The sequence below is a fragment of the Rhizobium centroccidentale genome, assembly GCF_030182565.1.
In the GTDB taxonomy this organism is placed as follows: Bacteria; Pseudomonadota; Alphaproteobacteria; order Rhizobiales; family Rhizobiaceae; genus Rhizobium.
Genome location: NZ_JAQJCG010000002.1, coordinates 226,244 through 340,334, shown reverse-complemented (window position 1 = coordinate 340,334; position 114,091 = coordinate 226,244). Strand labels below are relative to the sequence as shown.

Genomic DNA, 114,091 nt, shown 5'->3' with positions numbered 1-114,091 from the left:
CCTGCTTCATCAGCACCAGCTTGCGGATGACGGGCGCATTGGCAACGATGAAGCCGACGCGAAGGCCGGGCGCCAGCGTCTTGGAGAAGCTGCCGCAATAGATCGTGCGCGTGTCGTTGATGCTGCCCTTGCGCGCGATTTCCAGCGACAGGATCGGCGCGACCGGCTCGCCGTCATAACGCAGCGACTGATAGGCGGCGTCTTCGATGACGGCGATATCGAGCTCTTCAGCGAGATCGAGCAGCTTCTCGCGGCCCGCCAGATCGACCGTCTCGCCCGTCGGGTTGGCGAAATCGGCCGAGAGATAGGCAAACTTCACCCTGCCGCCTGCCTGCGAAGCCGCGGCGCGATAGGAATCCGGCGTGCGATTGCCGTTCGGCGTCAGCTGGTCATACGTCGGCTCATAGGCGTTGAAAGCCTGCAGCGCGCCGAGATAGGTGGGCGCCGTCACCAGCGCCGTATCCTTCGGCGACAGGAAGAGCTTGCCGAGATAATCGAGCCCCTGCTGCGAACCGGAAACGATGAAGACATTTTCGAGCTCACAGGGAATGCCGAGCGCGCCCATCTGGCCGACAAGCCATTCGCGCAGCGGTTTGTAACCTTCGCTGACCGAATATTGCAGTGCTGCATTTACAGTCGAGCCGGAAAAGATGTCGGCATAGGCCTGCTTGAATTCGGCATCCGGAAACAATGCGGGATCGGGAATGCCACCGGCGAAAGAGATGATGTCAGGCCGCTCCAACAGCTTCAGCAGCTCGCGGATTTCAGAGGCGCGCATACGGCTCGAGCGCGTCGCAAAGATATTTTCCCAATTCAACATGGGGCTTCCTCGTAATTTTTGGTCTTTGCGCCACAAGATCACGCAACAAAAGATAAGTCAACAATGCTGACCTAATTTGTTTGTCACGGTGACAGACAAATCTCGAAACTGGTCAGTGCCTGCCGGTCATCGATGCTCAGACCGTGTCTGAAATGGCCTACACATTTCTCTCCTCGGGTGTTATTCTTACGTTGTATTCATCGATCGAAAGAACGTAAGAATGGCGACCGCTACCCTGTCCTCGAAATTTCAGATATCGATCCCGAAAGAAGTTCGCGACCAGCAGCATTGGAGCGCAGGCCAGGAGTTCGTCTTCATTCCGAAGGGGAAAGGCGTGCTGCTCATTCCCGTACCTGAACTTGCTGATCTCAAGGGCATGGCGAAGGGTACCAACCCCGGCAATTACCGTGACCGGAAAGACCGGTTCTGATGCGCGTCGTTGATAGCTCGGCATGGATAGAGTGGCTGACCCAAGGTCCGGCGGCAGATCGGCTTCAGAGCGAAATGCCTGCGCGTAGCGAATGTATCGTTCCCACCATCGTCCAGCTCGAACTTGCCAAATGGCTGGAACGCGAGCGCGACGAGGATGCAGTCGATTCCTTCTTCGCCTATACCGCTACCTGCATTGTCGCTCCTCTCGATACCGCTCTTGCCCGCCGTGCCGCTGAAGTTTCGGCAAAGTATAAACTCGCACTCGCCGACGCGATCATCTACGCGACCGCCGAGCTGCACGACGCTGACGTGCTGACGCTGGACGCCCATTTCAAGGATCTCGACCGCGTGGTCTATTTTCGCAAGAAACAATAGCGGCTTCGCTCCTAGTAGAGAAATTAGCAACTTTCCGATAATTGGTAGCTCAAGCCTATGAATAAACCGCCGAAATCACGGATAAGAATGAATGCGGCCCTTTGTAGACTTGCATATGAAGATTCGGTCGAGGCACTCGCCCGTCTTGCTGCTTATTCAACATCCCGTCCACTAAAAATATTCGGTTATGGCGAATACTACACAATCTCGTCTGAACTCTGCAAAAAAGACCTTATCGTACTGGCAATTTCTATCAGGCGTCTGGCTGAACTTACAAAAAGCCAAGATATCTTGAAGGCTCATGAATTTGTCCATCGGATGCCAACCTCTTCCTCCCTATCGACGGATCACAAGATTTCCTGCTGGAAATTAATAGGAAACATAATCCACAGCGTCGAAATTGAGATCATCAAAGATGTTGGAATGCTCCTCTACGGTTATACAGACATACTGAAAGTAATGGAGAACAAGGAAGAAATAGACGTCGCAATAACACTGAAATCGGACAAAGACCCGGAGAAATTATTGAGATTAAACGACTTCATAATAGAAATTAACAAATACCTCGAAGAAGCAAACGACATACTTTCCGACAATGGAATTTTTCTCGGATCAGCATACGAGTAAGGCCGGAGCTTGCGCTCCGACCCTCCAATCCGGCTATGCCGAAAAGCTTAGTTGACCGACTTGTCGACCAGCTTGTTTTTGCCGATCCAGGGCATCATGCCGCGCAGCTTGGCGCCGACTTCTTCGATCTGGTGGCTGTCGTTGTTGCGGCGGATACCCTTGAAGCGGGCAGCACCCGAACGGTATTCCTGCATCCACTCGGAGGTGAACTTGCCGGTCTGGATGTCCTTGAGGACGCGCTTCATCTCAGCCTTGGTTTCTTCGGTGATGATGCGCGGACCGGTGACGTATTCGCCCCACTCGGCCGTGTTCGAGATCGAGTAGTTCATGTTGGCGATGCCGCCTTCATAGATCAGGTCGACGATCAGCTTCACTTCGTGCAGGCACTCGAAGTAGGCCATTTCCGGCGCGTAGCCGGCCTCAACCAGCGTTTCGAAGCCGGCGCGGATGAGCTCGACGAGACCGCCGCAGAGAACGACCTGTTCGCCGAAGAGGTCGGTTTCGCACTCTTCGCGGAAGTTGGTTTCGATGATGCCCGAACGGCCGCCGCCGACGCCGCAGGCGTAGGAGAGAGCAAGTTCAAGCGCATTGCCGGAGGCGTTCTGGTGAACGGCAACGAGGCAAGGAACGCCGCCGCCCTTCTGGTATTCGCCGCGAACCGTGTGGCCCGGGCCCTTCGGAGCGATCATGACGACGTCGACCGAAGCCTTCGGCTCGATGAGGCCGAAGTGAACGTTGAGGCCGTGGGCGAAAGCGATCGCAGCGCCGTCACGGATATTCGGAGCGATGTCGGCCTTGTAGATGTCGGCCTGCAGTTCGTCCGGGGTCGCCATCATCATCAGGTCGGCCCAGGCTGCAGCTTCGGCAACGGTCATGACCTTGAAGCCGTCGGCTTCGGCCTTCTTGACCGTAGGGGAGCCGGCCTTCAGCGCGATCACAAGGTTCTGTGCGCCGCTGTCCTTCAGGTTCAGCGCGTGAGCGCGGCCCTGCGAACCGTAGCCGATGACGGCGACTTTCTTCGACTTGATGAGGTTGAGATCGGCATCACGATCGTAATAGACGCGCATTGTTTGTCCTTCCCTTTGCTTGTCTGTGTGCAGATTTTAAATTGTCAGACGGTCGCTGCTGCTTCCGCCAATACCTTCTCCGTGCCGTAAAGCTTGAGGAAGGCGCTGACCGCCTTCTCAGCCTGACGGCTCGTATCCTTCAAACCGGGCTCGCCGAGCAGCATGCGCACATGCAGATCGGAGACGATGAGCCCATAAAGCGTGTGATATGCTTCGTCAGCATCGGTAAAGCGCAGTAACCCTGCCCGCTTGCCGGCGTCGATGAGACCGATGGCACGGCGGTCGATCTGCCGGCGCCCGCGCTCCAGCAGGAGCTTACCGAGCTTGGAGCCGTCGCGGTTCGATTGGCCGATTGCCAGGCGGTTCAAGGCAAGCGAGACGTCGCCGGCCAAAACCTCCAGCAGGTCGCGGGCGAAAATGACGAGGTGGTCATGCAGGCTTGCTGTATTCAGTCGCTCGCCATTGCGCTCGAAGGTGCGAACTTTGCTGGCCTGATAGGTAATCATCGCAGACAGCAGGCCATCGCGGTCGCCGAACCACTTGTAAAGACTTTCCTTGGAGCAATTGGCCGCGCGTGCGACGCCGGAGGTCGTCAACGCCTTCTCGCCGCCGTCGACGAGCAGACGCAGCGCCTGCTCCAGAACTGCGTTCTGGCGCGGCGAAAACTCGCTCGACTGTCCTACTTCGCTCAGCACGATGGCCACTCCCAAATGCGTACCGTACGGTACGGTTCGCGGCGCTTTATGCAGGACACCGATGCAGCCGTCAAGCGGAATTCGTTGCTGCACTGCGTTAAAAGAGAGTGCTTGCCAGGACTGCTAAACGGTGGCAACTGCCACGAGCCGGTCAGTTGTCGAGAAAGCTTGACGCAAATGATCGGTCAGAAACATCACCTACTCGGCCGCCACCGCATTGTTGCGCATCGCCTCGACATCCTTCAGAGGAGGAAGACCGTAGAGACGGCTATATTCGCGGCTGAACTGCGAAGGGCTCTGATAGCCAACACGGTGCCCGGCAGAGCCGACATCGAGCTGCTCGACGATCATAAGCCGCCGCGCCTCATGCAGCCGAAGCTGCTTCTGATACTGCATCGGTGATAGGGCCGTAACAGTCTTGAAATGATGATGGAGCGAGGAAACGCTCATGCCGACACGCTCGGCGAGTTCCTCGATGCGCAACGGCTGTGTATAGTTGCCGCGGAGCCAGGCGACGGCACGCGCCACCCGGTTGCTCTGGCTCTCCGCCATCGCGATCTGCAGCAGCCGAGGGCCATTCGGACCGGTCAGCAGACGATAGAGGATTTCCTGCTCGATCAATGGCGCCATAGCCGGAATATCTTCCGGCCGATCGAGCAACCGGAGCAGCCGCAGCGAAGCATCCAGCAGTTCCGGCGAGGCCGCATTGACCGCGATGCCACGCACAGGCTCGGCAGTCAGCGCCTGCTTCGGAATGCTGACACGCGACAGCAACTCCTTCAACCGTTCGCTGTCGAGCGCCATGCCAAAACAAAGATAAGGCGCATCGCTGCCGACATTGGTTACCTGTGTCGAGACCGGAAGGTCGAGCGCGGTCAAAATATACTCGCCGACCCCGTAATTGTAGGTCTCGGCGCCGATTGTCAGGTTCTTGCGTCCCTGGACCACGATTGCAAAACAGGGCCGATAAGCCCCATGCTGCCACACGGTCGCGGCCGACTGCCGGTAGAGATTAAGATTGTCTATCGGCGTACGGTGTTCGCCGTCGCTCGGAGCGAAACGTGCAACGATCGATGCGAGTTCCTGATTGGGATTGAAAGGCAGTGTCATGCGCAACCAACTGTTTTCGAGCAGATATCGATGTCTATCTAGGTAACACCGTTCGATCGCGAAAGACCTGCCGCGCATTTAGATTCGCAGGATCGTACATAAAGCTTGCAGGATCGCTCTAACGCTGTGGCCCGGTCCTGATGCATGGTGGGCCATCTAAATTCTACTCCCAACCCATCCGAAAAGATAAGGAAATCTCCCATGCCTATCGCAAAGGGTTATGCAGCGACCGACGCGTCCAAGCCGCTCACGCCATTTACTTTCGAGCGCCGCGACCCGAACGCGGACGACGTTGTCATCTCCGTCCAATATTGCGGCGTCTGCCATTCCGACATTCACCAGGCCCGCAACGAATGGGGCGGCTCGAAATATCCGATGGTGCCGGGCCACGAAGTTGCCGGTGTCGTGACCGCCGTCGGTTCCGAGGTCACGAAGTTCAAGGTCGGCGACCGCGTCGGCGTCGGCTGCTTCGTCGATTCCTGCACGACCTGCGCCACGCGCGACCTCGACTACGAACATTACATGCCGGGCCTCGTTCAGACCTATAACGATGTCGAGGCCGACGGCAAGACGCCGACTTTCGGCGGTTATTCCGACTCGATCGTCGTCAAGGAAGGCTACGTTCTCTCCTTCCCGGACAACATTCCGCTCGATTCGGGCGCACCGCTGCTCTGCGCCGGTATTACGCTCTTTTCGCCGCTGCGCCACTGGAAGGCCGGACCGGGCAAGAAGGTCGCGATCGTCGGCATGGGCGGCCTCGGCCATATGGGCGTGAAGCTGGCTCACGCCATGGGCGCCGACGTCACGGTTCTCAGCCAGACGCTGTCGAAGAAGGAAGACGGCTTCAAGCTGGGCGCGAAGGACTACTACGCCACCAGCGATGCCGAGACCTTCACCAAGCTCGCCGGCACCTTCGACCTGATCATCAACACGGTTGGCACGGCGATCGACTGGAACGCCTATCTGAACCTGCTGAAGTATGATGGCAGCATGGTGCTGGTCGGCGTTCCCGAACATGCGGTTCCGGTTCATGCCTTCTCGCTGATCCCCGGCCGCCGCAGCCTTTCCGGTTCCATGATCGGCTCGATCAAGGAAACCCAGGAAATGCTCGACTTCTGCGGCGAGCACAACATCGTCGCCGAGATCGAGAAGATCGACATCCAGGAAATCAACGAGGCCTACGAGCGCGTGCTGAGGAGCGATGTCCGCTACCGCTTCGTGATCGACATCGCTTCGCTGGCATAAGCCGAAAAGGGCGGCGTCCGATCCGGACGCCGCCCTTCCTTTATTCTTCGCGAATGCTTTTATTCTTCGCGCGTGCTTTCCCGCTGCGTGATCAGCCGGGCACTGTGCTGCCGGCTGATATAGATCCACAGCCAGCTCCAGGCGACCGCGATGCGCCAGCGAACGCCGATCAGGAAGTAGATGTGGGCAAGGCCCCATACCCACCAGGCGATCCACCCCTTGAGCTTCAGCCAGCCGAAATCGATGATAGCGGCACTCTTGCCGATCGTCGCGAGGCTACCCTGATGCCTGTAGCGGAACGGCCCCGGCATCGGCTTACCCGCCAGTTTCGCCCTGATCACCTTGGCAACATAGTCTCCCTGCTGCTTGGCTGCCGGAGCGATGCCCGGCACCGGACTGCCATCTTCGCGCAAGACCAACGCCGTATCGCCAATGATGAAGATATTGTCTTTGCCCGGCGCCCTCAGCTCCTTGTCGACTATGGCGCGGCCGGCGCGGTCGGCGGGAATGCCGAGCCATTTCGCCGCTGGCGACGCCTCGACGCCAGCCGCCCAGACGATGGTGCGGCACGGCACGAAGCTGTCGTCGATCGTCACGCCTTCGGCGCTGCAGGAAGTCACCGGCTTACCGAAGCGGAGTTCGACGCCTAGAACCTCTAGTTCCCTGCGAGCATAGTCGGAAAGGTCTTCGGCAAAGGCTGCCAATACCCGCGGCCCGGCCTCGACGAGGATGATCTTTGCCTTGCGGGTGTCGATATTGCGGAACTCCTTCGGCAGCGTCGTTCTTGCCAGCTCGGAGATGATACCGGCAAGCTCGACGCCCGTGGGACCCGCGCCGACGATCACGAAGGTCAACAGCGCCTCGCGGGCCCCCGGATCGGTTTCAAGCTCCGCCTGCTCGAAAGCCAGGAGAACGCGGCGGCGAATGGTCGTCGCATCCTCCAGCGTCTTCAGACCGGGCGCCACGGGCTCCCATTCATCATGACCGAAGTAGGCGTGGGTCGCACCCGTCGCCAGCACCAGCGTATCGTAACCGATCTTCTGCCCGTCCTTCAAAAGAACCTCACGCGCATCACTATCGACACCGACGACTTCCGCCAGCAAGGTTGTCACTTCTGGCCGATCCCGGAAGAAGCTGCGGATCGGCCAGGCAATCTCGGAAGTTGCGAGCAGAGTGGTCGCGACCTGATAGAGAAGCGGCTGGAACAGATGATGATTGCGCCGATCGATCAGCGTGATGCGGACGGGAGCACCTTTCAGATCGTTGACGAGCTGCAATCCGCCAAAGCCGCCTCCGACGACGACAATGTGATGATCCTGCATGGCAACACCTCATGGCTACGCTTCGGGAAAAACGTAGGGTTGAGAAGGATAAGCAGCAACTATCTTTTCTGCATGGCACCCCTGCGACTGTTACGCGCCATTGTGCCTACCGTGCGTATCCGACCGGAACGGACGAGCCGCTTTTCAGTTCCTCCATCGAGATCGATGCGGAAACATCGAACAGTTCGACCTTGCGCACGAGCATCTTGTAGATGACGTCATAATGCTCGACACGCGGCAGAACGATCTTGAGGATATAATCGTAATTGCCTGTCAGCCGATGCGCCTCGACGATCTCGGGGATATCACCGATGACTTTGCGGAAGGATTCGATCCACTCGTCTGCGTGATGCGCCGTCTTGATCATCGCATAGACCGTGGTTGGCACACCCATCTTCTCGCGGTCGAGCACGACGATGCGTCGGGCGATATGCCCGCTTTCCTCAAGCCGCTGTATGCGGCGCGAGCAGGCCGACACCGACAGGGCAACGCGATCGGCAAGTTCGGTGACGGAGATGCCGGCATCCGCTTGCAAAAATTCGAGAATCTTTCGGTCGCGTTCGTCCAGCATGTGCGGCGATCTCCATATACACGCCGTTATTTTGCACATAAATCGAAAAATGCGCAAACATTTGCAGATAGATCTTGATAAGCTTCAAAAAACGCAAACATACGGCGGATGAATCACCGCACTATTCCTCCCATCAAAATCTACGAGCGGAGAACAGCATTATGCGCACCATTGGCCTGATCGGCGGCATGAGTTTCGAGAGTTCTGCAGTTTATTATCGCCTGATCAATGAAATGGTCCGCGAGCGGCTGGGCGGCCTCTCCTCCGCCGAACTGGTGATGTACTCCGTCAACTTCGAAGAGATCGTCGCCTTGCAGAAGGCTGGACGCTGGAACGATGCCGCCGATCGCCTCGGCGATGCCGCACAGCGCCTGGAGGCCGCCGGGGCAGAATGCGTGCTCATCTGCACCAACACCATGCACCTGATAGCGCCTCAGGTTGCCGAACGCGTTTCAGCTCCACTCATCCATATCATCGATGAGACTGCAGCGGCCTTGAAGGCCGCCGGTAGGGTCAAGCCGCTGCTGCTCGCCACCCGCTACACGATGGAACACGGCTTCTATGCCGAGCGTATGGCTGAGAACGGCGTCTCGATCATGGTCCCCGGTCCCGAGGATCGCACCGTCACGCACGATATCATCTTCAACGAACTCTGCGCCGGCATCATCAAGGACGAGTCGCGCCGGAAGCTGAACGGCATCATCGAGCGTGCTAAAGCTGAAGGCGCCGACAGCGTCATCCTCGGCTGCACCGAGATCTGCCTCATCCTCGATCCGAAGGTACTGATGCTGCCCGGTTTCGATACCACGACGATCCACGCCGAAGCGGCTGTGGACTTCGCGCTCGCGAATGAAAAGAGTAGTAAGAGTTGCGCCGCCTGACTTCAAACAATTTACTTGACTGAGTCCAATAAATAATGGACATCGTCTTCTATAATGAGGAGACGATGCCATGCCCCCCGCTGTCGAATTCACCACCATCGATGCCATTCGCGACTTCAATCGCTTCTACACGAATTTTCTTGGCGTTCTGAACAAGGCCTATCTCGACAGCCCCTACACGCTGACGGATGTGCGCGTGCTGTTCGAAGTCGGCTTTCGCGGCGGTGTTGCCGCCTCGGCGCTGACGCGTGACCTCCATCTCGACCCCGCCTATCTCAGCCGTATCGTCAAGCGCTTCCGCGAGGATGGTTTGGTTGAGACGACGCCCGATCCGACCGATGCACGGAGCCAGGTCATAAAGGTCACCGATAAGGGACAGGTGCAATTCGAGGAATTCGTCCGCCGCTCACGCGCGCAGATCGCCGGATATTTCGAAAAACTTGCGATCGGAGAACCAGAGCGTGTCGCGGCGGCAATGCGGACGATCCAGGACACGCTCGGCGCCGGTGAAACGAGTAAACCACCCGCCATCATCCGCAACCATCGAGCGGGGGACATCGGCTGGATCGTACAAAGCCAGGCACGTTTTTACACCGAAGAATTCGGTTGGGACGACCGCTTCGAGGGATTGGTGGCCGAAGTCGCCGGTAAATTCCTGTCCAATTTCAATCCGCAGAAGGACCGATGCTGGATTGCCGAACGAGGCGGCCTGAATGTCGGTTCGGTCATGGTTACCGATGGCGGTGACGACACCGCAAAGCTGAGGCTGCTCTATATCGACAAGACCGCGCGCGGCCTCGGCCTCGGCAAGCTGCTGGTTGATGAATGCATCCGCTTCTCGCGCGATGCCGGCTACAAGAAACTATCGCTTTGGACCAACGATATTCTCGATGCGGCACGGGCCATCTACATCAAGGCGGGCTTCAGGCTTGCGGCGGAGGAAAGACATCGCATGTTCGGTCCGGAACTGAACGGCCAGACCTGGGAACTCGATCTCTATCCCGAGCCGGATACTCTACCGAGCCCGCTTCCTAAAGCCCGAGATTTCCAGTAGTCCTGGATCGAAAGCTCGGCATAATTTGGGCGGGCGGGAAGACCCCATGAACAGAGAGGGTTCCCATGGCTCTTTACGTCCTCTCTTCAGTAGGTGATCGGTAGTTTGCGAACCGAGCAGGCTGCCACTCTCAGCCTTCGTCCGCCTCCACGATTTAATGCTGTGGTGATTGGCGGTTCTGCCCATCCGATGCCGCAAGGACGACGTTGCGCGCGTGGATCAAGACAGATTTGAACTCGTCTGAGGAAACCTCCACAAATCCGAGTCCCCGGAGCAGAAAGATACCTTCAACGGCCAGGAATGCCTGACGGACTTCGGCAAACTTCCCTGATTTCGATCGCAGCGGATCGAGCAGTGTGCGATAAAGGCTCCGCACTGGCTCAAGCATGCCCGGAGCATGAACCAGCGCAGTTACAAGGAAGGCCGCCATTCGGGTCGAGGCATCATCCTCTTTAAGAGCCTCCTCAATATGCGCGAGGACCAATTCGATAGGATCAGCGGACCTGTCGCCAACACGGTGACGCACCGCCTGCTGGAAGCGAGTGATTTCCCGTTCTAGCGCCGCGTATATCAATTCATCCTTCGTAGCAAAGCTGTAGACGAGCCCGCCTTTGCTGATGCCGGCCCGCTCTGCGACCGCATCAAGCGTTAGATTTCGGCCATTGGAATCGAGAATGACGGCCTCGGCCGCGTCCAAAATCCTGTCTCGTTCGATTTCTTTTTTCCGGGCCATAACAACCTCTTGATTTTCCGACTGGCCAGTCGCATATAATTTTCGACTGTTCAGTCTGAATTAATTTCCGACTATACGGTCGGATTAGCACGGCAGTAGCCGTGCTGCAAGATTCCTTCCTAGCTAACCCTTAGGACTCGATGAAAGGACCTAAAATGGAAAATCACTTACCCGCCGCAGCGCTCGGTCACTTTGTTATGAAAGTGGAAAATATCGGGGCGAGCTATCAATTTTATATCGGGCTAGGCCTGCGCCCGTTCGGCACATTTCCCGGACTGGCGGTCGTTGAAATGCGTGGTGGTACGCATTTGCTACTGTTTCAAAAAGACGACGATCAGGTTTCGACCTTGCAAAACAGCCACAATGGCCAGAGGCCAGATTTTAGCGGCGAAAAAATAGATCTGATGATCGCAGGCCACGCCAAAGCGGATCTGGAACACTACAGGGTCAGCCTGATCGATAAGGGATATTCACCATCAACCATCGCGGACAGTGAGCTATACGGTCATCATTACTTCTCGCTACAGGACCCCGACGGCAATGGGATCAGTTTCTACACCAGCCACAGCGGCGACGAGCCCGTTTGATATTTCAGTCAGTTACATTCGCCGACAGGAAACTTCTCACTGCTGACGACATCAATGTCATGAACTAAGGCCGCACGTATCGAAAGTCCGCGTGTGGACCAACATTGGCAAACCTTCCGAGCCGTGTTTCACATGGCTCGGCTTTTCGTACCGTGCGGCGGAACCCTCGAGCTGGCTTTCGAACAGCCTCGAAGTGTCTGTACGAGGGGTTGCCCGAAACCGGCCCGGGTCGAGGAAGTAGGCCATTGGAAAGGTGGGTGGGTAGACAGCCACTTAGTTGAACCATATCCTCGATGCACCCTCTATTTGCATCGAGCCGTTTTCTATGACCACCGAAATCCGGATAGAACCCATATCAACCGAGTACATCGAAGGTTTTCACAAGGCGCTCGATACGGTCGCGCGTGAGCGGGAATATCTGTCGCTGCTCGAAGCCTTTCCGCTGGAAAAAACACGCATTTTCGTGCTTGGCATGATCGAAAAAGGCAATCCGCAGTTTGTCGCCTTAGATGATGAGAAGGTGGTCGGCTGGTGCGACATCAGCCGTCATGGCTTTTCCTCCCATGCCCACGCCGGCAAGCTCGGCATGGGCATCTTACCCGCCTATCGCGGCCGGGGGTTGGGACGCCGATTGATAGAGACGACGCTGATCGCCGCGCGTAATGCAGGAATGGAACGCATCGAACTCAGCGTGCATTCCGACAATGACAGGGCCATCGCGCTCTATGAGAAAGTTGGTTTCGTCCGAGAGGGCCTTGCCCGCAATTCTGTGCGCATAGACGGCCGCTATAAGGACGCGATCCACATGGCGTTTTTCCACGAGTAGCGAGACCAGTCGCAGTCACTATTCTTCCGATTCTTGCTGCGGCGCAAAAATTCGCTTGATTTGGAAACGATCATTTCCTAAAAGAGCAACATGACAATAGACACACTCGACATCGCACCGAAGCTTCGTGGACGCCCGCGTGAATTCGACATGGATTCCGCGCTGGACGAGGCCCTGCGCGTTTTTTCCGAGCGCGGCTATCATGCCGCCTCGATCAGCGAATTGACCGAGGCCATGGGCCTGACCGCAGGCAGCGTCTACAAGGCTTTCGGCGACAAGCGCGGCGTCTTCCTCGCCGCGTTCAACCGGTATCGCCAGGTCCGCCAGCAGCTCATCGACGAGACGCTTGCGGAAGCTCCAAATGCTCATGAAAAACTTCGTGCCTTGGTGATGTTCTTCGCGGAGGCCTCATCCGGGGAGATCGGCCGCCGCGGCTGCCTCGTGGTCGGAAGCGCGACCGAGCTTGCGCTTTTCGACGAAGAGGTCGCCGGTCGCGTCGGCGTCGCCTTCGATTTCGACGAAAGACGCATCCTCAATCTGATCCGTCTCGGGCAAGAGGATGGCTCCGTGCCGAAGCATGTCGATCCGGAAAGTACCGCCTGCACCCTGCTGGCCCTGACGAAGGGCATGCGCGTGATCGGCAAGACCGGCCGCAAGACCGAACAGATGCTCGCCGTCGCCGAGACGGCCATGAAACTGCTGAACTGATTTTCATTGAGATTTCGGGGAACATAACCCCGCCCCTATTGAGGACGAGACATGCCCGCAACTGCCGCCGCCAGACGGGAGAGCACACCGCTCCCGGAAAAGACCCTTTCACCACTGCTGACATTCATGTTCGCCGCCGCCTGCGGACTGGTGGCTGCCAATCTCTATTATGGCCAGCCGCTTGCCGGCCCCATCAGCCAGTCGCTCGGCTTCAGCCCGGCGGCGACCGGCCTCATCGTTACGTTGACGCAGATCGGCTACGGCCTCGGTCTCCTACTGATCGTGCCGCTCGGCGATCTTCTTGAGAACCGTAAGCTGGTGCTGACGCTGGTAGCGTTATCCGCCATCGCGCTCATAGGCGCCGCTTTTGCCTCCTCGCCGTCGCTGTTCCTGCTCGCCTCGCTCTGCATCGGCCTTGCATCCGTCGCGGTGCAGGTCCTTGTCCCTTTCGCCGCCCATATGGCGCCTGACGCCAGCCGCGGCGCTGTCGTCGGCAATGTCATGAGCGGCCTGCTCGTCGGCATCATGCTGGCCCGTCCGGCTGCGAGCTTCCTGTCCGAGCTTCTCTCCTGGCACGCGGTCTACATCATCTCGGCCGGCGTCATGATCGGGCTGATCGTTATCCTGCGCCTCGTTCTGCCGACCCGCGTGCCCCATACGAAACTCCATTATGGGCAGCTGCTGTCCTCCATGGGCCACCTCGCGCTCCGCACACCGGTCCTGCAGCGGCGTGCGCTCTATCAGGCCTGCATGTTCGGCGCCTTCAGCCTCTTCTGGACGACGACGCCGCTGCTGCTGGCAAGCCCGGCTTTTAGTCTAACACAGAATGGCATCGCCCTGTTCGCACTTGCCGGCGCCGCCGGTGCCGTCGCCTCGCCGATTGCCGGACGCGTTGCCGATCGCGGCTGGACGAAGCTTGCGACCGCCTTCGCCCTGGTGCTCGCCATCATCGCCTTCCTGATCGGCCATTTTTCCGGCAGCGGCTCGTTGCTGGCGCTGATCACGCTGACGCTGTCAGGCATCATGCTCGACTTCGGCGTCCAGACGAATCTCGTGCTCGGTCAACGCGCCATCTTCGCGCTCAGTGCCGAACATCGCAGTCGCCTCAACGGCCTCTATATGGCGACCTTTTTCGCCGGCGGCGCCCTCGGCTCGGCGCTTGGCGGCTGGGCCTATGCCACCGGCGGCTGGAACATGGCCTCCTGGATCGGCGTCGCCTTCCCGGTCATTGCGCTGCTTGCCTATCTGACCGAGAGGGAAAAATGATCACGACGGCTGCGGTACCGCCCGCCGCAGCCAGTCACATTCCCGCAAGCCTGCGCCGCGGAACGGGTCGATCAGCGTGCCGGAGACAATACCGGCTAGGATCTGCGGTGCGGGCGGCACTTTGGCGATGGTGGCGACCAACCGATCCCTGATCCAGGCCAATGCTGCCGAATCCGATTGGTAAAAGGGCGTGAAGGCGGCAGAGAGCAGCTGGAACAGCCGCACATGCATCCGCCGTGCCTTGGCATAGGCAGCAAGAGCAGCCTCGATGGTTTCATGCCCCGCAAGCGCATGCGCTAACGCAGCAACATCGAGCAACGCCATGTTGGCGCCCTGCCCGAGCTGCGGGCTGGTGGAATGGGCCGCATCGCCGACGAAGACAGTCCGCCCGCTATAGGGCGTCATCACAGTGCGATGGGCATAGCGTGCCAGCGTCAACTGATCCCAATCCGTGATCTGCTCCAGCAAGGGCTCGCATTCCGGCCAGTAATTACGAATCGTCTGTTTCCAACGCTCGAGCCCAAGCCTGCGCACCTCATCGGCGTCGGCGACTTTCAGGCTCCAGAACAGAGCCGCCTGCTTCGGCAAATCAGGCCTTCTGCTGGCGATCGGCAAGACGCCGATCATCACGCTGGCCTTGTCATAGCGCTGCGTCAGCGCCGCCTGATCTACGAGCCCATCCGGACAGTTGAGCGTCGCCCAGAAGGCGCCGTAGACGAGATTTCGTGCACGCGGCGCTACGCGCGATGCCGACACAAGCTCGGAGCGCGCACCACTGGCGTCGATGACGAGATCGTAAGGCCCGAGGCGCTCGTCGCCTTCGACAGAGAGATAGCTTTCATCGCCCTCCTCCGTCACACCGATAACCCGCTGCCCAGTATGAATCGGATGTCGCCGCGCAGAGACCTCATCGTAAAGCGTATCGAACAGGGCCGCACGATGAACGCCAAGCCCATAGCGCCCGCCTGGCAATGCATTGTAGCGCACATCGAGGACGATGCGGCCGCGGGTGGTTTCCGTGCCGAACAGGCGGTCGATGCGGTTGCCGGCGGCGTGGATAGCCGGACCAAGTCCGAGCGATTCCAGCACGGTCAATCCCGTCGGCTGCAGCATCAGCGCGGAGCCGACAGGGGCCGGGCTATCGAACCGTTCGATGATATCGGTCGTATGGCCAGCGCGAGTGAGAAAGAGGGAGGCGGCAAGACCGGCAGGTCCGGCGCCGATTATGGCGATCTTCAACGGCTTCACTGTGACGGCTCAGTCCGGCGATTGATCGAAACGCGCTCTTGCGGCCTTAACGGCTTCATGATTGGCCTCGGCCCAATTCAGAAGCAGCGCCAGCGGCTCGTAAAGCGAGTAGCCGAGATCCGTCATGCGGTATTCGACGCTTGGCGGCTTCGTGGGAAAGACCTCGCGATCGACATAGCCGTCGCGCTGGAGGTCGCGCAGCGTTTGTGTCAGCATGCGCTGGGAAATATCGGGCACCAGGCGGCGCAACTCGCCAAAACGATACGGTCGTTTAGCTAGTGTTTCCAGCAATAGCACCGACCATTTTCCACCGATCTGCGAGATAAGGTCCCGCACCGGACAGTTGCTGAAATCGAGATTGCTGAGATCGACGTCGCGTAACGGTGGATCTATGCTGTCACGCAGATTGACGACGGCGCTGGCTGCCATGCCGGTTCCCTTTTGGTAACTTGGAGCCGAAAAACTGCCTCCTTTACAGCGTGAAGTCAATTCCTATTCTAGTGCTAGTCTCTTTTTGAGAGCAACAAAGCCTCTGCGAATTTGCGGCGGTCCAACAAGGGAAAACATATGAGCAGCACTCTTCTCGTCACCGGCGCTGCCGGTAAGCTTGGCCAGCGCGTCATCCATCACCTGCTGGAGACATACAAGGTTGCTCCCGGCCGCATCATCGCCGCCACGCGCAGCCCGGAGAAGCTTGCCGATCTCGCCGCCAAAGGCGTCGTCACCCGCAAGGCCGACTTCGATGACGCCGCCAGCTTGTCCGCTGCCTTCACCGGCGTCGACCGGCTGCTGATCATCAGCACCGACGCGCTCGCCGTGCCCAGCCTGCGCCTGAAGCAGCACACGGCTGCTGTCGAAGCCGCCAAGAAGGCTGGCGTCAAGCATGTTCTCTACACCTCAATGCCAGCCCCCGAAGGTTCGCTCGTCAGCTTCGCGCCCGATCACCTCGGCACGGAAAACGCCATCAAGGCAAGCGGCATCGGCTACACGATCCTGCGCGACGCCTGGTATTTCGACAACTACCTGATGGGCCTGCCGCACAGCCTCGACACCGGTAAATGGTACACGGCAACCGGCGGCGGCCGGGTCAGCAACATCAGCCGCGAAGATTGCGCACTCGCCATCGCCGCAGCACTGGCTTCCGATGCAACAGAAAGCGTCACCTACACGCTGACGGGCTCGACTGCCGTCACCATCGAGGACGTCGCAAGCGTCGTGAGCCGGATCACCGGTCGTCCGCTCGAAGTCGTTCAGGTCAATGACGAACAGCTTGCCGCCGGCCTCACCGGCGCCGGTCTGCCGAAGTTCGTGGTGGACATGCTGGTCTCCTCCGAAGCCAATACCCGCGCCGGCAAATTCGACATTCTCACCAACGACTTCAACAAGCTCACAGGCAAGGAGCCGCAGACGCTGCGCAGCTTCTTCGAGGAACACAAGGCCGCGTTGGCTGGCTGAGTTTTGGCGAAGGTCAGGTGAGACTTCGTTTGCCGCACCCTTGCGCCTGGCCCCTCACCCCGGCCCTCTCCTCGCAAGCGGGGCGAGGGAGTTTTGGTGCTTCGTGCGCAAGCTCTAATCGAGTGATGCCGCCGCCATTTTGCGCTGTCGTCCCTTCTCCCCGCAAGCGGGGAGAAGGCTAGGATGAGGGGCCAGGCCAGAAGGCGCGGCAACAACAAACTTGCCCGACCAGCCCAAAGCCATCCCCCATCAAACCACCTGACCGCAAGCCCGACGGAAGCGGCGCACCGTTTCGGCCATGCCATATTCCAGCGCATCGGCGGTCAGCCCATGGCCAATCGAGGTCTCCGCGAGCTTCGGAATGCGCTTCAGCAGCGCCGGCAGGTTGGCAACAGTCAAATCGTGGCCAGCATTGACGTCGAGGCCGTTGGCAAAGGCTGCATCGGCGGTCTTGCCGAGCGCTTCGAGGATGACGGCAGCCTTCTGCGGATCATCATAGCAGCCGCCGTAAGGGCCAGTGTAAAGCTCGATGCGATCGGCGCCGACTTCCCTCGCGATCTTCACCGCCTCGGCATCGCCGTCGCCATCGGCAAACAGCGACACACGGCAGCCGATCGTCTTGTACTTGGCGACGACATCGACCAGCAGCTCGCGATTCTCACGAAAATCCCAGCCATGATCCGAGGTCGCTTGTGCCGGATCATCGGGCACGAGCGTCACCTGCTCAGGCTCTGCCGAAGCACAGAGATCGAAGAACTCGTCGCTTGGATAGCCCTCGATATTGAATTCCGCCTCCGGAAACTCGTCATCGATCAGCGCACGGATGTCTGGCAGGTCGGAAAAGCGCACATGCCGCTGATCGGGACGCGGATGAACGGTCAGACCGCTGGCGCCGGCGGCAAGCGCGATGCGTCCCAAGCCCGTGACGCTCGGCCAGGGAAGATCACGCCGGTTGCGCAGCATCGCGATGGCGTTGAGGTTCACGGAAAGCTTGGCGGGCATGGTGGAAATCCCTGATTTTCAAAGCGGATAGTAGCACCCGTTTTATGCCATTATCGCCAGCAAAACCAACGAGATTCCGACATCTATCCATGCAAAACTTTGATGGCAACACGGCACATGTGTCACCACATAGTGACGCCCCATCAAGGAGCTTGAAGCCATTAGCGGACGATGGTCAGCGTCTCGGCGGCGCGGGTAATGGCCGTATAGAGCCAACGCTCCCGCGTATCGCGGAACGCCCAGCTCTCATCGAATAGCACCACGTTGTTCCACTGCGAACCCTGGGCCTTATGCACCGTCAGAGCGTAGCCGTAGTCGAATTCGTCATAGCGCTTTCGGGTCGACCACGGAATCTCGCCCTCGACATCCTCGAAGGCCTGCTTCAAGAGCTTGATCTTCGCGGCCCCGCGATCCATGTCGTCATCTTCCGGGCGCACCAGCAGATTGATGCCCGGCTTTGTCGTTTCTCTGGAAGACGTCATCACCTGCCAGAGCGAGCCGTTGAGCAGCCCCTTGGCGGGATCGTTGCGCAGGCAGACCAGCTTGTCGCCGGATTGCGGGTACTCCGCAGTAAATCCTTTCAGCTCGCGCAGGCGCTGATTGTAGCGCCGCCGCGTCCTGTTGGTGCCGACGAGCACCTGATCGGCCTCCAGCACCAGCGGCTGTGTGACCTCGTTTTTCGAGATCACCTGCGCGGTGCCATAGTCGCCATGCATGATTTCCTTGCCCTCACGCACCTGCATGGCGAGCTGGATGATCGGATTGTCGCGGGCCTGACGATGAATATCCGTCAGCAGATAATCCGGCTCCTCGTTCGTGAAGAACCCACCGCCGGAAACGGGCGGCAGCTGCCCGGGATCGCCAAGGACGAGAATGGGCGTGCCGAAACTCATCAGATCCTTGCCGAGCGCTTCGTCCACCATCGAGCATTCGTCGACGATGATCAGCGCAGCCTTGGCGACCGGGCTCTGGCGATTGATGGTGAACATCGGAGCGATCGACGTCTTACCCGTCTCCTCGTCCTCGACGGCTTCCTCGCCGCGCGGCCGGTAGATCAGCGAATGGATGGTCTTGGCATTCGAGGCGCCGCGCGAGCGCAGCACCTGAGCCGCCTTGCCGGTAAAGGCCGCAAACAGCACATCGCCATCCACATGCTCGGCAAAATGCCGCGCAAGCGTCGTCTTGCCCGTGCCGGCATAGCCGAACAGACGGAACAACGGCGAACGCCCCTCTTTCAGCCAGTTTGCGACGGCCTTGAGCGCTTCATCTTGTTGCGGCGCGAATTGCATGGATCGACTTGGCAGGATTCGGCTGATGGAAGCAAGCGGTAAAAAGCCAGCGCCGCCGCGAGCGCTCATGTCGCATAGTGAGGATCGCTTTCCAACACGATCGGCTTGCCATGCGGCGTTGCCTCGGCCGCACGTTGCCAGCTTTGCTGTAAAGCCACAATCGCGTCGGCATCGGCAATGCCCTTCGCGACCAGCAGCCCTGACAAAGCAGCCACCCAGCAGTCGAAATAATCGCTGCCGTCAATCGCTCGGCCCGGCTTGTGCAGTTCCGCCGACAACTGCTCCGCCCATTCGCTCCAGGCAAACAGGCCGTTCTCATGCAGATGAACGGTCATGGCGAAAGCCTCTGCCGCCCAGGGTTCGGGAAAGACCGGCTCGCCATCGGCAGATTTCGGCAACTGCGGCGATTGCGCCAGAGGCGACGCGATCTCACACGCGCTCAAGATAGCTCTCCCAGGCATCGATCGAGACCGTCAGAGAGGGATCAGCTCCGTCGCCCCAGATCTCCACACCCTCGAAGACGACCGTATAGACCCATTGGGGATTTTCGCCCCGGCCATGGGCATTGTCGTCGGGGAAGACGAAGGAGCCCTGCACTGCCTCGACGACACCCATCTTTGCGCGGGCATAGCGCGGCAATCTGGTATGACCGGTCGGATTGAAGTTCCTAGTCCGCACATGATCGCCGACGGCAAAGAGCGGTGCAGTATCGAGCGGCCGATCGCAGGGGCCGCCCTTGGCCAAGACGCCATCGGCCATATCGGCCTTCAAAATTCGCTTCGGCGCCCTGCCCTGTTCGAGCGAATGGCCGCTGCGCAACTCCTCCGCCGTGGCAAAACCATGCCGCTCCAGCAGCATATCGACGGCGCGGGTCCAGATCTCGTAGTAGCTGGCATCCAGATAATCAGCAGGTGGAATGTTTTCGCGTGCATGCCGGCTTTCATCGATACTCCAAGCGCCAAAGGCACCGCAGGAGAGCGTGATGCCAAGCGCACGCTTTTCCCATTCGGCATGGAAAATGGGCTCGTTCTGTTCCGGCGCTACGGGGCCGAAGCCCATCTGGCCGCCGAGATCATGGGGGCCGTTCATAGCGCAGCCTCAGGTGTCTTGGCGACCGCCGTGCCGATCATCGCGTCACGGCTGACGAGATCCGCCAGCGCCGCCTCGTCCATGCCTTCGGAACCAGCCGGCGGCTCGGGGATCACCAGATAGCGAAGTTCCGCCGTCGAATCCCATACGCGGATCTTCGTCTCCTGTGGCAGTGTCAGACCGAATTCGGCGAGCACGCCGCGTGGGTCGATCACCGCACGCGAGCGGTAGGCGGGCGCCTTATACCAGACCGGCGGCAGCCCGAGCACGGCCCAAGGATAGCAGGAGCAGAGCGTGCAGACGATCAGATTATGCGTTTCCGGCGTATTGAATACCGCGCGCATGTGCTCGCCCTGTCTGCCGGTAAAGCCGAGGCTTGCGATCGCCGCTGTAGCATCGCGCCGTAGCCAGTCGGCGAAATCTGGATCGCTCCAGGCTTTCGCCACCACCTGCGCCCCGTTACGCGGCCCGACCTTCGTCTCATAGGTCTCGACGATGCGGTCGATCGCCGCCGGATCGATCAAACCCTTTTCCGTCAGCATTGTCTCCAGCGCCTTTACCCGGGCCTGCATGTCCGAATAGTAGTTGTCGTGATGATGGTGATCGTCGTCATCATGCGAGTGGTGGTGGGACATGGCCGTCTCCTGTCTCTTTGCGCCTACTTTAACATCGGCCAGAGACTGAGCACCAGCAGAACGGCCATGGTTATGTTGAACCATTTCAGCCTGATGGGATCGGAGAGCCAATCGCGCAGGACGGAGCCGAAGCCGGCCCAGGTCGATACGCTGGGGACGTTCACAGCGGCAAATGCGAACCCGACGAGAAGGACAGTGAAGAGATATAGCTGCTCATTTGTGTAAGTGGCCATGGCGGTGATGGCCATCACCCACGCCTTGGGGTTGACCCATTGGAACGCAGCAGCGCTGATGAAACTCATCGGCTTTGCATCGCTTTCCGCCTCGCTCAGGCTGCGCGAGGTGCCGATCTTCCAGGCAATCCAGACAAGGTAAGCTCCCCCGGCGAATTTAAGCGCGGTATAGAGCACCGGCACCGTGTGCAGAAGCGCACCCAATCCCAATCCCACTGCAATCAGCAGCACAAAAAAGCCAACCCCGATACCGAGCATGTGCGGAATGGTGCGCCGGAAACCGAAGTTCACACCGGAGGTAAACAACATCATGTTGTTCGGTCCGGGCGTGATCGAGGTCGTGAATGCAAAAAGTAGAAGAGCCAGAAATGTATCCAGCGCCATGATGCCTCCCAGGACACCGTATCGTGACAAGACGGCATCCAAAATCCTTCGTCATGCGCGCAAAAATGCGACCGCGCATGGTCGTGCGACATTAGTTCGGCGGCCATACGAAAGCCATAGGGTGATTGTCACGGTGACATGACGGATGTCGATTGAAATCCGGTTGAATGCTCCTATCCTTCGGTTTTCTGCAATGAGGAATGACCATGCGCGAGCCCATCCCAACCGTCACCCTTCCCTCGGGCATCCAGGTTCCGGCGCTTGGCCAGGGAACGTGGAATATGGGGGAGAGCGCCGCGACTGCCAGGGACGAAATCGCGAGCCTGAAAACCGGCCTTGATCTCGGCATGACACTGATCGACACGGCGGAAATGTATGCCGATGGCGGTTCCGAAGAAGTGGTCGGCAAGGCGATCGAAGGGCGGCGCGATGAGGTCTTCCTGGTTAGCAAGGTCTATCCCGCCAATGCCAGCCGCAAAGGCGCAATCGAAGCCTGTGAACGCAGCCTGAAGCGCCTGAATACCGATCGCCTTGATCTCTATCTACTGCACTGGCGGGGAAGCTACCCGCTTGAGGAGACGGTGGAAGCTTTCGAAGGCCTGAAGGCTGCGGGCAAGATCGAAGCCTGGGGTGTGTCGAATTTCGATGTCGCGGATATGAACGACCTGTTTTCCGTGCCGAACGGCGGCAATGTCGCGGCCAATCAGGTGCTCTACAATCTCTCCCGGCGCGGCATCGAATACGATCTGCTGCCCTGGTGCCAGGAGCGCAGCATTCCGATCATGGCCTATTCCCCGATCGAGCAAGGCCGCCTGCTCCACCATCCCGAGCTGATCCGCGTCGCCAAGACTTATCAGGCGACCCCGGCCCAGATTGCCCTCGCCTTTCTGCTGGAGCGCGATGGCGTTATATCCATCCCGAAATCCTCGAACGCGCAGCGCATCGAGGAAAACCGTGACTCTGTCGATATCGATATTACCGATGAGGATTGGGCCGTGCTCGATGCTGCCTTCCCGCCGCCGTCGCGGAAGAAGTCGCTGGACATGCTGTAGGTTCAGGCAGCCGCCTTCTGCTGCGCGACGATCAGGTCGATCGCTTGGAAAACATCCATTTCACGCCAGTCGCTGGGATCACGATAGGTCGGATAAAGTGAAAAAGCGGCAGCGGCGATCTGATCGACCGTCCGCAGCTTCGTTCGACGTCCGGCGAGCGCAGCCTTGGTATGGACGCCGAAATGATCCTCGGTCACGCCCCACCCGGCATAAAACGGCGCGGCATAGCAGCGAACCGGAATGCCGCGCAGCAACGCATCGAAGCCAAATTGGCTGGAGACCGTCCAGACTTCATCGACGACTTCGAGGATCGACGCTACCGACACCTCGTCGCCGACAAGGATTGCATCGCCTTTCGAAGCGCCATCCGTAAGATGGCCCTTACGAAGTCCGGCCATCACATCCGGATGGGTGCGGATCAGGCATTGCGCACCGCTCGCCAGCCCGTCCACAAGCATCTTCTCGAAAGAAGTCTTTGAGCCGAGCGCACGGCCGACGGAAACGTCGCCGACGACTTGATCGACGAGCAGAATGCGCCGCTTCTTCGTTTGCTCGATGCGAGGCGGACGATGAGGAAGATGATTGTATTTCGAAAGCCTGTTGAGAACGATCTGCTCGCGAATGGCGCGGCCGAGATCTCCTGCCTCTCCCGCGCCCTCTATCAGCCGCTCAAGCCGTGACGGCCTGTTTGCATCGACGGGCAGGCCAAGATCGTCGATGACGATGGACAGTGGAATGGCGCCGGACTTGCCAAGCCCCACGGATCGGAGAAAACCATCTTCCAGATGCCAGTGCCGAAGGCGGCGGAAGCGGGCAATCCTATGAGCCACTTTGGCCGGCGCACGGCCGCCCCAGGAGACGACGCCGCCTATTCCGGGAGAAAGGATCGAAGCCAGTTTCTGCGAGCCGAAATAATGCCCAAGCCAGGGAAAATCGCCACGGACGAAGAACGCAGCGCCGAGACGCATATCATCAGGCGGATGCCATGGTTTTCTGCCGATCTCAGCCATTGTTGCCGTGTTTCCCCTTCTCCCCTCCGGGAGAAGGTGCCGTCAGGCGGATGAGGGGGTGTCTGCCAGGAGCACGAAAATTCGTGAATTCAAATCGGGAAGTCCCCCCCATCCGGCCCTTCGGGCCACCTTCTCTCCAAGGGGAGAAGGAATTTGCAGCCCCGATTTGCCTCATATGCGATGCCCCCTCAACGCCGTAGGCCTTACATCCCCTGCGAACCGCGGTTCATCGCGGCAATGCCAGTGCGGCAGACTTCGATGAGGCCGAGCGGCTTGATGATGGCGATGAACTGGTCGATCTTCGAGGACTTGCCGGTGATCTCGAGAATGAAATGCTCGACGGTCGCATCCACCACCTTGGCGTGGAAGGCGTCGGCCAGCCGCAGCGTTTCGGCGCGCATCTCCCCGCTTCCGGTCACTTTCAGCAGCGCCACTTCGCGCTCGATCGGCCGTTCCTGGCCGAGTTCGCGGGCGCGCACCGTCAGATCGACGACGCGGTGAACGGGAACGATACGCTCAAGCTGCGCCTTGATCTGTTCCAGTACCTGTGGCGTGCCGCGCGTGACGATGGTGATGCGCGACAGATGCGCCTGATGCTCGGTCTCAGAGACCGTGAGGCTTTCGATGTTGTATCCCCGGCCGGAGAAGAGGCCGATGACGCGGGCAAGAACGCCGGGCTCGTTGTCGACGAGCACCGAAAGCGTGTGGCTCTCAGCCGCCGCGGTTTCCGGCGAAATGAAATAGGCGGAGCCCGTGGGTTGAAGGTGTGCGTTCATTATCCTTGTTCCGTTTCCTCGGTTCTTGTTCGATATGCTGGCGAGATCGGCGAGGCGCAGCTTTCGCCGCGCCCCAGCTGTCGATCAGACCAGCTGGCGACCCTTGGCGTCGATGGCGTTGGCAACCGCTTCGTCGGTCGCCTCATCAGGCAGCAGCATTTCGTTATGCGCTTTGCCCGAGGGGATCATCGGGAAGCAGTTGGCGAGATTGGCAACGCGGCAATCGAAGATGACCGGCTTTTTGACGTCGATCATTTCCTGGATGGCGGCATCGAGATCCCCCGGCTTTTCGCAACGCAGCCCGACAGCGCCATAGGCTTCAGCAAGCTTGACGAAATCAGGCATCGCCTCGGTATAAGAGTTGGACAGGCGGTTGCCATGCAGCAGCTGCTGCCACTGGCGAACCATGCCCATATACTGGTTGTTCAGGATGAAGATCTTGATCGGCGCATTGTGCTGGATGGCCGCCGACATTTCCTGAATGCACATCTGGATCGAGGCATCGCCGGCAATGTCGATGACCAGGCTCTCCGGATGGGCAATTTGAACGCCGAGTGCCGCCGGCAGGCCGTAGCCCATGGTGCCGAGGCCGCCCGAGGTCATCCAGCGGTTCGGCTGTTCGAAACCGTAGAACTGTGCAGCCCACATCTGATGCTGGCCGACTTCGGTCGTGATGTAGGTGTCGCGATGCTTGGTCAGCTCATAGAGGCGCTGGATCGCATATTGCGGCATGATGACATCGTCGCTCGGTTTGTAGGCGAAGGAATTGCGCGCACGCCAGCGGGCAACGTCAGCCCACCAGTCTCCCAGACGCTCCGCGGCCGGCTTCTGCGGCAGCGCGCGCCAAAGGCGAACCATGTCTTCCAGAACGTTGCCGACATCGCCGAGGATGCCGACATCGACGCGGACGTTCTTGTTGATCGAGGACGGATCGATATCGATATGGATCTTCTTCGAATTCGGCGAGAAGGCGTTCAGGCGGCCGGTAATGCGGTCGTCGAAGCGTGCGCCGATACAGACCATGACGTCACAATCGTGCATCGCCATGTTGGCTTCGTAGGAACCATGCATGCCGAGCATGCCGAGCCAGTTCTTGCCGGATGCAGGATAGGCGCCGAGGCCCATCAGCGTCGAGGTGATCGGGAAATCGGTGAGCTCGACCAGCTCGCGCAGCAGCTTGCAAGCTTCCGGGCCGGAATTGACGACACCGCCACCGGAATAGATGACGGGACGACGGGCATTCTTCATCAACTCGATCGCCTGGGTGATCTTGTTGAGATCGCCCTGGATCTTCGGCTGATAGCTCTTCTGGACATGGTGCGCTTCCGGCGGCGTATAGGTGCCGGTCGCAAACTGGATGTCCTTCGGGATGTCGACGACGACAGGCCCCGGGCGGCCGGATTGGGCGATGCGGAAGGCTTCGTGGATGACGGCAGCCAGCTCGTTGACGTCCTTGACCAGCCAGTTGTGCTTGGTGCACGGCCGCGTGATGCCGACGGTGTCGCATTCCTGGAAAGCATCGGAGCCGATCAGCGTCGTCGGAACCTGACCGCTGAGGCAGACGAGCGGGATCGAATCCATCAAGGCGTCCTGCAGCGGGGTGACGGCATTCGTCGCACCCGGACCGGAGGTAACCAGCATGACGCCGACCTTGCCGGTGGAGCGGGCATAGCCTTCGGCCGCATGGCCGGCGCCCTGCTCGTGGCGAACGAGAATGTGCTTGATATCGTCCTGCTGGAAGATCTCGTCATAGATCGGAAGCACGGCGCCGCCCGGATAACCGAAGATGTGTTCGACGCCGTTGTCCTTGAGCGCCTGCAACACGATCTCCGCGCCTGTCATTCGATTGCCGCTCGCCTGATTATCTGTGCCGGTCATACGTTTGTTCCGCTTGTCTGCTGGAGGTTTGGAAAGATGAAATCTCGATTTCGGGCATAAAAAAAGGCCCCTTGGGGAGCCTGTCATCTAGCGCATGGGTGGCTATCGCCGGATGGTTACACCATCCTGCCCATGCGCCTTCCCACCACGATAAGAACGATCGAGTTTTTCATGGGGCGAAGTGATAGACAGAAAATTTCGAAGCGTCAACGCGTGAAGCAATAAAAAATCGCGGCGCCGCGGAAACCCCATAAAAAGCGCGGGTGGTCGACAGGATTTTATTAAGCCAGCGTCTCTATGCTCCAGCCACTAATGATTGGGGTAACTGTTTGCTGAATAACGATCTGCAGACATCAGGCAACGCTGGAGATCTTGATCGCCGCGATAGATTGAAACCGGGAAATCGCTTCCTCGGTCGCGTCGTCGCGTGCAATGGCTCGAGAGCGACGATCGCCGCCGTGGCCGAGGCCGGCGGCACGGACCTGACCGAACTCTGGTCGGTCGGCCGGCTGATTTCCATTAGTGTCGGGAAGAACCGCGTCGCTGCCCTCGTCTATGCGATGAACACGCAAAGCGTCGGCTGGGGTGAAGGGCAGGATAATCTCTTCCGCATCGAGGTCGAGCTGCTGGGTGAAGTCCGCGTCGGACCGGATGGCCGCGAGGAGTTTTCGAGTGGCATTTCCGCTTACCCATATCTCGGCGCCATCGCACACCGCATCCGCGCCGCCGACCTCATGCGCATTTTCGATGCCGGCAAGGGCAGCAGCTGCGTCATCGGCAAGCTGACGCAGGACGAAAGCATCGATGCCGCCATCCACATCCCCTCGATGCTGGCGAAGCATTTCGCCGTGGTCGGCTCGACCGGCGTCGGCAAATCCACCGCCGTCTCGCTGTTGCTACATAAGGCGATCACTGCCGATCCGAAACTGCGCGTGCTGATCCTCGATCCGCACAACGAATTCGCAGCCGCCTTTCCGAAGCACGCCGTCGTCATCGACACCGATACGCTCGACCTGCCCTTCTGGCTGATGCGGCTTGAGGAATTCAGCGAAGTCGTCTTCCGCGGCCGGCCGGCGATCCCCGAGGAACTCGACGCGCTGCGTGACCTTATCCCTGAAGCGAGACGCGCCTTCCGAGGCAACGATTCCACCCTGATGCGCCGCCAGACGGAAAAGTCCTCGGTGACGGCGGACACGCCGGTTCCCTACCGCATGGCCGATCTATTGGCGCTGATCGACGAGCGTATCGGCCGCCTTGAAGGCCGCCAGGAAAAGCCGCATCTGCGGTCGCTGAAGATGCGTATCATCTCGGCCATCAACGACCCCCGCTATCACTTCATGTTTTCCAACAATACGATCACCGATACGATCATGGAGACGATCGCCAAAATCTTCCGCATTCCGGGCGACGGTAAGCCGATCTGCACCTTTCAGCTCGCGGGCATCCCCTCGGAAGTCATCAATTCCGTCGCCTCCGTCCTTTGCCGCATGGCCTTCGAACTGGCACTCTGGAGCGAAGGGGCGATCCATATGCTCGTCGTCTGCGAGGAAGCCCACCGCTACATCCCCGCCGACCCGACGCTCGGCTTCTTTCCGACCCGGCAGGCCATCGCCCGCATCGCCAAGGAAGGCCGCAAATATGGCGTTTCGCTCGGTATCATCACCCAGCGCCCGGGCGAGCTCGACCAGACGATCCTTTCGCAGTGCTCGACGCTCTTTGCCATGCGCCTTGCCAATGATCGCGACCAGGAAATCATCCGCTCGGCCATCCCGAACTCCTCGATCTCGACGACCAGCTTTCTCTCATCGATCGGCAACGGCGAAGCCATCGCCTTCGGCGAGGCTATTGCAGTCCCGATGCGCATGCGCTTTTCTCAGGTTGAACGGCATCTGCTGCCGAAAGCCAGCGGCAGCGTGGCGAAGGCCAGCGAGGACTCGCCGGATACGGTCGATCTGCGCACGATCATCAGCCGTATGCGCTCGATTTCCAGTCCCGATCTCAGCCCTCTGCAGAGCTACAATGCTATGCCCGTGACGGATATCAAGGATGATTTCGATGAAGTGCCGGTCGAGCAGCCAATCCGGCCCCAAGCGGAATCGAGCTTGCAACCGATCGAACCCTATCGTCCAGACATGCTGCCTCGTACCGCCGCACCGCAACCCGCGGCGGCTTCGCAAACGTCGATCGACAGCAAGCTTGCAGAATTGCGCCGCGAATTCCGCAGCGACGAAGGAGGCACGCGCTCGGTGTCGCCAAGAGAGGCCGCTCCATCCCTGCGGCGCGAACCCGGCTCGTCCTTGCGGGAGAGCATTCTGAGAAAACCGCTCAGCAGCCTTTACGACAAGGACTGATACCAGACTACGGGCTCAAGCGCTCCCAACTCTCGTCCATCTGATTACGGAACCAGGTCATCTGCCGCTTGGCATATTGCCGCGTCGCCGCGGATCCGGTTTCGATGACCTCGGAACGCGTCATCTCCCCTTTCAGCATCGCCGCGATCTGCATGACCCCGATCGCTTTCATGACGGGCATTTCCGAGGGAAGATCCAGTGCCAGCAGAGCCTGCACCTCGTCTTCCGCTCCCATCGCCAGCATTTTCTCGAAACGGCTGTTGATGCGTTCGTGCAGGATCGCGCGCTCGGGCATAACCACGATCTTTCGCGCGCGGTCGGGATTAATGATCATTGGTCCGTTCTTCCCCTGAAAAGCGGCGATGGACCGGCCCGTCGCTTCAATCACTTCCAGGGCGCGAACGATGCGCTGCCCATCCTGCGGGTTCAGCGTTTTCGCGACGGCGGCGTCGCGCTCCACAAGCTCACGATGCAGAGTTTCCGCCCCTTCCGCCAGCAGCCGGCCGCGGAGCCGATCGCGGATATCGGATGGAATCTCGGGCATATCGGAAAGCCCGCCCGTTAGTGCCTTGAAATAAAGACCCGTCCCTCCGACAAAAACGGGCATTCTTCCCTCGCCGCGCAGACGCTCGACCAAGGCACCTGCCTCGCGCAGCCACACGCCGGTCGAATAGGCTTGGCCGGCTGGAACGTGGCCGTAAAGACGGTGCGGAATGCCTTCCATATCTTCTTCATCCGGCCGCGCGGTTAGCACGCGCAGGGTGTCATAGACCTGCATGCTGTCGGCATTGATGACGACGCCATCATGCGAACGCGCCAATTCTACCGCCAGTGCGGACTTGCCGCTGGCGGTCGGCCCGGTTATCAGGATCGCGTCGATATTGCTCATAGGGTTTCTGCTCATGGCCTTCGTTGCCACGCTTATTGCCAATCCGTCAAACCCCGTTCTCGTTCCGGCCATCGCCGAACAGGCGGCTGATGCTGTCAAAGCGTCCGGGCTTTACTGGCTGGCCGACGGCATTGCCTGTGATATCGCGCTTCGCGATGGTACCGATATCGAGGCCGCCGAGGCCAATATATTGGCCGTGATCGGCAGCGCGCCGATCGATCTGGTGATCCAGGAAGCCGAAACCCGTCGCAAGAAATTGCTGATCGCCGATATGGATTCCACGATGATCGCGCAGGAATGCATCGACGAGCTCGCCGCCGAAGTCGGCCTCAAGGAGAAGGTTGCCGATATCACCGCGCGTGCCATGAACGGCGAGATCGCCTTCGAGCCGGCGCTCCGCGAGCGCGTCGCTCTTCTGAAGGGATTGCCGCTCTCCGTTGTTGACGATGTCATCGCCAGACGCATCACGCTGACGCCGGGCGGCCCCGAGCTCATCGCCACCATGAAAGCGAAGGGATATTACACCGCCCTTGTTTCCGGCGGCTTCACCGTCTTCACCAGCCGGATCGGCGCGACCCTCGGCTTCGACGAGAACCGGGCAAATGTCCTGCTGGAAGAAAACGGCATACTGACCGGTCTCGTCGAGGAGCCCATCCTCGGCAAGCAGGCCAAGGTGGATGCGCTGAACGAAATCGCCGAGAGGCTCGATATTTCCGTTGATGACGCGCTGGCCGTCGGCGACGGCGCTAATGACCTCGGCATGTTGCAGCTCGCCGGCGCCGGCGTCGCGCTCCACGCCAAGCCAACCGTTTCGGCACAGGCCCGGATGCGCATCGACCACGGTGACCTGACTGCCCTTCTCTATATCCAGGGCTACCGCAAGACGGACTTCATCAAACCATAGAGCGGCACAAATCGCTGAAATCAGGGGCCGCAGATGATTATCGTCGAAACCGAACGCCTCATCATCCGCAACTGGCGCGAGATGGATCGCGACTTGGCCTATGAGATCAATTCCGACGAGACCGTCATGGAGTTCTTTCCGTTTCGCCGCAATCGCGCGGAAGCGGACGCCTTCTTCGATCGCGTTCAGTCGATGATTAGGGAAATCGGGCTTGGCCTATACGTGCTGGAGCTGAAGGAAAGCAGCGAGGCGGTCGGCTATTGCGGGCTGATGCGAACGGATCATCTGGAGCCGTTCGTCCCGGTCGGAACGATCGAGATCGGTTGGCGGCTGGTGGCGCGACACTGGGGCAAGGGGCTGATCACCGAAGCGGCGCGAGCGCTTCTTGCCCACGGCTTCGACAAGCACGATCTGGATCAAATCGTTTCCTTCGCCGTGCATAACAATGTCAGGTCGACCGCTGTCATGGAGCGGATCGGTATGCATCGCGTCGAGGGCGGCGATTTCGATCACCCCAACGTTCCCGACACGCATCCTCACCTAAAGCGTCATGTCCTCTATCGCCTGACGGAAGCCGATTGGCGCTCCGGGCAATGACGACACTCGAAACATCTCGGCTGATCCTGCGACCATGCCTGCTGGAGGATCGCGAGCTGTTTTATGAGCTGAGCTCCGATCCGGCTGTCCTTGAATTCTTTCCTTTCAGCCGCAGCCGAGAGGATGCCGACACCATCTTCTCCATGATTCGAAACCTCACGCCCGAACCCGGCTTCGAGTTTCTGACCCTGACCTTGAAACATAGCGGCGAGGCAATCGGTTTCTCGGGTCTGTCCAGGCTGCAGCTCGAGCCTCATTTGCCCGGCGATGCGGTGGAAATCGGCTGGCGGATATCAGCGCGCCACTGGGGCAAGGGCTACGCAACCGAAGCTGGCACGGCTCTCGTGCGTCACGCCTTTGCCGCGCTGAGCCTCGAAGAAATCCTGTCCGTTGCCGTACATGACAACAGGCGCGTTCTCGCAGTAATGCACAAAATTGGCATGCAACGCGATCCGGCCTGCGATTTCGACCATCCGCAAATTCCGGAGACGCATCCACATCTGAAGCGCCATGTCGTCTATCGACTGCGCGCCGCCGAATGGCGGGCGCAGCACGCAAGACACGTTGGTAGCTGAACTCTACTCCAACGCGACGGCAATGAAGCGCAAGTCGCCATTCGGAGACGCGATCATCATCTGCGCGTTGCGGCGGCCTTCCCGCTTCAGCGATGCCACCTTGTCCGAAGCAGCACTCGGAGTCTGAACGAATTCCTGCGCGACCTCAACGACGACGTCGCCAGGCTTCAGCCCCTTTTCAGCGGCTGCCGAGCCTGGAGCCACTTCGGTGATGACGACGCCATCGACACTGTCGGCAATGCCAAAGCTCTTGCGGTTTTCGGCGGTCAACGTCGAGAGCTTCATTCCAAGGATATTCGAGGTCGCCTGAACTGGCGGCTGGGCCTGCGGCGATTGCTGCGGATCCCCGCCCTGATCCTGTCCATCCATGCCGTCGTCGTCACCCTCGTCTCCCTGGTCGGGATTGATGACGCCGTCACTGTTGCCCTTATCGTCAGGCGCAAGCTGCGGCTTCTTGTTTTTATCGGTGCTTGCGGCGGCCGCCTGATCGCTGTCCTCCAGCCGGCCGAGCGTCACCTTGACGGTCTGCTGCTTGCCGTCGCGATAGATGACGACATCAACCTCCTTGCCGACGGGACTTTCGGCGACGACACGCGGCAGATCGCGCATCTCGTCCACGTCCTTGCCGTCGAATTTCAGGATAACATCGCCCGCTTTTATCGAGCCGTTATCGACAGGGCCGCCCTTGATGACGCCAGCGACGAGCGCGCCCTTGGCTTCTGAAAGACCGAGGCTATTAGCAACATCGTCCGTTACCGGCTGAATGCGCACGCCGAGCCAGCCGCGGCGCGTCTCGCCGAAGTCCCGGAGCTGATTGACGACCCCCTCCGCCAGCTCCGACGGAACGGCAAAACCGATACCGATCGAGCCGCCGCTCGGGGAGATGATCGCCGTGTTGATACCGATCACCTCACCCTTCATGTTGAAGAGCGGACCACCGGAATTGCCCTTGTTGATCGCTGCATCCGTCTGAATGAAATTGTCGTAGGGGCCGGCATTGATGTTGCGGCCGCGCGCCGAGACGATGCCGATGGTCACCGAGCCGCCGAGGCCAAAGGGGTTGCCGATCGCCATCACCCAGTCGCCGATCCGCATCTTGGAGGAATCGCCGAATTTGACCGCTGTGAGGGGGTGCTTCGGCTCGACCTTGAGGACCGAAAGATCGGTCTTCGTATCCGTCCCGATCAGCTTGGCCTTTAGCTTCGTGCCGTTCGGGAAGATCGCCTCGATGTCGTCGGCACCTTCGATGACGTGATTGTTGGTGACGATATAGCCTGAAGAATCGATGACGAAGCCGGAGCCGAGCGAACTCACCTTGCGGTTGCTGTCGTCGTCTTTCTTGTTGTTGAAGAAATCCTTGAATTCATCCTGGTAGGGCGAATTGTCCGGCACCTTCGGACTCGCCGGCCCATTCCCCTCATCCTTGACCTTCTGCGACGTGGAAATATTGACGACCGCGTCGAGCAAGCCGGATGCGAGATCGGCAACCGATGCCGGACCGGCACTTATTGCCGGGTTCGTGGTGATCGAGGGAGATGCTGCCGGCGGTGTCTGATTATTGGTCGCGGCCGGCGGCTGGGCACCTGCGGCCGCACCGCTATTCTGCGTCTGCGCATAAGCCTGTTCGGCAACACCCGCAACGGGGCCGGCAATCAGTGCAATGCTTGCGAGCAAGGCAAACGAACGGCTGAAAGGCAGGCGATTGGTCGAAGCCATCAGGCATCCTCATAAAGAAAGGGAAAACTTGTATAAGCATCAACATAAGGCGGAATGATGAAGCGTGAAATCACCTTTTTGAGAAATCCCCGAACCTCCTCGCCGCCGATGCTTGCAGGCTGAAGGTGGTGCAATCCGTCATAAAGAAAAGGGCCACCCTGAGGCAGCCCTTTCGTTTCGGTGAAGCGACGCCTTAGTTCGCGGGCGCCGTCGGATTGGCGACTGCCGGCGCGCCCGAATTGGGCGCAGAACCCGCAGGACTGTCAAAATACTTGAAGAAGTCCGACTGGTTCGGCGGCAGGACAAGCGTTTTGCCACCCGAGGCAAGCGCCTTGTTATAGGCGGCCATCGAGCGATAGAACTCATAGAAGTTCGGATCACGCTTGGAGGCATCCGCGAAGATGCCGTTTCGTTCGGCTTCGCCTTCACCGCGCAGAACTTCGGAATCCTTCTGCGCGTCAGCAACGATCTCGACGACCTGACGGTCCGCAACCGCCCGGCGACGCTGCCCCTCTTCGTTACCGCGCGCGCGGATCAGCTCGGCTTCCGCCAAACGCTCGGCCTTCATGCGGTCGTAAGTGTTCTGCGACACTTCCTGAGACAGGTCCGTGCGGCGGATGCGGACGTCCTCAATGTTGAGGCCGAGTGTTTCCGCATCGCGATGCAGATCGTTACGTACTTCCGTCATCATCGCGGCACGCTCGTTGGAAAGCGCCGCCTCGAAGCCGCGCAGACCATAGACACGACGCAGAGCAGCGTCGAGGCGAGTCCTGAGACGTGATTCAGCCGCATCGCGATCACCCGAGACGGTCTCGCGGAACTTGCGAGCATCCATGATCTTGTAGACGACGAAAGCATCGACTTCGTAGAACTTGCCGCCGGAGACCTGGACACGAATATTGTCCAGATCGAAGCGGAGTTCCTGCAATTGCACATACTGGACACGATCGGCATCCATGAAGGCAAAAGGCAGCTTGAAATAAATGCCCGGCTCCGTCTTCACGTCACGAATCTGGCCGAAGCGCAGGACGATCGCCTGTTCACGGGCATTGACCACGAATACCGACGAATAAATAAGCAGCAGCACTGCCGCGAGCGCGATAAGAATGGCTGGCAAACGGCTGGATGTCATTATTTGGCCTCCGGCTGAGTTGCAGCAGCGGGCTTGCCCGCCTGGGTCGTGGACTGCTTGCCGACTTCATTCAGCGGCAGATAAGGCACGACGCCCTGCTTGTCGTCGATGATGATACTGTTGGAATTGCCGATGACGGACTCCATGGTTTCCAGGAATAGACGCTTGCGCGTGACTTCTGGCGCCTTGACGTATTCGTCGTAGATCGAGATGAAGCGCTGCGCCTCACCCTGAGCTTCCTTCACGACACGATCCTTGTAGGCAGCCGCTTCCTCGCGGATCTGAGCCGCGCGACCGCGGGCCTGACCGAGCTTCTGGTTGGCGTATTGATTGGCCTCTTCCACCTGCTGGTCTTCATTCTGCTCCGCACGCTGCACTTCTTCGAATGCGTCGGCCACTTCGCGCGGCGGCGAGACATCCTCGATCGGGACGGCATTGATCGAGATACCGGAGCCGTAGCGATCCATCGTATCCTGGATGATACTTCTGACCTCGGTTGCGATTTCCTGACGCTTGTCGCGATAGATGTCTTGAGCCGGGCGGCGACCGACGACCTCACGCATGGCACTTTCCGCAACCTGCTGCAAAGTCTCGTCGGGGGTCTCGAGATTGAACAGATAGGATTGCGGGTTGGTCACGGTATAGAGGATCGAGAATTGCACGTTGACGATGTTCTGATCGCCCGTCAGCATCAAGCCAGCATTCGAACCGGCCGAGGAGCGGCCGCCGATATTGCGCTGCTGCTCCGTGACCTTCACGAATTCGATGCGGTCCATCGGCCAGATATGGAAATGCAGGCCAGGCATGGAGACTTCCTCGCGCGGCTTGCCGAAGCGCAGCTCAACGCCACGTTCGTCCGGCTGCACGGTATAGATGCACTGGATCAGCCAGAAAACGGCAATCACTCCGATGATGATGAGCACGACGCCTGCATTGAAGCCACCAGGCACGAAACCTTTCAATCGGTCTTGACCGCGGCGAATGATATCCTCCAGGTCCGGAGGCCCTCCATTGCCGCTGCCCCGCGGCCGGTTCGGTCCCTGTCCCCAAGGTCCCTGATTATTTCCGCCGCCACCGCCGCCCCATGGGCCACCGCCGCCGCCATTCTGATTGCTCCAAGGCATCAAAACCTCTTTGTTTGTTGACTCCCGATATCGCGCCAAGCCCACGAAATCCGTGGGTGGCGGCGATTGTTTCCCGTTATAGGTATCGAAGCACCTGCTTTCAACGCGACTTCAGGAAGTTCGTCGGATTCATTGGAAAATATTTGCTTTTTGGGGGCAGCTCTTATGCTTTTCGCCTGAAATAGCGAACGAAACGCGTGGGATAAGTGTCCTTTTCTCCAGCCGGAACGGCAAGTTCGCTATCCGCCTGCCAGATGCCGGGATCGATCTTTGGAAAGGATGTGTCGCCTTCCACATCCGCCTCTACATGGGTGATCAATAGCCGGTCGGAGAGATCGATCGCCTGCCGATAGATTTCGCCACCGCCGAGAATGCAGATTTCGTCGACATTGCCCTCCTTGGCTAGACCGGATGCAACCGTGATCGCTTCATCGAGCGAGTGCGCGACCGTTATCCCCTCGGCTGTAAAATCGGTGTCGCGGGTAATGACGACATTTGGCCGGCCCGGCAACGGCTTCCCGATCGACTGGAACGTCTTGCGTCCCATGATCACGGGTTTGCCGAGCGTCATCGCCTTGAAACGCTTGAGATCGGATGACAGCCGCCAGGGCATATCGCCTTCACGCCCGATGATGCCATTGCGCGATACGGCAACGACGATGGTCTTGATCGGCTGGGTCATGCGTCTCCCTCAGTCTGCGTCGCCGACGCCAATGCGAGTCGGCTCGGCGACTTTACATCATGATGGCCGCAACGGCAGATGGAAGTCGCCCGTCTCAACCGCAAATCAGCCGCCGCTGTTCAATTTATCAAGCTGGCCAGCCAAAAGGCCTCCCTCCTCCCGATCCCTGGCCATCTTCCGATAGAACCCAGCCATGCCCTTAAAGATCAAGGCGGCCGGATCATCCTCGCCGAGGAATTCGGAAATCTCCTCCATCTCCGCGACCCAGCGATAGGCTTTCGGATACATGTCCGGAATGCCGTGGACGAATTTTGCATCGAGATCCGGCAGGCTTTCCTGAAGCTCGCGTTTCAGGGCAGCATCGGCATCCGAACGGATGGCCGCAAGCAACATGGCGGTGCCGAGCCCGGTCACGCCCTTGTTGATGCCGGCATAACACATCTTCAATGCCGAGGCCGCGCCGATCGCCCCATCGATACGGCGAACCTGAAGTCCGTACTCGATAAGCACATCACTGGCGTTGGCAATATCGCCGCTTGCGTAGAGTTTCGGCCCCTTCTGGCCAGGCTTCGGCGGACCGCCGATGATGGAGCCGTCGAGAACCATGCCGCAATCGCCGCCGAAAATTGCCGCAACCTCGGTCATGGTCTTCGGCGAGATCGCATTACAGTCCATGAACGTCGTCTTCGCACCGACCCGACGCAGTTCAGCGGCGACCTGCTTTGCAACGCCGACAGCTTCAGCCGGCGGAACGATGGAAAGAATGAGAGGCGACGCGGCTATGGCGTCCAATCCAACCAGCTCCATGCCGGCCGTTTTCGCTCGCTCGATGGTCGAAGCCGAGCGTCCTTCGAGATAGGTGAGCACCCTCGCCCCGTTTTCGACCAAGCGCCGGCCAATAGCACTTCCCATGGCGCCGGCTCCGATGACTGCGATCTCCACGGCCAAACTCCTTCTCCGATCGAGGAAGATGGCAGCATATCGCCTATCATCTGGCCGCACGAGCGGAATGCCTTGCGGTAACGCTAAGTTTAGCGCGGGCCGTCAAGCGTTGCGAAGCACGAGGACGGCATAGATGCAGGGCTCATCGCTTTCATTCTTGAAGACGCAATCCGTCGGCGGACCGAGTTCGAGGCAATCGCCCGGCGACATCGAGTGCCTCGTATCCCCCTCGAGAAAGGTCAGCCGTCCCTCCAGCATCCAGATGAGCTGCCGCATGAAGGCATAAGCCGATGCGGGCATCGGAACCTCCGCACCCGCAGGCAATTCGATACGGACGAGATCGAGCGGCAGGTCCGACTTCGGGGAAACGTGCCGGCGCTCATAGCCCGTCTGCGGATCGACCCAGACGGGCTGCTCTTGCCTCCGAAGAAATCGGCCCTGCTGCATCTCCGCGCGCGCCATCAAAGCCGACATGCTCAAGCTGAAGGCACCAGAAAGCTTGCCGAGCAGTGTCGCCGTCGGGCTGCTTTCGCCGCGCTCTATCTTGTGGATCATGGCACGAGAAACGGCAGAGCGTTCAGCGAGCTCCGTCAGCGACCAGCCGCGGCTTTCCCGTTCGATGCGAATGCGTGCGCCGATCCGCCTATCAATATCAGCATGAGACATTCGTTTTATTATAGTGGACTTACGCTGAGCTGGCAATTAGCGCCCTACGCATCCAAAACCTCGTCTCGTACGGACTTTGATAGCACGAAAAAAAGAAGCGGAATCCTCCAAACCTGACGGAGGCTTTTTTGGATTGCCGGATATCTGTATTAATATAGTGGACGGATATGGAAATCGATGTATGACAGGTAGAGCAACAACAGATCCATCTGATTTAGTGGATAGCCACGGAGCCACCGATGCATATTCGCGATGCGAGAGACGAGGATCTCGCGGGAATAACCGCGATCTACAATGACGCCGTCGCCAATACCGCAGCGATCTGGAACGAGACGCTGGTCGATATCGGCAATCGCAAACGATGGCTGCAGGATCGGCATAAGCTCGGTTACCCCGTGCTGGTAGCGATCGATGATCATGGAGAAGTGGTCGGCTATGCCTCCTTCGGTGACTGGCGCGCCTTCGACGGCTATCGGCACACGGTCGAGCATTCGGTCTATGTCCGCAACGATCAGTACCGTGGCGGCATTGGCAAGGCGCTGATGATCGAACTGATTGGGCGAGCCCGGGCGATCGGCAAACATGCGATGGTCGCAGGCATCGAGGCCGGCAATGTCGCCTCCATCCGCCTGCACGAAAAGCTCGGTTTCCAGCAGGTCGGCCTTCTTCCGCAGGTCGGCGCGAAATTTGGGCGGTGGCTCGATCTTGCCTTCCTGCAACTCCTTCTGGATGAGCGCGTCGATCCCGACAGCAAGCCCACGGCCTAGGGAACGAACGCCATGCCGATTACGGTGGCAACGCTCATTCTCGCCCGCATTGCCGGTCGAAACGCTTAAACCGCGACTTCGGCCGCGATTGCCGCGTGCGGCTCATACCCCAGAACCTCGAAATCCTCGATGCGATAGTCATCGATACTGTCGGGTCGACGTAGTAGGCGCAAGGTCGGGAACGGCTTCGGCTCACGGCTGAGCTGCTCGCGGATCGCATCCAGATGGTTGAGATAGAGGTGGACGTCACCACCCGACCAGACCAGCTCGCCCATATCCATATCGACCTGCTGCGCGACCATGGCGAGCAAAACCGCCTGTTGACAGATGTTGAATGGATTGCCGAGGAACAGATCGCATGAGCGCTGGAAAACCATCAGGCTGAGACGCGGCCGCTTGCCCCCTTCGGCCGAGATGTTCGATACGTGGAACTGATAGACCATGTGGCAGGGATGCAGCGCCATGTCGGCAAGTTCTCCGACATTCCAGGCATGGAAAATCATCCGGCGGCTGCTGGGATTGGTCTTGAGATCCTTGATGACAGCAGCGAGTTGGTCATGCACCCGGCCCTCTGCATCGCGCCATTGCCGCCACTGCTTGCCGTAGACCGGGCCGAGATCGCCCCATTGCAGCGAAAAGGCCTCGTCCTCCAGAATGCGCTTTTCAAAAGCGACCTGATCGATCTCTTCGCCTGTCGCCTTGCGATATTTCGCCAGCGGCCAGTCGGTCCAGATCCGCACATTCTCTTTCAGCAGATTGCGGATATTGGTGTCGCCCGTCAGGAACCAGAGCATCTCCTTGACGGCGAGCTTCCAGTAGACGCGCTTCGTCGTGAAGATCGGAATCTGTCCCTTCGAGAGGTCGAAACGCATCATCGCGCCGAGGCCGCTCAAGGTGCCCACACCCGTGCGGTCGATCCGGCGATCGCCGTGCTCGAGCAGATGCGCCATCAGGTCGAGATATTGATACTCTGGGTGACGAGCCATCTTCTGCTCCGAAATCGCTTGAATTTGCGGATGGCACGGATGCCAACAGCGGCCACTTGCCGCCGTGTGCCCGGCCGATTCCTTTTTCGCGATTTTAATGACAAGCCGAGACGAAACCAACCACGGCGAAACATAATTCAAGCGAATCTCGCGCCCGCAGATGCAAAGCGATGTTTCGGCGAAGCATTTATGACAATTGCCCTTCCCTTCGTCTGCGGAAAACACTATATCAGCCTTGCCGGTCCTCGGGCCGGCTATGGCGATAAATGAGCGGTGTAATAAACCTATTGGACCCGGGGGCGGTACCCGGCGCCTCCACCAAAAACCGGCCGGCAAGACTGGCGACAGACCGGCTTTTGATGGGGGCGAAACAGGATCGACAAGGGTGTAAAGATCGACTTTTCGCTCGGCATTGTACCGCCGTTATCGGGCTAAAATTGTAGTTGCAAACGACAACTATGCGGAAGCTCGTCTCGCTGCTTAATCGCGGTGTGACACTTCAAATAAAGTCCTAAGGGGTCGCACTCTTAGGCGGGGTTCGAAGGCACCTGGCAACAGAAGCCTTCACCTTCTTCTCCAGTGCTATATTATGGATCGACACGCGGTGACTCGCGCATAGGGCTTTTCCGGCGGCGCTCAGCGTGGCATAAGCCTATAAAAAGCATGGCCAACGAAAGACAGGAAAGCATGGGGCAGGATCATATCCGCTACGACATTTTGGCACAGGACGCCCTGCGTGGAGTGATCCGCAAGGTGCTGACCGAGGTCGGCGCTACGGGCCGCCTGCCCGGTGACCACCATTTCTTCATCACTTTTCTGACCGGCGCTCCCGGCGTGCGCATTTCGCAGCACCTCAAGTCGAAGTATCCGGAGCAGATGACCATCGTCATCCAGCACCAGTTCTGGGATCTGAAGATCAGCGAAAGCCAATTCGAGATCGGCCTTTCCTTCTCCGACGTTCCGGAGAAGCTGGTCGTCCCCTTCAACGCCATCCGTGGCTTCTACGACCCATCAGTCAATTTCGAACTGGAGTTCGATGTCCCGTTGGCTGACGACGAAGAAGAGACCTCCACCAGCGAAATCACCGCCTATCCGGTGCCGGCCGAAGGCGAGGAAGCGCCCGCGGCCGCAGCCAAGGAGGGCGAGGAAAAGAAGCCGGGATCGGTCGTCTCCCTCGACGCATTCCGCAAGAAGCAATAGGCATTGGAGGGGAAGCATTCGCTTCCCTTTTCATGTCGGTAACGGAAGAGATCGATGAGCGCCGAAATCGTCAATCTGCGCCAGTTTCGCAAAAAGCAGGCCCGTTCGGACAAGGAAAAGCAAGCGGAGCAAAACCGCATCGCCTTCGGGCGAACCAAGGCCGAGAAGAAGCTGACGACAGCGCTTAACGAAAAGGCCGAGAAGACGCACGAGGCCGGGCGAATCGAAACCAAGAAGACCGAAGACTAGTTTGGAGCCAGCGACAAAAAACTTCAGAAATCAGTTGCTTACTTCCGCATTTTGAATCACTTTCAGAGATATCCCGCCATTTCCGATTTTTGATCGATCCGCTGATGATCCGTAAACATTCCGCGACGCTTCATGGCCATCGCACAAGCTTTTCCCTTGAAGATGCCTTCTGGACAGAACTGAAGGCTATCGCCGCCGCGCGCGGCACGTCGCTCGCAGCGTTGATCTCCGAGATCGATGACGGGCGCGAAGCAGGCAGCAACCTCTCCTCGGCACTTCGCCTCTATGTCCTCAGATGGCTGAAGGATCGCAACTGAACGGTTGCGCGAAACTGGCGACAATGTCGTGAGCGCGCATCTGCCGCTCGACATAGATCGATTTGCAATTTGTCCGCCCTACTGGGCAACTCCCGGCAATTCATTGAAGTTCAACGGTGCCGTCGTTTGCGGCGCAGGCGGGTGCTGCGCTTCGGCCTTGGCTCGCGCGTCGGCCGCCGCCTTGGCCTTGGCTGCTTCCTCGGCTGCCTGCCTGGCACGAGCCTCTTCCTCCACCTGCTTTTGCGCAGCCGCCTGCCGGGCCAGATCGCGCAGCCGTTCTTCTTCCGCACGGCGCTGCTGCTCGACGGCGGCATCGCGCTGGCGCTGAGCCTCGCGCACGCCTGCAACATACTTGTACAGCGCCACCTCGCGCCGCAGCCGCTGCTTTTCAAGCACATTGGCCTGCAGGCGCTCGACACGCCGGCGCTCGCGCTCGAATGCCCGAACCGACAGGAAGCTGGTCACGTCCGTCACGTCCATTGTCCGGCCGGGTGAGTCCAGCGGTCCGGCGAAATCGAGGCGCAGCGCCGGTTCCGCCCCGCTCTGCGCTTCTGCGCCGGCGTTGAAATCGATGCCCAGAGAGCCGCGCATACGCTCATCCGGCAGGCTGATTTCGGCATTGCCCGAAAGCTTTGCCAGATCGTTGCTGGCAGCAATATTGGTCGCCCGCACCACGCCGGCGGAAATGTTGAAAGGGATGCTGGTCGCCGGAAGGACCGCTTCGCCGTTGTTGAGCAGCGTCTGCACGATCGGCAGCACCTTGGCGGCGGTGATATCGCCCTGAATCTGATCAGTCGCCGAGAGGAGCGGTGGCATGACGGAAAGATTGAGGCCACGCACATGCGTCTCGCCGAGCTTCATTTCACCCGAACCGCTGGCATTGGCCGCGAGGTCGGCAATGCTTTTGCCGCTCGCTTCGGCATTTATCGCGAGGCCGAAGCGGCCGGTGGCAAGCGGCGCACCATCGCGTTGCCAGGCGACAGCAGCAAGATCGCCGTTGGCAAGGCTAAGCTTCGTCTGCAGCAGACCGGTACCGTCGGAATTGGCGAACATTGCGCTGCCAGTCAGCGTGCCGCCGTTCCAGCCGCCCGTCAGATCGTTAAGCCGCAATTCTTCGCCCTTGTAGGTCGCATTGGCGGTGAAACTCGAAATAGGGCCGAATGTGCCGGGCCATACCTGTTTTGCGGAAAGCTTAACGCCGATATCCATCCCGCTGAAGGCAGGCAGGCCGAGCTTATCCCGGTTGAGAGCGCCCGTTTTCGGATCGCTCATCGGCCCGTAGATGGCTTCCGCCAGCCAATCGAGATCCGCCTTGTCGAGCGACAATTCACCCGACGCCTTGAGATTCGGCGCCTTCCGAGCGACGGTCAGCGTGCCGGACATATTGTTGTCGGCAAACAGCCCCTTCATGTCCGAAAACACGATCTTGTCCGGGTTTAGGGCGGCATTGGCCTGGAACTTCACCGGCAAACCGGCGCCCATCTGCGGAATGCCGATGCCGTTCATCACGAAATACGGATCGATGTCAGCGCTTTCGAGCGACAGCGCTATGTCACCGTTGAGGAAGGTAGCTGGACGGACATCCACCTTGCCATTTGCGGTAAACGACGTCTTGTCAGTCGCAAAGGTGAGTGCGGCATCCGCGGGATCGGTGCCGCTTGCAGACACTTTCAGCGTCAGACGACCATTGGCATCGGCCTCAACAGGCAATGGATCGAGACCCGCCTGGCCGAACAGGATCGACGTCACCGAATTTTCCAGCGTTCCCTCGAGCGTCGTGGTGCCCTTGCCTGCGAAAGCCGAAAGATCTGACATGCGATAATCGAAATTGACGCGGCTGCCGTTGGAAACGCCGGCAAGCGTCACCGTCAGCGCATTGTCCTGATTCCCGCCGAGCGTCACCGCCCCGCGAAGAGCCGTGTTTCCATACCAGGCAGCATTGCGCACCAACCGGTCCATGACAGGATGGTGCGGCAGATGCTGGCGCAGCATTTCGAAGAACGGCCCGGGATCGGCGGCCTTGAAGGTGATCTCGCCCGATCCCTTGTAATCGGAAGGCGAGCCGTCGGCGCGACCGGTTGCGGTGATTTCGGCGCCGGCGACATTGTGCACCGAAAGCTTGCCGATCGTCAAAGCGCCGTCGGCAACGGAAAATGAGGTATCGACATTATCGGCCGGCACGCCGAAGGCCATGAATTTCCCAGCCTGCAAATGCGCCGTGATCCGATGATCGAAGAGGGATTCCCCCGTATCCTGCCCCGTGAAGAGCCCAGTCAGCGCCCTCAGCGCGTCGAGGTCGAAGGCATCGCCGGTCAGGTCGACGGCAAGCTTTGACGGGGTCTTATCCGTCCCGCTCTGGCGATCGATCCGGCCTTTCAGTGTGGCCGAACCGATTGCGATCTCAAGATTTTCGAAGCGTTGTTCGTCATGCTTCAGGCTGACATCGGCAGAGAAACCGGCCTGACGCAGCTGGCGTATCGCCGGATCGACCGACCCAACAAGCCACGACGCCAATCCCGAGGGCTGATTGGACGCGACAATCAGATTGCCGATGAAATTCGGCTCTCCCATCAGCATGAGATTGCCGCGAGCTTCGACCTGCGTGCGGCCGGGCATGGTGCCGATCGCATGATCGATCTTCCATCCCGTTCCCGCCGGTTCGAGATCGAGCTGTACGTCGCGTATGGTCGTGTCACCCGCCACGATCGCAGGCAGGCGAAAGGTCGCCTTGCCGGGGACCTGTGGCACCGGGATTTCAGCCGCGATCGCAATCAGATTGTTGAGGCGCTGACGTGCCGAGATTGCCGGGTTGCGATTGGTCTTGCCGTTGGTGCCCTTGTTATTGCCGAGACGGTTGACGTCGATCTGCTGTCCATCGGCCGTCAGCAGGAATTCCGGCTTGGAGCCCGTATCCAGCGTCGCCTCACCGGTGACAACATAAGGATCGTCATCGGCGCCGACTTCGAGGCGGTATTCGGGGACGCGAATGCGATCATTCGTGAGCTCGAAACGGCCCTTGATACGGGGCTGCGCCTTCTGATCGGCAGAATCGCGCGTCTGCTTGTCGTTGACCCCGGCTATGAAGGAGCCCATGTAATCGGGCTTGCTGTTGACGAGTTTCAACTCGCCGTCAAGATCGACATTAAGCGGATGGCGATCCGGCATGAGCCGCGTGCGGACGCGCAAGACGCCGTTGTCGTCAGGCTGGCTGCTGGAAACCGTGAAATTGCCATGCTCGTTGTCGAGGGCCGCATCGCCCTCGATGCGCCACGGGCCGGCAAGCGACCGTGCCGACATCTGCGCGTTCAGGCCCGTGACATGCCGAGTTCTGCCCGTTTGCTCATCGATGAAGAGAATATCGCCGTCTTCAACGTGAACGCTTTCGAGCACGACGGATTTTGCGGGAATTTCCGGCTGGCTGCCGCGCATCCAATCAAGCGTGCCATCCTTCAGCAGCCGCAGCCGTACCTTGGGCTTGGATACCCGCATGTCGAAGATCAGCGCTTCGCCGGAAAGAAAAGGCGCAAGTTCCGCATCCATGGAGAATTCGGCCACCTGCACCAGCGGCGTGCCATCGGCCTCCTGACCGACACGGACATCGTGCAGCGTCACCGACGGGAACGGCAGGAGCCGCGCATCCACGGTGCCATGAACGGTCACCTTCTTGCCGATGATGCGGCTCGCCTGATCCTCGAAATTCTTGCGAAAATCGGTCCAGTCTATGAAGAGTGGAGCGAGCAGCGCCACGAACAGCACCACCACGAGCAGTCCACCCAGAAAAACCAGGACCCTACCTAACAACGCGTATCGTCTCCAATCTTCATTCCCAACATATGCAGGCGTCGCTTGTCAGAGCGCATACGCGGCATAACTTAGACCATGCACGGTTCTACCCGACCTCCACCTGTCACCGCAGCTCTTTTCAGGAGATACGCCCCATCTAGCGCATATCGGTGGCTTTTCATGGCAAAAACCGGAAAAGTGCGGATGCAGCCTAGCGTCATTCGCGCTTGTAGCAAGCCAAGATCATGAAAATATTCCATCTTTCAGTGCCTGCGGAATATCTTCCCTGGATTGAAAATGGCATCCGGATCGAGCGACTCCTTGATTTGACGCATCAGATCGACCGCATCGCCGAGCTCCTGCTCCAGAAACGCCATCTTCCCCTGCCCTATGCCGTGCTCGCCCGTGCATGTGCCATCCATGGCGAGCGCACGCGCGTTGAGGCGCGCGACGAATTCCTCGACGACAGCGATCCCTTCAGGGGTTTTGTCGTCGAACAGGACGAGCACATGGAAATTGCCATCACCGGCATGGCCGACAATGGGTGCCAGCAGGCCATGCGCCTCGATATCGGCCTGGGTTTCCGCGACGCATTCGGCAAGCCGCGAGATCGGCACGCAGACATCGGTCGATAGCGCAGCCAGCTCCGGCGCCAGCGCCCGGCAGGCCCAATAGGCGTCATGACGGGCTTTCCAGAGCTTGTTGCGCTCTTCCGCATTGCTGGTCCAAAGGAATTCGCCGCCGCCGCATTCCGCCGCGATCTCGGCAAATTGCGCCGACTGCAGCGCTACCGTCTCGTCGGTGCCGTGGAATTCAAGGAAAAGCGTCGGCTTCTCGTCATAGGTCAGGCCGGAATAGCGATTGCAGGCCCGCATCTGCATGGCATCGAGCAACTCGATGCGCGCGACGGGAACGCCAATCTGGATGGTCATGATGACCGCATCGCACGCCGCCTTGATATCCGGAAAAGCGCAGGCGCCGCCGGCGATCTTCTGGGGAATGCCCTGAAGGCGCAGGGTGATCGAGGTCAGCACGCCGAGCGTGCCTTCGGCGCCGACGAAAAGCCGTGTCAGATCGTAACCGGCCGACGATTTCTTGGCGCGGCGGGCGGTGCGGATTTCCTCGCCGTTGGCGGTAACAACGGTCACGGACAAGACATTGTCCTTCATCGTGCCGTAGCGCACGGCATTGGTGCCCGATGCGCGCGTCGATGCCATGCCGCCGATCGAGGCATTGGCACCGGGATCGATGGGAAAGAACAGGCCGGTATCGCGCAGGTAGGTATTAAGCTGCTCGCGGGTGACGCCGGGCTCGACCGTGCAATCCAGATCCTCGGCATTGATTTCGAGAATGCGGTTCATGCGGCTGAAATCGATGGAAATGCCGCCCTGGGGTGCATTCACCTGTCCCTCCAGCGAAGATCCGGTGCCAAAAGGAATGACCGGAACCTTATGTTCGGCACATGCCTTCACGACAGTCCGTACGTCCTCGCTCGTTTCAGCAAAGACCACGCCGTCCGGCAGCTGCGATGGGATATAGGTGGTGGTGTGGGCGTGCTGGGCACGAAAACTTTCGCCGGTCTGGAAACGCTCACCGAAGGCCTGCTTCAGAATGCCGAGAACGGCGGATATGCCGGCCTCGTTGCGTGTTCCCGCCTTTGCATCAGCCAAAACCATAGTCCGAATCTCCCATCGCGGTCGTCCAGGGCGTTAACCCTCTCGGTTCTATGGGGCATTTGGGGCGGGGCTGTCTAGTGATGAAAGTGAGCGGCTATCGCGCATAAGTTCAAGTTTTGTGCGACTGATCAAAGCCGGGACGATCGGTTGGCCGGAAAAAGCATCACCGCAGAATTTTGCCTATATTTTAATCAATCCACAGCGCCAACGATCACCGAACATTCACCTTCATCCATACCCTGACACCAAGAGGCAGTCTTCCGTCGACTGGCATATGTTTTGCCTTTCGCCTTTCAGCTTTCACACAGCCACGATTGGAAGGACATTCGATGAAGCGCAGACAAATGCTCACGGCACTCGGTATCGCGATGCTGGCGATGGGGTCGATTTCCGCCCCTGGCGCAGCTCGGGCGGATGCCCTGAGCGACATAACCTCGCGCGGCACGCTGCGCGTCGCCGTTCCGCAGGACTTTCCGCCCTTCGGTAGTGTCGGTACGGACATGGCGCCCATGGGCTATGACATCGACATGGCCAATCTGATCGGCGAAAAGCTCGGCGTGAAAACGGAACTTGTCCCAGTCACCAGCGCCAACCGCATTCCCTATCTGCAGACCAACAAGGTCGATCTGGTGATCTCAAGCCTCGGCAAGAATCCGGATCGCGAAAAGGTCATCGATTTCTCCGACGCCTATGCGCCCTTCTTCAACGGCGTCTTCGGCCCCGGCGATGTCGCGGCAACAAAGGCGGAAGACCTTTCCGGAAAGACGATCGGCGTCACCCGCGGCGCGATCGAGGATCTGGCGTTGACGAAGATCGCGCCGCAAGATGCGACGATCAAGCGCTACGAGGACAATAACGGCACCATTTCCGCCTTCCTGTCCGGGCAGGTCCAGCTGGTTGCGACCGGCAATGTCGTCGCGGCGGCTATTCTCGCCAAGAATCCGCCGAAGAAGCCCGAGATGAAATTCCTCATCACCAACTCCCCCTGCTTCATCGGCCTCAACAAGAACGAGCAGGCATTGCAGAAGAAGGTCGACGACATCATTGCCGCCGCCAAGGCGGACGGGACACTGAACAAGATGTCGCAGAAGTGGCTGGGCGCCGACCTGCCGGCCGGCTTCTGATCAACGCAGGACCGATCGCGCCGTCATCCGGCGGCGTGACCGGTTTGAGTAAGGCTTCCTACCATGCGCTATCATTTCGATTTCGGCTGGCTTGCCGAATACTATCCCACGCTGATCAAGGGCGTTCTCGTCACGGTGGAGCTGACCCTTATCGGCGCTGTGCTTGGCATTCTCCTCGGAATTGCCTGCGCCTGGGCTCGCGCGCTTGGCCCGAGCTGGCTCAAACCCTTCGTGGCTGCCTATGTCGAGCTGATCCGCAATACGCCGTTTCTGATCCAGCTCTTCTTCATTTTCTTCGGCCTGCCCGGCATCGGCGTCCAGATGAACGAGATGACCGCCGCCAATCTCGCCATGATTATCAATCTCGGCGCCTATAGCTGCGAGATCATCCGCGCCGGCATACAGGCAACGCCCCGCGGTCAGTTCGAAGCCGGCGCCAGCCTTGCCATGACCCGGTTCGAGACCTTCCGGCATGTCGTCCTCGTTCCGTCCCTGCAGCGCATCTGGCCGGCATTGTCGTCGCAAGTCGTCATCGTCATGCTCGGCTCCTCCGTCGTCTCGCAGATCGCCGCCGAGGACCTGACTTTCGCGGCAAACTTCATCCAGTCGCGTTCGTTCCGCGCCTTCGAAGCCTATTTCGTGTCCACGGCGATCTACCTCGCGCTGGCAATCCTGCTCCGGCAGATACTCGCGGCTGTGGGCAAGCTGATCTTTCCACGCAGGGTCCGCCAATGATCCAGTTCACTACATGGGACATCCTGCGCGGCCTGCTCCTGGCCGCACGCTGGACGATATTGCTGTCGCTCGTCTCCTTCGCTGGCGGCGCCATTGTTGGTGCAATCCTGCTGTTCCTCCGCATCGGCAAGGCCAAAGCCGGCCGCATCGCGGTCAGATATTTCGTCGAGCTGTTTCAGGGAACGCCGCTGCTGATGCAGCTCTTTCTGGCCTTCTTCGGTCTCGGGCTTTTCGGCATCGACGTGCCGGCCTGGCTGGCTGCCGGCGTCGCGCTCACCCTCTGGTCGGCTGCCTTCCTGACAGAAATCTGGCGCGGCTGCGTCGAGGCGGTCGCCAAGGGGCAATGGGAAGCATCGGCAAGTCTTGGCATGGGTTATCTGCAGCAGATGCGCTACGTCATCCTGCCCCAGGCGCTGCGCATCGCCGTGCCGCCGACGGTCGGCTTCTCCGTGCAGGTCGTCAAGGGCACGGCGCTGACCTCCATCATCGGCTTCGTCGAGCTGTCCAAAGCCGGCACCGTCATCACCAATGCGACCTTCCAGCCATTCACCGTCTATGGTTTTGTCGCGCTCATCTATTTCGCCCTGTGCTGGCCGCTGTCGAAAAGCAGCCAGATCCTGGAGAGGAAGCTCAATGTCGCTCATCGAAATCACTGAAGTCCGCAAGAGCTTCGGCACCAATGAAGTCCTGAAGGGCATCAACCTCGATGTCGAACCCGGCGAGGTCATCGCCATCATCGGCAAGAGCGGTTCGGGAAAATCGACTCTTCTGCGCTGCATCAACGGGCTGGAGACAATCAATGACGGCTCGATCTCCGTCGCAGGCGCGCAGCTTTTGCCTGACGACCTGCATCTGAAGGCGCTCCGGCTGAAGGTCGGCATGATCTTCCAGCAGTTCAATCTCTTCCCGCATCTGAGCGCGGGACGCAACGTCATGCTCTCGCAGATGGTCGTCAAGAAGACCGCCGAAGCCGAAGCCGAGGCGATGGCGCGGCGCATGCTCGACCGTGTCGGCCTCGGGCACAAGTTCGACGCCTATCCGGATGAACTTTCCGGCGGCCAGCAGCAACGCGTCGCCATTGCAAGAGCACTCGCCATGCAGCCGATCGCGCTTCTCTGCGATGAAATCACCTCCGCGCTGGACCCTGAGCTGGTCGCGGAAGTTCTCGCCGTCGTGCGCGAACTGGCCAGCGAAGGCATGACGCTGCTGATGGTGACCCATGAGATGAAATTCGCTCGGGACGTCTGCTCGCGCGTGGTCTTCATGCACCAGGGGCGCGTGCACGAAATCGGCCCGCCGGGCGAAGTCTTTGCCAATCCGCAAACACCAGAGCTCAAGCAGTTCCTCGGCCTGCATTGAGAGCCGGCAAGCCCGGCTAACCGGTTCTTTGAACCATAGTGTTCCAGGCACCCGGGGCGATGCCGAACGCCTTCTTGAAATGCCGGGTCAGATGGCTCTGATCGGCAAATCCCGTTGCCGTGGCCACCTCCGCGATCGGCTCTCCCGCGCCGATCATCGCCTTTGCCTGCTGCAACCGCCGCATCAGCAGGAACCGATGCGGGCTTGTTGCAAAGGCGGCACGGAAATGCCGCGCCAGCGCAAAGCGATCGAGGCCGGTGATGCGCTCCAATTCCTGCGAGCGCACGCCCCGCGTGACATGCGCCTCGAGATAATCCCGCGCTGCCTTCACCTGCCCCCACGCAATGCTGCCCAAGGGCCGTTGCGGCAAACGGGCATGCTGGACAAGTCCGTCGGTGAGCCGCGACACGAAATCGTCGACGAAGAGTTCATCCAGCTCGCGATCGAGCTCGCCGAGCGCTGCCAGCAACAAGCCGGCGAGACGGTTGTCTTCCACCACGGGGTCATCGACGAAAGGCAGGCCGACACGCGCCGCTTCAAGGCATTGAAACATTACCGATGGCTCCAGATAGAGCATGCGATAGACCAGCCCGTCCTCCGTCGCTGCCCCGCCATCATGCAGCTCGTCCGGATGAAGGATGATCACCCGCCCCGGCAGGCTGTAACGCTGTTCGCCGCGATAGCGGAACGTCTGCACGCCGCGCATGGTGACGCCGAGCGCATAGGTATCGTGCCGATGCAGCTCGAAAGCATCGCCGCGAAACTGCGCCTGGATGCGCTCAATACCCGGATAGGCCGGCGCGGAGAGGATGCGGTTGGCCTCCGGCGTCACGCACAAACGTTCAAGACCCTCGAAGATCTGTCCGGTTACATCCTCGTGCAATGTCCCATTTCCAGACTGCATGAAAGTGACCATCGATGTTCGATACCAAAATCGCGATCGTTCTGCGAAGCGACCTTCAATCCTGGCAAAAGCTGAATGTAACGGCCTTCCTGTCGACAGGCATAGCCGGACAAAATCCCGATATCATCGGAGAAGCCTATCGCGATCGCACCGGCAACGTCTACAACGCTTTATCGATCCAGCCCATCATCGTGCTCTCGGCTGACAAGGAGAGCATTGCCGCCATTCACCGCCGCTCGCTGGAGCGAGGCGTCACGTCTTCCATCTTCATAGAGGAAATGTTTTCAACCGGCCATGACGCGGCCAACCGTGCCGTCTTTTCCGAATTCGCACCGGAAGATGCCAAGGTCGTCGGCATCGCCTTGCGCGCGGACAAGAAAATCGTCGACAAGATCACCAAGGGCGCGAGCATGCACGCGTGATCGGATGCGCAAGGAAAACGGCCGGATCGTGAGACCCGGCCGTCTTTGTTGAAAAGGCTTAGCCGTTCTGCGTGATCGGTGCGATCTGGATCTCGACGCGGCGGTTCTGCGCGCGACCGGCCTCGGTCGCATTCGTTGCAACCGGCTGCGATGGACCGAAGCCGATGGCCGACATGCGGCGCTGATCGATGCCCTGACTGCCGAGGTAGGACGCGACCGATCCGGCGCGGCGCTCGGACAAATCCTGGTTATGCTGCAGGCTGCCAGTCGAATCCGTATGACCGTTGACGTCGATCAGCGTGCGGTTGAACTTGCGCAGAACGATCGCGACAGAATTCAGTGTCGAGAAGAATTCCGGCTTGATCGCGTCCTGGTCGATGTCGAAAGTGATTGCCGACGGCATATTCAGGATGATGCGGTCGCCGACGCGGGTGACCGAAACGCCGGTGCCTTGCAGCTGTGCACGCAGCTCTGATTCTTGCTGGTCCATATAATTGCCGATGCCCGCACCTGCGAGCGCACCGACGCCTGCGCCGATCAGCGCGGCATTCCGGCGCGAGGCCGGCGAATGGCCGATCAGAAGGCCGGCAACGGCGCCGACACCGGCGCCGATCGCCGCACCGCCTGCGGTATTCGATACCTTCTGCTCACCCGTATAGGGGTCGGTGGTGGTGCATGCGTTCAAAAAGGCTGCCGCTAGGGCAAAAATAGCAATTTTCTTGATCATAGAATCGTCGCTCTCCGGTTCGATGGCCGCAGCAGATATGAAGCATTGCGGCAATATCATGAAGAGAAATCTTATCCAGACCCTTGTCCCCTGTGCATAGAGCGTCGGCAAAGCTTTTTGGCGAAGCCGGCTCATCCGGAAGCGTGGAGCCTGCCATTTCCGACCCCACCAACTTCGACGCCGCACACCTGCAATCAGTGATTCTGGAAGAGCTGCAGAACCGTATTGTAGCTCGCATTGGCAATCGCCAGAGATTGCAGCCCGAGTTGTTGCTGGGCCTGCAGCGCCAGAACCTTGCTCGACTGCTGCTCCATATCGGCATCCACGAGTTTGCCGACGCCGCTGGTCAGCGAATCGTTGAGATTCTTGGCAAACTCGGTCTGAAGATTGATACGCGCTTCGAGGGAGCCGAAGGCGGATCCGATCGTCTTGAGCTGGTTCAGCATTCCCGTCACGGTGTTGACCATGTCGACAATGGCGCCCCCGGTCGTATTGGCATCGAGCGAAATCTCCACCTGGCCGCTCGTATTGCCGTTCTTGCTGCTGATCAGCACATAATTCTTGGCCGCTCCGGCTTCGGTGGCGAAAGACGTCGACGTCAGCACGCCATATCCGCCGGTACCGCTCGACTGATCATCGATCAGATAGCGCGCATCGGCTGAGGTGATCGGCCCGGTCGTCGAGCTGACGCCCGCATAGCTCAGCATGCCGATCGTCACGGTGCCGTTGGTGCCCCGGATAAGGGAGCCTGGAATTTCATGGGGATCAGTCGGGTCCGCACCGTCTTGCAGCACGGTCCAGTTGACCCCGTTGAACGTGGCCGACTCCCCGACGCTGCGCAGCTGCTGCTTGAGCTCGGTGATCTCGTCGTTGAGCTTCGTTTTATCGACGCTGGTCTCATAGGCGCCGACGAGCTTCGTCCTGATTTCGGTCACGACGTCGATCGCGCTGCTGACACCCGTGGAAGCGGTGCTGACGGTCGAGGCGGCTAGACCAAGCGCATCCTGAACCGACGAAATCGCGCCGATATCGGTATGCGTCAAAGTCGAGATTTTCCAGTATGTGGCATTGTCTCTGGCCGACTGAACCCGTAGGCCCGACGACATCTGTCGCTCGGCATTACCCAGTTTGGTCTGGGTGCCCCTCAGCACTTCCAGCGCTGTATTCACAGAGGGACTGACCCTGATGAAGGTCGAAAAAATACTCACGGCAAATGAACTCCGGACGCAACAATACGCAACAAATACAAGGAGACATCGGAACCTTGCCGCGGGCGCTCATGCGCGCGGGCCGAGCGTGTCGGCGAACGGGGAGCGAGGCAAAAACAACACCTGCACTCCAGCGGTTACATACCGCTATGATTAGCAAACATGCTTAAAAAAGCGCTAAACGAGACACGTGATTTACCATAAATAAGCGCAACGGCTGCAACGGGCGCAACCTGCCGACCTACTCCGCCGCGCGAAGATCGGTGAGCTTCGCGCGCAGCGCCGCGTTCGACATCTCGTCATGCAGACGCTGCTCCTCATGCGTCTGCGGCTTGGCAAAGCGGGCGATCAGCAGATAGGCGACGGGCGTGATGTAGAGCGTGACCAGGGTCGCAAACCCAAGGCCGCCGACAATGACCCAGCCGAGCGCGACGCGGGCTTCTGCGCCGGCCCCCTCGGCAAAGACAAGCGGCACGCCACCCAAGATGGTCGCAATCATCGTCATCATGACCGGGCGCAAACGCAGTGCGCAGGCTTTTTCGATCGCCTCGCGCACGCTTCCGCCCCTGTCGCGAAGCTGGTTGGCGAACTCGACGATCAGGATGCCGTTCTTGGCCATGACACCGACAAGCAGCACCAGGCCGATCTGGCTATAGATGTTGAGGCTCGATCCGGTGATGACGAGCGCAAAGACGGCACAGGCAAGGCCGAGCGGCACCGTCGACATGATGATGACCGACGACAGCACACTTTCGAACTGCGCGGCAAGCACCAGGAAGATGATGACGATGGCAAAACCGAAGGTCAGGGCCATGCCGCTGGAATTTTCCTCCAGTGTCGCAGCTTCGGCGAGCGGCATCAACCGCGAACCAGGCGGCAGGAGTGGCGTCGCGATCCGTGTGATCTCCTCGACCGCCTGCCCGAGCGACATGCCGTTCTTGAGCCCGGCCGTGATCGCAACCGAAGCCAGCTGCTGCTCGCGGGTCAGCTGCGGCGCAACCGCATTCTCCTTCAACGACGCAATGACCGACATCGGCACGATCTTGCCGTCGCCGGTCTTGAGGAAGACATTTTCGAGATCCGTGGGATCGTCGATCGGCCGCATGGTCGACGTCAGAAGCACCGGATAGGATTCGCCGGCGACGAATACGTCGACGACGGAGCGCCCCTCAAGCAGCGATTGCAATGCCACCGAAAGACCCGAGATGTCGACCCCGAGATCGGAGGCGCGCTCACGATCGATGGTGACCGAGACCTGAGCCTGTGTCGGCTCGTTGTTCAGCCGCGGCGTATCGAATTGGCCTGTCTTGTCGAGCTCCTGCACGAGTTTCAGCGCTGCTTCGGTCAGCGCTTCGTGATTGTTGCCGATGAGCGCCATCTGCACACCGCTGCCGGCGCCGCGTATCCTCAGGCTGTTGGCCTGGATGACATTGCCGCGAAGAGCCGGCACGCCTGCCATGGCTTTGTTGATGTCGGTGACGATATCCTGCTGCGTACGATGACGCTCACTCCAAGGCGCCAGCGCCAGCACCATGAAGCCGCTGTTCTTCTGGCTGTTCATGCCTGAAATCGCGTAGATATTTCGTATATCGCCGCTGTCCATCAGCGGCTGCAGCCGCTCTTCGACGCGCTGCAATTGATCCTTGGTATAATCGAGGCCTGCGCCTTGTGGCGTGGTGAGACGCAACATGACCATCGCCCGATCCTCGCTCGGCGTCAGCTCGCTCTTGACGTTTACGAATGCCAGGACGGCTGCAGCTGAAAACACGGCACAGAAGACGATGACGACGAAAGGCGCATTGAGACAGGCCTTGAGGGTACGACGATAGACACTGGAGAAAAGCTCGCCGAAACGCCCGAGCGCGCCATGCTCCTCGCGCATCTCCTTGGTCAGCATGCGCGAGGCAAGCATGGGGCACAGCGTCAGCGCCACGATCGATGAGAGGCCTACAGAGAAGGCAAGCACGAAGCCGAATTCGCGGAACAGGCCGCCCACCTGCCCCGGCAGGAAGGAGAGTGGTATAAACACGGCGGCAAGCGTTGCCGTCGTTGCGATGACCGCGAAAAAGACCTCACGTGTGCCAAGCACGGCAGCGGCGCGTGGTCCGATCTTTTCCGCCCTGCGTCGGACGATATTCTCGAGCACAACGATGGCGTCATCGACCACGAGGCCGGTTGCCAGCACGATCGCCAGCAGCGTCAGGATATTGACCGAGAAGCCGACCATATAGAGCGCGGCAAGCGTGCCGATCAGCGCCACCGGCATGGTGACCACCGGGATCAGCGTCGCCCGCCAGTCGCGCAGAAAGAGATAGATGACCGCCGTGACGATCAGCGCCGACAGGACCAGCGCCAGCATGACCTCGTGGATCGCGCCCTGAATGAATAGCGCGTCATCGCTGGTGACGACGATGCGCGTACCCTCGGGCAGCGATTTAGACAGCTGCGCAACGACGGCCTTCACGCCTTCGGAAATATTCAGCGTGTTCGACTGCGCCTGACGGATGATGCCGAGACCGACACCCTGCACGCCATTGGAGCGCAGCGCGGTCGTGCCATCCCGCGGCCCAAGCGTCACGGTCGCGACATCGGAGAGCCGCACGCGATCCTTGATAATCAGCCGGGCGAAATCCTCCGGCGTCTGCAATGCAGCCGTTGCGCGCACGACGATATCCTGGCGCGCGCTCTTCAACGATCCAGCCGGCACGTCGAGCGCCGCGGTCGCAAGCGCCGTCGTCAGGTCGCCGATGGTGAGGCCCCGGCTCGCGAGGGCGGCCTGATCGACATCGATGCGGAAGATTTTCTCCTGATCGCCGTAAAGCTCGACATCGGCAACGCCTTCGACAGAGGCCAGCCGGTCGGTGATCTCCTTGTCGACGAGCTGCGTCAGGTCGTCCATCGTCATCGTACTCGAGGTGACGGCAAGCCGCATGATCGGCTGCGAATCCGAATCCGCCTTGACGATTTGCGGTGCATCCGCCTGATCCGGCAACTGTTCGGTGATACGGCCGATCGCATCGCGGACATCGTTGGCGGCGACCGAAAGATCGGTCGCGTCGGAAAATTCGAGCGTTACCCGGCTCTGCCCGAAGGACGAGCTGGAGGAGACCGATTTCAGGCCGCTGACGCGGGCGACCGCCCCTTCGATGATCTTCGTCAGCTCCTGATCCACCGTCTGCGGCGACGCGCCGTCGAACACGGTTCTGACCGTGACGACCGGTCGGTCGACATCGGGCAGTTCGCGCACCTCGACGCCGAAATAAGCGGCAAGACCGGCGACGACCATCAGCGTGTTGAAGACCAACGCCAGGATCGGCCGGCGCACGAAGAGTGCAGTAAAGGATTGCTTGGCCGCCGCCGAGCCGGCATCCGTCATGTCATCGCCATCGGTCATCATTGGGTGATGACCTCCTTGGCCTGGGCGACATCGCGGGCAAAGCGAACCTCGCCGCCTTCAGTCACGCGCTGCAATCCCTCGATGACGACGAGATCGCCATTGTGGAGATCGCCGCGGACCAGCACCGCATCCGGATTGCGCTGCACGATGCTGACGCGCACCTTCGAGGACTTGCCATCGACGACGCGCCAGACATGCGCACCCGCTCCATCCCATTGGACGGCGAGCGGATCGACGGAGGGATAGGATTCCCCGGCAAAGCGCATGCCGACGTTAAAGGACATGCCGGCGCGCAGAACATCGGAGGCATTGTCGATGCGGGCGCGCACGCGCAGCGTCCGGCTCGCGCCGTCAACACGATTGTCGACTGCCTCGACAACGCCCGAAAATGCCCGCCCCGGCAACGCCACCGACGTCGCTTCCACCGGCTGGTCGACCTTCACGGTGTTGGCGAAGCGTTCCGGCACCCAATAATCCACCAGGATTTCCGAGCGGTCGTCCAGCATCACGATATTGGTCGTCGTCGTCACGTTGTCACCGACGACCACCGGCACTATGCCGACGATTCCGTCGATCGGTGCGACCACATCACGGCGCTTCAGCGCCAGCTCGGCCGATTGCAGCGCTAGCTTGGCGCCCTGCTCCACGATCTCCGCATCGAACACATCCATGCGCGAGACGGTGGATTTGATGTTGCGGTAGAGCTGGGATTTTTCGACGGCGCTCTTCAGCGCCACCTCCGCCTGACCGCGAGCGATGATCTGCTCGTCGTCGTCGAGACGCGCCAGCACCTGCCCCTGCTTCACCCTGTCGCCTGACTTTATGAGAATTTCCCGGATCGTGCCCGCCGCCTGCGGCATGACGACGACCGAGCGGATGGCGTCGCCGGTACCGATGGCGCTCAGGCGATCGTTGACGACGCCGCTGACCACAGGCTCAGTGACGACAAGCGGTATGTTCTGGCCGCGCCGTCCGCCGGAGCTTGCCTTCGTCTCCGCCTTTCCGTCCGCCGAGTCGTGGTGCGGAGCAATCCAGGCCACGACGGTCTCGGGAACGCCGATCTTCTGCAGCAGGCCCGCCGCGCTGGGCATGAAGGCCACGACAGCGGCTATGCCAGCTGCCAGCAAGAGAAAAGACAAGGAAAGCTGCTTCCAGGCGGTCATGCACGTTTCCGGCTCGTTGTGTCAGAGGCGATGAAATCGCGTCGTTAGTTTTTAGTATGGCCCCTCTCACCCAGCGCACTTACAGGGCCAATCTCGGTTCGGGCGGCTCCATAACGCAAGATTGTGCCCGATTTGCTGCAATATCGTGTTTTTGTACATATGCAGCAAGTTCTGCGACAGATTATGACAAAGTTGTAATCTTGGTGCGGACAACGAGACGTTTTACTCGGCGTAAGGGCCGATCCTTTCCCACATGAAAAACAGCCCTCGGTCGAGCATTATGCCCTGCGAATGTGCACTTTTTGTTCTAATTTCGGCCCGTTTCTTTTGCCTTTCGGGGTAGAATCATTACATTGGGCCGCATGACCATTGGACATGATGATATTCCCTTCTTTGACGAGGAGCCGGAGCACATGGCGCCGCGCCGTTCTGCGCCGGCTGCCGGCAGCAACGGCGGCGGCATTGCAGCCCGCGCCATGGCAGCACGCGACAGCGGCCGCCGGCCCGATTATCTCTCAGGCCTCAATGCCGAACAGACGGAAGCCGTGGAAACGCTCGACGGCCCCGTCCTGGTGCTTGCCGGCGCCGGCACCGGCAAGACGCGCGTACTGACCACTCGCATCGCCCATATCCTTTCCACCAACCGCGCCTTCCCCAGCCAGATCCTCGCCGTCACCTTCACCAACAAGGCGGCCCGCGAGATGAAAGAGCGTATCGCGCTGCTCGTCGGCGGCGCGGTCGAAGGCATGCCCTGGCTCGGCACCTTCCACTCGATCGGCGTGAAGCTGCTGCGCCGTCATGCGGAACTGGTCGGCCTCACTTCCAGCTTCACGATCCTTGATACCGACGATGTCGTCCGCCTGATCAAGCAGCTGATCCAGGCCGAAGGGCTCGACGACAAGCGCTGGCCGGCCAAGCAATTTGCCGGCATGATCGACACCTGGAAGAACAAGGGCCTGAGCCCCGCCGATATTCCGGAGGGTGACGCCCGCGCCTTTGCCAACGGCAAGGGCCGCGAGCTCTATGCCGCCTACCAGAACCGCCTGAAGACGCTGAACGCCTGCGACTTCGGCGATCTTTTGCTGCATCCGATCAATATATTCAGGCAGAATCCTGATATCCTCAAGGATTATCACCAGCGCTTCCGCTACATCCTGGTCGACGAGTATCAGGACACCAACACGGCGCAATATATGTGGCTGCGCCTGCTGGCGCAGCGGCAGAAGGGCGAGCCGCAGAATGTCTGCTGCGTCGGCGACGACGACCAGTCGATCTATGGCTGGCGCGGTGCGGAAGTCGACAACATCCTGCGCTTCGAGAAGGATTTTCCAGGCGCCAAGGTCATCAAGCTCGAGCGCAACTATCGCTCCACCGAGCATATTCTCGGCGCTGCCGCGCATCTGATCGCTCATAATGAGGGCCGGCTCGGCAAGACGCTGTTCACCGACCGCTCCGATCCGGACGACATCAAGGTGCAGGTGCATGCCTCCTGGGATTCCGAGGAGGAAGCCCGCGCGATCGGCGAAGAGATCGAGCAGCTGCAGCGCAACAAGCACAATCTCAACGACATCGCCATCCTCGTGCGCGCCTCCTTCCAGATGCGCGAGTTCGAAGATCGTTTCGTCACGCTCGGCCTGAACTATCGCGTCGTCGGCGGCCCTCGCTTCTACGAGCGCCTCGAAATCCGCGATGCCATGGCCTATTTCCGGCTCGTCTGCCAGCCCGCCGACGATCTCGCCTTCGAGCGCATCATCAACACGCCGAAGCGCGGCCTCGGCGACACCACCGTCCGCACCCTGCACGATTACGCCCGCGTGCGCGATATCCCGATGCTGGCGGCAGCGGCTGATATCATCGAGACGGATGAGATGAAGCCGAAGGCGCGCAAGGCGCTGTTCGACGTCGTCCAATCCTTCCGCCGCTGGCAGAGCCTGCTCGAAAACACGCCGCATACCGATCTTGCCGAGCAGATTCTCGAAGAGTCCGGCTATACGGACATGTGGAAGAACGACAAATCGGCGGAAGCGCCGGGGCGCCTGGAAAACCTGAAAGAACTCATCCGCTCCATGGACAGCTTCGAGTCCATGCGCGGCTTCCTCGAGCACGTCGCCCTCGTCATGGATGCCGAGCAGAACGAGAATCTCGACGCTGTCTCCATCATGACGCTGCACTCCGCCAAGGGTCTGGAATTCGACACCGTGTTTCTGCCCGGCTGGGAGGAAGGCCTGTTCCCGCACCAGCGCTCGCTGGACGAAAGCGGCCGCGCCGGCCTGGAGGAAGAGCGCCGCCTTGCCTATGTCGGCATCACCCGCGCCAAGCGCCGCTGCCACATCTGGTTCGTCTCCAACCGCCGCATCCACGGCCTATGGCAATCGACCATCCCTTCCCGCTTCCTCGACGAACTGCCGGAAACGCATGTTCAAGTCGCCGAAGTCGAGCAATCCTATGGCGGGTACGGCCGCGGCGGCTACGGCCAGTCCCGCTTCGACAAGGCTGATCCCTTCGCCAACACCTATTCCACGCCCGGCTGGAAACGCGCCCAAGCCAACCGCAACGATGCGACCCGCGACAACTGGGGCAGCCGCTCCGGCCATGCGGTCGAGCGCATCGGCTACGGCGAAAGCGGCCCGAAGGTGCGCACCATCGACGGCGAGCTGGTGGCCAAATCCACCTCCTCCGAACCCTCCAAATTCGCCATCGGCGACCGCGTCTTCCACATCAAGTTCGGCAACGGCAATGTGTCGGAAATCGAGGGCAACAAGCTGACCATCGAATTCGACCGCGCCGGGCAGAAAAGGGTGTTGGATGGGTTTGTGGAGAGGGTTTGAGACGACGAGGCCTCTGGGTAGAGACCAGAGGCGCGGTGACAGGCGCCCTGGTCCATCCTAGTTCAAAGTGCACGCGTCGAACCCACTGTGGGGCTCCTCATCTCCCATCCCTTCCGTCATCCTCGGGCTTGACCCGAGGATCCACGCACAAGCGCTTCCACCAAGTGCGCTACCAGTTTGAATCACGGCAAGAGTGCAATGCGACGGTCGTGACCAAACCGTTGGCACGCCGATTTCATCCCCAAGCAACGAGGCCTGCGTTTGGATCCTCGGGTCAAGCCCGAGGATGACGGAGTGTGGGGTGGGGCAAGGGTGGCAAACGCAACACTGCCTGCTCATTCTAGCCCTTGACGGCTATCGTCTCAACCAACACCCTACACGCATGAGTGGATACACTTACATCACCACCAACCACAAACGCGGCACGCTTTACATCGGTGTCACCGCCGATCTCGAACGCCGCATCTACGAACATCGAGAAGGTCTGACGCCTGGCTTCGCGTGGAAATACGGATGCACACGGCTCGTATGGTATGAAGACCACGCCGACATCGTTTCGCCATACAAAGAGAAAAGTCCCTGAAACGCTGGTATCGCCAGTGGAAAGTGGAGCTGATCGAAAAGACAAATCCGGACTGACGAGATTTATACTACGAGCTCTGGTGAAGCCTCACGCTTCCCCCTCGCCTGTGCATCCCAGTCCTTCAACCACAATCCGAATCTCGCATTTCTGACGGTAGCGGGTGATGCCGCACAAAGGCTACTGCATCCCACTACGCCACTTCAGTTGCGCCCGCCATTTGCCCTGATGATCTGGCCGTTGATCCAGCCGCTCTGCGGCCCGGCCAGAAACGATACGATCTGGGCGATATCCTCCGGCAGCCCCAGGCGTCCGAGCGGAATGTCGTTTATCAGCCGCTGGATCAGTGCCTCGGATCTTCCCTTGAACAGCAATTCGGTCGCGATCGGCCCCGGCGCGACCGCATTGACCGTGACGCCGCGCGGACCGAGTTCCTTGGCAAGGATATGGGTCATCGCCTCCACCGCCGCTTTGGTCGCGGCGTAAACGCCGTTGCCGGGGGAGTAGTGACCGATGATGCTGGTGGAGAGATTGATGATGCGGCCGCCATCGCGCACCCGCTTCGCCCCTTCTCGCATTCCATTGAAGGTTCCCGTCAAGTTGACCGCGACCTGCTGCCGAAAATCCTCATCCGAAACCTCGGCCAATGGCGAGAATTTGCTGATCCCGGCATTGTTGACGAGCACGTCGACCTTTCCGAACTCCGCTTCGGCGCGATCGAACAATTCGGTCACGGCCGCGGCATCGGCGACATCGGCACGGACTGCAATCGCGCGACCACCCGCCGCAGCGATACCGGCGACAACATCGGCCGCCTCTTCGGAACTCGATGCGTAATTGACGACGATCTGAAAGCCGTCGGCGGCAAGCTGCTTCGCAATGGCGGCGCCGATGCCCTTGGATGCGCCGGTTACGATCGCTGATCTAATTTCGTTGGACATGCGTCAATTTCCTTGTCGTTCGTACACGCGCTCTCCGCCATGCCTGGGAACTCAATCCCTGCATGTCGTTGAAACGCTTCTTTCGTTGGGTCGCGACCTGTAATATGAGCGATAATTCGCTTTTTGCTACTCGCATTCCAGGAACATGTCCGAAAGCCCGCTCCACAGCCGCGCCACGCCGAGAAAAGCGCCAAAGCAAGCCCGGTCGCTTGCAACAGTCGAAGCGATCGTGGAGGCTGCGGCTCGCATTTTGGAAGAGCGCGGCCATGAGGCCTTCTCCACCAATGCCGTCGCTGAGAAGGCCGGTGTCAGCGTCGGCTCGCTCTATCAATATTTTCCACGCAGGGATGCGCTGATCGGCGCCTTGATCCTGCGCGAGACTTCCCGCCTCGTCGCAGAGGCGGAAATTGCCGCCGACAAAGCCACCGGCAGAGAGGCCCTATCGGCTCTCATCCTCCCTTGCGTCGAGCAGCAGCTTCGCCGGCCGGCGCTCGCCCGCCTGCTCGATTTCGAGGAAGCGCGGCTGCCGCTCGATGCCGCCACCGAAGCGGTCAAGCGGCGATTCTTGGAGCTCACGCGCGCAACCCTGCTGCGACGGGATTTGCCGCCGCAGGCCGATATCGAAGTGGCCAGCCGCGACGTGGTCGCCATCATTAAGGGAATGGTCGATGCCGCAGGGGACCATGGCGACAAGGATAGAAACCAGCTGGCTCTGCGCGTAAAACGCGCCGTTCTTGGCTATTTACACAGCCTCGACTGATATCGAATCGAAGGCGAGCCCAAAAGCCGGAAAGTGTGGCTAGACATTCCGTCTTTGCAAGCGATTGCATTGCAGCATTGCAGAATCCGCATGCCTAGCAAGCTACCAATGATAATCCAATCGATTATATCGATTGAAGCGGCTTCGGGATTCTGCGTTTCCCGCGGGTGTCTCGGCAAGCCGCCGCCAGTTCTTCTTTCGGCCCGTTCGGGCTTTTCGTCCGGCTCGAATCTCGAAGCCTGGTAACAACAAAAACCGAGGATAAAAAAGTGGCTGGCTCAGCAACAAGCTCTGCGCCCACCAGCGCGCGTGCATCCGCACACCAAGGCCAGGGCAATTACCAATTCGCACTTATCGCACTCACCTCACTCTTTTTCATGTGGGGCTTCATCACCTGCCTGAATGACATTCTGGTCCCGCACCTGAAGAGCGTCTTTCAGCTGAATTATACCCAGGCAATGCTCATCCAGCTTTGCTTTTTCGGTGCATACTCCATCATATCGCTGCCTGCCGGCGCGCTCGTGAAGCGTATTACCTATAAGTGGGGCATCGTCGTCGGCCTCGCGATCGCGGCTGTCGGCTGCGCGCTGTTCATCCCGGCTGCCAGCTATCGCGTCTATGCCCTCTTCCTGGGCGCGCTTTTCGTGCTTGCCACCGGCATCACGATCCTGCAGGTTGCCGCCAATCCCTATGTCACCGTATTGGGACCGCCGGATACCGCCGCCAGCCGCCTGAACCTGACGCAGGCCTTCAATTCGCTGGGCACGACGATTGCACCATACTTCGGCGCAATGCTGATCCTGTCCGCTGCGACCGTTGCGGCCACCAACGCGACCCCGGAACAGCTCGACGCTATGCGCCTTGCCGAAGCCGGTGCGGTCAAGTTTCCCTATCTGCTTCTTGCCGCCGCCTTCTTGGTGCTCGCGGCCGTTTTCGCGGCACTGAAACTTCCCGAAGTGGAGGATGAGGAAACCGTCGAGCCGATGCGCGGCGGCGGCTCCGCCTGGCAATACCGCCATCTCGTGCTCGGCGCTGTCGGCATCTTTGTTTATGTCGGCGCCGAAGTCAGCGTCGGCAGCTTCCTGGTCAACTTCCTGAGCCAGCCCGATATCGCCCATCTCTCCGAGGCCGATGCCGCCCACTACGTCTCCTATTTTTGGGGCGGCGCCATGATCGGCCGCTTCATCGGCTCGGCAATCATGCGCCATATCGATGATGGCAAAGCGCTTGCCTTCAATGCTGTCGCCGCAATCATCCTCCTGCTGGTGACGGTGCTGACGACGGGCCATGTCGCCATGTGGTCCGTGCTGGCGATCGGCCTCTTCAACTCGATCATGTTCCCGACGATCTTCAGCCTGGCGCTGCATGGTCTCGGCAAATATACGAGCCAGGGCTCCGGCATTCTTTGCCTCGCCATCGTCGGCGGCGCGATCTTGCCCGTCATTCAGGGCGGCCTTGCCGATACCATCGGCATTCACCTCGCCTTCCTGATGCCGATCATCTGCTACGTCTACATCGCCTTCTATGGCCTCAAGGGCCACAAGCCGGCATAAGCCTTTACAAACCATCGCGCCTCGCCGCCTTCACCGGCGGGGCGCAAAGGGCTTGATCCGAAGCGCGCCGCTTGGCATCGTGCGGCGCAACAAAATAGAAGGACGAGCCTCATGAAAGCGCTGCTGCTCATCGACATCCAGAACGGCTTCTGCCCCGGCGGCAACCTTCCCGTTCCCGAAGGAGATCTGGTGGTGCCTGTCGCCAACGAGCTCATCGACAGCGGCCGATACGATCTCATCGTCGCCTCGCAGGACTGGCATCCGGCCGGTCACGGCAGCTTTGCTTCCGCTCATCCGGGCAAGAAACCCTTTGAAATCGGCATGCTCTCGGGCAAGCCGCAGATGATGTGGCCCGATCACTGCGTCCAGAATAGCAAAGATGCCGAGTTCCACCCGGACCTCCACATCAACGCCGTCGATTTCATCCAGCAGAAGGGCCAGAACCCCGCAGTCGATAGCTATTCCGCCTTCCGCGACAACGATCAGGCAGCTCTCACCGGGCTGGCGGCTTACCTGCGCGATAAGGGCGTCACCGAACTCGATCTTTGCGGGCTGGCAACCGATTATTGCGTCAAGTTCTCGGCACTCGATGCCGTTGAAATGCTGCGCGGCGTTACCGTCCGCTTCATCGAAGACGCAAGCCGAGGCATCGATCCCGCCGGCGTCAAATCGGCAATCGACGAAATGCGAGCCCGAGGCGTTACCATTGCCAATAGCAAGGATACGCTTGCGTAAAATCGCGCAAATCCAGCTAAACCTTCTCTAAACAAAATGATGCAAGCTATGTCCCATCAATAAGTTATCGGGACCTTTAGCGTGCAGTCGATTGTCATCAATGGGCGTTTCCTCAGTCAGCCCTTGTCCGGCGTGCAGCGCTTTGCGCGGGAGCTCACCCTGGCACTCGACCGCAAGATCGCCGCGGGCACCCTGCCCTCCTCCCTGAAAGGAGTGCGCTGGCGCTTGGCCGTGCCGCGCGATACGCCCGTCGATATCAAACTTTCAGCCATAGAGATTGATAGTTTCGGTTCCGGCCCTGGTCATGTCTGGGAACAGACATCCCTGCTTTCCCGCTCGCGCGGCAGCCGGCTCATCGGCTTCGGCGGCAGCGGGCCGCTCCTGCATCGCCGCCAGGCCGTCGTCATCCATGACGTGACGATCTTCCGCCATCCACAGTCCTTCAAGCGCAGCTACCGCCTGCTGCATGGCGCCCTTGGAATCGTGCTAACGCGCACCGCCAAGATCGGTACTGTCTCCGAATTCTCGCGGCAGGAGCTTGCCTCCGTATTCCGGGTGCCATCGACTGGTATCGACGTCGTCTACAATGCCGTCGATCATTACGCCGTCATCGAGCCGGATGAGGCCGTCATACAGCGGCTCGATCTCAAGGCAAACGGTTTCTTCCTGCTCGTAGGCACGATGAAGCCGAACAAGAACCTCGATTTCGCGATCCGCGCCTTCGAGGCGCTCAAGGATGACAATCAGAAGCTCGTGGTCGTTGGCGGCTCCGCGCCGACCGTTTTCAAACCGGACAACCAGCAATCGAATGACACCCTGCTCTTTCCCGGCCGGCTCACCGATGCGGAAATCGCCGCCCTGGAGCGCCATGCCACGGCTTTCGTTTTCCCGAGCCTCTATGAAGGGTTCGGCATCCCGCCCCTGGAAGCGATGACCCAGGGCTGCCCGGTACTTGCGGCCGATATTCCTGCCGTACGCGAAGCGTCGGGCGATGCCGCGCTCTACTTCGATCCCTTCCGACAGGACGAACTTGTCTCCGCGATGCGAAGGATCGCGACGGACGAGGCGTTGCGCCAGGATCTGCGCCGACGCGGCCATGAGAACGTCACGCGCTTCTCCTGGGACGGTAGCGCAGATCGCGTCCTGTCCATTCTGGAAGATCTCTAAGAGATTTCACGACCCGGATTGCGGCCGGAACATCGTAACGAAGTAGCTATAGAGGCCGAGCAGGCAGAAGAGCGCGCCCCCGACAACGCCGACAGCCACAGATATCCAGAGCGAATAGCCAAAACCGGCGGTTGCCAGCACTGGCAGGGCCAGCCCGATGGCCGACAGAACGACGGGCGGCCAGACGAAATCGAAGGCAAGAGACATCATAACCTTGACGCCGATCGCCGTGGCGCATAGCGCGCCAATCATGCCGCCGGCCATGAGGGCTGCATCGCTGAAGGAACCGAGATAGCCGCCGATGAGCGTGCCCGCATTCAGCAGCAGGCAATCCAGCGCCGCGAGCAGGAAGATCGTCAACAGCCGATGCTGCAGGTGCGCAGGAGTGGGCATCATGTTGGCCGTCAGCGCGCGGCATGTCGCAAGGCCGATGACAAAGGGGGCGACGGTAAGAAACTCCTTGCGCAAACCGGCGGCGATGACCAATTGCCCGACCGGCTGCAATAGCGCGAAAATGCCGGCGGCGGTTATCAGCGTCAGACCGGTCAGCAGCGAATAATATTCTCCGAGCTGCTTGGCAAAGGCAGGCGTCCGCCCATCGCGATCATAGGTCGTGACGACATCGGGATATTGAATGGCCTGCAGCGCAGAGACGATCAGGACGAAGGGCCTCTGCAGCAGATCAAGCGCCAGAAGTGCGCCGGCCGCGCCGCCTGCCCCCAACATGGCCGTAAGGATGGATTTCAATCCCAGCGGCGTCAGCATGCCGATAACGGAGGCACTCGCGGCAACGCTGCCATAGACGAAATGCTTGCGTACCAGTGCTTTTTCGAACGAAGCCGCCTCGTGAAGACCGTTGCGCGTCAGAAATGCGGCAAGGAGCCCATATGCAAGATAGCCGGCCATCAGACCGATGACGGTGCATGTGAAAGTCGGAGCAACGGCGGCGCCCGCAAGCGTACCGATTGCCAGAATCGTCGCGCGCGAACCCTGCAGCCGTGAAAAGACGCGAAACTCCTGACGGAAGCGCAGCATGGTAAGATGCAAGTCGCTGCCGCCCTGGAAGATCGCAACCAGGCCGCCAAGCACGGCAATCTCTGCCGAGACCGAAAAGAAGATCGAGACGGAAGCGGCGATCAGGCAGATTGCCGAGCATGCCGCGAATTCTACCGTCAGTGCGTTGCGCTCCAGTGCCTCGCTCTCTGGCCCCTGCCCCGGATAGAATCGACTGCAGGCAAAACGAACCCATTCGAAGCAGAGGATCGCCGCAAACTGGCTGATTGAGATGAACAGCGAATAGGCCGCATAGTCCGCCGGAGCCAGGAGATGCGCCACCGCGATCAGCAGCCCGAAAGCCACTGCCGCCTGATAGAAATATGCAGCCAACGCCACGATCTTTGCCATGGCGACAGCTAACAGGAAAAGATTGAGGAAAGCGCTAACCCGGAAGGGCAATTGCAGTATTCGGCAGCCCGACCGCGCCTGATGGGCCGCCGTCGAAAACCGGCGGGCATTTCATTGCTGAAGAACCTGCTCGCTCCCAACACCAGGGGAGCGGTATCCGCTATTTCCTGCTCGCCTCTCCCCTCATCCAGGCGATAACCGTCTCAAGAGCTGCGGATTTGCGATAGCGCGGCCAGACGAGATAGAAGTCGGATGGGCCGCTTAGCGACCCCTGGATGATCTGCGTCAAACGACCTTCCGCCATATCTCGCGCCACGAAATCGCGGTTGGCAAGAACGATTCCCTGCCCGGCGATCGCCGCCTCTATCGCATGCGATGTCTGGTTGAAGCTGATCCCTTTATAGGAAGCATGAGCCACCCGCCCGAAATGCTTGTCGATGAATTCGGGCCAGGAATTATGGGCGTCATGGAGAAGCGCGTAGTCGGCAAGCTCTTCGGCAGTCCTCGGCGGCTTTCGGTCCTGCAGCAGCACCGGGCTGCAAACGGCGATGATCTCTTGCTCGAAGAGCAGTTCGGTCGCAAGTCCCGGCCCGAAAGGAGGTCGCCCGTAGCGGACTGCAAGATCGACTCCGTCCGTCTGAAAGCCAGACATGCGTTCCGTCGCAAGGATGTGAAGATCGAGATCCGGATGACGAGCCGTAAAATCCGGCAGGCGCGGGATCAGCCATTTCGACGCGAATGTCGGCGTGGTGCTAATGGTGAGCCTGACGGGTTGCGGCTTGAGGTCGCCGGTCGCTTGCGCGATAATTTCAAAGGCACGCCTGATATCGGCGAAATAGCCGCGCCCCTCGCCCGTCAGGGCAAGGCTTCGTGGCATCCGCTCGAACAGTTTGACACCGAGCTCCGCTTCCAACCCTCTCACCTGTTGAGCCACCGCCCCTTGCGTGACGCCGAGTTCCTCGGCGGCGAGCCTGAAGCTATGATGCCGCGCCGATACCTCGAACGCCTTGAGGCCATTGAGAGAAGGAAGCTTACCGACCGAGCCGTCCATGTGATAGTTTTTCTACTGGCAAATAAGAACGCAACTGCTTCGCTTGCGCGCGAGAAAGATGATATTCGATCGGTAAGTTCAAGGCAATCAACTCTACCGAAACCAGACGACGGAGGACCGAAAATGTCGATAGAAAAAGTGGCTGTTATCACGGCGGGCGGCAGCGGCATGGGCGCCGAAAGCGCCAGGCGCCTTGCCGCCGATGGCTTCCATGTCGCCATCCTCTCCTCCTCCGGAAAGGGTGAGACACTGGCTCAGGAGCTTGGCGGCATCGGCGTTACCGGCTCCAATCAGTCGAATGACGATCTCAAGCGCCTGGTCGATGCGACGATCGAAAAATGGGGTCGCATCGATGTGCTCGTCAACAGCGCCGGCCACGGTCCGCGCGCCCCGATCCTTGAGATCACCGACGAGCAATGGCACACCGGCCTTGATGTCTATCTGATGAACGTCATCCGTTCGGTCCGCCTCATCGCTCCCATCATGCAGAAGCAGAAATCCGGCGTAATCATCAACATTTCCACCGCCTGGGCGTTCCAACCATCGGCAATGTTCCCGACTTCGGCCGTATTCCGCGCGGGCCTTGCCTCCTATACGAAGATTTTTGCAGACACCTACGCCGCCGACAACATACGCATGAATAATGTGCTGCCCGGCTGGATCGACAGCCTGCCGGCGACCGAAGAACGCCGTGACAGCGTGCCGATGCAGCGTTATGGCACCAGCGCCGAAATCGCCGCCACCGTTGCCTTCCTGGCCTCCGACGGTGCTGGCTACATCACCGGCCAGAACCTCAAAGTCGATGGCGGCCTGATGCGCTCGGTCTAGCCTTCACAAAATAACATTGTCTCGCTTTCGTTCTCTCGGGCACCGCCTGGGAGAGCGATTTTGTTTGGAGGGCGATAGCGGAGATGAAACTGTCTCCGGCCTGCACCATAAGCTGTAAACTCGCAGTCTGAAAGCGAAGCCCTGGTTGGTGGCTTGGCGAATTGCCTTTTTGCACTGCACACGTTAGAAGTCCCGGCAATTTTGAGGGATGGAAACCGGCAATGCGGAAACCGCATTGCCTGGGGAGGAGTGCCACGATGGAGATCGTCCACACGATAGCCAATCTGCGCGAACGGCTTGGCGAACACCGTAAAGCCGGCAGGCGCATCGGCCTGGTGCCGACCATGGGCTACCTGCATGCCGGCCATATGGAACTCGTCTCGCGCGCAAAAGCCGAGAATGATGTCGTCGTCACCTCGATTTTCGTCAACCCGCTACAGTTCGGCGCCAATGAGGATCTGGCAAAATATCCGCGCGATCTCGATCGCGACAGCGCCATGTTGCGCGATGCCGGCGTCGACTTTCTCTTCGCACCCGGCGTCATCGACATGTATCCGGGACCGATGGAAGCGGTGGTCGACGTGCCGAAGCTCGGGGCGGAGTTGGAGGGCGCCGTTCGTCCGGGACACTTCGCCGGTGTTGCCACCGTCGTCACCAAGCTCTTCAATATCGTCCAGCCCGACAGCGCCTATTTCGGCGAGAAGGACTACCAGCAGGTCACGATCATCCGCCGCATGGTCGAGGATCTGGCCCAGCCTGTCCGGGTCGTACCAGTGCCGACCGTTCGCGATGCGGATGGCCTGGCCCTGTCATCACGCAATATCTATCTGTCGAAGGAAGAGCGTGCCGCCGCTGTTATTGTCCCCAGAGCATTGACGGAAGCTGCAAGGCTTTACGATCTCGGCGCGGACGATCCAGCGGTACTCGAAGAAGCGCTTCGTGCCTTCATCGAAAGGGAGCCACTCGCGACCGTCGAAGTTGCCGCCGTTCGTCATCCCGAAACGCTGGAACCGCTGACCAAACTACAGGGGCAGCCGATCCTCATCGCCTTGTTCGTCCGCATCGGCACCACCCGCCTGCTCGACAACCGGGTTATCGGCAGCAAATCCGCCAACGAAGGGGCCGCCTGAGATGAGCACCGTCGGACACACCAGGCGCACGACGCCGGCAGCCATCGAGGCGATGAAGGGCACGCGTCCGATCGTCAGCCTGACAGCCTATACGACGCCGATCGCCCGCCTGCTCGATCCGCATTGCGACCTGCTTCTGGTGGGTGATTCCCTTGGCATGGTGCTCTACGGCATGGAAACGACCGTCGGCGTCACGCTGGATATGATGATCGCCCACGGCCAAGCGGTCATGCGTGGCGCAAAACATGCCTGCATCATTGTCGACATGCCCTTCGGCTCCTATCAGGAGTCGAAGGAGCAAGCCTTCCGCAATGCGGCGCGCATCCTGAAGGAAACCGGCTGCGATGGCGTGAAGCTCGAAGGTGGCGAGGAAATGGCAGAAACCGTGGCCTTCCTCACCAGTCGCGGTATTCCGGTCTTCGGCCATGTCGGACTGATGCCGCAGCAGGTGAATACGACCGGCGGCTATCGTTCGCTCGGCCGCTCGGAGAAGGAGGCGGATAAGATCCGGCGCGACGCGAAGGCGATCTCGGAGGCCGGCGCCTTCGCAATGGTGATCGAAGGCACGATAGAGCCGCTCGCCCGCGAGATCACCGCCGCCGTCGCCATTCCCACCATCGGCATCGGCGCATCTGCCGCCTGCGATGGACAGATCCTCGTTTCCGACGACATGCTCGGCCTGTTCAACGATTTCAAGCCGCGCTTCGTCAAGCACTTCGCGGAGCTGGCGCTCATGATCTCGAAAGCCGCGGAAGCCTATGCCGAGGAGGTGACAACTCGCACGTTTCCGGCACTGGAGCATACGTTCCAGCCGAAGAAGTAAGACGCCATCAGCTCTTGGCCGGCTCTTTCTCCAAGAGATAGATCGCCTCGCCGAAATCCTCCATCTTGCTCATCAATGCTGCATGGGCATCCCGCAGGCCTTGATTGTAGTAGTAAGGGCCGATCTCGGATGTGAAGAAATCGAGCAGGAATTCAGCGGGCAAGGTGCCGAGCGTCTGGTCCAGCTCATCGGCGAAATAGCGCTGAACGCGGGCGACCATGGCCGCCTTCTCCTCCTTCGAAAAGGTGATCTTCTTCATCTTTCCATCTCCCATTTTGCGAGCGGGCCGAAGCGCTGGATCAAGGAAATCAATTGATCCATCAAGGAAATTCAATTGCTGGCTCCAAAGGTACGGCATACACCTCCCGCCATTGAACAGCGTGGCACTAAATGCGCAAGGGTATAACCATCGTTGGTTCCATGCGGAATGTGCGCCCTCGACACGACATCCAGGCAAAAGCGCCGGATTTTCCACAAAGGACAAAGCGGACCATGAGTCGCGCGGAATTTCTTGAAGGCTTGAAGGGCGGCATTCCCGTCGGCCTCGCTGCGGCGCCCTCCGGCGCCCTCTTCGGTGCGTTGGCGCGCGATCAGGGCATGTCCCTTGGCGAACTGACCCTGATGAGCGGCACCGTCTATGCCGGTGCCAGCCAGATGGTCGGGATCGATCTCTTCGGCCACAATGTTCAGGCCTGGCTCATCGTCCTGTCGATCCTCGCCGTGAACTTCCGCCATGTGCTCTATTCGGCAGCGATCGCTCGCTATATCAGACACTTTTCCGCTGTGGAGAAGTTCTTCACCTTTTTCCTGCTGGTCGATCCCCAATTCGCCGAGACGATCAAGCGCCATGAAAGCGGCAAGCCGGTGACTTTCGCCTGGTATATCGGCTTTGCGGCGGTGATCTATGTTCCCTGGGTGGTGGTGAGCCTGATCGGCGGTCTTCTCGGCAGTTTCATCGGTGACCCCAAAGCCATCGGCCTCGATATTCTGCTGCCGGTCTATTTCCTCGGCATCGTCATGGGCTTCCGCGCGCGCGACAACTTCCTGCCCGTCGTAGCGGTCAGCGCCGTGGCATCGGCCATTGCCTATCGTTATGTGGGCTCACCCTGGCATGTCAGCATCGGCGCACTGGCGGGCGTCTCGCTTGCCGCAATGCTGCCGCCGGTCAAAGCGAATCGCAAGCCTGATATCGCGCACGAAAGCCACGAGGTCTGACCATGCTCGATTTCAATTCGCATATGGTGTTGCTGATTGCGGCCGCGGCCGTGGTGACCTTTCTGACGCGCATCGGCGGCTATATCCTGATCGTCAAGATGACCCGCATTCCGCCACGCGTCGAGGCGGCGCTGAATGCCGTGCCCGCTGCTGTTCTTACGACCCTCGTCGCACCCGCCTTCTTTATCGGCGGCTGGGATATCAAGGTGGCGATGCTCGCAGCCCTTCTCGTCGGCCTGCGCTACCCGTCGACTTACATGCTCGTCACCGGATGGATCGTCGTCATGGCATGGCGCCATTCCATTGGCGCTTGAGACGGACCCATCCCTTTCGAGATGGGATGAGGCCCCTATTTCTCAATGGCTAAGCTCGAGCGTGGCATTTTCCAGCCACGCCCGTACGTCATGATCATGGATCAGCGGCATCAGCGCCTCGCGCGTCCGCGCGTGATACTCGTTCAGCCAATGCAGCTCCTCATGCGTCAGCAGTTCCACCAGCACCAGGCTGCGATCGATCGGGCAGAAGGTCAATGTTTCGAAGCCGAGCATCGGCATGTCACCACCCTCGATCTCCTCCGGCTCGCGAATATAGATCAGGTTTTCGATGCGAATGCCGAAATGACCCGGACGATAGTAGCCGGGTTCGTTGGACAGGATCATGCCGGGAAGCAGTTCCTGCACCGCGAGCCGCGCAATGCGCTGGGGCCCCTCATGCACGGACAAATAGGAGCCAACGCCGTGGCCGGTGCCATGGGCGAAATCGACGCCTGCCTTCCAGAGCGCGATGCGCGCCAGCGGATCGAGATCGCAGCCGCGCGTTCCCTTCGGGAAACGAGCCGTGCTGATGGCGATCATTCCCTTCAGCACCAGCGTGAAGAGGCGCTTCTGCTCTTCGGAGACAGCACCGATGCCAACTGTACGGGTGATGTCGGTGGTACCGTTGATATATTGCGCACCCGAATCGATCAGGAACAGTTCGCCCGCCTGGATCAGCCGGTCGCTCTCCGTGGTCACGCGATAGTGCATGATCGCCGCATGCTCGCCGGCACCGGAGATCGTATCGAAGGAAATGTCCTTCAGCGGGTTTTGCATGCTCTCGCCGACGCGGGCGCGGCAGGCTTCCAGCCGTTCTGCCGCAGCGATTTCCGTCACCGTCCCCGGCTTGTTTGTCTCCAGCCAGTAAAGGAACTCGACCATGGCGGCGCCATCCTGCAGATGGGCAGCCGCAGAACCGTTGATTTCGGCAGCATTCTTGCAAGCACGCGGCAGCTTCGCGGGATCACTGCCCTCCACGACCTCTCCACCTTCACGACGGATGATGTCGGTCAAGGCATAGGAGGCAAGATCCGGATCAACCAGGATGCGCCCGCCATTCGCGGCCACAGCGGCAAGGCGCTTCACGAGCTCCGAAGGCGGCAGTTGCTTGCAGATCTGCGTGAGATAGGCTTCGGCCTCGACCTTGGTCTTGCGTTTGTCGAGGAAGAGCGCCGCTTCCCCTTCCGCATAGATGATGGCGCGGGCTAAGGGATGCGGCGTGTGCGGCACGTCGCTGCCGCGGATATTGAAGATCCAGGCGACAGAGGACGGATCGGTAATCAGTGCCGCCTTGAGGTTCTTTTCCTTGAGGCCGTTTGCAATCGTCGCAAGCTTGTCCTTGGCGAGGATACCGGCCTGGGCGATATCCTGAATGATAACGTTGCCCAGCGGCTCGGGCGGCCGGTCGGTCCAGAGCTTGTCGAGCGGATTGTGGGGCAGGAAGACGAGCTTGCCGTCGATCTCGGCTAGGGCCTTTTCCAGTCGGCGTACTTCCGCACCCGTATGCAGCCACGGATCGATGCCGAGCCGGAAACCTTTCTTCACATAACGCGGCAGCCAGACATGCGGCGGCTCGTTCACCAGATCGCCTCCGCTGAAGACGCTCCGATCCACCTGTTCGGCAAGCTGAGTCACATAACGGCCATCCACGAAAACCACGGCCTGGGAGTGTGTGATAAGCGCAACACCGGCCGATCCCGTGAAGCCTGTGAGCCATGCGAGACGCTCCGAGCATTTGGGCACGTACTCGCCTTGATACTCGTCAGCCCGCGGCACGAGGAAGCCGTCAATGCCGAGATCGCCGAAGGCAGCGCGCAAACCGGTAACACGCTCGCGGCCGAATTGCGGGGTGGAAGTGACGTCGAAAGACTGAAACATGGGCTGATCCGGTAGTAGTGGAGAATCCGTGAAACTGAATAGTGCCAGTATGTTAGAGCATCACGATCGGAAGTGCGACGTGATTTTCGATCTCTAAGACGCTATCTACGATTACCGCAATATCACACCAGATGAGAGTAGTTTATCTCATGTCGGGCCGTTAACGAATCCGCCCATTTCGTGAGCATGCCGGTCCGAATATGACAACTTCACGGCACGAAACATGCATATTGCGCATAGCTCCCATGAAGCTGCCCCCCTGCCACGCCGACGGGCGAGTCGCTATATCCGCAGCATCAAACGGGGTTCACGAAGAACCAGCTCAAAACCAAGGACTTAAGACAATGCCTATCTCTCGCTCCGCATATGTTAGCCCGGCGCTGGCTGGCGAGCGTCGTACCGTACGCCATTCCGTCGGCTCGCTTCGTCAGCTCGAAGTCGAAACCGCAAAGGCAATCGGCGCCAGCCGCGGCGGTCGCCGCTAACAAGTTTACGATCTACGCGTTCCAAGACGATCGCAATCCGGTTCTCCTCCTCCCTCGGATTATGATCAGAACGCTTAGAGCCCGCTTGAGCACTCCTCCTCCACACGCTCGCGGGCAAGATCGGTGAAAACCGATCTGAAGGCGGTGCTTCGGCACCGCCTTTTTTTATTTTCGCGATTGTTGATGCGGGACGTGACCGGCTCAGGGCCGATCAAGATGGATGGTGACCCAGCCGTTGCGCCAGATCGTGCGCACATGACGCAGGCTTGCGCCATTATAGGCAGCCAGAACTTTCCAGCGCTGCTCGGCAAGGATACCCGAAAGAATGACCGAGCCGCCCGGTGCCAGATGCGCCACAAGCTGCGGCGCCATCTTGATGAGCGGACGCGCCAGAATATTGGCGATGATCAGGTCAAACGGCCCATGGCGGGAAAAGGCCGTGGAATGGAATCCCGGTGCCGTCTCCAGCGTGACACCCGAGGCAATGCCGTTGCTGCGGACATTTTCCTTCGCGACGCGAACGGCAATCGGATCGATATCGGTCGCCAGAACCGGAATGTTGCGCAGCTTGCGCACGGCGATCGCCAGCACGCCGCTGCCCGTCCCGAGATCGAGCGCATTGCGCACGCGGCGGCTCGCAACAACCTTCTCGATCGTCTCCAAGCAGCCCGCAGTCGTCCCATGGTGACCGGTGCCGAAGGCTTGCCCGGCTTCGATCTCGATGGCGATGTCGCTGGGGCCGACTTTGTCGCGGTCATGCGAACCGTGCACGAGGAAGCGTCCGGCGCGCACGGGCTTCAACCCTTCCAGCGACTTGGCGATCCAGTCGATATCGGGAAGCACTTCCTTTTGAATGGCGAGATCGGGGAAAGTCGGCTTCAGGAGCGCTTCGAAACGACCACGGACCTCATCCTCGTCCGCAGCATAGAGATAGATCGACGCTTCCCAGACATCGTTCTTTTCGTCGATTTCCGTCGTTGCAATCGGCAATTCTTCGTCTTCGAACACCGGCGTCATCAGGTCCAGAACCTGCCCGGCCTTCTTCTCGGTCGTCGTCACATAAAGGCGGATTTCACTCAACTCGTCGTTCTTTCTCGTTCTTATTCGGCCCAGTCGATCCAAGGCGGTTTCGGCGTGTCATAGCCAGCCACACTCCGAAGCAATGTCCGGCGGATCGGGCCGAAGCGCAACAATAGCGGCGCAAGGAAATTACGCGCCACAACTGCCAGCGGGCGTTGCATCGTCACCAATCGTGTCAGGCCATAGGTCTGTTTCAAAACCTGCTTGACGGCGGGAATTCTCAAAGCCGAATACTCCTGTTCGCGGCCTTCCGCAATGAGCCACGCAAGCCAGCAGGCATCTTCGATACCGAGATTCATGCCCCGCGCGCCGGCCGGCGAATGAATATGGGCTGCATCGCCGGCAAGAAAGACATTGCCCTTGGCCATGGGTTCGACATGCCGGAAGTGGATGCGGAACTGCGAGACCCAGGTCTTTTCGGCAATAGCGGCTGGATGAACGATGCGGCTTTCGAAATTTTCCAGCGTCGAGATGTAGCGGATGATATTGGCCGTGACAGGCAGGCGCCCGACCATGCCGGGATCGAAGAGCGATATCTCTGCAAAATGCGCATCTGCCGGCTCCGCATAGCGAAAATCGGCAAGATAGAAATAAGCCTCCAGCGCCTCGCCCGGGAAGCCGGCACCAAGTGCCTTGCGCACCGCAGAATGGGCGCCATCTGCACCGATCAATATGTCCAGCTGCACCGTTTCCAACGTACCATCAGCTCGACGCAGCGTGACCTCCGGCTTTTGAGGGTCCGATATGGCCTCTGTAATCACTGTCGTCTGCCATTCAGGCGAGATGCCATAGGTTGAAAGCGCTTCCATCAGCAGGCGTTCGGTACTGCCCTGCGGCAGAGCGCAAATAGCACTGAAGGGGCCTTTCACCTCGCGAGTATCCAGCTCGATCAAAATTTTCTTATTCGCGCGGACGCGAAACTGCTCGATCGGTTGCGCGTCGGTGACGATGCGCTCGGCAACGCCGGAAGGAGACAGCAGCGTCAGCGTTCGGGCATTAACACCGAGAGCCCGGCTTTCCTGCAGCGGCGTCGGACCAGTGCCGTCATCGACGATACGCGGCGAGAAGCCGCGACGGGCGAGCTCGAGAGCGGCGGCAAGGCCGACCGGCCCAGCCCCCGCGATCAGGATGGATCTGGATTTTCCCCGTCCGCCAATCCCCTCGCCCATGCGGGTCCTATCCCTTCTTGACCAGGTTCTCCAGCTTCTTCACCGCCACGTCCGGATCCTCCTCATAAGCGATGGTCCCGGCAAAGCGGCCCTGCGAATCCAGCAGGAAGACGGAAGCCGTGTGATCCATCGTATAGTCGCCATTCGGCTGCTTGTCGTCGACCGGCACTTTCTTGGCATAGACACGGAAGCCCTTGACCATATCCATCACCTTGGCGGGATCGCCGGAAATGCCGGTGATGCGCTTCGATACGTTGGAGACATATTGGTCCATGATCGCGGGCGTATCGCGTTCGGGATCAACCGTCACAAAATAGGCGTTGAGCTTGCTCCCATCAGGGTCGACCTTCTGCAGCCAGGCGTTCAGCTCGAACAGCGTCGTCGGGCAGACATCAGGGCAATGAGTATAGCCGAAGAAAACGGCCGACGGCTTGCCACGAAACGCCTGGTCGCTGATCGGCTGGCCGCTCTGCGAAACGAGCGTGAAGGGCACGCCATAAGGCCCGGATGCCGCCACCTCGGGCGACTTGCCGCCGCCAAAGCTAAACCAGCCCAATAGTCCGGCCACGATCAACACGGCCACCCAAACTGCAATCCGCACGCTTCTCATGAATGCCATTCCTCACCAATACGGACGATCACGCTGAAAGTGCAGTGCAATCGACCTTCTAGTCGATGTAACGGCTCGAAGTGGAGGACGCAATTCAAGAAGATGTTCAGAGGAGGCCGAAATCGTCGCAGCATGCGGTGCGGTTCGGTGGTCTTCCAAGCCTTGATCACTCCATTTCGTCGCTCTTCTTGGGCCGGAGAGACAAAATCTGCATTCATGTTAAACCAATCCTAACCAGTCCGCGCCAACATCTGCAGCAAAGGTCGAATTCCACTTCGCTCGCCGCCCGAAAGCGCGGCAAACCTCTTTATTCCAGAAGGGCATGACGCCCGCCGGAACGCTAGGCGCATCTTGCGCCGAAGCACCGGACGCTGCCGCTGCCCAAGCCGCTCCAGCCGATCTCTCTTTTCAATCGCGAGCGTCGCTTGCGGCGATGCCAAACGGGAAGTTCTCGAATATGACGAACGCCATCAAGCAATCGGGCACCTATCTGGAAATCGTCTCCTTTCACCTGGGCGATCAGGAATTCTGCATCGACATCATGGCCATCCGCGAAATCCGCGGCTGGGCTCCGGTGACGCCGATGCCGCATACGCCGCCTTACGTGCTCGGCCTTATCAACCTGCGCGGTGCGGTCATCCCGGTCATCGATATGGCCTGCCGCCTCGGCATGAAGATGACCGAACCTTCGGAGCGCTCCGCAATCATCGTCACGGATATTGCCGGCAAGCTCGTCGGCCTGCTGGTCGAACAGGTCTCTGATATGATGTCGATCAAAAGCGAAGACCTGCAGCCGGCGCCGGAAATCATCCCCGAAGCACAGCGCGCCTTCTGCCGCGGCATCGTGGCGCTGGAAAAGACCATGGTCTGCTTCCTCAACCTCGATACGGTCATTGCGGATCAGTTGGCACAGGCAGCCTGATTTCAATAAGTTAGCTCAACAAAAGAAGATCGCCCTGCAGCCGAGCTCCAGGGCGATCGCTTTTTATACAACCGGTTTTGGCAGGGGTGTAGCCAATCACACGGTCTTGCAGGCCGTGAACAGGGGCGAGAGTCGCCTCCCTGTTCGCCTTCGAAATTGCATCAAAAAGGTGCAAACCGAAAGCAACCAGAAGCAATTCGACAACCCAAGAGTATGACTTTTTTTGGTATTATCTTCTACGGGTTATTTTTGAGGTATAAAAATACCGTCATTTCGGTTTGCCGTTCTTCCAGGTCACCTGCTGGCCGAACAAGGGGATCGTCGAAATGGCCATCTTGGCAGAACCATCCGTCAGCTGCCGGGAATGGATGAGATAGACCAGCGTATCGTTCTTCTTGTCGTAAATACGGGTGACGACCAGCTTCTTCCAGATGAGCGATAGCCCAGCGCGAAATACCTCCTCACCGCTCTGAGACAGGTTGATATCACCGATCTCGATTGGACCGGTCTGACGGCAGGCGATGGAATTGTTGGAAGGATCTTCGAACCAGTTGCCCTTGCGCAGCCGGTCGATCACGCTGCGATCGAAATAGGTTACATGGCACGTGATGCCTGAGACTTCGGGGTCCGGCACGGCATCGACCAGTATATCATTGCCCGTCCAGTCCACACCGACCTTGCCGATGACCTCGGCTGACGCAGAAACGGGCGCCGCGACCAGAAAAGACGCGGCAATGGCGGCGAAGAATTTGGGTGAACGCATCGAACATCCTCCAACAACAGCCGCCGGGAGCAAGAGCGGCTTGGCTAAGGTAAGATGGTCCATGAACGATGCAAGATGGGCCGCCTATTTCCGCGTGCAACGCTTCACGGTCGATGCAGCAGCGATCCACATAATGGACGCCGCAGCCAAAGCAACGGCGTCCGAACCCACGCAGGCAGCGCGTCATCTCACTTCTGGCTGATTGCGACCGTTCCGGTTTCCAGCAGCGACTTGAGGTTGGACAGGATTTTCGGCCAGCCACCGGAAACCGCCTCGATAAGCTTGGAGTTTTCAACCTCGATCGTGTGGGCAACGGTTAGCTTCACGACACCGTCCGCCGGCTCCAGTTCCATCACGCAACGCGACCAGCCTTCGGCCTTCAGATCCGGGCGCCACTCATTGCGCCAGTTAATGGCGAGCCGCCGTGGCGGATCGAACTCAGCAATCTCTCCTGCATCGGCAATCCGACCATCCGGAAAGAGCATTTTCCACGGCGATCCAACCTTCCACTCGGTCTCGTGGACCATATCGAACCAGTATTGCTTGATGAATTCCGGCGTGGTCAGCGCCGACCAGAGCTTTTCCGGCGTGGTGCGGATGAAGGTGACGTAGACGAATTTGCTTCCAGTCATGCCATTTCTCCTTGTTTGAATTTTATTGCTTGTTGAACTCACGAACCGCCGCCGTCCTCCAGCACTTTCTTCAAGGCCGAAAGCGCATTCAGATGCCGCTGTTCGAACTTGTTGATCCAGCGTTCGGCGATGCCGTTGATCGGGATCGCGTTGATGAAATGCAGCTTCTCGCGTCCATGCTTCTCTGAGGAGACGAGATTGGCCTCCTCCAGAATGGCAAGATGCTTGGCGACCGCCTGGCGGCTCATGTCCAGATCTTCGCAGAGCGCATTCAATGTCTGCCCGTTCTGCTCATAGAGCCTGTCGAGCAATTGTCGCCGGCTGGCATCCGCCAGCGCCTTGAAGATCGCATCATCATCATCCACGGACACGAAACCATTTAGTTGCCTTTTCTTGTTTATAGGCAACCAAATGGTTGCCTGTCAAGTAATATGTGAAGCGACGCAAACCCATCGCGCCGTGAGGAGGCGGCGGTTCCATCTAGGGATTTATGCAAGGAACGATTGACAACTTCCGCATCGCGTCGGATCATCCGCCCATGATCGCAAACCGCACCATGGTGACACACCTTCACACCATCTCTCCCTTTGCAGGGCGAGTGGAAGCTGTGTTGCGCTGAGCTGACCGCGATCCATCTCAACCCTGCCGAGGCGAGCAGGGTTGAAGCCTCCTTGCTCTCCTCCCCATTGTCAAAGGAGAGCCCATGAATTCCGAGCAGCAAGAACCGGACGAGCGACGATCAAAAAAATTTGGCTCAGTCGAGATTCGCGCAGCACGCCCATCCGATGCCGAAGGGATCGCCGCGATCGCCAATCTTCCCGGCTTTCGCGCCGGCACGCTGCGGCTGCCTTTCCAAAGCACCGAAGAGACGCAACGGTGGCTGGACAAGCATGATGCCAACGCCGTCAGGCTCGTCGCCGTGCTTGATGGGCAGATCGTCGGCAATGCCGGCATGCAACGCCTTGCCGGCCGGCGGATTCACAGCGGCAATATCGGCATGGGCGTGCATGACGACTTTACCAGCTGCGGCATCGGCTCCGCGCTATTGGGCGCGCTTATCGATACCGCGGACAATTGGCTGGCGATCAAGCGGCTGGAACTGACCGTCTATGTCGACAACGCGCGGGCGATCGGCCTCTACGAGAAATTCGGATTCGAAACCGAGGGTCGCCTACGCGCCTTCGGTTTCCGCAACGGCGAATATGTGGATGCGCTCACCATGGCGCGGCTGAGATTGTGAGCAATCGCGCGGCGGCGGATGCGATTCCGCCGCCCCCCATCATCAGTCGATCAAATCCAGCCACTCATCCTCGGTCATGACCTGGACATTGAACTCGCGCGCCTTGTCGAGCTTCGAGCCGGCGCCCGGCCCGGCCACGACGATATCGGTCTTCTTCGACACCGAGCCGGAAACCTTGGCTCCCAGGCTCTCAGCCTTCGCCTTAGCCTCGTCGCGGGTGAATTTTTCCAGCGAGCCGGTAAAGACGACGGTCTTGCCAGCGACGGGGCTGCCAGAAGTCACCGGCTGCTCGGCCTCCTGCGGCTGCACTTCTTCCAGGAGCTTCGCGATAACTTCGATATTGCGCGGCTCCTTATAGAATTCGACGATGGCCCGCGCCACCACTTCACCGATACCCTCTATATTGTTGAGGTCATTCCACGCATCACCGCTAAGGGGTGCCGCTTCCTTCATTCCTGCCTCGAAGGCGGCATAAGTGCCGTAGGACCGCGCAAGCAACTTGGCCGTCGTCTCGCCGACATGGCGGATGCCAAGCGCAAAGATGAAGCGATGCAGGGCGATCTGGCGCCGCTCATTGATCGCGGCATAAAGCTTGCCAACACTCACCTTGCCGAAGCCGTCGATATTTTCCAGCTTCGCAAGCGATGCCTGCTGGCGCTTTTCCAAAGTGAAGATATCAGGCGCGATCCTGATCTGCAGCGCCGGATCGTCGCTTTCGAAAAAGAAATCGATCTGCTTCGAGCCAAGCCCCTCGATGTCATAGGCATTGCGCGAAACGAAATGCTTGAGATGCTCGGTCGCCTGCGCCCGACAGATGAAGCCGCCGGTGCAACGCGTGACAGCGTCGACCTTACCGGTCTTCTCGTTGATATCGCGCACAGCATGGCTGCCGCAGACGGGGCAGACCTTAGGAAATTCATAGGGCGCGCTCGACGCCTCCCGCTTCTCCAGGACAACATCGACGATCTGCGGGATAACGTCGCCAGCCCGCTGCACGATCACAATATCGCCGACGCGGATATCACGGCCATCGCGGATCGGCTCGCCCTTGTTGCCGATACCCTTGATGTAGTCGGCATTATGAAGGGTCGCATTGGTCACGACGACGCCGCCGACCGTGATCGGCTCCAATCGCGCGACCGGCGTCAGCGCGCCGGTGCGGCCGACCTGGATATCGATCCCGACCAGACGCGTGAAGGCCTGCTCCGCCGGGAATTTATGCGCGGTCGCCCAGCGCGGCGAGCGCGAGCGGAAACCAAGGCGAGCCTGCAGTTCCAGGCTATCGACCTTGTAGACGACACCGTCGATATCATAATCGAGATCCGGCCGCTGCAGCCCTATCTGATCGTAATGCGCGAGAATATCGGCAACCGAATTCAAGCGCTCCATCAACGGGTTGACCGGAAAGCCCCAGGATTTGAAGGTCTGCACCATGCCGTATTGCGTATCGGCCGGCATGTCCGACATCTCGCCCCAGGCATACGCAAAGAATTTCAACTTGCGGCTCGCCGTCACCTTCGCGTCGAGCTGACGCAGCGATCCTGCCGCGGTGTTGCGCGGATTGACATAGGTCTGCTTGCCTTCAGCTTCCATTTGCGCGTTGAGCGCCAGGAAATCGCTCTTGGCCATGTAGACCTCACCGCGCACTTCGACGACGGCAGGAGCGCCTGCGGGCAAGGTCTGCGGGATTTCCTGGATGGTCCTGATATTGGCGGTGACATTCTCGCCGGTCGTGCCGTCGCCGCGCGTCGCGGCGCTGACCATGCGGCCATTCTCGTAGCGGATCGACATGGAAAGGCCGTCGATCTTCGGCTCAGCAGTAAAGGCAATCGAATTATCCGGCAGGCGGCCGAGGAAACGATAGACGCTGGCGACGAAATCCTCGACATCCTCCTGCGAGAACGTGTTGTCGAGCGAGAGCATCGGTCTTGCATGGACGACGGGAGCAAACGTCTCAGATGGCGCCGCGCCGACCCGCCGCGACGGGCTATCGGCGCGAATCAATGCGGGAAACCGCGCCTCGATGGCATCATTGCGCCGCTTCAGCGCATCATACTCCGCATCCGAAATCTCAGGCGCATCCTTGCCGTGGTAAAGCGCATCGTTGCGCGCGATCTCCGCAGCTAGATAGGCAAGCGCCGCGGCCGCTTCCTCTTCGGTCAAATCCTCGACAGGCTTCTGTTCGGTGCTCATGAATCTACACTCCCCGATTTTGAAGATGTTTTAGAGCACTTCCGTAAAAAGTGGGAAGCGGTTTTCGGTCCGGAACACGGAAAAACAAAGGGAAAATCTGCATTTCAGTTACCGAACGCCGATAACCATCATGGTAGCGTTCACGACAACTTTACGCCATGATCGGCCGTTCTTGGTGTTACAGATGCGGGAAACATCGGCCTCGATACAGCCTTGGTGGAATTCTCTTCCCAATTCCTGGACTGCGGCCCTTCCCCGCCTATCGCAGGCGATTTAAGATAAGTTATTATGAGAACGAGAGACCTCTGGAAATGATCGGATCGTCAGCAGAAATTCGAAATCACGCATGAAGCATCGCCTTGCCGTTCTCTCCATTTTTCTCATCGCTGCAGTTTTGATCATGAGCTCGTTCGTCAGCCGCTCTGCTTTAGGGCTGGTCGTTAGAGCTTGCGAAGTCAACTCTACCCTGACAGGCTCACCATATCCGTGCCTCAAGATAGTCCGGTCGCAGGAGCCATTGTCTTCATACGTTGTTCTTCGCGAGCCGGCCGACAAAGAGCGAACCATTCTTGCACCGCTCGCCGATGTACCCGGCATCGAGGACCCACGCCTTCTGGCCACGGGAGCGCCGAACTATTTTGACGAAGCGTGGAGAGAGCTGTCAGCGACCGATCCGCGTGCAATGAAAGCTTCGCGACAGAATTTTGCCCTGGCGATAAACGCAGCCAGTTGGCGCACACAAGACCGACTTCATATCCACATGGGGTGCGAGACGCCTCGCTTTAGGGCGCTCTTGAAGGCCCATGTGACGGAAATTGAAAGCGGCCGGTTTACGGACCTGAAGACGCGAGCTGGTTGGTGGGCAACCTTCCATGCAGCCGATGACCTCTCGAATTTGAACCCGCTGAAGCTCGTCGCAGACGGCGTTGATGGCGCCCGTTCAAATATGGAAAACGTCGTGGTCGGCGTCTTTGGCTCGATATTGCCGGACGGACAGCGTGGCTTCTATATTCTCGCGAGAATAAACGAAGCGCACAAATCCCGCGGGTCGGCGGAGGATATGATCGATCCTAAATGCCAGCTCTAATGCATGTTGCTCAGACGCGGATCAAGACCAGCGCTCGCAAAAGGCTTCTATGTCGCTTGACTGAAAATCGACAAGCCGCTCCATGATGGTTTCGAACGGCCAATCCCACCAGGCAATGGACGTAAGTCTCTCTGCGATACTTCGCGAAAACCGCTCTCGAATGAATTTGGCGGGAATACCGCCGACGACAGTATATGGTTGGACATCTTTCGTGATGACCGCACCCGCTGCAAGCACGGCGCCGTCTCCAACCTTTACGCCCGGCAAAACGATCACGCCATGACCAATCCAGACATCGTTGCCGATGACGGCGCGGTCTTCCTTTCGCCGATCGAAAAAGGCGTGGTCCCGCACGGCGCCCGCCGCGTAATATTCCGGACAATAGGTGAAGCGATGCATGGACGGCCGGTCCATCGGGTGATTGGGAGCGCCAATTCTGACCTCCGCCGCAATGGCACAAAACTTTCCAATCGTTGCGTCACCGACAATGCAGCGCGGCCCCAAGTAGGAAAAATCCCCCAGTTCGGCCGTGTGCAGAGATGTGTCGGCTAAAATCTCGCAGCATCTGCCTATGCTCGAATCCCTTACGTTCGCCGTCGAGTGAATAACGGTTTCTCCGATTTTTGGGCGATTGGGCTGTGCGGTTGAGTGCATTGACGTTCTCCGGATTCTGGCCTGCCTAACCGGGGACGATGAAGGCTATATGACGCAAGACCGTCGAAAACCGAGGCAAGACGTCGGTGGCAGATGACGAGTTCAGGCGCGCGTCAGCGCTATAATCGCTGACCTTGCTGCTATGTCTGCTTCGGGCAAGTGGTCGCCGGCATCTGCCTCGGACGTCGCCATGGGAGAGATCACCCGTTACCGGCTAGCAAGCGCTTGGCGGCTGCCCTCGCCTCTTCGGTTACCGAAGCACCCGCGAGCATGCGGGCGATTTCCTCGGTACGATCCTTCGGTTCCATGGTGGCAACGCGTGTGGAAATCTTTTCCGAGCCGTCCGCGACCGGTCCCTTGGAGATCAGGAGATGCGTTGCAGCGCGAGCCGCGACCTGCGGGGCGTGGGTGACCGACAGCACCTGTACGCGATCGGAAAGGCGCTTCAGCCGCTGGCCGATGGCATCGGCCACCGCGCCGCCGACGCCGGTGTCGATTTCGTCGAAGACGAGGGTCGGCGCCGAGCCGCGATCGGCGAGCGCCACCTTCAGCGCCAGCAGGAAGCGTGACAGTTCGCCGCCTGAGGCAACCTTGGTGATCGGTCCTGGCCGCGTACCAGGGTTCGTCTGCACGTGAAATTCGACGACGTCGATGCCATCGGCCGTCCCGGCCTCTGGGTCGCTTGATATCTCCACCATGAAACGCGCGCGCTCAAGCTTAAGGGCCGGCAATTCGGCCATGACGGCTGAGGCAAGAGCCTCGCCGGCATGGCGACGTTTCTCTGACAGACTGCGCGCGGCAACATCGTAATCCGTCTTGGCGGCGGAAAGCTCGGCGGTAAGACGCGCCAGCCGCTCTTCGCCGGCATCGAGATCAGCGAGATCCGAAATCATGCGTGCGGCCAGGGCCGGCAGTTCCGTCACCGGCACGGAATATTTACGCGAGGCGCCCCGCAACGCGAAGAGACGCTCTTCGACCCGCTCCAGTTCGCGAGGATCATATTCCGTCTTGCGGAGTGCTGTCTCCACTTCCATCTGTGCGTTGGACAGCTGGTCGAGAGCGGCATCGAGCAGCGCCACGGTATCTTCGAGCAAACCCGGCGCTTCGTGGCTCTTGCGCTCCAATCGGCGCACCAGCGATGCGATATGCGGCACGGGCGATGCGTTCCCATTGAGGAATTCGGAAGCCTCGGCGATATCGCCGGCAATGCGCTCGGCCTTCATCATCCGCGAGCGCTTCTCAGCCAGTTCATCCTCCTCGCCATCCTGCGGCGAGAGCTTCTCCAGCTCCTCGACGGAGGCGCGGAGATAGTCCGCTTCACGCGCAGCCTTCTCGACCTGCTCGCGATGCTTCTTCAAGGTGCGATCGGTATCGCGCCAGATTTTGTGCAGCTTGGCGACCTCCTGTGCCTCTTCGGCAAGGCCGGCAAAGGCGTCCAGCAAGGTGCGGTGCGCGTCGGTATCGACAAGGGCGCGGTCATCATGCTGACCGTGAATTTCGACGAGGAGCTGGCCGATCTGACGCATGAGCTGCACACTGAGCGCCTGGTCGTTGACAAAGGCCTTGGTGCGGCCATCGGCGGATTGGACACGACGGAAAATCAGATCGCCATCATCGTCGATGCCATTTTCGCGCAGGAGCTTGCGCGCCGGATGCTGTGTACCGACATCGAAAACCGCAGTCACCTGGCCGCGATCCTCGCCATGGCGCACGAGCCCGCCATCGCCGCGCCCGCCAAGGGCCAGCGACAGACTGTCAAGCAGGATGGATTTGCCCGCACCCGTCTCGCCGGTCAACACCGAAAGTCCGGACTCGAAGGCAAGATCCAGCCGCTCGATCAAAACGATATCGCGGATCGAAAGCTGGATCAGCATATGCGCTCAATCTCACGTCCCAAGAAGAAGTTTCTTGCCCGCTCTGGAAATCCAGGAGCCCGAATTTTCGCTCGGCTCCACGCCGCCCTTCTGCAGCAGCTGATAGGAATCCTTATACCAGCGGCTGTCCGGATAGTTGTGGCCGAGAACGGCAGCTGCCGTTTGCGCTTCGGGTACGATACCCATTGCATAATAAGCTTCGACGAGTCGCGCCAGGGCTTCTTCGATCTGGTTCGTCGTCGGATACTGCTCCACCACCACGCGGAAGCGGGAGATGGCAGCCAGATAATCCTTGCGCTCCAGATAATAGCGGCCGACCTGCATTTCCTTGCCTGCAAGCTGATCCTTGGCAAAGCGGATCTTTTCCTGAGCGTCGCTGACATATTGCGACTTCGGATAGGTGTTGACGAGCTTGGTCATCGCCTCGATCGTCTGCTGCGCCGCACGCTGGTCCTGCGTCACGTCGACGATCTGCTTGGCATAGGACGAACCGACCAGATACTGCACATAGTCGGCATCTTCCGAGCCCGGATATTGCTTGAGATAGGTATTGCCGGTCTGTACCGCCTCATCATAGCGACCTGTGCGGTATTTCACGAAGGTGCTCATCACCAATGCCTTGCGCGCCCATTCGGAGAAAGGTTGCTGCTGGTTGATGGCATCGAACTTCTTGCCGGCCTCGGTCATGTTGCCGGCCTTGATGTTGGCAAGGCCCTGATTGTAGAGCATCTCCGGCGGATCGGTCTCGACACCGAGCTTGGTGATGTCGATATCCTTTTTCGTATTACATCCCGTCACCACCGCACCGGTACCGGCCAGAAGGAGCGATACGAGCAAAGCCCGTGCTGTGATATTCATGCGTTCAGACCTTGCAAAACCCATCGGATGACTGTCCCATAGCCGTCGTTGCGGAGACGGCGTTCTCTCTCGCTGGCGTTTCTAGCCGCAAAAACACCATCAGGGCAACGCATTGATGGTGCATTAACGCATTTTTGTGGCAAAGACCGCATATCCGCAGCCTTTAATCACTGTTTTGACAGCGATTTCTCATACCGTCCCTTCCGCATACCGCCACATCGCGAGCGAAGGCAGACCCGATGAGTCGCCGCCAAAAAAAGAGCCGCCCTTCATCAGAGCGGCAGCTTTGTCTCATTTCGATCCCGAAAAAATCACGCCGACCAGGGAGCGAATTCAGGAGCGTTGACTGCGATGAACTCGCGACCATGACCGCGCTGACGCGGTGCAGAGGTTTCGACGACCTCGTAAGCCGAAGCGTCGCTGAGCAATGCCTTCAGAGCATTCGCATTCATGCGATGGCCGCCGCGATAGGAGCGATAGCAACCAATGAACTGAGCGCCGGCCAGAGCCAGATCGCCAACGGCATCGAGCGTCTTGTGGCGGACGAACTCGTCCTTGGGATAACGCAGGCCTTCGACATTGATGACGGTGTTATCGTCCGAAATGACGACCGAATTTTCCAGCGACGAACCCAGCGCATGGCCCGAAGCCCAGAGAGGTTCGACATCGCGCATGAAGCCGAAGGTACGGGCACGCGACAGTTCAGTCTTGAAGGTCTCAGCGGTCAGATCGCCTTCCCACTTCTGGCGGCCGATCAGCGGGCATTCGAAGTCGATCTCGACTTCGAAGCGCGTGCCGTCATAGGGCCGGAACTCACACCAGGAACCGCCGGCCTCGATCCGCACCGGCTTGATCACGCGGATGTAGCGACGCTTGACACCGAGCGAGACGACACCCGCCTGTTCGATCGCCTCGATGAAGGGATAGGAGCTGCCGTCCATGATCGGCATTTCCGCACCGGACACCTCGACGACGACGTTATCGAGGCCGATCGCATAGATCGCAGCCATGACGTGCTCGACCGTCGCAACGGAGCGCGCCGGAGAAAAACCGAGAACCGTGCAGAGATCCGTATTGCCGACCTGCGAGGAAACGGCGCGCAGTTCGGTCACATCGCCATTGTCATGCAGGCGCTGGAAAACGACACCGCTGCCGGCTTCGGCGGGGTAGAAGGTGATCGACACGTTGGCACCGGAATGAACGCCAATACCGGAAAGTGTCACAGGGTTTGCAATGGTGGTCTGAAAACCAAGCAATCCAATTGCCATGTAATTCTGCCTTCGTCTGTCTGATCCAGGCCGGGCGGTCATCTTCGGACGCTTACCCTTTATTGCCGGTTCAGTCTGTTAACTATGCCACGCACCTCACATACATTCGTCACCGAATGTGATTCAGCGGGCTTGCTTGATATCTACATACGCGCCAGGGCATCGCATTCCAAATCACTGTTTCTTTCGTTTTGTTACGAAAGCAGCCAATTGAATTCGTTGGATAATTTTAAATAAGACAATCGTTATAAAATAAGAAAATCCGGAGCCTTTCGGCCCCGGATTTCTCCAATATGGTTAGCAACCTATTAAAGGGCTGCCTGTTGCGGGTCAGTTCGACTGGCGGCGCAGGAAGGCCGGAATCTCGAGCTGATCGTCCTCATGGCTTGCCATGCGCGCCTGCGGAACCGGTCGGCCCTGATCGTCGAGATTGCCACGGCGTGGAGCATAGAGGCTCGCTTCCTGCGACGGCGTACGACGCTGCTGCGGAGCGGCATTGTTCGTCGAAGCCATCATGTCGTCGAAGGCCGGATCTTCTTCGCGGCGGCCGAGCGAATTGGTGATTCGCTTCAGCAGCCCCATCGGGCCGCGCTCTTCGGTCGCCTGGGCAGCGGCCGGCTGGGCGCGATGTTCCATTTCAGCCTTAACGACCGGCGGGAAATCCTCGACCTTCGGCATGCGGACCTGCTCGGGAGCCTGACGGATGACCGGCTGCTGATGCATGACCGGTGCCTGCGGCTGTGGCTGAACCGGGGCCTGACGAACCGGCTGAGGTTCCGGAGCGGCTGCGAAGATGCGGCTCTGCGGACGGAAGTTATCTTCCGGCGCTGCGGCCTGTTGCATGACCGGCTGTTGCGGCGCCTGAGCCTGCCGGCTCATCTGGAATTCCAGCTCACGCTCGAGATCGGCTTCTGCCGCACGAATGGTCTGAGCGACCGGATCCACGGTACGAGGAGCCGGAGCGGCAGCCTGTGCGGTTTGGGCCTGCGAGACGTGGGCAGGCTGAACTGCGGCCGCTGCCGGAGCGGCGGCCGCGGAAGGACGCATAGCAGGCTTTGCGGCCGGGCGGAATTCCATGCCCCGGTCGGAAGCCTCGTTCATCGCGCGATCGATGCCCGTTGCGACGACAGAAACGCGGATGATGCCCTCAAGCGATTCGTCGAAGGTGGCGCCCAGGATGATGTTGGCGTCAGGATCGACTTCTTCGCGGATGCGGGTTGCAGCTTCGTCGACTTCGAACAGGGTCAGGTCACGGCCGCCGGTGATCGAGATCAGCAGGCCTTGTGCGCCCTTCATCGAGGTTTCGTCGAGCAGCGGGTTGGCAATGGCGGCTTCAGCGGCCTGCATTGCACGACCCTGGCCGGAAGCCTCGCCGGTACCCATCATGGCGCGGCCCATTTCGCGCATGACCGAACGGACGTCGGCAAAGTCGAGGTTGATGAGACCTTCCTTCACCATCAGGTCGGTGATGCAGGCAACGCCCGAATAGAGAACCTGGTCGGCCATCGAGAACGCGTCGGCGAAAGTCGTCTTGTCGTTGGCGATGCGGAACAGATTCTGGTTCGGAATGACGATCAGCGTGTCGACCGACTTCTGCAGTTCCTGGATACCCTGCTCGGCAAGACGCATGCGGCGACCACCTTCGAAGTGGAACGGCTTGGTCACAACACCGACAGTCAGGATGCCCTTGTTGCGAGCCGCCTGCGCGACGACAGGAGCGGCACCCGTACCCGTACCGCCGCCCATGCCGGCGGTGACGAAGCACATGTGCGTACCGTTCAGGTGATCGATGATTTCATCGATGCACTCTTCGGCAGCTGCACGGCCGACTTCCGGCTGCGAGCCGGCGCCGAGACCTTCCGTGACATTGACGCCGAGCTGGATGATCCGCTCTGCCTTCGTCATGGTCAGCGCCTGAGCATCCGTGTTGGCGACGACGAAATCGACGCCCTGCAAGCCTGCCGTGATCATGTTGTTGACGGCATTGCCGCCACCGCCACCGACACCGAAGACGGTGATTCGCGGCTTAAGCTCGGTGATATCTGGCTTATGCAGCTTGATAGTCATTGTACCCGTTCCTTCTCTTTATGGCCGCATCGCCACGCCGGCCAATTCACTCGATTTCACTTGCCTGACGCTTGCCCCGGAATGAACTCCGGGATCAGGCACTCAAAAACTCTCTTTCAGCCATTGGCCGACGCGGCCGATCCGGCTGTTGTTACCTCCAAACGACGAGAGCAGACCGCTGCTCGGCGCATGTGTTTCCATGTCTGCGACCTGCGGATAGATCATCAGACCGACCGCGGTCGAAAAAGCCGGCCCCTTGGCTGCCGTCGGCAAACCAGACACGCCCATCGGACGACCGATGCGGACATTGCGGGCAAGAACACGGCGTGCCACATCGGGCAAACCGGTCAGCTGGCTCGCGCCACCCGTCAGGACGACGCGCTTGCCGACGATCGGGCTGAAGCCCGAACGCTGGATGCGATCGCGAATGAGCTCGAGGGTTTCCTCGATGCGAGCCTTGACGATGCGCGACACCAGCGCCTTCGGCACTTGTGTCGGCTGATCACGCTCGTCTTCGCCGATCGGCGGGATGGAAATCAGTTCACGCTCTTCCGAAGAATTCGCGAGCGCCGAAGCATGAACGACCTTCAGGCGCTCCGCATCCTCGATGCGGGTGGAAAGGCCACGGGCAAGATCGGTGGTGACATGGTGGCCGCCAAGGCTGACGGCATCGGTGTGCACCAGCTTGCCCTCGGCAAAGACCGAAATCGTCGTCGTGCCACCACCCATGTCGATCGCAGCGCAGCCAAGCTCGACCTCATCGTCGACCAGAGCCGCAAGACCGCTGGCATAAGGTGTTGCCACCATGCCTTCGACCGAGAGATGCGCACGGTTGATACAGAGCTCCAGATTGCGAAGTGCCGCACGCTCGGCCGTTACCACATGCATATCGACACCAAGCGCGTCGCCGAACATCGCCAGCGGATCGCGGATACCGCGCTCGCCGTCCAGGGAGTAACCGGTCGCCAGCGAATGCAGGACGGCACGCTCCTGGCGGACCGACTGCTGGCAGGCCGCGGCCAGAACCTTCTTGAGATCGTTGGCTTCGACTTCCTGACCGCCGAGATCGATGGTCGCGGTGTAGATATCGCTGCCGAGACGGCCAGCCGAAACATTGACGATCAGGCTGTCGACCGTGAGGCCCGCCATGCGCTCGGCGGCATCGACCGCAAGCCGGACGACACCTTCCAAGGCGTCGAGATCGGCGATCACACCGGTCTTGATGCCGCGTGAACGCTGATGGCCGATACCGATGATCTCGATATTGTGCGTGCGGTTCGGGAGAACCTGGCTCTCCTCGCGCGGCGTCAGCCGGCCGATCATGCAAACGACCTTCGTCGAGCCGATGTCGAGGACCGACACGATATGCGACCGCTTCGAAGAGAGCGGCTTCAACCGAGGCAGGCCGAAATGGGACGAACCAAATAAGCTCATGTATCCTGACCTGCTTTCTTCAAAGCCTTGTTTCTTGCATCGACTGCGGCCTGGCGACGAACTGCGGCATCCGGGGTTAACTCAATGGCGGTACGATCATCGATACGAAGGTCGACGGCAGCGATATCGCGCTGCAAAAGATTTTGATCCTTGTCGAGCTTGGTCAGCCGCGCGAGTGCGTCATCAATATTGTCTTCCGGCAATTTGATGATCACGCCGTTGTCCAGATAGAGATCCCAGCGGCGACCGGCGACACGCACAAAAGCCTTCACGTGACCGCGAATTTCGGGCCACTTCGCAAATTGGTCGTCAATGGAGGCAGCCGCGGTTTCAGCATCACGGCCGACGAAGAGCGGCAGCTTTGCAAACTTGTTGTCACGCAGCGGCGCAATCACGCTGCCATCCTTCTCGATTAGCGAAAGCTCCGAACCGTGCTGCCAAATGGCATAGGCCTTGCGCTCCTTGAGCTTCACTTCGACGGCCTTTGGATAGACCTTGCGAACCTCGACATCCTGAACCCAGGGCAGGTTGGCGATCTTCTGGCGGGCCGCATCGGCATTTAGGGCAACGAGCGAAGTCGTACCATCAAGACCGAGCAGCTGCAGGATTTCAATTTCGGAGGTCTCGTCATTGCCGGAGACTTTTACATCCTCGATCGCAAAGCCGGCAGCAGAGGTGGTTGCCTCCGCGACCGCCTGGGTGTGGCCGCCAACGGACATGCCATAAAGGCCAGTCGCCGCAAGTAGAACGAGGGTCGAGACCGTACCCGTGTGAGCCGGAATATTGATGCGACCCGAACCGAGACTGACCAGGAAGCGAACGGCACGGCGCAGCGGACGCGGCAGGACGAATGCGTCCTCGACGTCGTCGATGGCGAGCGGGACGCGATGACGGGACCGCCTCATATTTTTGACCGTCAGCGCAAACAAGACGCGTCCTCCACCATCCACCGGAGAAATTCACCAAAAGAGTAGCCGGCATGAGCGGCCATTTCAGGCACCAGGGAGGTAGGAGTCATGCCGGGCTGGGTGTTGATCTCCAACCAGACAAGTTCGCCCTCTTCGAAAAAGCGATCGTCAAAACGGAAGTCAGATCGACTAACACCGCGGCAGCCGATAGCTTCATGCGCCCTTAACGATAATGTTTGTATCTTTTGGTAAAGATTCGGTGAAATTTCCGCCGGCAAGACATGTTTTGAGCCACCCTTGGCGTACTTGGCGTCATAATCATAGAAGCTGTGGCCGAGCGGCACGATCTCCGTAACACCCAGAACCTTGCCATCCATCACACCGCAGGTCAGCTCACGTCCGTGGATATAGCGCTCGACCAGAACCTCGTCGCCATAGCGCCATTCGGCCGAAGTAACGATCTGCGGCGGATGCGCCTGATCTTCCTTGACGATCACGACACCGAAGCTAGATCCCTCGCGCACCGGCTTGACGACATAGGGCGGCTTCATCGGGTGCTCGCCGACAATGGCGAAACGATCCATGACGATTGAACTCGCAACCGGAATGCCCGCAGCAGCAGCAACCGTCTTCGCACGCGATTTATCCATCGCAAGAGCCGAGGCAAGCACGCCGGAATGCGTATAGGGAATCTGCAGATATTCCAGAATGCCCTGAATGGTACCGTCTTCACCGAAAGGGCCATGCAATGCATTGAAGACCACGTCGGGCTTCAACTCGGCCAAGCGACTGGCGACGTCATGATCGACATCCACACGGGTAACCTGGAAGCCTTCCGCCTCAAGGGCATCGGCACATGCCTTTCCCGAGGACAGGCTGACAGGCCTCTCCGAGGAAAATCCGCCCAAAAGGACAGCCACATGCTTGCCACCCATCAATACCCCCGACTCCACGGTCCCTACTTTGCGTTTGCAGGGCCTCGCCTAACCGCGATTCTCGCCCCGCTTTCAATAGGTCGATTAGAACGACATTAAGGTTAATGAAGCGTTTACTTTCGTTAACTTTCCACCGCCCTAGCGATGGCCGAATGGTTCGAATCAAACCGACTTAAAGAATTCTGCCATTGGAATCATGGAGTTGCTACTTTTGAAATCGCTACATTTAGATTTTTTTAAACAATAAGCCTCGCATCGACGGACCGATGCGAGGCTCCAGGCTTTAAAATAAGGCCGAAATCACTCGCTGTCGTCGACCAGTTTCCAGACCAATCCGCCCAACGCTCCGCCGATGATGGGCGCCACCCAGAACAGCCAAAGCTGCTGAAGAGCCCAACCGCCGACGAATAAGGCCTGCCCCGTCGAGCGGGCCGGGTTGACCGACGTGTTGGTGATCGGAATCGAGATCAGATGGATCAGCGTCAGCGCTAGGCCGATGGCGATGGGCGCAAAGCCGGCCGGCACCTTGCTGCTCGTTGACCCGAGAATCACGACGAGGAAAAACAAAGTCAGCACGATCTCGGCCACCAATGCCGAAACCAGTGAATAGCCACCCGGCGAATGTTCGCCATAACCATTCGCCGCAAAGCCGCCGAGCTGGAAATCAGCCTTGCCGCTTGCGATCAGATAGAGCACGGCCGCGGCGACAACGGCGCCGATGACCTGCGCGACAATATAGGGGATGAGCTGCGTACCGGGAAAGCGGCCAGCCACCGTCAGGCCGACCGAAACGGCCGGATTGAAGTGCCCTCCTGATATACCGCCGACGGCAAAAGCCATGGTCAGCACAGTCAGACCGAATGCAAGAGCAACGCCTAGAAAACCAATACCGAGGCTCGGAAAGGCTGCTGCGAAGATCGCACTGCCGCAGCCGCCGAAAACGAGCCAAAACGTCCCAAGAAACTCAGCGATGAGTTTTTTCTGCATGAAACCCTTCTCCTCAGCCCGCAATCCAAGCGAGAATCGGCCATTGGCGAAAAGATTCCGGTAAGGACTCGCCGGAGCACGCCTCTCCAACAACAAACGCCGCCTGATTGCCCACGAATCAACATTACGGCAAAATAGTAGCACGCAACCGCTGATTTCTTGCGCAGTTAGCGTTTGCGTTGAACAAAAATTACGCTAAGGACAATTTTTATCCGCTAAGCGTACCTTAGCATCCTCTGAATTGGTGGGAACATGACTGACGCGATATCTCCTTTATCGCCGACCCCCTCGTCATCGAACAATGCTGTTGCGAATTCCCCGGCACGTGTTCTGATCGCGAGCCTTATCGGCACAACGATCGAATTTTTCGATTTCTATGTTTATGCAACGGCGGCGGTTATCGTCTTCCCGAAGCTGTTCTTCCCGGCAAGCGATCCGACTTCGGCAACGCTGCAATCCTTCGCGACCTTCTCCATCGCCTTCTTCGCGCGCCCGATCGGCGCGATGATCTTCGGCCATTTCGGCGACCGGATCGGCCGCAAGGCGACGCTTGTCGCGGCTCTGATGACCATGGGCCTCTCGACCGTCGTGATCGGCATGCTGCCGACCTATGAGTCGATCGGCGTTCTCGCACCGATTCTGCTGGCGCTCTGCCGCCTCGGCCAGGGCCTTGGACTCGGCGGCGAATGGGGCGGCGCTGTCTTGCTTGCGACGGAAAATGCGCCGGAAGGCAAACGCAGCTGGTACGCCATGTTCCCGCAGCTCGGCGCACCCATCGGCTTCATCCTTTCGGCAGGTCTCTTCCTCATCCTGCGCGAAACCATGGCAGATACGGATTTCCTCAACTATGGCTGGCGCGTTCCCTTCCTGATCAGCATCGTGCTGGTCGCTGTCGGTCTTTATGTCCGCCTGAAGATCACCGAAACCCCGGAATTCCAGCGCGCCATCGAGAAGGAAGAGCGCGTTTCTGTTCCGATCGCAGTCATCTTCCGCTCGCACTTCCGCAGCCTGATTCTCGGCACCATCATCGCGGTGGCGACCTTCGTGCTGTTCTATCTGATGACGGCATTCACCCTGAGCTGGGGCACCCGCCCCCCGGGCAACGGGCCGCTTCCGGCCGGTCTCGGCTACTCACAGGGCCAGTTCCTCGTCGTTCAGCTCGTCGGCGTCGTCTTCTTCGGTCTGATGATCCCGGTCTCCGGTCTCCTGTCCGACCGCTATTCCCGCCGCCTCGTCCTCATCCTGACGACGATCGGCATCCTCGTCTTCGGCCTGTTCTACTCGTCGCTGCTGACGGCCGGCCTTGCCGGCGCCTTCGCCTGCTCGATCATCGGTCTTGCCCTGATGGGCTTTACCTATGGCCCGATCGGCGCCGCTCTGGCGGCGCCCTTCCCGACCACCGTGCGCTATACCGGTGCGTCCATGACGTTCAATCTCGGCGGCATCGTCGGCGCATCCTTGGCACCCTACATTGCCACATCGCTCGCGACCAATTACGGCCTTGTCTACGTCGGCTACTACCTCGCCGGCGCCGCAGTGCTCTCGCTGATCGGCATCCTGCTCTCGGGCAATGACGAAGTCTGAGAAAACAGGCATAACCAATTGAAAAGGCCGGGTGAAAACCCGGCCTTTTTCTTGAATCATTTTATGAAGACGGCACCGATTGCAATCGGGATCTACTCGGTCGTCACGCCCTGGAACGGGCGGACTTCCCGGCCCGGCATGAAGTGGCCGAGGCGCTTGATTTCCCACTCCAGCTTGATGCCGGATTTTTCGAAAACCTCGCGACGCACCTGCTCGCCGAGATATTCCAGATCGTAGCCCGTCGCCTGCTCCATGTTGATCATGAAGTTGCAATGCAGCGACGACATCTGGGCGCCACCGATAACCAGACCACGGCAACCCGCCTCGTCGATCAGCTTCCAGGCAGAGAAACCATCCGGATTCTTGAAGGTTGAACCACCGGTCTTCTCGCGTACCGGCTGCACCGTTTCACGATGAGCGCGCACTGCATCCATCTCGGTGCGAATCTTGGCACGATCCTCCGGATAACCTTCGAAAAGGACATGCGTGAAGATCAGATCTTCAGATGCATCGGAATGGCGGTAGCTGTACCCCATCTCGGCATTGGTCAGCACGTGCTTGTCGCCCTTGCGGTCGACTGCATGCACCTCGATGACGCGCTCACGGGTTTCGGCGCCATTGGCGCCCGCATTCATCCGCGCGGCACCACCGATGCTCCCCGGAATACCATAATAGAAATGGAAACCGCCGATGCCGTTATCCATTGCCATGGCCGCGACATGCTTGTCCGGGCAAATCGCACCGGCCAGGATGCGGTTCTCGCCGGCAAGCTCGACCGAACCGAAGCCCTTGGCCGAAAGCCTGAGGACAACGCCCGGAATGCCGCCATCGCGCACCAATATGTTCGAGCCCACGCCGACGACCGTCAGCGGCACATCTTCCGGCAAGATTTTCAGGAACGTGATGAGATCGTCCGTGTCATGGGGCTGAAACATCAGTTCCGCCAGCCCGCCGGCCCGGAACCACGTCACACGATCCATCGGAGCGTCCGGCGTGAGCCGTCCCCTGATGTCCTTTACACCGTCGCCGAGCGACGCCAGAAGCTTTTCCCCATCTACTTGTTTCATGCGGACTTACCCGAGAGGCCTTCCAATTCCTTTGGCAATGATGCTGCCCAATACGTGATGCTACCAGCCCCCAACAGAACCACAAAATCCCCTGGTTGCGCAATCTCTGCAACCATGGCGGCAAGATCTTCCTGTGATGGCAGATAGCGTGCGTCGCGATGACCGCTAGCTTTGATGCGCGAAACCAGCGTTTGCGAATCCACGCCCTCGATCGGCTCTTCGCCGGCGGCATAGACCGGCGCCAGGAAGATGCTGTCGGCATCATTGAAGCAGGCCGCAAATTCCTCGAAGAGGCTCGACAGGCGCGTATAGCGGTGCGGCTGGTGGACGGCGATGATGCGGCCCTTGCAGGCTTCGCGCGCGGCCTTCAGCACAGCTTTGATTTCGACGGGGTGGTGGCCGTAATCGTCGAAGACCTTGACCCCGTTCCATTCGCCGGTCAGCGTGAAGCGGCGCTTGACACCGCCGAAGGATGCAAGCCCCTTGGCGATCGCCTCACTGGAAATCCCCAGCCGGTTGGCAACAGCAACTGCAGCCGTCGCATTGGAAATATTGTGGCGGCCGGGCATAGGCATGACGAGATCCTTGATCTGGATCACCTTGCCGGTACGGCGCCTGCGAATTTCGATATCGAACAGCGAACGTGTGCCGTCGATCCGCACATTCGAAAAACGCACGTCTGCCTGCGGGTTCTCGCCATAGGTGATGACCTTGCGATCCTCGATGCGTCCGACAAGCGACTGCACTTCCGGATGGTCGATGCACATGACGCCGAAACCATAGAACGGTACGTTCTCGACGAATTGCCGGAAAGCGGCGCGGACGGCATCGAAATTGCCGTAGTGGTCGAGGTGTTCGGGATCGATATTTGTGACGACGGCGACATCCGCCGGCAGCTTCAGGAAGGTGCCATCCGATTCATCGGCCTCGACCACCATCCACTCGCCCTCACCCATGCGCGCATTGGTGCCATAGGCGTTGATGATGCCGCCGTTGATGACCGTGGGATCAAGGCCGCCGGCTTCGAGCAGCGTCGCGACGAGCGATGTCGTCGTCGTCTTGCCATGCGTGCCACCGATGGCGATGGCGTTGCGGAAACGCATCAACTCGGCCAGCATTTCGGCACGGCGCACGACCGGCAGCAGCTTTTCACGCGCGGCGACGAGCTCGGGATTGCTCTTCTTGATGGCGGTGGAGACAACGACGACTTCTGCATCGCCGAGGTTCTCAGCCTTGTGACCGATATGGACCGGGATGCCCTTGTCGCGCAGCCGCTGCACGTTGGCGTTTTCCGATTGATCGGAACCTTGCACGCGATGGCCAAGGTTATGCAGAACCTCGGCAATGCCGCTCATTCCGATGCCACCAATACCGATAAAATGCACAAGGCCGATTGCCTTCGGCAGCTTCATGCGCCTGCCCCCTTGAATTGCTGAATTGAACGTCCCGCGGCAATAGCCTCAACCATGTCGGCAAGCAAGTTTGCCGCATCCGGCTTGCCCGCCTGCTTGGCTGATGCAGCCATCTTTGCGAGCTTTTCCGGCATGGTCATGGCGCCGCGCAGGATGGTGGAAAGTTTCTCCGGCGTCAGTTCGGACTGCACGATGACCTTGACGCCACCGGTTGCCGCGAGTGCAGCCGCATTGGCTGCCTGGTCGTGATCGAGCGCATGCGGATAAGGAACCAGGATCGCCGGGCGCCCGATGACGGCAAGCTCCGAAACCGTGGAGGCACCGGAGCGGCAGAGAACCAGATGCGCAGCACCGATGCGCTCCGCCATGTCGTTGAAGAACGGTGCGACATCGGCGCCCATGTCAAGCTTTCTCGTGCAGCTGTTGACCGTCTCCATATCCTCAGGGCGCACCTGCTGCGTGATCCGCAGCCGCTTGCGCAGCGGCTCCTCAAGCAGGCTGATCGCTGTCGGCACGGCCTTCGAGAAATATTGCGCGCCCTGGCTGCCACCGAACACGACGAGGTTAAACGGATCTTCCGGACCAGATGGCACATACGGACGCTTGGCCGCCTCGATGACGGCCGGACGCACGGGATTGCCCGTGGTCACCGTCTTCTCGGCAAATGCGCCGTTTTCCGTGAGGAAGCCGCCGGCAATCGCACGCACGCGCGTCGCCAGCATCTTGTTGGCGCGGCCCATGACGGCATTCTGTTCATGCAGCATGGACGGTACGCCCATACGCGTCGCCGCGAGAAGCGGCGGAACCGTCGGATAGCCGCCGAAGCCGACGACACAGACGGGCTTGATGCGCTGGATCAGCTTGCGCGCTGCGCGCATGCCGGTCCACAGCGTCCAGAGGGCTTGCGCGACCTTCACCGGGTTCTTCGAACCGATCGTTGCCGAGGGTACGACATGGATTTCGTCGGCCGGGAATTTGCCGGCATAGCGTTCGGCACGGCTGTCGGTGACGAGGTGCACGGAATAGCCGCGCTCCTTCAGCTTATAAGCCAGTGCTTCGGCCGGAAATACGTGACCGCCGGTACCACCGGCGGCAAGAAGGACAATGCCTTTACTCATGATTTTCGCTCCCGCGAATACCCCACTACTCGGGGCATCTCCCTAATATAGGAAGCCGCTCCGACCGCGTCATCGGCGCGGGCCAAGCCCTCCTCATAGACCGGCGCTTCGGGAAAAGCGACCGGAGAATGAGGAGCAGGCGAGAGATATGAGGAGCATATGGCCGATAGTTCCAAGACGCTCACTCCGCCGGCAAACCGTGCGTCACGCGGAACATGGTCCGATCCTGCGCGCGCTTTTCCGGCCTGTGACGCGTGAGTGCCAGAATGAAGCCAGCCGTCACACAGATCGCGGTCATCGACGAACCGCCATAGGAAATCAGCGGCAGCGTCATGCCCTTGGCCGGAAGCAGCTGCAGGTTCACGCCGATGTTGATGATCGACTGGATGCCGATCTGCAGCACCAGGCCGGCGACGGCAAAACGATTGAAGTCGTTCTTCTCCTTGTAGGCATGCGAGAGGCCGCGCAGCACGAGGAAGCCGAAGATCAGCACGAGCACCATGCAGAAGATGGCGCCGAACTCTTCGGCCGCCACCGAGAAGATGAAGTCGGTATGGGCGTCCGGGATGATGCGCTTGACGATGCCCTCGCCAGGACCGACGCCGAACCAGTTGCCATGGACGATCGCTTCCTTGGCGGTGTCGACCTGGAACGTGTCACCCTCGCCCGTCAGGAACTTGTTGACGCGCTGCGCCACGTGATCGAAGACATAATAAGCGGTGACGAAACCGCCCGCGCCGAGGCCGCCAAGCACGATGATCCACAGCCAGGGCATGCCGGCCATGAAGAACATGCCACCCCAGACGGCAGTCGTCAGGATCGTCTGCCCAAGGTCAGGCTGGGCGACGAGCAAAGCGACGACGATGCCGAAAAGAATGATGGCGAAGAGATTGCCGGGAATCTCCGGCTGGCGCGCATGTTCGGAAAACAGCCAGGCGCAGACGACGACGAAAGCCGGCTTCATGAATTCCGAAGGCTGGATCGACAAGGCGGCGATATTGACCCAGCGCCGCGAGCCCTTGACTTCGATGCCGAAGAAAAGCGCGAAAAGCATCATCGCCAGCGACACGATCAGCAGGATGACCGCCGTTCGTCGCACCTGCCTGGGCGTCATGAAGGAAATGCCGATCATCGCCGCTATCGCCGGGACGAGGAACAAGGCGTGGCGCTTGACGAAGTGGAACGGCTCAAGCCCGATACGCTCCGCCACAGCCGGGGAAGCAGCGAAGGACAGCATGAAGCCGATGCCGATCAAGAGGATGAAAAGGGCGAGAAACACGCGGTCGATGGTCCAGAACCACTCGGCCAAGGCCCCACGTTCAACGCGGCTTACCATATCATTTGCCTCCAGTTGCTGAACCGATCAGCATGGTGACGCCATCGATCGCAGCGACATAGCTGACGAAGGCGTCGCCTCTGACCTCGAAATTCTTATACTGATCGAAGCTTGCGCAAGCCGGTGACAGCATCACCGCCGCGGACTCCCGTTCATCCCTATCCGCGTCCGCGGCAGCATGTGCCACGGCGCGTTCCAGCGTGCCGGAAATCTCGTAAGGAACCTGATCGCCGAGCGTCGCCGCAAAGGCGGGTGCCGCCTCACCGATCAGATAGGCCTTGGCGATACGCGGAAAGAGCGGCGCCAGACTGGTGATGCCACCCTCCTTCGGCAGACCGCCCGCAATCCAGTAGATATTTTCGTAGCTCGAAAGCGCAGGCGCGGCCGCATCCGCATTGGTCGCCTTGGAATCGTTGACGAAGACAACCCGGCCGCGCTTTCCCACAGGCTGCATGCGATGCTTGAGGCCGGGGAAGGATTTCAGTCCGGCCCGGATCTCCTCGGCGGAAACGCCGACGGCGAGGCAGGCGGCAATTGCTGCGGCTGCGTTCTGTGCGTTATGGCCGCCGCGCAAGGTCTGGATACCGTCAAGATCAGCAATCTCGCTTGCCGCACCGTTCGATGCATTCAGGATGCGGCTGCCCTCGGCATAGAGGCCATCCGCCAGCGCATGCCGGCGCGAAATTCGCGTGACCTTGCCGCCGGCTCGCTCGATACGGTCGGCGATCAGGGAGGAATAGCTGTCGTCGACACCGACGACGGCGACATCACTGCCCGCGACAAGCCGCTCCTTGATGTCAGCATAGTGCTGCATCGTGCCATGGCGATCGAGATGATCGGGCGTCAGGTTCAGCAGAATGCCGGCGGACGGGTTGAGCGTCGGCGCCAGATCGATCTGATAGGAGGAGCACTCGACGACGTAGAAACGTCCGGACTTCGGCGGATCGAGCGTCAGCACCGCCGTACCGATATTGCCGCCGAGCTGCGTGTCGCGCCCGCTCGATTGCAGGATATGGGCGATCAGCGCCGTCGTCGTCGATTTGCCGTTCGTTCCGGTAATGGCGATGAACGGGCAATCCGGTGCATGTGCCCGCCGCTCTCTGACGAAAAGCTCGACATCGCCGATAATCTCAACGCCGGCAGCGTGGGCAAGATCGACGGTCCAGTGCGGCTTTGGATGCGTCAGCGGCACGCCGGGCGACAAAACGAAGACCGATAGACCATTCCAATCGATCGTTCTCAAATCGGCGACCGCTATCCCTTCGGCAGCCGCCTTCGCCACGCTGTCCGGATTATCGTCCCAGGCTGTGACGTCGGCGCCGCCGGCAACGAGAGCGCGCGCCGTGGCAAAGCCTGAGCCGCCAAGGCCGAAGAGAGCGACCTTTTTTCCGTTCAGCGTGGAGACTGATATCATCGAGGCCTCACCGCAGCTTCAGGGTGGAAAGGCCAATCATCGCCAGGATGACGGCGACGATCCAGAAACGCACGACGACCTGGCTCTCCGTCCAGCCCTTCTTTTCAAAGTGATGGTGGATGGGCGCCATCAGGAACACGCGGCGCTTCGTCATCTTGAAGAAACCGACCTGGATGATGACGGAAAGCGCCTCGAGCACGAAGAGACCGCCGATGATCGCCATGACGATCTCGTGCTTGGTGGCAACAGCGACCGAGCCGATCATGCCGCCGAGCGCCAGCGAACCGGTATCGCCCATGAAGATGGCCGCCGGCGGCGCATTGAACCAGAGGAAACCGAGGCCGGCGCCGATGACCGCGCCAAGCACCACGGCAAGCTCGCCCGTGCCGGGCACGAAATTGATCGCGAGATAGTCGGCGAAGACGAAGTTGCCGGCGAGGTAGGCGATGACGCCGAATGACGCGGCAGCGATCATGACGGGCACGATGGCAAGCCCGTCGAGACCGTCGGTCAGATTGACAGCATTGCCGGCGGCAACAATGACGAAAGCGCCAAAAAATACGAAGAACATGCCGAGATTAAGCAGCAGGCTTTTGAAGAAGGGGAAGGCGACCGACGAGCCGAAGGTCGAACCGGCCGGACCGGAAGACAGCGCCGTCGTCATCATGAAATAGACGGCAATCGCGGCAATCACGAATTCGATGCCCAAACGCGCACGGCCGGAAAAGCCCTTGTCGCTCTGCTTGGTGACCTTGAGATAGTCGTCATAGAAGCCGATGGCGCCGAAGCCGAGCGTTACCAGCAGGGTGGCGACGACATAGACATTGGCAAGATCAGCCCAAAGCAGCGACGAGACGACGATGCCGGCGAGGATCATCAGGCCGCCCATGGTCGGCGTGCCGGCCTTCTTGAAATGTGTCTGCGGACCATCGGCGCGGATCGGTTGCCCTTTGCCCTGCCGCACGCGCAGGGAAGAGATGATTCGCGGCCCGAAGAGAAAAACGATCAACGCTGACGTGAACAGGGCACCGCCGGTACGGAACGTGATGTATCTGAACAGATTGAGGAATCTGAAGTGGGTACTGAAAAAATGAATATGGTCCGACAGTTCGGCAAGCCAGATCAGCATAAGAGCCCTTTCTAAAGCCCCTGATGGGTATGGGGGCTCGTGTCGGAAAATGCGGGGAACTTGTCAAGCAAGCCCGCGATGATCTTTCCGAACCCCATTCCCAGCGACGATTTCACCATCAAGACATCGCCGGGGGCGACAGAATTGAGCGCGAATTCCGAGAGCTCCTCAGTCGTCTCGTGATATTCGACATGAACACTTTCCGGCAGCTCATCCCTCAAAGCCGCCATCTCCGGACCTGCCAGCCAGACATGCTCGATGCCGGCGGCCAGCAACGGCCCGGCAAGGTTGGCATGAACGCGCTGGGCATAATCCCCCATTTCCAACATGTCGCCGAGCATGGCGATCCGCCTGCCCGACCGTCCGCCTGGCCCTGCATGCGGCGATGTCGTCGCCAGCAGCGCGATGGCCGCGCGCATGGATGCGGGATTGGCGTTGTAGCTTTCGTCGATCAGCGTGAAATAGCCGTTGCCGATCGCGCGCTTGTGACGTTGACCCCTGCCCTTTTCCGGCTGCAGGTCTGCAAGGGCATCGACCGCCTGGTCGAGATCGGCCTCCACGAGCATGACGGCTCCGAGCACGGCAAGCGCATTTTCCGCGATATGGCGGCCGGGTGCGCCGAGCGCCACCTCCATGGTCTCGCCGCCAATCGTCAGCCAAAGTGTCGAATTCTCTTCCGAGGCGTTGAACTCAGCGAGGCGGACATCCGCCTTCGCATGCTGGCCGAAGCTATGGATATGCTCGATACCGGCTGCCATGGCAGCCTTCTCCAGCATTTCGAACTGATCATTGTCGTGATTGAGGATGGCATGACCACCCGGCACGACGCCGTCGAAAATCTCCGCCTTTGCGGCAGCAATCTCGGTGATGCTGTTGAAATTGCCGAGATGGGCCGGCGCTATCGTGGTGATGATCGCCACATGCGGCTGCACCATCTTGACGAGCGGCCTGATCTCTTCGGGATGGTTCATACCGATCTCGAAAACGCCGAAATCGGTATCTTCCGGCATGCGGGCCAATGTCAGCGGAACGCCCCAATGATTGTTGAAGGAAGCAACGGAGGCGTGCACCTTGCCCGAAGGCGTCAGCGCACGGCGCAGCATCTCCTTGGTCGTCGTCTTGCCGACCGAGCCGGTGACGGCGATGATCTTCGCCTGCGTGCGCTTACGGGCGGCGACACCGAGCCGCGCAAGCGCCGCCAATACGTCGTCCACAACGACTTTCGGCACGGTCAGGCTGCCCATCGCCGGCAGCCGTGCCTCACTGATCACGATGAAGGCGGCGCCGTTCGCCATAGCGATATTGGCATAGTCATGGCCGTCGACGCGATCGCCCTTGATGGCGAAAAAGGCTTCGCCTGGCTGGATGGAACGACTGTCTATGGAAATGCCCGTGATACCAGCGGGCAGCGATCCAACGAAGCGGCCCGAGATTGCAGCGATCAGATCCTCAGTTGTCCATAGCCAGCTCAAGACTTCAAATCCTCCAATGCTTTGCGCAATTCGGCATGATCGGAGAACGGTAGCGTGACGCCGCCGATCGTCTGACCTTCCTCATGCCCCTTACCGGCGACGATCAGCGTGTCGCCGGATTTCAGCAGACCGACAGCCTTGCGGATCGCTTCGGCGCGATCGCCGATCTCCGTCGCGCAAGCCGCAGCCGCCATGATTTCCGCGCGGATCGTCGCCGGATCCTCGGAGCGCGGATTGTCGTCGGTGACAACGACGACATCGGCAAGACGGCAGGCGATCTCGCCCATGATCGGACGCTTGCCGCGATCGCGATCGCCGCCGCAACCGAAGACGACGATGACGCGTCCCGTCGTGAACGGCCGCACCGAATTCAGGACGTTTTCCAGCGCATCCGGCTTGTGGGCATAGTCGACATAGGCGAGCGCACCGTCATGTGTATGACCGACAAGCTCCAGGCGGCCAGACGCACCGACGAGCCTTTCCAGCGCTGCCATGGCAACCGGTGCGGCAACACCTGTCGAAATGGCGAGGCCAGCTGCGACCAGCGCATTGGCAATCTGGAAATCGCCTGCGAGCGGGATATGAACTTCAAAGATGTCGTCGCCGACATGAACCTCGGCGATCTGCTTGTGGCGAAAGTGTTCGACGCGCTTCAACGTCAGGAAATCACCCTTGCGCCCGACAGTGCGGACATCATGCCCAGCCTCCTGTGCAGCGGCAATCGCCTGCGCGGACCAGGCATCATCGGCAAAGATAACGGCTGGTAAACCCTTCGGCAGCAGGTCGCGGAACAGCCGCATCTTGGCGGCCATGTAGTCCTCGATCGTCGGATGATAATCCATGTGATCACGGCCGAGATTGGTGAAGGCGGCAGCGGCAAGCTTCACGCCATCAAGCCGGAATTGGTCTAGGCCATGACTGGATGCTTCCATGGCCGCATGCGTGACGCCCTCGTCCGCCAATTCGCCAAGAAGCTTGTGCAGCGATACCGGATCGGGTGTGGTCAACGCGCCATATTCGTTGCGGCTGGGCGAAACGACGCCCGTCGTGCCGATCATGGCGGCCGGATGGCCGGCATGAGCCCAGATCTGACGTGTGAAGGAAGCAACCGAAGTCTTACCCGCAGTTCCCGTCACCGCCACCATCGTTTCCGGCTGCCGTCCGTAGAAACGTGCAGCGGCGACAGCAAGGAACCGGCGTGGCTCGGAGACCTGCAAGACGGGCACATTACCGGCATTGGCCTCATGACCCGCAATGATAACGGAGGCACCGCGCGAAACGGCATCGGCGATAAAGCTTGCGCCGTCGGCCTTTGTGCCGACAACGGCTGCGAACGCCATGCCTGGCGCCACCTTACGGCTGTCGGCGGAGATCCCGCTTATCTCAAGATCGCCAAGCGCTCCGCCAATGTGTGTGTTGAGTTCCGGAAACACGTTTCCGGCAATATCCCGCAAGTTCATCGAATGTACTTTTCGCCTTCTCGATCAGTCCGCCCCTCGCGAATCGACGTGTGTATTCTTTCACGCTTAATAAGACGCCAGCAAGGCCGAGTCATCTTTTCCAAAACTGGGCTGTACCCCGAGAATCGGCGCCGAGCGGGCGACGATATCACGGGCGATCGGCAAGGCCGTGAAGGCCGAAATCGTTCCGCCGCCGCGCTCGCCGCTCTTCGGCTCGTCGATGAAGGTCATGACTATGTATTGCGGATTGTCGATCGGAAACACGGCCATGAAGGTATTGAAATTCAGCGTATTGGAATACCGGCCGTTGACGACTTTATCGGCCGTGCCGGTCTTGCTGCCGACATTGTAACCGGGAACGCGTGCATTGCGACCCGAGCCTCTCGTGCCGTTGAACTCGAGCAGGAAGCGCACGTCATCGCTGGTGCTCTTCTTCACGACCATCTTGGCGATGGCGTCGGCCTGGTCGCGCGTGCGCGGCAGGAAGGTCGGCTCGATCAGCTTGCCGCCATTGACGAGCGCAGCACCGGCGACAGCTGTCTGCAGCGGCGTCGTCGAGACACCGTGACCGAAGGAGATCGTGATGGAGTTGATCTTCTTCCAGACGCGTGGCTGCGACGGCATTTTCACCTCGGGCAATTCGGTCTGCATCTTCGTGAGCAGGCCGATACGGGTGAGGAATTCCTTATGGCCATCGATACCGACGAGATCGGCGATCTTGGCCGTGCCGATATTCGAGGAATACTGAAAAATTTCAGGAACGGTCAGAACGCGACGCTGGCCGTGGAAATCCTTGATGGTAAAGCCACCGATGCGGATGGGGTTGGTGGCATCGAAGGCGTTACGCAACGTCACCTTGCCATCATCCAGCGCCATCGCCATGGTGAAGGTCTTGAAGGTCGATCCCATTTCGAACGTGCCGTTCGTCATGCGGTTGAGCCAGCCTTCCGTGGCGCCCTCATTCGGATAATTCGGATCGAAGTCGGGAGCCGAGGCCATGCCCAGCACCTCGCCCGTATGCACGTCGAGCACCGCGGCGCCTGCGCCCTTGGCCTGAAAATTCTTCACGGCGTTAACGACCGCGTCGCGGACAATACCCTGCACTCGCAGATCGATCGAAAGCTTGACTGGCTGCAGCGGCTGATCGCTGGTCATACCCGCAGCAGCGAGGTCGGCGAGCCCCTGGTCGTCGATATATTTCTCCATGCCCGCAACGCCGCGATTGTCGATATTGACGTAGCCGAGAATGTGGGGAGCAGTCGTACCGCCCGGATAGAAGCGGCGCTTCTCCGGACGGAAGCCGATGCCGGGAATGCCGAGTGCCAAAATCTGGTTCTGCTGCTTCGGCGTCAGCTGCCGACGCAGCCAGGCAAAATGCGAGGACTTCGCCGAAAGCTTCTTGTAGGTGGATTTGGTATCGAGATCCGGCAGGACCTTGCGCAATTCCTCGACAGCTTCGTCCGCGTCGATGATCTTATTCGGCTCGGCAAACAGCGAGACCGTGCGGATGTCGGTTGCCAGCAGAGCGCCGTTACGGTCGACGATATCAGGACGCGAGGCCATCAGACGATCCGGCGGCAGAATGCTCGACGTCATCTCAGGCAATGTCATGGCGAACTGGACAAGCCGGCCGCCGATCACGCAATAGACGGCGACGAAGCTTGCGACCAACAGGACGACGCGGCTTTTTGCCTGATTGGACTTGCGCTTGCGCACGCCCTCGAAGCTCGAGCGAGAAAAGCCGTCGCCTGGGCGGTTGTTGCCGTCGGTGGAGAAGTGAGCCCTGCTCTTCAGGACCATGATGCGAGAAAGAAAAGACATTATTCCCTCACCGATCCCGTTGCCATGTTGTCGACATCCGGCTTCTTACGCTTGGCAAGAGCCGGCGGTTTCGGTCGCGGCGCCGGCGCAGCAGCCACGTCGGCGATGGCCTTCCTGATCTGCGCATCCGTCGTATCGCCATTGCTCGAGGCGACTGCCGCGCCGCTTTTAACTCCACCCGCCTTGCCGCTCTTCGGATCATTGGAGGCTGTTACCGTTGGCGGCGGAAGCTGCGAGCGCAGCATCGGCAATTCGCTCGGCTGAACGATCGCCGTCGAGAGCGTCGGCTGCAGTTGCAGTTCGCCATTATAGTTATTGACGAGACGCTCGAGCCGGTTCGGCTGAGAAACCAGCGCCCAGTCCGCCTTGAGGAGATCGATCGTATCCCTCTCAAGCTTGATTTCGGATTCGAGGCGATGAACCTCTTCCAGCTTCAGCTCGGCACGATGCTTGATCGTATAAGTCACGCTGGCCATGGCCGTCATGACGCCGATCAGCACGATGTCAAAAGTCTTCAGCATCTTAGCCCCCAAGCTTTCCAAGACTGGCGAGACTGGGCAGATCGAAGATCGAAAGATCTGCCGCCTCCGCCGGAGCTAAGGTGCGAACCCCCGCACGCAACTTGGCCGAACGAGCGCGTGGATTGGCTTCCGCCTCAGCATCCCCAGCAGAAATCATCGACTTGCCGACGGGCTCGAAGGTGGCAGGCCGCTCGTTCACGATCGGCATGTGACGCGATCCGGCGGCACGACCCGAGCGGTCGGCAAAGAACTTCTTGACGATGCGATCCTCCAGCGAATGGAAGGTCACGACGACGAGGCGCCCGCCCGGCTTGAGGGCGCGCTCGGCGGCAAACAACGCCTGAGCCAGCTCACCGAGCTCGTCATTGACGAAAATCCGCAGGGCCTGAAAGACCCGCGTCGCTGGATGAATCTTGTCCTTCGCCTTTCGCGGCGTCACGACCTCGATCAACCCGGCCAGATCGCGAGTGGTCACGAAAGGAGCTTCCGCGCGCCGCTTCTCGATCGCATGAGCGATGCGCGGCGCCTGCTTTTCCTCGCCCAGAAACACGAAGATACGAATGAGATCGGCAAGCTTTGCACGGTTGACGACATCGGCAGCCGATACGCCGCTCGCCGACATACGCATATCGAGCGGACCGTTCTTACTGAAGGAGAAACCCCGCTCGGCCTCGTCGAGCTGCATGGAGGAAACGCCGATATCGAGCACGACGCCATCGAGGCCGCCGTCAGGCGCATGTTCGGCCAGCTGAGAAAACTGCGACTGAATGAGCTTGAGATGTCCGGCATGGGCGGAAACGAGCGCCTGCCCTGCAGCAATCGCTGTCGGATCGCGATCGAGCGCGATCACATTGGCGCCGGCCTTGAGGATGGCCGAGGTATAGCCGCCAGCCCCGAACGTTCCATCGAGGATGACCTTGCCGGGCGCCGGAGCCAGCACCTCCAACACCTCGGGAAGAAGAACCGGAATGTGACGAACCGGTCCGCCACCGGCATCAGAAGAACCTCCGCCTGAATTCGCCACCATTCCGTTTCCCCGCTCTATTCCGAGCGCCTGCCCGCCAGCCTGCGCCCCTCTCGTGCCTGCGACTGCAAGGCCAAGAAGGCCTCCGGTCGCCACAATTGAAAATGATCCGCCCGACCGACGAAGGTCACTTCGCCTGCGATCCCGGTGAAGTCGCGAATGAAATCCGTGACCATCAGCCGCCCTTCCGCATCGAGCTTCATGAAGACCCCGCCCCCGTGAATGAGGAGCGACATCTGGTTCGCCGCCGGCGAAAACGGATCGTCCGCCGCAATCTGCCGCTCGAAGCGATCGAGCAGATCGAGACCACCGATACTGATCGCCGGAAACACAAAATCCTGAAAGCAGTACAACTCCTGGATCTTGCGCTCGACCAGCACGGAACGAAACGCCGCCGGCACGGAAACCCGCCCCTTGGAATCGATCCTGTTGGTCGCGTTTGACAGGAAGCGGTTCATGACGCGAAACACCCGTCCCCCATGACCCGTAAGCCGCTACTCGCTTACAGGCACAGCCAAAATCGGACACAACTTCGCAAGCCGAAAGAGCCGACACCCCTTCGACACTCCCAGAACGGAAGCGATCATGGCTTTGCGATGATTGGGCTCTGATTTGCCCGTGTGCAGTGTGCTTTTGGGATACCATGGGACCATATGGGCGTCAATGGGATGAAGCCACGTCAGACGTGGCCACAGCCTGAATATTCATAAGACGTTAAGTTTAACGAAAGGTTAGGATCGGCTTCAGGAGACGTCCCGAAACGGATTGTTTTCACAGGTTAAAAACCTCGCCCGACAAGGCTGGAAAGCCCTGAATTCGGGGCATTCGGCAGCTTCAAAAATTATTTGGCGGAAGTGTTGGCCGCGCCGCTCGAAGTGACGCGATGATTTGCCAGTTGGCCTGTAAGCCGGGTTCTGTATGGCTCCGGCCGAGGCCGGAACGTGGCAGCCATTCATCTGGGACGCCGCTTGCGCGACGCCTCGTGCAACCCACCCGGATGACCGGCCCGGAAACAGGCTGGAGGGCTTGCGCGCTCCGTGTCATCCCTATTCGGTTTTGCTCCCGGTGGGGTTTTCCGTGCCGTCGCTGTTGCCAGAGACGCGGTGGGCTCTTACCCCACCCTTTCACCCTTACCCGATCCGAAGATCGAGCGGTTTGCTTTCTGTGGCACTTTCCCTGAGGTTTCCCCCGCCGGACGTTATCCGGCACCGTGTTTCCGTGGAGCCCGGACTTTCCTCACCCCATCGCCTTTCGGCATTGATGAAGCGCGGCTGCCCGGCCAACTGGCACAGGCTCATTAACCGAGACCGCCCACAATTGCCACCGAAATATGCTGGTTTGTGAAAAGCGGATGTCAATTGCGGAAATGCGCTGAGAAATCCGTGCTGTAGCCTTCGTCCTTGATTCGACCTGTAAGCAGCAGCTCCGCCCCGAGCCGGCCTATTTCATCGGAACTCTTGGCGGCAGTACCGCAGCCCCCCGTCAGAACCGCAACACGTGGTGAAGATGTGTAACCGATCATGGGATAGCCGGTCGGCGAATAGGAGACAGCGCAGGAATTGGTGAAAGCCGGTGGCCGCCTGACGCCGGGAACGAGCTGATGGAATATCCGCACCAGATGCTCGCGCGCCTTGTCGCGGCCGGCGGTGCGGAACCAGGCACGCAGCTCCGTCTCGGTCATGAATTGCAGATCATCGGGGTCGCCACCGATTTTCATGTAATATTTGCCGTCCGGATAGCGGATCGGCGGCAGCATATAGATGCTGTCCACGTCATCAGCTGCCTTCGATATCAGCGACGGCATGCCGGAAAGGGCTTCGGCTTCCGTCTCGCTCACCTCGAAGAAAGTGACCGTGCGGCCATAAACCTTCATCTCAACAGGTCGCGGCAAGAGATTCTCGGCAATGGAGAAACCGCCGGCGGCGAGCAATATCTTTTCGGCGCTGAATGTCTCGCCCTCTGCAGTCGTCACGACAGCTAGGCCGCTCTCGTCGCGGATCGATAGCGCCGTCTGCTTGATGACCCGCGCGCCTGCCTTTTCCGCCAACAGGGATTGTGCCTTGACCAGCCGGCGCGGGCTGATGTGGCCGGCCCCGTGCGGTTCGAAGACCCCTTCGCTTCCCGATGCGAAGGAGAAGAAGGGAAACTTCACCTTGAGTTCGACATCATCGAGGATATCGGTTTGCACGCCGAGCCGCCGAGCCGCTTCTACGACATCGCCGACATAAGCTATTTCACCGCCCCGCTTCGGCCCGACAACAAGGCAGCCAACCGGGGCATAGAATTGAATGCCGCTATCCCGTTCGATATCCGCATAACGGGCGATCGAACGGTTTGCGAGACGAGCCCAGTCCGTGTCCGGGTCGATCGTGCGCGTGATGCGGCCTTCGTCGTA

Annotated in this window: 108 protein-coding genes, 2 other RNA genes and 1 pseudogene (2 of these 111 cut by a window edge); 43 read left to right on the top strand and 68 right to left on the bottom strand. The window is 59.7% G+C overall.

All coding sequences use genetic code 11. The annotated features are described in order from the left end of the window. Nucleotides 1-820 carry the 5' portion of an aminotransferase-like domain-containing protein gene (locus tag PH562_RS03520; protein WP_285171453.1) on the bottom strand. 410 nt of this gene lie to the left of the window's left edge, so 820 of the gene's 1,230 nt are visible here — the first part of the coding sequence; it begins with the start codon at nt 818-820; its stop codon lies off the left edge, out of view. 220 nt (nt 821-1,040) lie between these two features. Here PH562_RS03520 and PH562_RS03515 point away from each other — a divergent pair, with 220 nt between their 5' ends. From PH562_RS03515 to PH562_RS03505, 3 genes are all read left to right on the top strand, one after another. After that, a complete protein-coding gene (locus tag PH562_RS03515) occupies nt 1,041-1,250 on the top strand; it encodes an AbrB/MazE/SpoVT family DNA-binding domain-containing protein (protein WP_285171452.1) in 210 nt (69 codons plus the stop codon). Beyond that, a complete protein-coding gene (locus PH562_RS03510) occupies nt 1,250-1,627 on the top strand; it encodes a type II toxin-antitoxin system VapC family toxin (protein WP_285171451.1) in 378 nt (125 codons plus the stop codon). Before PH562_RS03515 ends, PH562_RS03510 begins: the two co-directional genes overlap by 1 nt. 87 nt (nt 1,628-1,714) lie before the next feature. Beyond that, nucleotides 1,715-2,254, top strand: a complete 540-nt coding sequence (locus tag PH562_RS03505) for a hypothetical protein (RefSeq protein ID WP_285171450.1) — start codon at nt 1,715-1,717, stop codon at nt 2,252-2,254. 47 nt (nt 2,255-2,301) lie between these two features. On the opposite strand, the gene ilvC is transcribed toward PH562_RS03505, so the two are convergent. The 3 genes from ilvC to PH562_RS03490 form a co-directional block, all read right to left on the bottom strand. Beyond that, complete coding sequence (gene ilvC, locus PH562_RS03500) at nt 2,302-3,321, bottom strand: ketol-acid reductoisomerase (protein WP_015340257.1); 1,020 nt, start codon at nt 3,319-3,321, stop codon at nt 2,302-2,304. 44 nt (nt 3,322-3,365) lie between these two features. Next, nucleotides 3,366-4,016 carry a TetR/AcrR family transcriptional regulator C-terminal domain-containing protein gene (locus PH562_RS03495; RefSeq protein ID WP_285171449.1) on the bottom strand — a complete coding sequence of 217 codons (651 nt, stop codon included), beginning with the start codon at nt 4,014-4,016 and terminating at the stop codon, nt 3,366-3,368. A gap of 198 nt (nt 4,017-4,214) precedes the next feature. Next, nucleotides 4,215-5,126 (bottom strand): AraC family transcriptional regulator, encoded by a 912-nt coding sequence (locus PH562_RS03490; protein ID WP_285171447.1) that lies wholly within the window; start codon nt 5,124-5,126, stop codon nt 4,215-4,217. A 201-nt stretch (nt 5,127-5,327) separates the two neighbouring features. Between PH562_RS03490 and PH562_RS03485 the strand changes: the two genes are divergently transcribed. Further along, nucleotides 5,328-6,371, top strand: coding sequence for an NAD(P)-dependent alcohol dehydrogenase (locus tag PH562_RS03485; protein WP_285171445.1), 1,044 nt, complete (start codon nt 5,328-5,330; stop codon nt 6,369-6,371). Between the two features lie 59 nt (nt 6,372-6,430). On the opposite strand, the gene PH562_RS03480 is transcribed toward PH562_RS03485, so the two are convergent. After that, nucleotides 6,431-7,693 carry an NAD(P)/FAD-dependent oxidoreductase gene (locus tag PH562_RS03480; protein WP_285171444.1) on the bottom strand — a complete coding sequence of 421 codons (1,263 nt, stop codon included), beginning with the start codon at nt 7,691-7,693 and terminating at the stop codon, nt 6,431-6,433. Between the two features lie 106 nt (nt 7,694-7,799). Then, entirely contained in the window at nt 7,800-8,264 is a 465-nt protein-coding gene (locus tag PH562_RS03475; RefSeq protein WP_285171443.1) for an Lrp/AsnC family transcriptional regulator, read from the bottom strand. Between the two features lie 161 nt (nt 8,265-8,425). Between PH562_RS03475 and PH562_RS03470 the strand changes: the two genes are divergently transcribed. Together PH562_RS03470 and PH562_RS03465 are read left to right on the top strand one after the other, a co-directional pair. Next, nucleotides 8,426-9,145 carry an aspartate/glutamate racemase family protein gene (locus PH562_RS03470; protein ID WP_285171441.1) on the top strand — a complete coding sequence of 240 codons (720 nt, stop codon included), beginning with the start codon at nt 8,426-8,428 and terminating at the stop codon, nt 9,143-9,145. 70 nt (nt 9,146-9,215) lie between these two features. Continuing rightward, on the top strand, nt 9,216-10,199 hold the full coding sequence (locus PH562_RS03465) for a bifunctional helix-turn-helix transcriptional regulator/GNAT family N-acetyltransferase (RefSeq protein ID WP_285171440.1): 984 nt from the start codon (nt 9,216-9,218) through the stop codon (nt 10,197-10,199). Nucleotides 10,200-10,353: 154 nt separating this feature from the next. On the opposite strand, the gene PH562_RS03460 is transcribed toward PH562_RS03465, so the two are convergent. Then, nucleotides 10,354-10,932, bottom strand: a complete 579-nt coding sequence (locus PH562_RS03460; RefSeq protein ID WP_285171438.1) for a TetR/AcrR family transcriptional regulator — start codon at nt 10,930-10,932, stop codon at nt 10,354-10,356. A 155-nt stretch (nt 10,933-11,087) separates the two neighbouring features. On the opposite strand from PH562_RS03460, the gene PH562_RS03455 reads away from it, so the two are divergent. The 4 genes from PH562_RS03455 to PH562_RS03440 all read left to right on the top strand — a co-directional run bounded on the left by PH562_RS03455 (nt 11,088) and on the right by PH562_RS03440 (nt 14,319). Further along, entirely contained in the window at nt 11,088-11,519 is a 432-nt protein-coding gene (locus tag PH562_RS03455) for a VOC family protein (protein WP_285171437.1), read from the top strand. A 325-nt stretch (nt 11,520-11,844) separates the two neighbouring features. Beyond that, nucleotides 11,845-12,345, top strand: a complete 501-nt coding sequence (locus PH562_RS03450) for a GNAT family N-acetyltransferase (RefSeq protein WP_285171435.1) — start codon at nt 11,845-11,847, stop codon at nt 12,343-12,345. Between the two features lie 90 nt (nt 12,346-12,435). Beyond that, on the top strand, nt 12,436-13,053 hold the full coding sequence (locus PH562_RS03445) for a TetR/AcrR family transcriptional regulator (protein ID WP_285171434.1): 618 nt from the start codon (nt 12,436-12,438) through the stop codon (nt 13,051-13,053). 51 nt (nt 13,054-13,104) lie between these two features. Next, the gene (locus PH562_RS03440; protein WP_113230575.1) at nt 13,105-14,319 is read left to right on the top strand and encodes an MFS transporter; all 1,215 of its coding nucleotides are present in this window, start codon (nt 13,105-13,107) and stop codon (nt 14,317-14,319) included. Here PH562_RS03440 and PH562_RS03435 read toward each other — a convergent pair whose 3' ends face one another. Together PH562_RS03435 and PH562_RS03430 are read right to left on the bottom strand one after the other, a co-directional pair. Further along, complete coding sequence (locus PH562_RS03435) at nt 14,320-15,567, bottom strand: FAD-dependent oxidoreductase (RefSeq protein ID WP_285171431.1); 1,248 nt, start codon at nt 15,565-15,567, stop codon at nt 14,320-14,322. A gap of 9 nt (nt 15,568-15,576) precedes the next feature. Continuing rightward, nucleotides 15,577-15,996 carry a winged helix-turn-helix transcriptional regulator gene (locus PH562_RS03430; protein ID WP_285171430.1) on the bottom strand — a complete coding sequence of 140 codons (420 nt, stop codon included), beginning with the start codon at nt 15,994-15,996 and terminating at the stop codon, nt 15,577-15,579. Between the two features lie 138 nt (nt 15,997-16,134). Here PH562_RS03430 and PH562_RS03425 point away from each other — a divergent pair, with 138 nt between their 5' ends. After that, entirely contained in the window at nt 16,135-17,022 is an 888-nt protein-coding gene (locus PH562_RS03425; RefSeq protein ID WP_113230572.1) for an SDR family oxidoreductase, read from the top strand. 249 nt (nt 17,023-17,271) lie between these two features. On the opposite strand, the gene PH562_RS03420 is transcribed toward PH562_RS03425, so the two are convergent. The 6 genes from PH562_RS03420 to PH562_RS03395 form a co-directional block, all read right to left on the bottom strand. Beyond that, nucleotides 17,272-18,024 (bottom strand): pyridoxine 5'-phosphate synthase, encoded by a 753-nt coding sequence (locus PH562_RS03420; protein WP_113230571.1) that lies wholly within the window; start codon nt 18,022-18,024, stop codon nt 17,272-17,274. Between the two features lie 161 nt (nt 18,025-18,185). Then, nucleotides 18,186-19,313 (bottom strand): ATP-dependent DNA helicase, encoded by a 1,128-nt coding sequence (locus PH562_RS03415; RefSeq protein ID WP_112605373.1) that lies wholly within the window; start codon nt 19,311-19,313, stop codon nt 18,186-18,188. A gap of 65 nt (nt 19,314-19,378) precedes the next feature. Beyond that, nucleotides 19,379-19,756, bottom strand: a complete 378-nt coding sequence (locus tag PH562_RS03410; RefSeq protein WP_285171428.1) for a nitrile hydratase accessory protein — start codon at nt 19,754-19,756, stop codon at nt 19,379-19,381. Continuing rightward, the gene (gene nthB, locus PH562_RS03405; RefSeq protein ID WP_285171427.1) at nt 19,743-20,402 is read right to left on the bottom strand and encodes a nitrile hydratase subunit beta; all 660 of its coding nucleotides are present in this window, start codon (nt 20,400-20,402) and stop codon (nt 19,743-19,745) included. The genes PH562_RS03410 and nthB overlap by 14 nt, the downstream gene beginning before the upstream one ends. After that, complete coding sequence (nthA, locus tag PH562_RS03400; RefSeq protein WP_285171425.1) at nt 20,399-21,037, bottom strand: nitrile hydratase subunit alpha; 639 nt, start codon at nt 21,035-21,037, stop codon at nt 20,399-20,401. The genes nthB and nthA overlap by 4 nt, the downstream gene beginning before the upstream one ends. A 23-nt stretch (nt 21,038-21,060) precedes the next feature. Beyond that, on the bottom strand, nt 21,061-21,654 hold the full coding sequence (locus PH562_RS03395; RefSeq protein WP_285171424.1) for a LysE family translocator: 594 nt from the start codon (nt 21,652-21,654) through the stop codon (nt 21,061-21,063). Between the two features lie 206 nt (nt 21,655-21,860). Here PH562_RS03395 and PH562_RS03390 point away from each other — a divergent pair, with 206 nt between their 5' ends. After that, entirely contained in the window at nt 21,861-22,706 is an 846-nt protein-coding gene (locus tag PH562_RS03390) for an aldo/keto reductase (RefSeq protein ID WP_285171423.1), read from the top strand. 2 nt (nt 22,707-22,708) lie between these two features. On the opposite strand, the gene PH562_RS03385 is transcribed toward PH562_RS03390, so the two are convergent. The 3 genes from PH562_RS03385 to PH562_RS03375 form a co-directional block, all read right to left on the bottom strand. Beyond that, nucleotides 22,709-23,716 (bottom strand): capsular polysaccharide export protein, LipB/KpsS family, encoded by a 1,008-nt coding sequence (locus PH562_RS03385; RefSeq protein ID WP_285171422.1) that lies wholly within the window; start codon nt 23,714-23,716, stop codon nt 22,709-22,711. A 203-nt stretch (nt 23,717-23,919) separates the two neighbouring features. Further along, nucleotides 23,920-24,492: an acetolactate synthase small subunit gene (ilvN, locus tag PH562_RS03380; protein WP_174179833.1), complete on the bottom strand. Its 573-nt coding sequence runs from the start codon at nt 24,490-24,492 to the stop codon at nt 23,920-23,922. Nucleotides 24,493-24,576: 84 nt separating this feature from the next. Next, the gene (locus PH562_RS03375; RefSeq protein ID WP_285171421.1) at nt 24,577-26,370 is read right to left on the bottom strand and encodes an acetolactate synthase 3 large subunit; all 1,794 of its coding nucleotides are present in this window, start codon (nt 26,368-26,370) and stop codon (nt 24,577-24,579) included. Nucleotides 26,371-26,699: 329 nt separating this feature from the next. On the opposite strand from PH562_RS03375, the gene PH562_RS03370 reads away from it, so the two are divergent. Next, on the top strand, nt 26,700-28,721 hold the full coding sequence (locus PH562_RS03370) for an ATP-binding protein (protein WP_285171420.1): 2,022 nt from the start codon (nt 26,700-26,702) through the stop codon (nt 28,719-28,721). Nucleotides 28,722-28,728: 7 nt separating this feature from the next. Here PH562_RS03370 and miaA read toward each other — a convergent pair whose 3' ends face one another. Continuing rightward, entirely contained in the window at nt 28,729-29,610 is an 882-nt protein-coding gene (gene miaA, locus PH562_RS03365; RefSeq protein ID WP_483315311.1) for a tRNA (adenosine(37)-N6)-dimethylallyltransferase MiaA, read from the bottom strand. Between the two features lie 13 nt (nt 29,611-29,623). Between miaA and serB the strand changes: the two genes are divergently transcribed. Genes serB through PH562_RS03350 form a run of 3 tightly spaced genes read left to right on the top strand, consistent with a single transcriptional unit; the run spans nt 29,624 to nt 31,686 of the window. Continuing rightward, complete coding sequence (gene serB / locus PH562_RS03360; protein ID WP_285171417.1) at nt 29,624-30,514, top strand: phosphoserine phosphatase SerB; 891 nt, start codon at nt 29,624-29,626, stop codon at nt 30,512-30,514. Nucleotides 30,515-30,547: 33 nt separating this feature from the next. Continuing rightward, nucleotides 30,548-31,111: a GNAT family N-acetyltransferase gene (locus tag PH562_RS03355; protein ID WP_285171416.1), complete on the top strand. Its 564-nt coding sequence runs from the start codon at nt 30,548-30,550 to the stop codon at nt 31,109-31,111. Next, complete coding sequence (locus tag PH562_RS03350; RefSeq protein WP_285171415.1) at nt 31,108-31,686, top strand: GNAT family N-acetyltransferase; 579 nt, start codon at nt 31,108-31,110, stop codon at nt 31,684-31,686. Before PH562_RS03355 ends, PH562_RS03350 begins: the two co-directional genes overlap by 4 nt. Before the next feature lie 3 nt (nt 31,687-31,689). Here the strand turns inward: PH562_RS03350 and PH562_RS03345 are convergent, their stop codons facing one another. The 6 genes from PH562_RS03345 to PH562_RS03320 form a co-directional block, all read right to left on the bottom strand. Continuing rightward, the gene (locus tag PH562_RS03345) at nt 31,690-33,402 is read right to left on the bottom strand and encodes a DegQ family serine endoprotease (protein ID WP_285171414.1); all 1,713 of its coding nucleotides are present in this window, start codon (nt 33,400-33,402) and stop codon (nt 31,690-31,692) included. Nucleotides 33,403-33,595: 193 nt separating this feature from the next. Beyond that, complete coding sequence (hflC, locus tag PH562_RS03340; protein ID WP_285171412.1) at nt 33,596-34,534, bottom strand: protease modulator HflC; 939 nt, start codon at nt 34,532-34,534, stop codon at nt 33,596-33,598. Continuing rightward, on the bottom strand, nt 34,534-35,658 hold the full coding sequence (gene hflK, locus PH562_RS03335; protein WP_113230555.1) for an FtsH protease activity modulator HflK: 1,125 nt from the start codon (nt 35,656-35,658) through the stop codon (nt 34,534-34,536). The genes hflC and hflK overlap by 1 nt, the downstream gene beginning before the upstream one ends. Before the next feature lie 163 nt (nt 35,659-35,821). Next, on the bottom strand, nt 35,822-36,340 hold the full coding sequence (locus tag PH562_RS03330; protein WP_285171411.1) for a dihydrofolate reductase: 519 nt from the start codon (nt 36,338-36,340) through the stop codon (nt 35,822-35,824). A gap of 105 nt (nt 36,341-36,445) precedes the next feature. Next, a complete protein-coding gene (locus PH562_RS03325) occupies nt 36,446-37,282 on the bottom strand; it encodes an NAD(P)-dependent oxidoreductase (RefSeq protein WP_285171410.1) in 837 nt (278 codons plus the stop codon). 102 nt (nt 37,283-37,384) lie between these two features. Beyond that, nucleotides 37,385-37,948, bottom strand: a complete 564-nt coding sequence (locus tag PH562_RS03320) for a helix-turn-helix domain-containing protein (RefSeq protein ID WP_285171409.1) — start codon at nt 37,946-37,948, stop codon at nt 37,385-37,387. Between the two features lie 239 nt (nt 37,949-38,187). Here PH562_RS03320 and PH562_RS03315 point away from each other — a divergent pair, with 239 nt between their 5' ends. After that, a complete protein-coding gene (locus tag PH562_RS03315) occupies nt 38,188-38,715 on the top strand; it encodes a GNAT family N-acetyltransferase (RefSeq protein ID WP_285171408.1) in 528 nt (175 codons plus the stop codon). A gap of 65 nt (nt 38,716-38,780) precedes the next feature. Here the strand turns inward: PH562_RS03315 and PH562_RS03310 are convergent, their stop codons facing one another. Next, nucleotides 38,781-39,701 (bottom strand): thymidylate synthase, encoded by a 921-nt coding sequence (locus tag PH562_RS03310; protein ID WP_285171407.1) that lies wholly within the window; start codon nt 39,699-39,701, stop codon nt 38,781-38,783. A 198-nt stretch (nt 39,702-39,899) separates the two neighbouring features. Here PH562_RS03310 and ssrA point away from each other — a divergent pair. The 4 genes from ssrA (at nt 39,900) to PH562_RS03290 (ending at nt 41,467) form a co-directional block, all read left to right on the top strand. Further along, nucleotides 39,900-40,270, top strand: a transfer-messenger RNA (tmRNA) gene (gene ssrA, locus PH562_RS03305). Between the two features lie 118 nt (nt 40,271-40,388). Continuing rightward, nucleotides 40,389-40,901 carry an SspB family protein gene (locus PH562_RS03300; RefSeq protein ID WP_285171553.1) on the top strand — a complete coding sequence of 171 codons (513 nt, stop codon included), beginning with the start codon at nt 40,389-40,391 and terminating at the stop codon, nt 40,899-40,901. 54 nt (nt 40,902-40,955) lie between these two features. Then, complete coding sequence (locus PH562_RS03295; RefSeq protein WP_113230548.1) at nt 40,956-41,150, top strand: DUF4169 family protein; 195 nt, start codon at nt 40,956-40,958, stop codon at nt 41,148-41,150. 104 nt (nt 41,151-41,254) lie between these two features. After that, on the top strand, nt 41,255-41,467 hold the full coding sequence (locus PH562_RS03290; RefSeq protein ID WP_285171405.1) for a ribbon-helix-helix domain-containing protein: 213 nt from the start codon (nt 41,255-41,257) through the stop codon (nt 41,465-41,467). 78 nt (nt 41,468-41,545) lie between these two features. Here PH562_RS03290 and PH562_RS03285 read toward each other — a convergent pair whose 3' ends face one another. Together PH562_RS03285 and PH562_RS03280 are read right to left on the bottom strand one after the other, a co-directional pair. Then, entirely contained in the window at nt 41,546-45,268 is a 3,723-nt protein-coding gene (locus PH562_RS03285; protein WP_285171403.1) for an AsmA family protein, read from the bottom strand. Between the two features lie 245 nt (nt 45,269-45,513). After that, on the bottom strand, nt 45,514-46,926 hold the full coding sequence (locus tag PH562_RS03280; protein WP_285171402.1) for an FAD-binding oxidoreductase: 1,413 nt from the start codon (nt 46,924-46,926) through the stop codon (nt 45,514-45,516). Nucleotides 46,927-47,270: 344 nt separating this feature from the next. On the opposite strand from PH562_RS03280, the gene PH562_RS03275 reads away from it, so the two are divergent. The 4 genes from PH562_RS03275 to PH562_RS03260 all read left to right on the top strand — a co-directional run bounded on the left by PH562_RS03275 (nt 47,271) and on the right by PH562_RS03260 (nt 50,144). Further along, nucleotides 47,271-48,050 (top strand): transporter substrate-binding domain-containing protein, encoded by a 780-nt coding sequence (locus PH562_RS03275; protein WP_285171551.1) that lies wholly within the window; start codon nt 47,271-47,273, stop codon nt 48,048-48,050. Between the two features lie 63 nt (nt 48,051-48,113). Continuing rightward, the gene (locus PH562_RS03270) at nt 48,114-48,785 is read left to right on the top strand and encodes an amino acid ABC transporter permease (protein WP_285171400.1); all 672 of its coding nucleotides are present in this window, start codon (nt 48,114-48,116) and stop codon (nt 48,783-48,785) included. Beyond that, nucleotides 48,782-49,441, top strand: coding sequence for an amino acid ABC transporter permease (locus tag PH562_RS03265; protein ID WP_106998235.1), 660 nt, complete (start codon nt 48,782-48,784; stop codon nt 49,439-49,441). The genes PH562_RS03270 and PH562_RS03265 overlap by 4 nt, the downstream gene beginning before the upstream one ends. Further along, a complete protein-coding gene (locus PH562_RS03260) occupies nt 49,419-50,144 on the top strand; it encodes an amino acid ABC transporter ATP-binding protein (RefSeq protein ID WP_285171399.1) in 726 nt (241 codons plus the stop codon). Before PH562_RS03265 ends, PH562_RS03260 begins: the two co-directional genes overlap by 23 nt. A gap of 16 nt (nt 50,145-50,160) precedes the next feature. Here the strand turns inward: PH562_RS03260 and PH562_RS03255 are convergent, their stop codons facing one another. Beyond that, nucleotides 50,161-51,048, bottom strand: a complete 888-nt coding sequence (locus PH562_RS03255) for an AraC family transcriptional regulator (RefSeq protein ID WP_483315310.1) — start codon at nt 51,046-51,048, stop codon at nt 50,161-50,163. A gap of 14 nt (nt 51,049-51,062) precedes the next feature. Here PH562_RS03255 and PH562_RS03250 point away from each other — a divergent pair, with 14 nt between their 5' ends. After that, nucleotides 51,063-51,470: a DUF2000 family protein gene (locus PH562_RS03250; protein ID WP_095435238.1), complete on the top strand. Its 408-nt coding sequence runs from the start codon at nt 51,063-51,065 to the stop codon at nt 51,468-51,470. A gap of 58 nt (nt 51,471-51,528) precedes the next feature. Here the strand turns inward: PH562_RS03250 and PH562_RS03245 are convergent, their stop codons facing one another. The 4 genes from PH562_RS03245 to PH562_RS03230 all read right to left on the bottom strand — a co-directional run bounded on the left by PH562_RS03245 (nt 51,529) and on the right by PH562_RS03230 (nt 57,965). Beyond that, the gene (locus PH562_RS03245) at nt 51,529-52,197 is read right to left on the bottom strand and encodes a YiaD family glycine zipper/OmpA-like lipoprotein (protein WP_285171397.1); all 669 of its coding nucleotides are present in this window, start codon (nt 52,195-52,197) and stop codon (nt 51,529-51,531) included. A gap of 194 nt (nt 52,198-52,391) precedes the next feature. Further along, a complete protein-coding gene (locus PH562_RS03240) occupies nt 52,392-53,405 on the bottom strand; it encodes a flagellin N-terminal helical domain-containing protein (protein ID WP_285171396.1) in 1,014 nt (337 codons plus the stop codon). Nucleotides 53,406-53,646: 241 nt separating this feature from the next. Beyond that, complete coding sequence (locus PH562_RS03235) at nt 53,647-56,781, bottom strand: efflux RND transporter permease subunit (RefSeq protein WP_285171550.1); 3,135 nt, start codon at nt 56,779-56,781, stop codon at nt 53,647-53,649. A gap of 17 nt (nt 56,782-56,798) precedes the next feature. Continuing rightward, a complete protein-coding gene (locus tag PH562_RS03230; RefSeq protein WP_285171394.1) occupies nt 56,799-57,965 on the bottom strand; it encodes an efflux RND transporter periplasmic adaptor subunit in 1,167 nt (388 codons plus the stop codon). A 362-nt stretch (nt 57,966-58,327) separates the two neighbouring features. Here PH562_RS03230 and PH562_RS03225 point away from each other — a divergent pair, with 362 nt between their 5' ends. Both PH562_RS03225 and PH562_RS03220 read left to right on the top strand, forming a co-directional pair. Next, nucleotides 58,328-60,793 (top strand): ATP-dependent helicase, encoded by a 2,466-nt coding sequence (locus PH562_RS03225; protein WP_285171393.1) that lies wholly within the window; start codon nt 58,328-58,330, stop codon nt 60,791-60,793. Between the two features lie 382 nt (nt 60,794-61,175). Continuing rightward, nucleotides 61,176-61,432: pseudogene (locus PH562_RS03220) on the top strand (GIY-YIG nuclease family protein). A gap of 144 nt (nt 61,433-61,576) precedes the next feature. Here the strand turns inward: PH562_RS03220 and PH562_RS03215 are convergent. Continuing rightward, nucleotides 61,577-62,314 carry an SDR family oxidoreductase gene (locus PH562_RS03215; RefSeq protein WP_285171391.1) on the bottom strand — a complete coding sequence of 246 codons (738 nt, stop codon included), beginning with the start codon at nt 62,312-62,314 and terminating at the stop codon, nt 61,577-61,579. A 145-nt stretch (nt 62,315-62,459) separates the two neighbouring features. Between PH562_RS03215 and PH562_RS03210 the strand changes: the two genes are divergently transcribed. From PH562_RS03210 to PH562_RS03195, 4 genes are all read left to right on the top strand, one after another. After that, complete coding sequence (locus PH562_RS03210; protein ID WP_285171390.1) at nt 62,460-63,074, top strand: TetR/AcrR family transcriptional regulator; 615 nt, start codon at nt 62,460-62,462, stop codon at nt 63,072-63,074. A gap of 269 nt (nt 63,075-63,343) precedes the next feature. Then, nucleotides 63,344-64,627 carry a sugar MFS transporter gene (locus tag PH562_RS03205; RefSeq protein WP_285171389.1) on the top strand — a complete coding sequence of 428 codons (1,284 nt, stop codon included), beginning with the start codon at nt 63,344-63,346 and terminating at the stop codon, nt 64,625-64,627. Nucleotides 64,628-64,738: 111 nt separating this feature from the next. After that, entirely contained in the window at nt 64,739-65,362 is a 624-nt protein-coding gene (pncA, locus tag PH562_RS03200; RefSeq protein WP_285171388.1) for a bifunctional nicotinamidase/pyrazinamidase, read from the top strand. A gap of 81 nt (nt 65,363-65,443) precedes the next feature. Continuing rightward, nucleotides 65,444-66,529 (top strand): glycosyltransferase family 4 protein, encoded by a 1,086-nt coding sequence (locus tag PH562_RS03195; protein WP_285171387.1) that lies wholly within the window; start codon nt 65,444-65,446, stop codon nt 66,527-66,529. 6 nt (nt 66,530-66,535) lie between these two features. Here the strand turns inward: PH562_RS03195 and PH562_RS03190 are convergent, their stop codons facing one another. Both PH562_RS03190 and gcvA read right to left on the bottom strand, forming a co-directional pair. Next, on the bottom strand, nt 66,536-67,921 hold the full coding sequence (locus PH562_RS03190; protein WP_285171386.1) for a polysaccharide biosynthesis protein: 1,386 nt from the start codon (nt 67,919-67,921) through the stop codon (nt 66,536-66,538). 172 nt (nt 67,922-68,093) lie between these two features. Continuing rightward, nucleotides 68,094-68,984, bottom strand: coding sequence for a transcriptional regulator GcvA (gene gcvA / locus PH562_RS03185; protein WP_285171385.1), 891 nt, complete (start codon nt 68,982-68,984; stop codon nt 68,094-68,096). Between the two features lie 123 nt (nt 68,985-69,107). Between gcvA and PH562_RS03180 the strand changes: the two genes are divergently transcribed. The 3 genes from PH562_RS03180 (at nt 69,108) to panB (ending at nt 71,765) form a co-directional block, all read left to right on the top strand. Beyond that, entirely contained in the window at nt 69,108-69,812 is a 705-nt protein-coding gene (locus PH562_RS03180) for an SDR family oxidoreductase (protein WP_285171384.1), read from the top strand. A gap of 257 nt (nt 69,813-70,069) precedes the next feature. Continuing rightward, nucleotides 70,070-70,942: a pantoate--beta-alanine ligase gene (gene panC, locus PH562_RS03175; RefSeq protein WP_285171383.1), complete on the top strand. Its 873-nt coding sequence runs from the start codon at nt 70,070-70,072 to the stop codon at nt 70,940-70,942. Nucleotide 70,943: 1 nt separating this feature from the next. After that, nucleotides 70,944-71,765: a 3-methyl-2-oxobutanoate hydroxymethyltransferase gene (gene panB / locus PH562_RS03170; protein WP_285171382.1), complete on the top strand. Its 822-nt coding sequence runs from the start codon at nt 70,944-70,946 to the stop codon at nt 71,763-71,765. A 7-nt stretch (nt 71,766-71,772) separates the two neighbouring features. Here the strand turns inward: panB and PH562_RS03165 are convergent, their stop codons facing one another. Beyond that, nucleotides 71,773-72,024, bottom strand: a complete 252-nt coding sequence (locus PH562_RS03165; protein WP_113230529.1) for a DUF2164 domain-containing protein — start codon at nt 72,022-72,024, stop codon at nt 71,773-71,775. 233 nt (nt 72,025-72,257) lie between these two features. Between PH562_RS03165 and PH562_RS03160 the strand changes: the two genes are divergently transcribed. Together PH562_RS03160 and PH562_RS03155 are read left to right on the top strand one after the other, a co-directional pair. Continuing rightward, a complete protein-coding gene (locus PH562_RS03160; protein WP_285171380.1) occupies nt 72,258-72,980 on the top strand; it encodes an AzlC family ABC transporter permease in 723 nt (240 codons plus the stop codon). A 2-nt stretch (nt 72,981-72,982) separates the two neighbouring features. After that, nucleotides 72,983-73,294 (top strand): AzlD family protein, encoded by a 312-nt coding sequence (locus tag PH562_RS03155; protein ID WP_285171379.1) that lies wholly within the window; start codon nt 72,983-72,985, stop codon nt 73,292-73,294. 42 nt (nt 73,295-73,336) lie between these two features. Here PH562_RS03155 and PH562_RS03150 read toward each other — a convergent pair whose 3' ends face one another. Next, nucleotides 73,337-75,172, bottom strand: a complete 1,836-nt coding sequence (locus PH562_RS03150) for an aminopeptidase P family protein (protein WP_285171378.1) — start codon at nt 75,170-75,172, stop codon at nt 73,337-73,339. Between the two features lie 344 nt (nt 75,173-75,516). On the opposite strand from PH562_RS03150, the gene PH562_RS03145 reads away from it, so the two are divergent. Beyond that, nucleotides 75,517-75,657 (top strand): hypothetical protein, encoded by a 141-nt coding sequence (locus PH562_RS03145; protein WP_162711788.1) that lies wholly within the window; start codon nt 75,517-75,519, stop codon nt 75,655-75,657. 201 nt (nt 75,658-75,858) lie between these two features. Here the strand turns inward: PH562_RS03145 and PH562_RS03140 are convergent, their stop codons facing one another. From PH562_RS03140 to PH562_RS03130, 3 genes are read right to left on the bottom strand one after another with little or no spacing between them, the layout of a single operon-like run. After that, the gene (locus tag PH562_RS03140; protein ID WP_285171376.1) at nt 75,859-76,737 is read right to left on the bottom strand and encodes a 50S ribosomal protein L11 methyltransferase; all 879 of its coding nucleotides are present in this window, start codon (nt 76,735-76,737) and stop codon (nt 75,859-75,861) included. A 20-nt stretch (nt 76,738-76,757) separates the two neighbouring features. Beyond that, nucleotides 76,758-77,906 carry an FAD-dependent oxidoreductase gene (locus PH562_RS03135; RefSeq protein WP_285171375.1) on the bottom strand — a complete coding sequence of 383 codons (1,149 nt, stop codon included), beginning with the start codon at nt 77,904-77,906 and terminating at the stop codon, nt 76,758-76,760. A 7-nt stretch (nt 77,907-77,913) separates the two neighbouring features. Further along, nucleotides 77,914-78,516 carry an SCO family protein gene (locus PH562_RS03130; protein WP_285171374.1) on the bottom strand — a complete coding sequence of 201 codons (603 nt, stop codon included), beginning with the start codon at nt 78,514-78,516 and terminating at the stop codon, nt 77,914-77,916. Nucleotides 78,517-78,973: 457 nt separating this feature from the next. Between PH562_RS03130 and PH562_RS03125 the strand changes: the two genes are divergently transcribed. Beyond that, nucleotides 78,974-79,438 carry a chemotaxis protein CheW gene (locus tag PH562_RS03125; RefSeq protein WP_069612836.1) on the top strand — a complete coding sequence of 155 codons (465 nt, stop codon included), beginning with the start codon at nt 78,974-78,976 and terminating at the stop codon, nt 79,436-79,438. Between the two features lie 268 nt (nt 79,439-79,706). Here the strand turns inward: PH562_RS03125 and PH562_RS03120 are convergent, their stop codons facing one another. Continuing rightward, entirely contained in the window at nt 79,707-80,201 is a 495-nt protein-coding gene (locus PH562_RS03120; RefSeq protein ID WP_113230522.1) for a CreA family protein, read from the bottom strand. A 61-nt stretch (nt 80,202-80,262) separates the two neighbouring features. Between PH562_RS03120 and PH562_RS03115 the strand changes: the two genes are divergently transcribed. Next, nucleotides 80,263-80,403 carry a hypothetical protein gene (locus PH562_RS03115; RefSeq protein ID WP_162738122.1) on the top strand — a complete coding sequence of 47 codons (141 nt, stop codon included), beginning with the start codon at nt 80,263-80,265 and terminating at the stop codon, nt 80,401-80,403. Here the strand turns inward: PH562_RS03115 and PH562_RS03110 are convergent. After that, the gene (locus tag PH562_RS03110; RefSeq protein ID WP_113230521.1) at nt 80,390-80,833 is read right to left on the bottom strand and encodes an SRPBCC family protein; all 444 of its coding nucleotides are present in this window, start codon (nt 80,831-80,833) and stop codon (nt 80,390-80,392) included. The genes PH562_RS03115 and PH562_RS03110 overlap by 14 nt on opposite strands. Before the next feature lie 38 nt (nt 80,834-80,871). Then, a complete protein-coding gene (locus PH562_RS03105; RefSeq protein ID WP_285171373.1) occupies nt 80,872-81,204 on the bottom strand; it encodes an ArsR/SmtB family transcription factor in 333 nt (110 codons plus the stop codon). Nucleotides 81,205-81,536: 332 nt separating this feature from the next. Between PH562_RS03105 and PH562_RS03100 the strand changes: the two genes are divergently transcribed. After that, nucleotides 81,537-82,073 carry a GNAT family N-acetyltransferase gene (locus PH562_RS03100; protein WP_113230520.1) on the top strand — a complete coding sequence of 179 codons (537 nt, stop codon included), beginning with the start codon at nt 81,537-81,539 and terminating at the stop codon, nt 82,071-82,073. Between the two features lie 42 nt (nt 82,074-82,115). Here the strand turns inward: PH562_RS03100 and ligA are convergent, their stop codons facing one another. Then, the gene (ligA, locus tag PH562_RS03095; RefSeq protein WP_285171372.1) at nt 82,116-84,266 is read right to left on the bottom strand and encodes an NAD-dependent DNA ligase LigA; all 2,151 of its coding nucleotides are present in this window, start codon (nt 84,264-84,266) and stop codon (nt 82,116-82,118) included. Between the two features lie 346 nt (nt 84,267-84,612). On the opposite strand from ligA, the gene PH562_RS03090 reads away from it, so the two are divergent. Continuing rightward, nucleotides 84,613-85,353, top strand: a complete 741-nt coding sequence (locus tag PH562_RS03090) for a CDP-diacylglycerol diphosphatase (protein ID WP_113230518.1) — start codon at nt 84,613-84,615, stop codon at nt 85,351-85,353. Nucleotides 85,354-85,374: 21 nt separating this feature from the next. Here PH562_RS03090 and PH562_RS03085 read toward each other — a convergent pair whose 3' ends face one another. From PH562_RS03085 to aqpZ, 9 genes are all read right to left on the bottom strand, one after another. After that, nucleotides 85,375-86,007 (bottom strand): DapH/DapD/GlmU-related protein, encoded by a 633-nt coding sequence (locus PH562_RS03085; protein ID WP_285171371.1) that lies wholly within the window; start codon nt 86,005-86,007, stop codon nt 85,375-85,377. A gap of 200 nt (nt 86,008-86,207) precedes the next feature. After that, complete coding sequence (gene recN / locus PH562_RS03080; RefSeq protein ID WP_285171370.1) at nt 86,208-87,881, bottom strand: DNA repair protein RecN; 1,674 nt, start codon at nt 87,879-87,881, stop codon at nt 86,208-86,210. A gap of 12 nt (nt 87,882-87,893) precedes the next feature. Then, nucleotides 87,894-88,763 carry an outer membrane protein assembly factor BamD gene (locus tag PH562_RS03075; protein WP_208409191.1) on the bottom strand — a complete coding sequence of 290 codons (870 nt, stop codon included), beginning with the start codon at nt 88,761-88,763 and terminating at the stop codon, nt 87,894-87,896. A gap of 287 nt (nt 88,764-89,050) precedes the next feature. After that, nucleotides 89,051-90,007, bottom strand: coding sequence for a UDP-3-O-acyl-N-acetylglucosamine deacetylase (gene lpxC / locus PH562_RS03070; RefSeq protein WP_285171369.1), 957 nt, complete (start codon nt 90,005-90,007; stop codon nt 89,051-89,053). Between the two features lie 330 nt (nt 90,008-90,337). Continuing rightward, on the bottom strand, nt 90,338-92,074 hold the full coding sequence (gene ftsZ / locus PH562_RS03065; protein WP_167077942.1) for a cell division protein FtsZ: 1,737 nt from the start codon (nt 92,072-92,074) through the stop codon (nt 90,338-90,340). 102 nt (nt 92,075-92,176) lie between these two features. Beyond that, on the bottom strand, nt 92,177-93,508 hold the full coding sequence (ftsA, locus tag PH562_RS03060; RefSeq protein ID WP_075850914.1) for a cell division protein FtsA: 1,332 nt from the start codon (nt 93,506-93,508) through the stop codon (nt 92,177-92,179). Next, nucleotides 93,505-94,437: a cell division protein FtsQ/DivIB gene (locus tag PH562_RS03055; RefSeq protein ID WP_167077940.1), complete on the bottom strand. Its 933-nt coding sequence runs from the start codon at nt 94,435-94,437 to the stop codon at nt 93,505-93,507. Before PH562_RS03055 ends, ftsA begins: the two co-directional genes overlap by 4 nt. Further along, the gene (locus PH562_RS03050; protein ID WP_285171368.1) at nt 94,425-95,351 is read right to left on the bottom strand and encodes a D-alanine--D-alanine ligase; all 927 of its coding nucleotides are present in this window, start codon (nt 95,349-95,351) and stop codon (nt 94,425-94,427) included. Before PH562_RS03050 ends, PH562_RS03055 begins: the two co-directional genes overlap by 13 nt. A gap of 300 nt (nt 95,352-95,651) precedes the next feature. Next, nucleotides 95,652-96,338: an aquaporin Z gene (aqpZ, locus tag PH562_RS03045; protein ID WP_113230511.1), complete on the bottom strand. Its 687-nt coding sequence runs from the start codon at nt 96,336-96,338 to the stop codon at nt 95,652-95,654. Between the two features lie 252 nt (nt 96,339-96,590). Between aqpZ and PH562_RS03040 the strand changes: the two genes are divergently transcribed. Continuing rightward, nucleotides 96,591-97,922, top strand: a complete 1,332-nt coding sequence (locus PH562_RS03040) for an MFS transporter (protein ID WP_113230510.1) — start codon at nt 96,591-96,593, stop codon at nt 97,920-97,922. Nucleotides 97,923-98,014: 92 nt separating this feature from the next. On the opposite strand, the gene murB is transcribed toward PH562_RS03040, so the two are convergent. From murB to PH562_RS02970, 14 genes are all read right to left on the bottom strand, one after another. Next, on the bottom strand, nt 98,015-98,989 hold the full coding sequence (gene murB / locus PH562_RS03035) for a UDP-N-acetylmuramate dehydrogenase (protein ID WP_285171366.1): 975 nt from the start codon (nt 98,987-98,989) through the stop codon (nt 98,015-98,017). Continuing rightward, the gene (gene murC, locus PH562_RS03030; protein ID WP_285171365.1) at nt 98,986-100,401 is read right to left on the bottom strand and encodes a UDP-N-acetylmuramate--L-alanine ligase; all 1,416 of its coding nucleotides are present in this window, start codon (nt 100,399-100,401) and stop codon (nt 98,986-98,988) included. The genes murB and murC overlap by 4 nt, the downstream gene beginning before the upstream one ends. Further along, a complete protein-coding gene (gene murG, locus PH562_RS03025; protein ID WP_285171364.1) occupies nt 100,398-101,519 on the bottom strand; it encodes an undecaprenyldiphospho-muramoylpentapeptide beta-N-acetylglucosaminyltransferase in 1,122 nt (373 codons plus the stop codon). The genes murC and murG overlap by 4 nt, the downstream gene beginning before the upstream one ends. 181 nt (nt 101,520-101,700) lie before the next feature. Beyond that, a complete protein-coding gene (gene ftsW / locus PH562_RS03020; protein WP_285171363.1) occupies nt 101,701-102,855 on the bottom strand; it encodes a putative lipid II flippase FtsW in 1,155 nt (384 codons plus the stop codon). Nucleotide 102,856: 1 nt separating this feature from the next. Continuing rightward, nucleotides 102,857-104,269 (bottom strand): UDP-N-acetylmuramoyl-L-alanine--D-glutamate ligase, encoded by a 1,413-nt coding sequence (murD, locus tag PH562_RS03015; RefSeq protein ID WP_285171362.1) that lies wholly within the window; start codon nt 104,267-104,269, stop codon nt 102,857-102,859. 7 nt (nt 104,270-104,276) lie between these two features. Further along, nucleotides 104,277-105,398, bottom strand: a complete 1,122-nt coding sequence (gene mraY / locus PH562_RS03010; protein WP_113230504.1) for a phospho-N-acetylmuramoyl-pentapeptide-transferase — start codon at nt 105,396-105,398, stop codon at nt 104,277-104,279. An 11-nt stretch (nt 105,399-105,409) separates the two neighbouring features. Beyond that, nucleotides 105,410-106,870 (bottom strand): UDP-N-acetylmuramoylalanyl-D-glutamyl-2,6-diaminopimelate--D-alanyl-D-alanine ligase, encoded by a 1,461-nt coding sequence (locus PH562_RS03005; protein ID WP_113230503.1) that lies wholly within the window; start codon nt 106,868-106,870, stop codon nt 105,410-105,412. After that, nucleotides 106,867-108,330: a UDP-N-acetylmuramoyl-L-alanyl-D-glutamate--2,6-diaminopimelate ligase gene (locus PH562_RS03000; RefSeq protein WP_285171360.1), complete on the bottom strand. Its 1,464-nt coding sequence runs from the start codon at nt 108,328-108,330 to the stop codon at nt 106,867-106,869. Before PH562_RS03000 ends, PH562_RS03005 begins: the two co-directional genes overlap by 4 nt. 66 nt (nt 108,331-108,396) lie before the next feature. Continuing rightward, nucleotides 108,397-110,151: a peptidoglycan D,D-transpeptidase FtsI family protein gene (locus tag PH562_RS02995; protein WP_285171359.1), complete on the bottom strand. Its 1,755-nt coding sequence runs from the start codon at nt 110,149-110,151 to the stop codon at nt 108,397-108,399. Continuing rightward, entirely contained in the window at nt 110,151-110,672 is a 522-nt protein-coding gene (gene ftsL / locus PH562_RS02990) for a cell division protein FtsL (protein ID WP_285171358.1), read from the bottom strand. The genes PH562_RS02995 and ftsL overlap by 1 nt, the downstream gene beginning before the upstream one ends. Before the next feature lies 1 nt (nt 110,673). Next, the gene (gene rsmH, locus PH562_RS02985) at nt 110,674-111,699 is read right to left on the bottom strand and encodes a 16S rRNA (cytosine(1402)-N(4))-methyltransferase RsmH (protein ID WP_285171357.1); all 1,026 of its coding nucleotides are present in this window, start codon (nt 111,697-111,699) and stop codon (nt 110,674-110,676) included. 14 nt (nt 111,700-111,713) lie between these two features. After that, nucleotides 111,714-112,154, bottom strand: coding sequence for a division/cell wall cluster transcriptional repressor MraZ (mraZ, locus tag PH562_RS02980; RefSeq protein ID WP_285171356.1), 441 nt, complete (start codon nt 112,152-112,154; stop codon nt 111,714-111,716). A gap of 429 nt (nt 112,155-112,583) precedes the next feature. Then, an RNA gene (rnpB, locus tag PH562_RS02975) (RNase P RNA component class A) lies at nt 112,584-112,983 on the bottom strand. Nucleotides 112,984-113,050: 67 nt separating this feature from the next. Continuing rightward, nucleotides 113,051-114,091 carry the 3' portion of an NAD(P)/FAD-dependent oxidoreductase gene (locus PH562_RS02970; RefSeq protein ID WP_285171355.1) on the bottom strand. 153 nt of this gene lie beyond the right edge of the window, so the window shows 1,041 of its 1,194 coding nt (coding positions 154-1,194); the start codon falls outside the window, past its right edge; it ends in the stop codon at nt 113,051-113,053.

Bases quoted from the DNA above. Each gene is read 5' to 3' on its own strand.
- PH562_RS03515 (WP_285171452.1), top strand. From the start codon at position 1,041: ATGGCGACCGCTACCCTGTCCTCGAAATTTCAGATATCGATCCCGAAA.
- PH562_RS03510 (WP_285171451.1), top strand. From the start codon at position 1,250: ATGCGCGTCGTTGATAGCTCGGCATGGATAGAGTGGCTGACCCAAGGT.
- PH562_RS03505 (WP_285171450.1), top strand. From the start codon at position 1,715: ATGAATGCGGCCCTTTGTAGACTTGCATATGAAGATTCGGTCGAGGCA.
- ilvC (WP_015340257.1), bottom strand. From the start codon at position 3,321: ATGCGCGTCTATTACGATCGTGATGCCGATCTCAACCTCATCAAGTCG.
- PH562_RS03490 (WP_285171447.1), bottom strand. From the start codon at position 5,126: ATGACACTGCCTTTCAATCCCAATCAGGAACTCGCATCGATCGTTGCA.
- PH562_RS03485 (WP_285171445.1), top strand. From the start codon at position 5,328: ATGCCTATCGCAAAGGGTTATGCAGCGACCGACGCGTCCAAGCCGCTC.
- PH562_RS03480 (WP_285171444.1), bottom strand. From the start codon at position 7,693: ATGCAGGATCATCACATTGTCGTCGTCGGAGGCGGCTTTGGCGGATTG.
- PH562_RS03475 (WP_285171443.1), bottom strand. From the start codon at position 8,264: ATGCTGGACGAACGCGACCGAAAGATTCTCGAATTTTTGCAAGCGGAT.
- PH562_RS03470 (WP_285171441.1), top strand. From the start codon at position 8,426: ATGCGCACCATTGGCCTGATCGGCGGCATGAGTTTCGAGAGTTCTGCA.
- PH562_RS03465 (WP_285171440.1), top strand. From the start codon at position 9,216: ATGCCCCCCGCTGTCGAATTCACCACCATCGATGCCATTCGCGACTTC.
- PH562_RS03460 (WP_285171438.1), bottom strand. From the start codon at position 10,932: ATGGCCCGGAAAAAAGAAATCGAACGAGACAGGATTTTGGACGCGGCC.
- PH562_RS03455 (WP_285171437.1), top strand. From the start codon at position 11,088: ATGGAAAATCACTTACCCGCCGCAGCGCTCGGTCACTTTGTTATGAAA.
- PH562_RS03450 (WP_285171435.1), top strand. From the start codon at position 11,845: ATGACCACCGAAATCCGGATAGAACCCATATCAACCGAGTACATCGAA.
- PH562_RS03445 (WP_285171434.1), top strand. From the start codon at position 12,436: ATGACAATAGACACACTCGACATCGCACCGAAGCTTCGTGGACGCCCG.
- PH562_RS03440 (WP_113230575.1), top strand. From the start codon at position 13,105: ATGCCCGCAACTGCCGCCGCCAGACGGGAGAGCACACCGCTCCCGGAA.
- PH562_RS03430 (WP_285171430.1), bottom strand. From the start codon at position 15,996: ATGGCAGCCAGCGCCGTCGTCAATCTGCGTGACAGCATAGATCCACCG.
- PH562_RS03425 (WP_113230572.1), top strand. From the start codon at position 16,135: ATGAGCAGCACTCTTCTCGTCACCGGCGCTGCCGGTAAGCTTGGCCAG.
- PH562_RS03420 (WP_113230571.1), bottom strand. From the start codon at position 18,024: ATGCCCGCCAAGCTTTCCGTGAACCTCAACGCCATCGCGATGCTGCGC.
- PH562_RS03415 (WP_112605373.1), bottom strand. From the start codon at position 19,313: ATGCAATTCGCGCCGCAACAAGATGAAGCGCTCAAGGCCGTCGCAAAC.
- nthB (WP_285171427.1), bottom strand. From the start codon at position 20,402: ATGAACGGCCCCCATGATCTCGGCGGCCAGATGGGCTTCGGCCCCGTA.
- nthA (WP_285171425.1), bottom strand. From the start codon at position 21,037: ATGTCCCACCACCACTCGCATGATGACGACGATCACCATCATCACGAC.
- PH562_RS03395 (WP_285171424.1), bottom strand. From the start codon at position 21,654: ATGGCGCTGGATACATTTCTGGCTCTTCTACTTTTTGCATTCACGACC.
- PH562_RS03390 (WP_285171423.1), top strand. From the start codon at position 21,861: ATGCGCGAGCCCATCCCAACCGTCACCCTTCCCTCGGGCATCCAGGTT.
- PH562_RS03385 (WP_285171422.1), bottom strand. From the start codon at position 23,716: ATGGCTGAGATCGGCAGAAAACCATGGCATCCGCCTGATGATATGCGT.
- ilvN (WP_174179833.1), bottom strand. From the start codon at position 24,492: ATGAACGCACACCTTCAACCCACGGGCTCCGCCTATTTCATTTCGCCG.
- PH562_RS03375 (WP_285171421.1), bottom strand. From the start codon at position 26,370: ATGACCGGCACAGATAATCAGGCGAGCGGCAATCGAATGACAGGCGCG.
- miaA (WP_483315311.1), bottom strand. From the start codon at position 29,610: ATGAGCAATATCGACGCGATCCTGATAACCGGGCCGACCGCCAGCGGC.
- serB (WP_285171417.1), top strand. From the start codon at position 29,624: ATGGCCTTCGTTGCCACGCTTATTGCCAATCCGTCAAACCCCGTTCTC.
- PH562_RS03355 (WP_285171416.1), top strand. From the start codon at position 30,548: ATGATTATCGTCGAAACCGAACGCCTCATCATCCGCAACTGGCGCGAG.
- PH562_RS03350 (WP_285171415.1), top strand. From the start codon at position 31,108: ATGACGACACTCGAAACATCTCGGCTGATCCTGCGACCATGCCTGCTG.
- PH562_RS03345 (WP_285171414.1), bottom strand. From the start codon at position 33,402: ATGGCTTCGACCAATCGCCTGCCTTTCAGCCGTTCGTTTGCCTTGCTC.
- hflC (WP_285171412.1), bottom strand. From the start codon at position 34,534: ATGACATCCAGCCGTTTGCCAGCCATTCTTATCGCGCTCGCGGCAGTG.
- hflK (WP_113230555.1), bottom strand. From the start codon at position 35,658: ATGCCTTGGAGCAATCAGAATGGCGGCGGCGGTGGCCCATGGGGCGGC.
- PH562_RS03330 (WP_285171411.1), bottom strand. From the start codon at position 36,340: ATGACCCAGCCGATCAAGACCATCGTCGTTGCCGTATCGCGCAATGGC.
- PH562_RS03320 (WP_285171409.1), bottom strand. From the start codon at position 37,948: ATGTCTCATGCTGATATTGATAGGCGGATCGGCGCACGCATTCGCATC.
- PH562_RS03315 (WP_285171408.1), top strand. From the start codon at position 38,188: ATGCATATTCGCGATGCGAGAGACGAGGATCTCGCGGGAATAACCGCG.
- PH562_RS03310 (WP_285171407.1), bottom strand. From the start codon at position 39,701: ATGGCTCGTCACCCAGAGTATCAATATCTCGACCTGATGGCGCATCTG.
- PH562_RS03300 (WP_285171553.1), top strand. From the start codon at position 40,389: ATGGGGCAGGATCATATCCGCTACGACATTTTGGCACAGGACGCCCTG.
- PH562_RS03295 (WP_113230548.1), top strand. From the start codon at position 40,956: ATGAGCGCCGAAATCGTCAATCTGCGCCAGTTTCGCAAAAAGCAGGCC.
- PH562_RS03290 (WP_285171405.1), top strand. From the start codon at position 41,255: ATGATCCGTAAACATTCCGCGACGCTTCATGGCCATCGCACAAGCTTT.
- PH562_RS03280 (WP_285171402.1), bottom strand. From the start codon at position 46,926: ATGGTTTTGGCTGATGCAAAGGCGGGAACACGCAACGAGGCCGGCATA.
- PH562_RS03275 (WP_285171551.1), top strand. From the start codon at position 47,271: ATGCTCACGGCACTCGGTATCGCGATGCTGGCGATGGGGTCGATTTCC.
- PH562_RS03270 (WP_285171400.1), top strand. From the start codon at position 48,114: ATGCGCTATCATTTCGATTTCGGCTGGCTTGCCGAATACTATCCCACG.
- PH562_RS03265 (WP_106998235.1), top strand. From the start codon at position 48,782: ATGATCCAGTTCACTACATGGGACATCCTGCGCGGCCTGCTCCTGGCC.
- PH562_RS03260 (WP_285171399.1), top strand. From the start codon at position 49,419: ATGTCGCTCATCGAAATCACTGAAGTCCGCAAGAGCTTCGGCACCAAT.
- PH562_RS03255 (WP_483315310.1), bottom strand. From the start codon at position 51,048: ATGCAGTCTGGAAATGGGACATTGCACGAGGATGTAACCGGACAGATC.
- PH562_RS03250 (WP_095435238.1), top strand. From the start codon at position 51,063: ATGTTCGATACCAAAATCGCGATCGTTCTGCGAAGCGACCTTCAATCC.
- PH562_RS03245 (WP_285171397.1), bottom strand. From the start codon at position 52,197: ATGATCAAGAAAATTGCTATTTTTGCCCTAGCGGCAGCCTTTTTGAAC.
- PH562_RS03235 (WP_285171550.1), bottom strand. From the start codon at position 56,781: ATGACGGATGCCGGCTCGGCGGCGGCCAAGCAATCCTTTACTGCACTC.
- PH562_RS03230 (WP_285171394.1), bottom strand. From the start codon at position 57,965: ATGACCGCCTGGAAGCAGCTTTCCTTGTCTTTTCTCTTGCTGGCAGCT.
- PH562_RS03225 (WP_285171393.1), top strand. From the start codon at position 58,328: ATGACCATTGGACATGATGATATTCCCTTCTTTGACGAGGAGCCGGAG.
- PH562_RS03215 (WP_285171391.1), bottom strand. From the start codon at position 62,314: ATGTCCAACGAAATTAGATCAGCGATCGTAACCGGCGCATCCAAGGGC.
- PH562_RS03210 (WP_285171390.1), top strand. From the start codon at position 62,460: ATGTCCGAAAGCCCGCTCCACAGCCGCGCCACGCCGAGAAAAGCGCCA.
- pncA (WP_285171388.1), top strand. From the start codon at position 64,739: ATGAAAGCGCTGCTGCTCATCGACATCCAGAACGGCTTCTGCCCCGGC.
- gcvA (WP_285171385.1), bottom strand. From the start codon at position 68,984: ATGGACGGCTCGGTCGGTAAGCTTCCTTCTCTCAATGGCCTCAAGGCG.
- PH562_RS03180 (WP_285171384.1), top strand. From the start codon at position 69,108: ATGTCGATAGAAAAAGTGGCTGTTATCACGGCGGGCGGCAGCGGCATG.
- panC (WP_285171383.1), top strand. From the start codon at position 70,070: ATGGAGATCGTCCACACGATAGCCAATCTGCGCGAACGGCTTGGCGAA.
- panB (WP_285171382.1), top strand. From the start codon at position 70,944: ATGAGCACCGTCGGACACACCAGGCGCACGACGCCGGCAGCCATCGAG.
- PH562_RS03165 (WP_113230529.1), bottom strand. From the start codon at position 72,024: ATGAAGAAGATCACCTTTTCGAAGGAGGAGAAGGCGGCCATGGTCGCC.
- PH562_RS03160 (WP_285171380.1), top strand. From the start codon at position 72,258: ATGAGTCGCGCGGAATTTCTTGAAGGCTTGAAGGGCGGCATTCCCGTC.
- PH562_RS03155 (WP_285171379.1), top strand. From the start codon at position 72,983: ATGCTCGATTTCAATTCGCATATGGTGTTGCTGATTGCGGCCGCGGCC.
- PH562_RS03150 (WP_285171378.1), bottom strand. From the start codon at position 75,172: ATGTTTCAGTCTTTCGACGTCACTTCCACCCCGCAATTCGGCCGCGAG.
- PH562_RS03145 (WP_162711788.1), top strand. From the start codon at position 75,517: ATGCCTATCTCTCGCTCCGCATATGTTAGCCCGGCGCTGGCTGGCGAG.
- PH562_RS03135 (WP_285171375.1), bottom strand. From the start codon at position 77,906: ATGGGCGAGGGGATTGGCGGACGGGGAAAATCCAGATCCATCCTGATC.
- PH562_RS03130 (WP_285171374.1), bottom strand. From the start codon at position 78,516: ATGAGAAGCGTGCGGATTGCAGTTTGGGTGGCCGTGTTGATCGTGGCC.
- PH562_RS03125 (WP_069612836.1), top strand. From the start codon at position 78,974: ATGACGAACGCCATCAAGCAATCGGGCACCTATCTGGAAATCGTCTCC.
- PH562_RS03120 (WP_113230522.1), bottom strand. From the start codon at position 80,201: ATGCGTTCACCCAAATTCTTCGCCGCCATTGCCGCGTCTTTTCTGGTC.
- PH562_RS03115 (WP_162738122.1), top strand. From the start codon at position 80,263: ATGAACGATGCAAGATGGGCCGCCTATTTCCGCGTGCAACGCTTCACG.
- PH562_RS03110 (WP_113230521.1), bottom strand. From the start codon at position 80,833: ATGACTGGAAGCAAATTCGTCTACGTCACCTTCATCCGCACCACGCCG.
- PH562_RS03100 (WP_113230520.1), top strand. From the start codon at position 81,537: ATGAATTCCGAGCAGCAAGAACCGGACGAGCGACGATCAAAAAAATTT.
- ligA (WP_285171372.1), bottom strand. From the start codon at position 84,266: ATGAGCACCGAACAGAAGCCTGTCGAGGATTTGACCGAAGAGGAAGCG.
- PH562_RS03090 (WP_113230518.1), top strand. From the start codon at position 84,613: ATGAAGCATCGCCTTGCCGTTCTCTCCATTTTTCTCATCGCTGCAGTT.
- PH562_RS03085 (WP_285171371.1), bottom strand. From the start codon at position 86,007: ATGCACTCAACCGCACAGCCCAATCGCCCAAAAATCGGAGAAACCGTT.
- recN (WP_285171370.1), bottom strand. From the start codon at position 87,881: ATGCTGATCCAGCTTTCGATCCGCGATATCGTTTTGATCGAGCGGCTG.
- PH562_RS03075 (WP_208409191.1), bottom strand. From the start codon at position 88,763: ATGGGTTTTGCAAGGTCTGAACGCATGAATATCACAGCACGGGCTTTG.
- lpxC (WP_285171369.1), bottom strand. From the start codon at position 90,007: ATGGCAATTGGATTGCTTGGTTTTCAGACCACCATTGCAAACCCTGTG.
- ftsZ (WP_167077942.1), bottom strand. From the start codon at position 92,074: ATGACTATCAAGCTGCATAAGCCAGATATCACCGAGCTTAAGCCGCGA.
- ftsA (WP_075850914.1), bottom strand. From the start codon at position 93,508: ATGAGCTTATTTGGTTCGTCCCATTTCGGCCTGCCTCGGTTGAAGCCG.
- PH562_RS03050 (WP_285171368.1), bottom strand. From the start codon at position 95,351: ATGGGTGGCAAGCATGTGGCTGTCCTTTTGGGCGGATTTTCCTCGGAG.
- aqpZ (WP_113230511.1), bottom strand. From the start codon at position 96,338: ATGCAGAAAAAACTCATCGCTGAGTTTCTTGGGACGTTTTGGCTCGTT.
- PH562_RS03040 (WP_113230510.1), top strand. From the start codon at position 96,591: ATGACTGACGCGATATCTCCTTTATCGCCGACCCCCTCGTCATCGAAC.
- murB (WP_285171366.1), bottom strand. From the start codon at position 98,989: ATGAAACAAGTAGATGGGGAAAAGCTTCTGGCGTCGCTCGGCGACGGT.
- murC (WP_285171365.1), bottom strand. From the start codon at position 100,401: ATGAAGCTGCCGAAGGCAATCGGCCTTGTGCATTTTATCGGTATTGGT.
- murG (WP_285171364.1), bottom strand. From the start codon at position 101,519: ATGAGTAAAGGCATTGTCCTTCTTGCCGCCGGTGGTACCGGCGGTCAC.
- ftsW (WP_285171363.1), bottom strand. From the start codon at position 102,855: ATGGTAAGCCGCGTTGAACGTGGGGCCTTGGCCGAGTGGTTCTGGACC.
- murD (WP_285171362.1), bottom strand. From the start codon at position 104,269: ATGATATCAGTCTCCACGCTGAACGGAAAAAAGGTCGCTCTCTTCGGC.
- mraY (WP_113230504.1), bottom strand. From the start codon at position 105,398: ATGCTGATCTGGCTTGCCGAACTGTCGGACCATATTCATTTTTTCAGT.
- PH562_RS03000 (WP_285171360.1), bottom strand. From the start codon at position 108,330: ATGAACTTGCGGGATATTGCCGGAAACGTGTTTCCGGAACTCAACACA.
- PH562_RS02995 (WP_285171359.1), bottom strand. From the start codon at position 110,151: ATGTCTTTTCTTTCTCGCATCATGGTCCTGAAGAGCAGGGCTCACTTC.
- ftsL (WP_285171358.1), bottom strand. From the start codon at position 110,672: ATGCTGAAGACTTTTGACATCGTGCTGATCGGCGTCATGACGGCCATG.
- rsmH (WP_285171357.1), bottom strand. From the start codon at position 111,699: ATGGTGGCGAATTCAGGCGGAGGTTCTTCTGATGCCGGTGGCGGACCG.
- mraZ (WP_285171356.1), bottom strand. From the start codon at position 112,154: ATGAACCGCTTCCTGTCAAACGCGACCAACAGGATCGATTCCAAGGGG.